Origin of the sequence: Butyrivibrio sp. MC2021 (assembly GCF_000621605.1) — a bacterium.
GTDB lineage: Bacteria > Bacillota > Clostridia > Lachnospirales > Lachnospiraceae > Butyrivibrio.
Map to the genome: position 1 here is coordinate 1 of NZ_JHXX01000011.1, position 115,343 is coordinate 115,343.

A 115,343-nucleotide genomic window follows, 5' to 3' on the forward strand; every position below is an offset into this window, starting at 1 on the left:
TCTTCCCATGTCTGAAGAATACTTATTTTCAACAAGATCATATATGAATGACCAGTCGATGGCTTTATCAATAAGCCTGAGCATGTGGTCCTGTGGAACCAGATCGTCCATGCTCACAAACTGCATCTGTTCGCGTTTTCTTTCGGTATTAGAAGTCATCATAAAGGCAATCCCCATCCCCAACTTTGATACTTCTATTATACCAGAAAAAGCGCCTCAAGCCCAGATAAATACTGAGTTTCCGGCACTTTTATAAAGAAAAATCCACGGCAGATGCCGTGGACTTTGTCTACAGTCTGAAACCAGGCACCGGAGTGCCTGGTTTTGGGTAGTTATATTATTCTGCGCTTGGTGCGTCTTTGATTGCCATTACGGTATCGCTCCAATCACTGTAAATCTTAGTGCCGGTGGAATCGATGCCATATGATCTGAAGCGTGCATAGTACTGATTTCCGTAAACATTCTTGGAGAACGTTGATTCGCCAGATACATAGCCCATGTCATAGGTCTGAACAGACTTTGTAAATTTGCTGTCTGTTGCGATCTGTACTTCACAATACATGCTGACTCTGTCTTCCTTTATGGATGTGAATAAGGTTCCATCACTGTGAAGATAAGCGCTAACCTTCTGAAGCTTAACAGGTTTTATCTCCTTCCATACAGCATAGATAGTCATTGCCTTTGTAGCCTTGATTGCAGAAGTGATTGAATTACCATTTGCAAATGCAAAGTAGTCAGTTCCCTTAGTATCAAAATACAAACCATTCAGGGTGTAACCCTTCTTAGTTACTTTCGCAAAATCCTTTGAAAGGTAATTAATATCCTTGCCATATGGTACCTTGATTACTTCTTTCTTGTTTTTACCGGTTGCTGCATATGTACCACCCTGAGGATCAAATGTGATCTTGATCTCCTTTGCCTCAAATACAGGTGCAAGTACAAGAGTCTTGTCCTTATAGTTCTTGCCGATCTTGGTTACATAACCGCTCTTATTCTTGGAAAGGCCATCTTCTGTACCGCTGACAACCTTCCAGCCAAGGAACTTATAACCGGTTACAGAAAGCTTTGGAAGTGAAAGAGCTTTTCCATAAACCAGGGTCTTCTTTGTATCAGAAAGCTTAGATAAAGCATCAGCTACATTGAGCTTACTTGTATAATCAACTACATATGCATTAGCTGATAAAACATTGGCATTGGTCTCTGCTGTCCATACTGCGTAAAGTGTAACAACACCATTCTTGGCATCATGTCCGCCAACTGTTGCATTCTCTATTACCTTGCCGTTCTTCTTGTATGAATATCCCTTAAATGCGAAGCCGTCTCTTACAAGATCAGTTGTGCCGAGTACTGTTTCAATATCTGCATAAGCAACTTCTGCTCCATTATTGTAGAAGATACCGTCTTTTTCGTTTACTGCTTCTCCTGCTGCTGTCTTAACCCCAGCTGCTCCGGGAAGGATCTGAAGCTTATATGCAGCAAATTTAGGAGCCTCCTTGAGCCAGTTAGCTGTAAGGACAATATTTCCATAGGAACCTGCAGCAAGTGTATATCCCTTTGTAACGTCATTTTCATCAACAGGTACTAACTGAGCACCATTAGCCTTTTTATCCTTGGAAGCTAATGTGTATCCTGTGAACTTGTAACCTTTTCTTGTAGGAGCTGCGATTGATACGGCTGAATCTGCAGTATACTTCTTTACAGCACCGCTCTGCTTAGCGCCCTTGCCATTTGAATAAGTAATGGAATATGAGTTAGCCTTCCACTGTGCCTGGATAATAACTGTCTTATCAGCACTGTCAGCAAGATTCTTGAACTTGCCGTTTACACCGATAGTCTTATCACCATCATCAATCTTTCCGTTGTCGTTTGAATCATACTTCCAGCCTGTTAATGTATATCCGGCCTTGGAAAGCTTGGAGCTGAAAATCTCCATTGAATACTCAGATCCATAGCCTCTTGTCTGTCTGGTGTTGGTAAGTCCTGTAGACATTATTCCACCGTTAAAGTCAAGATAGATTCCGTACCAAACAGGTTCCCATTCAGCTGTTAATTTCAGATCCTTATAACCGCTATATCCACCATAAGCCCAAGCTGTATAGCCGGTATCAGTGTTTCTCCAATATCTGAATTCGTATCCTGTTTTTGTAATTACAGGATTTTCTTTATCAACACCCTGGGTATAAGAAACACTTCCATCTTCTTCTTCATTTTCTACTTCTGTGCAATTATATAAGTATTCTTCATACGGAGTATTAGACTTATTATATGTAACCTTTGCAGGATACTTATTTTTATCTATTGCTGTACCACCATTGAAATCATAGGTGATAGTATAGTCCTGAGCCTGCCAGATTGCAGTAAGAGTTATAGTCTGGTCCTTAGCTGCAAGGTCATCAAATTTTCCTGATGCAGCTATAGTTTTATTGTTAGCACTGTTTTTCCAGCCTGCAAGCTTATATCCGCCTCTTACAAACTCTCTTCCGGTAAGAATAACACCTTCACCAACATAGAAAGTTTTTGTCTGCTTAAGGTCAGAATTAGTATTAACTTCAAAGTCACTGTCATAAAAATACTCTTCATTGAAGTTGAAGGTTGCCTCTTCGCCAACAGCATCAAAGATTACATTATAGCTGTCTCTTGCCCACTGAGCATACATGTCAACAGATACAGACACGCTGTCAGCGCCTTCTATTGCCATAAAGGAAACAACAGGGTAGTTTCCGGTATAGAACTCCTTACCTGATGTCCATCCCTCAAAGAGATCCTTATCAGCAAGGATAGCTTCATACTTAGATGCATCAGAGTAGATAGTCTCAAATCCGATATTATCGTTTACGTTATTTGATATCGTATAGGTCTTCTCTACAGCAACATCTTTCTTAGAATCAACGTTGGAATGGAAAGTAACCTTGTAAGTCACTTCATCCCAATGAGCATAGTAGGTAACAGCCTCAGTAATTGCAACTGTGTTAAGATCTACCTTTGATCCGCCTGTTCTTTCTGTAAACCAGCCTGCGAAATGATATCCTACTGATTCGGGATCATCTACGCTAAGCTTATTTCCCTTCTGAACATATTTAACATCGCTGTAGCCTTCCTCACCCATATTATAATCAAGAGTTACAGGAACGGTGCTGGCGATCTTTCCAACAAGAGTTACTCCGTCATCCTCAGAACTTACAACATCATACCAGGTCTTAACTGAATGGTACTCATCATCTTCATCATAGTAACCTGTACTTGTTATATTGAGTAAAACTCCATTTTTGTACCATCCAACGAACTCCATACCTGTAGGCAATTCGGGAGCATAGAAACCAACCCACTCTCTGCTATAGCCTTCTGTGATATGATAGCTTGCCTTATTGGGATTGATGATCATAGCAAGCTGCTCCTCAGTAGCTGCTTTTCCATCTATCTCAAAAGCATATTTAATGTCAATGTCTCTATCTTCTTCATCATTTCCTGAGATATCTTCCGGAGCGTCATCTCCTGAAACATCATCTCCTGAAACGTCATCACCGGAGATGTCCTCTTCTGAAGCATCATCACCGGAAATATCTTTTCCGTTAATCTCAGCAAACCATGCTTCGAAAGCCTTATCAGCCTCTGTAGCGCTGTCTGCTTCATCTGTAGTTTCTTCTATGATCTCTTCGTCGAGGGAGCTCTCTTCATCTTCTGTATCTGCTTCCTCTACTTCAAGCTCTTCTTCAAAAAAAGTGTTATCCTCATCATCCATGAAATCCGCAGCATTCTCTTCAAATTCACCGGAGACGTTTTCTTCTTCATTAAGGAGTATCTCCTCCTCTGCTGCAAATGCAGGAACTGAAAAAGTAGAAACTGCTAAAACTGCTGAAAGTGAAAGACTTAAAAGTCTTCCGATCAACTTGCTCTTCATGTGTATCTCCTTTCACACATACATTTCAGATTTGCGTTTTTTCTGTGACGCAAGTTTAATTTTAGCAATCTCATTTTTAGAATTTAATTAAAAAAGTATAAAATCACGCCTCGGTTTAAACGGAATTTCATTCTCAAAATCTCAGGTCGAAAATTTTATTACAGTTCCTCACTCCTTACTGTAACGGGTCTGGAGCAGGTAATCTCAAGGTTTCCGTTGCGTCTGCGAAGCTCATCCATCATGGCTTTGGTGGAGGCGTCCCTTCGAAGTGATATCTTATAGGTAAGCTTGTAGAGGCTTCCCATACCGGAGGTCTTCACTTCCTCCAGCTCTGCTCTGTCTGTATAGCGGGCAAAAATGTCATCGAATACGCCTTCAAAATCAAGGCTCTCAGGGATTGTGATCTTTAAGGTCTTCTCCTTGGGCTCACGATCCTTGATGGAAATGCTTGAAAGAATAAGGTTTGCAAGAGCGATGATAACTGTAAAGATAACTGCGATTCCGATATATCCCATTCCTGTGGCAAGGCCTGCTGCCATAGCAAGGAAGATGCTTGTTATCTCTTTTCCTGAGCCGGGAGCTGAACGGAATCTTACCAGTGAAAAGGTTCCTGCCACCGCAACTCCTGCGCCGATATTGCCGTTTACCATCATGATGATGACCTGAACTATGGCAGGCAGAAGTGCCAGTGTGATGATGTAACTCTTTGAATAGGTATTCTTAAGTGAATACATAAAAGCAATAAAGCAGCCGATAAGCAGCGAGCAAATGGTTGTTATGATAAATGCTTCTCCGGTAAAAGAGCTGCCGGTCATTATTGTTCCGAAAATTAAATCTGTCATAATATTTCTCTCCTTCTATATTCAAACCGCCCTTTTGAAAGGGGTGATATTGCTTACTGTTTCCTCTACATTCAACGCATTTCCATACATGTACTCCACATATCCCTTTCCGTACTTGGAAAAACTTGTCTGTCTGATATTAAGCTCATCCAGGATCCTTGCAAGCTCCATGGACATGGCCCCCGCGATCTTGAGTTCCATCAGGTGCTGTCCCGGAAGAAGTATGTCCTTTCCCACATTTCCTTTCTTAAGGGAAAGGTCCTCAGTTCTCCATCTGATGTTGGTGTCAAAGGTGATGCGAAGGTCCGGATCCTCTATCCCCGCCATGGCTATGCGGTCATAGGATATTGCCATGGCAGGCCTTATTCCTTTGTAATACTGTAAAAAATAGTCGATCTCTCCGGATATCTGACTCTCCTTGGAGGGCCTTCCGCCATTTGTCAGGTAATTGACTGCCTCCTCGTAGGCCATGGTGATCCTTCTTTTATATACAACGCCCTTGTACTTTTTCTTTATCTCGATAAAAGCATTGGAGTCATCCTCCGGAATGCCGTAGGTGCGAAGCCGAAGCTTCTCTTTATATACGGGCTTTTCAAGAGATCTTTCTATTAAAGTAAAATCAGGAGTGTCAAAATATATATTTAAAATAGAGGTCTTTCCGTATCCGTCGATGGCTGCCATGCCCTCAAGTCGCTTCATAAGCTCCCGGTACTGCATCTCATCCAGAAGATATTTAACTTCTATTCTTTCAAAAACATCTTTAATTCCTGCCATTGCTTGCCTCCAACTCTTAGTTGCCGCCGTTATCCTGCTTGCTTCCTCTGTCTCCGCGCATCTGTCTGCCGCTCCGGCCCTCTCCGGCGCCTTCCGGTCTCTCAGGCATGTTGCTCTTATCGAAACCTTCAGGCATCTCGGGTCTGTCACCTTCTTCAAAGCCTTCAGGCATCTCGGGTCTGTTACCGCCTCCGAAGCCGCCCTGACCTCCGAAGGTCATGGAATTGGTGATCTCTGTCACTTCCTCGCCGTTTACTGTGACTGTGCCTCCGTTTAATTCTGCCTTGCCGTCGAAGTCAAAGGCAAACTGCGCTGTAATATTCACTGTGCCGCCGTTTATATAAAGATCTCCGTTGGCATCCAGGGCATCTGTATCACCGCTGGCCATGTTGATAGTAAGGCTTCCGCCGTTTATCTCAATTGCTACATCCACATCGTTGCTCTTTTGGGATGCATTTATTCCGTCGTCGCCGGCCTCTATACTTATGGTTCCGTCATTTATCTGTACATAGGTTGCTTCAAGACCCTCGGAAGCATTTATATTGAATGTACCTCCGTCGATGGTCAGCACTGTGGTTGCCTGTATTCCGTCGCCGTCCGCATCTATATCAAAGCTTCCACCGCTTATATATATGAAGCCCTTGGAAGTGTCATCGGAATCCTCGCTGTGAAGTGCATCTTTTCCAGATCTGATGGTAAAAGAGCCATCACATACCCTTATGGAATCATTGGCTTCTATAGCATCTTCGTTACAGGTAATGCTGTAGGTTCCTCCTGTGAACTTCACATCATCCTTACCGGAAATGCCGTTGGCGGTTGATGTTATATCAAGAGTTCCTTTTCCGTTAAATACCAGATCGTCCTTGGAATAGATAACCGCATCTGTATTTGTATCTCCGTCAGCTGTAAAGGTTCCTGTGACTGCCAGGGTGTTTTCTGAATCAGTGGTGGTGACAAAAACCTTGTCGGCGTTCTTAACGTAAATTGCAGGGGCATCACTGTTTACCACTGTGACGCCGTCCAAAACCAGCTGAACCTTGGCTTTGTCTGCATCAACTATTATGGTGCTGTCCTGTGCTTCGCCGCTGATCACATAGACGCCTTCAACTGATATGGTTACATCCTGTCCGCTCTGTAAAGTTATATAAGAAGCATCTGTAAGATCTGCCTCCTGCTTCATATCTCTGTCACTGAACATCCCATCGGTATCAAGGAGTGTCTCTGAGCCGGCGCTGCTGCCGGAATCTGAAAGATAAACTTCTGAGGTTGCGCTTACTGTGCTGCCATCCTGTGCTGCTGCCTGTGTCTCATTTTCTGTAACCTGAGCTGTCTTATTATCTGAACCTGCCATAGCAGTCTGTCCGCATCCGCCAAGAGCCAGTGCCATTCCAAGGAATAATATTGCTACGAATGTATTTCTTCTTTTCATATTCGAATCTCGCTTTCTTTTTGAAACCTTTGTTTTCGGTGATGAGGTCATTCTAAAATGGCAACCTAAAACCAAACTAAATGAATAATAAAAAATTTCTAATTGCCGTCTATGCAATTAAATTAATGAACCTTTGCCTATACAACAGATAAGACCATCGCTCCTGCCCTGAAAGTCTCCAATCCTTTTGTGGATAAGGAGATGAAGGCCGGAACAGATTATGAAGTATTCTTCCATCCTTTCACAGGAGAGGGTGAAGATGCAGCTCCCGACTTCACAAAGAAGCTGACAGCAGCTGATATTAAGAGTAAAGGCGCAGGCACATACCTTATCAACTTCGAGGGTAAAGGCAACTTCACAGGCGTATTTGCTACAGAGGAAAAATACAGCCAGGCTCCTGTCCTTCGAGTTATCGACAAGGAGCAGAGCAAGAAGGAAGGCATCCTGTTCCTGAATGATGCCAAGAAGCTTACCATCAAGTCAGAGCAGTACAATGAAACCGTTGAAGGAACTCCTGATGTTCTTTCCCAGAATGTTATAAGCAAGTTTGCAGACGGAACCTATACTGTTAAGGTTGGCGGAAAAGAGCTTGTATATGTTGCTCCCGGAAAAGCAGCAAATTATAAGAGTGAGGGCTACTACTTCACTGTTTCAGATCCTGCGGACACAGATGAGAACCTTAACCGTTATCCTGTTTCAGGCAACTATGTAACCCTGGTACCTGCAGACACCGAGAAGAACAAGCTTGAGGGCGAGCTGAAGGCAGCCTTTGAAATAACAGGAAAAGAGATCGATGTAACAGACATCGCAACCAAGATAAGCTATACCGGAACTCCTTTGCTGGAGGACAGGGATACTTTACTTACAAGACTTGCCAAAAAGGGAACCACTACAGCCAAGGTCATCGTTAAAAAGGACAGCACCAAGACAGCTGTTTCTTCCGATAGTTACTATGTATCAGCCTCCGGCGACTATGGCGATCCCGGCACAGTGACTCTGACCTTCAAAGGAAATCCCCTTAAGGGAATGACAGGAACTGTCACTAAGAAGGTAACTGTTACACCAAGAAAGATCACTGACGCAGACCTGAAATCAGGTGATATAAAGGTTGTATTTACAGAGACCGAAAGCTCAGATGCAATAACCGTTCCTTACAGCAAAGGCGGCGCAACAGCAGCTGTTGACGTAATGGTAAAGGATGCTGACGGCGAATACATCTACCTGAATGAGGGCGAGGACTATTCAGTAAAATACTCAGGAAATAAGAGTATCAGTACAGGTTCTGACAAGGCTAAAGTCAGCATCAAGTTCAAGGGCTACTATTCAGGAAGTCTTAAGAATGCTCTTAACTTCACTGTAGACAAGGCTGAGTTCGACCTTGGAACAATAAAGGCTGAGGCCCCGGACAAGATCTATAACATCAAGGGTAAAAAGAACTACTTCAAGTCCATCCCCGCTCTTTACGACGGAACAGAAAAACTCACCAAGGCGGATTATGAGCTTGTGGGCGATTACAGATACTTTATCGGCGATGAAGAGATCACAAATGCCGATGCCAAGTCTGTTCCCCAGGACAGCAAGATCACTGTAAAATTCACTGCCAAGCTTAAGGATGGCAGTAAGAATTATAAGGCTGTGGCAGCAGGCGGAACAGTTGATTTCAGTGCTATCTACTATCTTGGCTCCTACAATATGTCCAAGTGCAAGGTAAGCATTGAGCCTCAGTCCTATAACGACGGATGGGCTATAACTCCTGATCCCAAAGATATCACAATAACTATCAAGGCCAACGGCACAACTGTCACAGCAAAAGAAGGTGACTACGAGATAGTTTCTGTTACCAACAACCAGAAGGTTGGCACAGCAACCATTATCCTTAAAGGAAAAGGAAGATTCTGCGGCACCAAGAAAGCAACCTTCAAAATTGTTAAACCCAAGAATTAATTAAAAAGACCCGGCATTTTCGAAACATGAAAATGCCGGGATTTTTTTGCATTTATATTTATTTGGTTGCCATTACTGTGGAGCTCCACTTGCCGGGGAAATACTCACCGGTGGAGTCAACGATCTCCTTTCTTACACGAACATAGTAATTTCTGCCGGAGGTGATCTTCACTGAAGGATAGATCATGTTTCCGTAGATATCCTTTGAAACGCTGACCCAGGTGTAGCTCTTTACATCAGTTTTGAAGGCTGCATCTGTTGAATACTCAAATACCAGTCTGCTGTAGCCCAGAGAAGGACTATCATTGCTGGCCAGTGAAAGCGTATCGCCGTTTATGCGGATCTTACTCTTTGGCAGTGTAGGAACAGAAGGATTAACCGGATTCCAGATGACATTCAGAACCACTGATGCATCCTGCTTTTTGCCATATCCGTAGCCATAGATGTCATCACCTCGTCTGATATTGCCCTTGCTGTCCTTGGTAGAGGAAACGCAGCCAAAGCTGTAGCCGCTTTTCTTTACGCCGGAGGCGATGTTCTTATACACATCCTTGAGAGTATCGGAATAGTAAACCAAATCTGCCACAAGGATCTTGCCAGTACTGTCCTTATAGCTTCCACCGTTTGTATTAACGTAGACCTTGTAGGTGATTTCTTTAAGAACAGGGGCCAGTGTGATATTTACTTTGTTGGTCTTTTTTATCATCTTCACATAATTCTTGGAAGAATCTGTGTATACAACTCCCGAGTCATCGGAGAGCTTGCCTTCAACCTTCCAGCCAAGGAATGTATAGCCTGTGGCCTTAACAGCCTTGGGGGTTATGTCTCTGGTGCCGTATTCAACGATCTCCCTGCCGGAAAAAGTTGTCTTTAAGCTGCCCTGGGACATCTTTACGGTCTTATTTCCTCTCTGGATATATGCGGAAGTACTGAAATCCACCTTGTGGGTTGTGGGATACCAGCGGGCATAAACCTTTACGTCTGAGTCTCTGCCGCTTCCAAGGCCCTCAGCGAAAAAGGCGTAGTTCTTGTACTTGGGATCGGAATAGAAACCTCCGAAGGTATAGCCCTCTCTTTTCCAGCCCTCTCCTGCTGTGATCAGCTGATGCAAAGGATAAGTGGTGGCATCAAAACTGAATCTGTCAGAATCAAGTTCAATAAAGGGAACTCCTGCCTTGGGATCGATAGCCACTCCCTTGGCATCATAAACGTCGTTTGCGGCGGGCATAAGTGTAACGGTGTAGGTGTTGACATCTCCATACTCAGCCACCAGGACGATGCTCTTGTCTGTGCCGGCCTTAATAGCCTTAACATAACCATCAGAGTCTTTAATCACGTATCTGTCAAACTCGCCGGATACTGTCCATCCCTTGAAGACAAAGCCCTTTCTTACGGCAGTTGCCTTGATGGGAAGCTCCTTGGTAATGGTACCTGTGGTGAAGCTGTATACACCGCCCTTAACATCGGCGCCCCGGGTCTGATAAGTGATACGGTAAACCTTTTCCTGAGGAACAACGTACAGTGTTACGGGAACCTCAGTGCCTTCCCCTTCATAGGTGGCAGGCAGGAATTTGGAATACTTTACATTCAGGTTATATACAGGCTTGCGGGCATTCTCTGTCTTGGCAAAGCCGGCAATGCTGACATCACTTCCAAGGGCCCCGGACTCTTCGATAATAGACGCAGCTATGGCGAAGTCCTTTTCATCTGTGTACCAGATACCGTTAAAGGAATCCACAGTGACCATCTCACCGTTATCCCCCATGAGGTAGGATCCGTCTGCATTCCTGAAGGTGATATTGTAGTTGAGAACCTCCCAGGAAGCATAGAGAGTAAGGTTATCTGTTACGATGGAGGTGAGCTTTCCGTCGCTGATATAGCCGGCAACCTTGGCATCCACCAGGGTTCCCTCATCCTCGTCGCTCTCATGGAGCTTGACCTGCCAGCCCCCGAACTTATATCCGGGTCTTGTGGGTGTAGGAATAGCAGTGCCGTCTCCTGTCTTGAAAAACCTGGGAGCCTTGGCAATCTTGCCCTCTCCGACATCGTAGGAAATTGAATACTTATTTACTTCCCAGACAGCGGTAATTGTATATACGCCCTTCTCTCCTCTGTCCAGATCTCTTAAGTTGATGGTATCGGTGAGCTTGAAGGTCTTGTCCTTACCTTTTACTTTGGCCATCCAGCCCTTGTGGGTATATCCCTTTCTCTCTGCTGTCCAGTCGGAGAAAGAATAATCAGTGGTAGTCTTGAAGTTGTACACAACGCTTCCGTATACGGTTCCGCCGTTGGCGTCAAGTCTTACGGTGCAGGTATCTGCTGCCCATTTGGCCTTCAGAGTCATGTTGCGGAAAATGTTTCCGCCGTAACATCTCTCCTCCCGGCTGCCGCACTCCCATCCTTCGAATACATATCCTGCTCTTACAACCTCAGGATTTTTGGTATTGATGGCAAAGCCCTCGCCGTCAGATACATAGTTAAGAAGGGGCTGCTTATTCACAGTTTTGGAATCAAGCTTGTATGTAAACTTGTTCTTACCTGAATAAATACCGCCGTTAAAATCATAGGTTATGGTGTAGGTTCCTAATTTCCATACCGGAGTAAACTCGAAGGTCTCACCGGGAGTCTCAGTAAGGGACTTGATGGTGGCATAGGGCTTTGAAACCTTAACCTTTTTACCCTTGGCATCAATGTAGGTCCAGCCTGTGAGGTTGTAGCCGGGAAGCTCGAACTCATCGCCGCTGAGAACTATGGGCTCTCCTATCTCTGTGGGAACGGTCTGTCCGTCATCATATCCAAGAAGTTCCTTTTGAAGGCAGCCCTCAGGAATGCCGGCGTTAAACTTAAGATAATATATGCCCTGGGCTTCCTCAGAAGCAGTCTCCTCCGCAGCCTCTTCTGCTGCCTCTTCCTCAAATGTTTCTTCCTCATCAGCAGGTTCTTCGCAAATGAGCTCTTCCTCTTCTACAAGAACCTCCTCTGATTCTTCCTCTGAATCAGGCTCCTCAGAATCCGGTTCTTCTAAATCCGGTTCCTCAAAATCAGATTCCTCCGAAGAAGCTTCCCCTTCTGAAATCTCGTCCTCACAGGTAAGCTCCTCCTCTTCAAAAAGCTCTGCAGCCTCCGTGTCAGCTTCCTCAAGAGATTCCCCAATCTCCGCTGCAAAAACCGGTGTAGAAAAGCCGGTCACAGCCAGGGATGCTGACAGAGTAAGGCTCAGAAGCCTTCCCAACAACTTCTTTTTCATTCAGATCTCCTTTCACATGTATATCAATTCTGTAAAGAAAATCCCCTCATTATTTCGTTTTCAAACGCGAACTTTCAACATTATAACATAAAAAAGGAGTCAGACCGCATTAAGAATTTGTGATCTGACCCCTGATTTTATTCTGTTATTTATCAGTCAAAAGAAGTAATTGTTGCCATAACAGGTTTGCTCCACTCTCCGGGGAAGTAATCGCCTGTGGAATCCAGGATCTCACTTCTTACGCGGACATAATAGCTCTTGCCGGGAGTAACCTTTACTGTAGGATATACAGGATAGAAGTTCTCATCTTTTTCCAACTCATCCCATACACAGGTCTTAACATTCTTTGAGAAATCCGATGTGGTTGAATACTCAAATACTATTCTGCTGTAGCCCTGGCTTGGGTTGTGGCTGCTCTGTAAGTAAAGTGTATCTCCGTCGATATGTATGCTCTGCTTGTCCATCTTGGGAGTTGAGGGGTCAACCTTGGTCCATAACACGTTGAGAACCACCTCTGCCCCCTGCTTTTCGGCAAGTCTGTTTCTGTAGAAATAGTTATTTTTACCGGACTGATCCCAGATCGTCTGTCTTACATCGCCCTTATAGTTCATGGTTGTGGACACAAACTGGAATCTATAGCCGACTCTCTTTGTATTGTTCACAATATCAAAATATTCATCCTTTGTCTGCTGGCCATAAAATACCTTGTCGCTTACAAGGGTCTTGGCCTTGCTTCCCTTGTACTCGCCGCCGTTGGGATTGACATAAATCTTATAGGAGATCTCAGAAAATACCGCCTGAAGCTTGATATCCTCCTTGTTGGTCTTCTTGATCTTCTTTACATATTTCCTGGAAGCATCGGTGTATTGAATTCCGGAATCATCTGAAAGAGAACCGTCAACACGCCAGCCAAGGAAGTTGTAACCTACAGCACTGAGCTTGGGTGGAGCATAGTCTTTAGAGCCATAGGCAAAGACCAATTCGTTGTACAGAGGAGCTTCAATATACTCATCAGCTATCAGATAACTGCCATCACCTCTGTATACCAGCCCCTGGTCACTTAAAGTAATATTCTGCATTTTGGGTACCCAGCATGCATATATCTTAACATTCTTGGACTTACCGTTTCCAAGGCCCCCTGCAAAGTATGCGGAGTTCTTGCCCTTGGGATCCTTGGAGAAGTACGTGAACTCATAGCCCTCTCTGGTCCAGCCATTTACATAATCAGCTATGAAAGTTTCTTCATCTGAATATCTGAAGGTCGTAACATCGCCGGCCTTAAACTGAACTCCGGTCTTCTTATTGACGGGCTTGCCCTCAGCATCCTTTACATCTGCCGCACCGGGCATAATAGTAATGGTATATGTATTCTCCTTATCATAAACTGCCTCAAGGAAAATATTGGTATCTGTACCGGCCTTTATAGCCTTGACATATCCCTTTTTATCCCTTACTACATATTCCTCAAACTGCTCATATGTGGTCCAGCCCACAAAAGTAAATCCTGTTTTGGAGGCAACAGCCTTGATTGGAAGTTCCTTTTTCGCCTTCTTTTCTGTAAAGCTGTAAACAGCCTTCTTTACGGTTCCGCCAGCTGTCTCGTAGCTGATGCGGTAAACCTTTTCCTGAGGAACAACGTAAAATGTCAAAGGCACCTCAGTACCTTCACCGTCATAGCTCTTTGGGAAGATATTTGTATAGTTAGTGTTGAGCTTGTACTTTGGCTTCTTGGCATTGGGTGTAAGAGCAAAGCCTGCCACACTGACATTCTCAGGAAGAGCTCCTGAGGACTCAATCATCCAAGCGGCTGATGTGAATTCCATATCGTCCCAATAGTTTAAAATGGGATATTCCACAGGTTTTCCTTCATCATCAATGAGGTCTGAGCCGTCGCTGTTCTTGAAGGTGATCTTGTAAGTAAGGTCCTTAAAGTCTGCAACAAGCTCCAGATCATGGTCTGCTGCTTCTGTGAGCTTACCGTTTTTAATGTAGCCCAAAACTTCGGCATAAGGATAATCGTATGCGGTTCCATCCTCATAAAACTCATTTACCTTCCAGCCCATGAACTTAGCGTAATCCCTGACAGGATTCGGAATAACTGTGCCATCTCCTGTCAAAAAGGTCTTGGGAGCCTTGGCAATCTTTCCCGAGTTCAGATGATAGGTAATAGTATTCTTATTGGGAGTCCAGGATGCAATCAGTGTAAAGCCTCCATCCTCGTCTCTGTCAAGCTCTTTAACCCAGACGATATCGGAGGGCTTGTAGAACTTGTCTTTTCCCTTTACCTTACCGATCCAGCCCTGGTGAGTATATCCCGGTCTTTCTGCCTTAAAGCTGGAGAAGCCTCCATCCAGGGTTGTGGTGTAGGTGTAAACATCATTTTCATAGACAGTACCGCCGTTGCCGTCCCATCTGATGGGATATGTAATACCCTTCCACTGAGCTATCAGCTCCATGTTACGGAAGGTGGTTCCGCCGTAGTATTTCTCGTCGCTGTAGTGACCGTCCCAGCCGGTAAAAATATATCCTTCTCTTGTAACTTCAGGGTTCTTTTCTTTTATTACAAAGCTGCCGTCTTCATTTTTAACATAGTTATAAAGAGGCTGTGTCTCAACAGTCTTTTCACTGAGCTGATAGGTATAGGTATTCTTGGCTGTTGATGTTCCGCCGTTAAAATCATAGGTGACAGTATAGGTTCCAAGCTTCCAGACAGGAGTAAATTCAAAGGTCTCTCCCTCCTTGTCTGTAAGTGATGCTATGGCAGCCTCGGGAGTATTGATCTTAACCTCCTTGCCCTTTGCATCTGTGTAGGTCCAGCCCACAAGGTCATATCCGGGAATCTCGAACTCATCACCGCTAAGAACTATGGTTGCTCCTATCTCTGCGGGAACGATCTCTCCGTCATAGTATCCCCAGATATGAGGCTGAATGCAGCCCTCAGGAACACCGGCGTTAAACTTAAGATAATATAAACCGTTTGACTCATCTTCGGAACCGGCTGTAACTTCCGGTGCCTTTTCCTCCTGCAGCGGAGCCTCTTTTTCCACGGGAATTTCTTCCTCAGCTTCTACTGGAACATCTTCCTCTTCTTCTGCAGGAACATCTTCCTCCTCTGTAGGAGTTTCGTCCTCTTCCCCAGGTACTTCTTCCTCTTCTGCGGGAGCTTCTTCCTCAGTAAACTCCTCTTCCTCCAAGACCTCAGGAAGCTCTTCATTTTCCTCTTCCCGGAAGGTCTCGATTTCGGTCAATTCCGGCTCAAGCTCCGCAGCATATGCCGGTGCAGAAACACTGCTCACCGCAAGCACAGCTGACAGGGTAAGGCCCATTAACCGCCCCAACAACTTCTTTTTCATCCATTTCTCCTTTCAGACATTTCGTCTAAAACAAATATAGTGTGGGTGCCAAAACATGCTTTGACACCCACACCATATTATAGCAAAGATATGCGTAAATACTAGATTTATCCGAAGATCCATTCAGCCCACTTAGGCAGAATCGTGAAGGTTACTGTCTTCCTTCCGCAATAGCCGCTGGAGCTCTTTCCTGTTACATAGATCTTTCCTTTTCCTACCTTGATATTCTCATCATAATCAATTCTTACATAGGATGAAATATCATTGCCATCGGCATCGGTCACCGTGATCTCAGGTAAGATCCTGCTTCCGTTGTAGTAGAATTTGCCTTCGGTCTTTATGGTTACCTTAACCTTCTTGGAATCCTTTACAGAAATGAGATTTGCGCTGACTGTCTCATATCTTGTTCCTGAGTAGTTACCCTTTCCGGTAATGGTAACGCGAATACTGCTTGTGCCACTGGTCTTTGCGGTAAAGTCTGACTTTCCGATGGCCTTTGTTCCGTCATAGAGCTTGAAGTTAACTCCTGTGACTTTGCCCTTCTTGTTCTTCTTGATTCCCATAACAGCGAAGGTCACATCAGCGGAGGAAACAGACTTCGCAGATACCTTGAAGTTGCAGTCCGCAAGCTTGCCCTTTCCAAGCTTATCAGAGCTTGTGGGAGAAGTCTTGCCGTCACCTGCTACGGTTCCCTTGAAGTTGCCCTTTCCTTTGATCTTGGCATAAGCATAGGAATCTTTATCGGAAGCCTTCTTGTTGTTCACATAAGAAATTGTGTAATCAACACCTTCCAAAAGAATCCTCTGGCCATAGGTCAGTGTAAAGGCCGGTGCGCTTCCCTTAGGATCGTATACTGCAGTTCCTTCGTAGGATACCTTAAGTCTTCCGGCAGTTGCAGCTTCCGAAAGGTCAAGAGCAGTGATGGCAAAAGGCATTGTAACCTTTCCTGAATACTTGCCCTTACCGGTAACAACTACCTTATAGGTGCCTACGTTTACAACCTGCTCTGCAGTTATCACGCTGTTGCCGCTCATGTAGGTCAGTGTAAAGTCTTTTCCGAGAACAAGCTCAGTATTGATTCCTGGAAGGTTCTTGCTTCCTGTGTAAGCAGCCTTGGTAACAGGCTTCTTGCTGTCAGCCACATAGCTGAGCTTGAACTGTCCTGCCTTAAGAGCAGCACCCTTTACTGTATAGCTGCTTATGCTGCTGCCGATGTATCCATCTGCATTATCGGCTCTTGCGGTGATGATAACTGAAATCTCACCGGCTCCGGCGATACCCTTATAGAGACGATCACCATGGTAGGTATTTCCGTCAGCTGTTTCAATTGAAACCTCAAAGCCTGCAGCAAATCCGGCATAGCCGTCACCCTTAAGATTGTAGGTTGTCTTTCCAACAGAAACCTTACTGATAAGCTTCTTAACCACCTCTTCATAGGTGAGGCTGTCGGTTACGCAGCTTACATTCTTGTTGAAGGTCACCTTCATGTTTGAAAGAAGCTTTGTCTGATCACCGGCAACTACAGTGAAGGTCTTTGATACTCCCTTATAATTTCCGGTATAAGCATCTCCGTTCTTTACAGCCTCCACTGTCACATAGTAGATTCCGGAGGTTGTGATACCGGAAGCCTTCTGTGTCAGTGCTTCGTCTGTGTAATAGTTTACGGTATAGAGCTTTTTCTCTACAGAAGCTCCCTGATTCTTAACTGCTACAGGAACCTCCTGAAGCTGATTGTCACCCTTAACAGATACATATTCAGGAACTGTGATGTCCAGGTCAGCCATATCCGCCTGCATGATGCTAAAGAATGCGGTGACAGGCTTTTCATTTTTGTAGGTTCCAAGCCCCTGAACAATTACCTGAGGCTTCTTGCTGTCATCTACAGTTGTGGTCTCCGGGTCGCAGGCAAGCTTGTTGTTCTTGAAGCTGATCTTGTAATCAGTCTTTTCAGTAAGAACAAGGTCTCCGTCCCTGACTATTACCTGAGGGATGATAGCCTTACCTGTGTATGCGTAGCTGTAAGGATGCACGATCTCGATACTGATGCTGGTATCCCTGTCATTCAGATCGATCTTTGTTGCTACCCACTTTGCAAAAAGGGTCATGTCTTCTGAAACAGTATTCTTTTCGAAATCCCATTCCTGACTGAAGGTGCTGTCCTTGTACCATCCGCAGAATGTGTAGCCTTCCTTCTGAAGTTCTGCCGGCTCAGGAACCTTGGTGCCCTCAGGAATGGTCATGGAATCAATGGTACCTGCTCCGTCGGTATCGAAGTCAATCTTGAATCTTCCGATCTCGCAGTAAAGTGTCACATCATCATCAACGGTATCCTCATCAAAGTTCCACTTGATGGTTCTCTCTTCATCCAGATACCAGTTCTGCTCCTTAACGCCCTCGATAACAGGACATCTGTCAGGGGTAAGAAGTGCTTTCTTCTTAATGTGGATCCTCTGCTGTGAACCATCCTTCATTATGAAGGTAACAGTCTTGTAGTAATTGTCGTTGAAGGACCAGCCTGCATAGATGATGGTATCTGCAGTAATCTTGTCATTTGCAAAATCCCATGCTTCGGTGCAATCCTTATCCTTGAACCAGCCTTCGAAGATGAAGCCTTCCTTGGAGGGTTTCTCAGGCTCTGCAACGATTGAGCCCTCAGCCACGTTGTAGAGGGTTTCTACATATGTACCCCCCTGAGTATCAAATACAACGCTGAATCCGTAAGGCTTGGTTTCGATAGTAGTTCCTGTAGGATCTGAAACAACGCAGTTGCCCTCGTCTTCCTTGACATCAGCTCCGCCTGCAGGTATGGAAACACCGTTAAACTCAGCAAAGTTGATATCGCCGTGAACCAGGATATCTGCCTTCTTGGAAGCTGTTGCAGTCTCCACATGGAATCTGTCATCAAGGATCTGAACTGTTGCGCCCTTATCCGTTGTGGTAAATGTAAGGTCATACCAGGGCATTGTTATCTTGTTGTTGGTTGCTGAGATAACGTGCTTTGTATCTGAAGCAAAGCTTGTTGTGGCATTGCCCTGACTTCCGATTGTTACTGTGCCGGCGCCTTCTGCCTTAACTGATGTAAAGAAGCCGTTTGCATCATCGGAATACTTCATTGCTGTCTCAAAAAGTCCGTCTGTTCCTGCCTGAGCGGTTATGGTGTACTCAGCTTCGCCGGAAATAGCAGGAAGGATAAACTCATATTTAGGTGCTGCATCAATTGCGGCAGCATTGCCGTTGCAGGTAACATCAAGGCTTCCGGATACCTTTTCGCCATCTGTTATAACTGCAGAGTCAGTACCGTCTGTGATCTCAAATGACAGGTAGCTTGTATACAAAGCATACTCATCAGAAGCCTTTGCAAGAGCACTCTTGGTGTTGATAACTGTTGCCGGAGCTGTCAGTGTAGGAGCATTACTCCTGATCTCCTGAGTCGAAAGAACCATACGGAACAGAATTATATAGCCCCAGTCGTTTTCATAATCATCACATTTTCTCTTGTATAAGCCGTCTGTATCCTTGTAAATCTCCAGACTGTAAGGCTTTGAATTCAAGGAATTGTCATAAATGCTAAAGGTATAGCGGTCATTGCCCCTATCCTGGAAATTGTAAAGTACTACAGCATGTCCGCCTGCTGATTCACGAGGAGTTGTTTTTGTGTAGAGCTTGATCATCAGCATCTTGGGTGCACGATCATCCAGGAAGCGCTTAACGATTCTCTCCAGGTTGTCGCTCTCTCCTCCGACCTCATCAATTCCCTTATAGGTTTGTCTGAGTGTGGAAATCTCAGGATCAAACTGCAGGAGGTAATAATAATTTATAAGACTTTCGAAGGCGCTGACACTTGAATAAGGCAGATCAGAGCCCTTAACAGTACTGGGTGAAGTCTTGGAATTGTCAAAATTGGCAAGATCCAAAAGTCCTCTGTTGTAGAACAGAGCTGTACCTGCCATTCCAAAGCAGGAACCTCCCCAATAATCTGCCTTCTCCTCATCAAAGGTCTGTTTATCAGCATTGGAATAACCCTTCTTCAGTTCTGCAAAATCGCTTTCCCTGATGTCATACTGATACTTATGAGTAGTACTGGTCTCATCAGCTGTATAATCTTTATAGCTTGAGGTACAGTACACACTGTATGTATTACCGAAGCCCCAGGCATCAGTAGCAAAGTTAAAGTCTGTGATTCTCCACTTCGCATAAAGGGTTACGTCATCCTCGATGGTATATCTCTTCTTATTGTTTCTTACGCTGAAATAGTCGTACTCACTGCTGGCATTCTCATCCTCATACCAGCCGTCGAAGAACATCTCTTCTCTCTCAGGCTCGTCACCGTCATATTCGAAGAATGTCCAGGGCATAACCTCCTGGGTATGGGCAACCAGACCTGTACCGTCGTTTCTCATGTAAGTTACAACGAAGGCATCAGTCATGGCCAGGTTGGTATTAACGGTATCTACAACCTTTCCGTCCTTATCAATGACTTCAACATAAATAACAGATGCGGCATTGATGGTTCCGGAGCTGCGGTCATAGTTTTCTTTGAACTTCTTGCCGGGCACAAGAAGGAATTCGCCGGTGGTGCTCTCCATGCGGCTTGAAGGATTTCCTGCCTGGGCAAGAGCAAACTTGGCTACATTCTTGGTTCCCAGAGATGGAGTTACCTTTATGGTGGTATCTTCCTTGGAACCTACAACATACTTAACAATGTCATTTCTTATGTCATGCCAGTTGTTGTTTCTGTGAAGCTCAACCTTGGTGAACTCTTCCTTATCGATGTCCTCTGCAAGGCTCTTGAATATCTCGATAAGAGCTGCAACGTTGGAAGCTTCAAAATATCTCTTTTCTGATCCAGCAACCTTTTCAAGGACCTCTTTCTGATAGGTTCCCGCACCAAGACCTACGGTGAAAATACCGTACTTCTTTCTCAGGGTCTCAGCACATTCATAGATTGCTTCCTTATTGTCGTTGGGAGCACCGTCACTGAACATTACAAGATATTTGTGCTTGGTCTTACTCTGGGAAAGAACCTCATCCGCACGCATAAGAGCTGTCTTATACTCTGTTCCGCCGCCGTCATCCAGAAGAGAGATCTGATGGATAAGCCCCCCCTGGAAATAGGTTGCGTTGGACAAAAGAACCGCTCTGTCGTCAAAGGCGACAATGGAAATCTTGGTATTGTTCTGGATGCCGCCCACATTCTGAACAAAGGCTGTGGCAGCTTCTCTAAGGCCCTTAATTCTGTCTCCCGCCATACTTCCGGAGACATCGAGAACCAGCATGATCTCCTGACCACCGTTGGTATCGTCGAAAGGATTCCAGGTGATCTTTCCGAATCTGGTTATAAGGTAATTGGTATAACCAACTCCTGAGAAGGGGAAGAAGATGTCCAGTATATCAAGAGCGCCAAAGGCATCATCTGAAATCTCAGGGGCTGTCTCACTGGTAAGAATGAGCTGTTCAAAGGCAGTACAGCCTGCGAAAGCTCCCTCTTCAATTCTCTCAAGATCCGGTGAAAGCTCTGCAAAAACAAGACTCTTACAATCCTTAAATGCATTTTCACCGATCTTCACAATGCCTTCATCCATGATCACTGACTGAAGATTGTTCATGCCTGCAAAAGCATTTTTACCAACGGTGATATTCTTTCCGTTGAATCTTATATCAGTGACAAAGGACTTGATCTTATGCCATGGTCTTGCGGTAAGTTCCTCATAATCAGGAATACTTCCCTCTCCTGAAATCGTCAGGATTCCGGAGGAAAGATCATCCACAGACCAGGTGATGTCACCTATTGTTCCGGAGGTAACAAGGCCGGAAAAATCTGATTTGTTAAAGGAAACGCCCTCTCCCACAGTGATGTCTTCAATATTTGGGCAGTTGGAGAAAACATATCCCCTAAGGGTTACATTATTTCCCAGAACTACAGACTTAAGGCCTGAGCAGTAGGAAAAAGCATTGGAGTATACAACCACTCCGTCGGGAATTGTAACGGTCTTAAGACTTGTACAATAGTAGAAGGCTGAGCTTTCTATTGTTTTAACCGTGGCAGGAATGCTTATGGCTTCCAATGCCTCACATCTGCTAAAGCAGCTGCCTCCGAGGACGGTAATTGTGTCCGGAAGGGTTACTTTCTTAAGAGATGTGCAGTTATTAAAGGTACTATAATTGATCGAAGTTACGCCCTGGGGAACAACAATACTCTCAATCTTGCTGCATCCGTTAAAGCATCCGCTTCCCAGTGTCTGAACTGAGGAAGGAAGGTCTATCTCTGTTATTTCCTGGCAGTACTGGAAGGCGTTGTTGCCAATCTCAGTAAGGCCTGCAGGCAATGTAATCTTTGTTAAGGCTTTGCAATTATAAAATGCATTACTGCCGATAACAGTTACACTGGAAGGAATGGTCACTTCCTGCAGGTTCTGTGCTCCTGATAAGCAGTTGTCAGGAATCTTTTCTGTTCCGTTATCAAAGGTTACCTTTTTTACATTGTTAAAAGCACTGCTTTCTATGGTAGTAAGAGTCTTGGGAATGTTGATGCTCTCAATTCCTGTACAGCCATAGAAGGCGCTGGATTTTACCTTGGTAAGGCTTCCGGGCAGAGTCAGCGATGTCAGTGATGTGCAGTACTGGAATGCACTGTTACCAATCTCAGTAAGACCTGAAGGCAGCGAAATCTCTTTTAATGCCTTACAGTTATAAAATGCATAATTGCCGATAGCAGTTACACCGGAAGGAATGGTCACTTCTTCAAGGCTCTGGGCACCATAGAAACTGTTGGCGGGAATGGTCTCTGTTCCGCTTTCAAAGGTTGCCTTTTTAACACTGTTAAAGGCACCGCTTTCTATAGAAGTAAGGGTCTTGGGAATAGTGATGCTCTCAATTCCTGTACAGCCGTAGAAGGCATTTGATCTTACCCTGGTAAGGCTTCCGGGAAGCTTTATTGATGTCAGGGATGAGCAGTACTGGAATGCGTAGCTGCCAATCTCTGTAAGACCGGAAGGCAGTGAAACAGCTTTTAATGCCTTACAATTATAAAAAGCATTATTACCGATAACAGTTACACTTGAAGGAATGGTTACCTCCTCAAGGGTCTGTGCACCGGAAAAACTGTTGGTGGGAATGGTCTCTGTTCCGCTTTCGAAAACAGCCTTCTTAACACTGCTAAAGGCTCCGCTTTCTATGGAAGTAAGGCTCTTGGGAACAGTGATGCTCTCAATTCCTGTACAGCCGTAGAAGGCATTTGATCTTACCCTGGTAAGGCTTCCGGGAAGCTTTATTGATGTCAGGGATGCGCAGTACTCAAATGCATAGCTGCCAATCTCTGTAAGACCGGAAGGCAGTGAAACAGCTTTTAATGCCTTACAATTATAAAAAGCATTATTACCGATAACAGTTACACTTGAGGGAATGGTTACCTGCTCAAGGCCCTGTGCTCCGGAAAAACTGTTGGCGGGAATAGTCTCTATTCCGTCTTCGAAGGTTGCCTTTTTGATATTGGAAAAGGCTCCGCTGTCTATAGTAGTAACACTCTTGGGAATAGTGATGGTATCAAACCCTGTACAGCCGTAGAAGGCGCTGGATCTGATCTTGGTCAGTCCCTGGGGAAGTGTCACTGAAGTCAGTTCTGCGCAGTACTCGAAAGCATAGCTTCCGATCTCGTCAAGACTTGCAGGGAGCTTAACTGTTTTCAAAGAAGTACAGTTATAAAATGCACTATTACCGATATAGGTAACGCTGTCGGGAATAACTACAGATGTCAGCTCTGTGTGTCTGCTGAATACTGAACTTCCCAGCTTGGTTACCGTATATCCGTCGAGGGTTGACGGAATGGTAAGGGCGCTGACAGTGGTTCCGGCATACTTGGTAATGGTAGCTTCCTCACCGGATAAAGTATAGGTATAGTCTCCGCTGGTCTCAGCGAAATCGGCCTCGTCGGCCTCTGCGGGCTCTTCCCGGGCAGGAGTTTCTTCCTCTTCCTGAACAGGTTCCTCGCTGATGTCTATAATTTCTTCGTCTTCATTATCATCGATCTGTCCCATATCCAGATCTTCTTCAGGAACAATCTCCTGTTCCTGGTCATCCTGCAATTCCAGCAGGATTTCTTCCTGTGGCAGGTCCTCTGCCATTACCGGCGTCCGGTAGGAAAAAACCATGACAAGCGCCAGTAGCACCGCAATTATCCGCGATCCTTTTCTCATTACAACACCTCCTATAAGAATTAATACAAATTACTCCACCATTATACGAAATGTCATCTACTCATTCCACTACAAGATATAGTTTGAATTATTGTTTTTTGATTATCAATTATTGCCAATTTATTCTCGAAAATCATCATCGATTTTTGTGCAAAATCTTCAATTTTTAAGTTTCTCTTTTTAGCCTTTTCATGAAAATTGTGTACACTTTGTGAAAAGTCTGACTATGTGTCTTGCTTTTTTAGCCTAAAAAAGCAAAAATTAGTATCGTAAAGGATTATCAATATTTGTCTTTTTGATAATTTCTTTGCATCGGGGAAAAGGTATGGGGAAAACTGTGGGGAGGAACTGCATATGATCGAAACGTTGAATGGCTTTATCGAAACCGTAAATTGCAAGACTAGTACAACATTAAAGCTCTACGATAATATGGAGTATGAGGACTATCCGTCTCATTGGCACTCCGCCATTGAGATCATCATGCCGGTAGAGAATTATTACACTCTGAATTTCAACAACAAGCTGGTGAAGCTTCGGGAGAACGACATCCTTCTTATCTGCCCGGGCTGCATCCATGCTATCATCGCTCCGGAGAGCGGCAGGAGGATCATCTTCCAGCCCAACACCTCTCATCTTCGCTTCATGACTGAGATTGAAGGGCTCATGTCCGCTATTTATCCATATATTGTCATAACACCCGAGGATTACCCCCAGATCCACTCCAGGGTCAGAGAACTCCTTCTTTCCATAACCAGGGAATATCAGAACAGCACCACCTGCTCAGAGATAAATATTTACTGCATGCTGCTGGAGATGCTGGTACTGGTGGGACGAAGCAAGGCCGCCAAAGCCGCCAGCTCAGTGGATGACAAGCTGCGAAGCCAGGACGAGATCGCGGTTAAGCTGACAGAGATCTGCGACTATATCAACACCCACTGCTGTGAGGATCTGAAGCTGGATGAGCTTGCCAGTCTCTCAGGCTTTAGCAAGTTCTATTTCGAGAGACTCTTCAAACGCTTCACGGGCATGAGTTTCTATAAATATGTTAATCAAAAGAGGATAGCCAAGGCCCAGGAGCTTCTGGTGGAGCCAAGAAGCAGCGTCACAGATGTGGCGGTGAGCTGCGGATATTCATCCATATCCTCATTTATCCGCATGTTCAAGCTCCACAAGGGCTGCACTCCCACCGAGTTCAAGAACATGTACTGGAAATCAGGAAGTACCAGATAAAAACAAGGCCGCTCCGGATCGGAGCGGCCTATTATTTTGCTAGTCGAAATGCTTTTTGTATACTTCTATAAAATCTGAACTTCTGACATTGGCGTCAGAAACAAGTTCCACTGAATTCCATAGGGGTTCGTTCAATTCCTTGGTCAATGTACCGACAAAGGCGTCATATTGCTGACCGAATACCTCACGTTTTCTTTTGGCAACGATCTTAACTTTATTTGCCTCTGTTTCTTCACGGTTAAACGTACTAATACATTTGATTATAACGTAGCCTTCTGAAGTTTCTATTATATCACTTACCTCTTCAGTGCCAAGATTAAAGGCGGCCACTTCGTAAACTTCTTCCATTTCTCCTTTTCCGAAAGAAAGGACAGACTCGTCAGATTCGTTGTAGGTGGCGGAGACCTCCTCAAAGCTGGACTCGCCGCTTCGAAGAACCGCAGCTGCTTCCTTGGCCCTAAGATATGCGGTCTTTTTCTGAGTCTCGGAAAGAGGAATCCTCTCACCGGAGGCGTCTACCTCATAGGTCTTGATCACAAGCTGCTCCACGGTAATGGTTCTGGCCTCGTCGTCACTGATCTCGGGATTGATGTCCCTTATGATGTAGTCATAGAGCTTGTCCGCGATGGCCTGCTCTCTCATTATCTGAAGGATGTCATCCTCGGTTACGCCCTTCATGGCTGCTATATCGGAATCCGTCAGGGATGAATAATATTCCTGGGCTGCGGCTATGGCCTTGTTTTCCTCGGCTTCATCCAGGGTTATCTCATTCTCCTTGGCCAGAAGGTTCATGGCCTTTATCTGGGCCAGCTTGGCAAGGACCGACTCCTTCAGCCTGTCCTCCACTGTGCCGCTGTCGGTCTCACTTTTCCAGATCTCGGAGCCGAAGGTGTTCTCATAGCCCACCTGGGTATTAACAAGGTAGACCATGGCCTCCTGAAGACTGCAGACGCTGTCCTCTATTCTGAAGACCTCGTCATCGGAAAAGCCTGTGGTAAATACAATCTTGCGGTCCGTCATGCCACAGCCTGCCAGGGATGAGGACGCAAGAACAAAGGCTCCCACCAGGGCAATAGCCTTTCCTGTTATATTGTGAAATTTGCTGTTTCTATGCTGTCTTTTCATGCTTCCAATGTCTTGATGATGCTGCGGGCAACAGAAAGTCCGTTGGCGCTGGCCTGCTGAAGACCTCTTGTGACGCCGGCTCCGTCGCCGATGGCTCTGAGTCCCTTGATGCTGGTCTCAAAATCCTTGTTAACAATAACCTTATTTGAATAGAACTTTACCTCAACGCCGTAAAGCAATGTCTCATCTGAAGCAAGTCCCGGTGTTACTTTATCAAGGGCCTGGATCATCTCGTCCAGGTCCACCATGATCCTGTGGGGGAAAACAAGAGAAAGGTCGCCGGGTACCGCATCCTTAAGGGTAGGTATCAGGTTGTTTCTGCAAAGTCTCTCCTCTGTGGTTCTTCTGCCGCGACGGAAATCGCCGTAGGTCTGAACAAGGATCTTGCCGCCGCAGAGCATGTTGGAGAGCTCCGCGATCTTTTTACCGTATTCGATAGGTGTCTTGAAGGGCTTGGTAAAGTTCTTGGATACCAGAAGAGCAAAGTTGGTATTGTTGGTCTTAAACTCTTTTCCCTTGTAGGCATGTCCGTTAACCACCGCAAGACCGCCCTCGTAGTACTCTGTTGCCACTTCTCCGGAAGGATTGGTGCAGAAGGTCCTGACTTTATCATCAAAAGTAGGAGTGTGATAAATGAGCTTGGCCTCGTAGAGGTTCTCGTTAAGGAACTGCATAACCTCGTCTCTTACCTCAACTCTTACGCCCACATCCACGGTTCCGGGCTTGGTCTCGATGCCGATCTCCTCGCACTTATCCTTGAACCAGTCTGCGCCTTCACGGCCTACAGCACTGACGATCTCTTTGGCCCTGTACTCCTCGCCCTTGTCGGTCTTAACTCCGATGGCAACACCGTCTTCAACGATGATGTCTGTAACCATGGTGTTAAAGAGAATCTCAACGCCCTTGGAAAGAACGTGCTCCTGGAGCTTGGAATAAATCTTGTAGCCTTCCTCGGTGCCCAGGTGTCTTATGGGGCACTCCACCAGCTTAAGGTTGGCATTGATGGCCTTTCTTCTGATCTCACGGATCTCGGCCTCCTTGTCAATGCCGTACACGCTCTTGTCAGCGCCGAACTTGATATAGATCTCATCTGATTCATGGATCAGCTCTGTGGCCTTGTCATAGCCAAGGATCTCAGGGAGATTGCCTCCTACGTCCGGTGAAAGTGAAAGCTTGCCATCTGAAAATGCTCCCGCTCCCGCAAAGCCTGTTGTGATGGAGCAGGGCTTGCAGCCTGCGCAGGTCTTGGTTACACGCTTGGGACAGTTTCTCTTTTCTATAGAGCGTCCCTTTTCTATCATAAGAACCTTAAGATCAGGTCTTTTTTCCATAAGTTCATAGGCGCAGAAAATGCCGCCGGGGCCGGCGCCGATTATGATAACATCTACGTTATTTGCCATAATTAATTACCTCCTAACTACAAATCATAGCAGGTTATTATACCATGAAACCGGCGGAAAATCCAAGGTTTTCATTTTGGCCGTTTTGCCCAAACCGCCTGTTTATACGGGTTGTAGAATTTTACAAAATTTCGTTAAAAAGTTTTCATTATACCTCTTGACACATAATACTATGCGTCATATAGTATTGTGTAACAGGAGGTATTGAGATGGAGAACCAAATGAAAAGAGGGCTCCTGGAGGTCTGCGTACTGGCGGCCATCAAGAGCGAAGACTCCTACGGTTACCAGATCATAAAGGATATGAGTTCTTTTGTGGAAATTTCAGAATCCACCCTCTACCCCATTCTAAGGCGCCTTGAGAACCAGAAGCTGCTCACCGTCCGGACCGCTGAGCACAACGGAAGGCTCCGTAAGTATTACCACATCACGGAAGCCGGGCTGGCAAGGCTGGCCACCTTCGAAGAAGAATGGCGAGAACTCAAACAGATTTATGAATTTGTGACAAGGGAGGTAAAAAATGACTAAGCAGGAATTTACACAACAGTTGTCAAACAGCCTTGCAGGGCTTAATGAAGAAGATATCAGAAAATCTATTGATTACTACTCAGAGATGATAGAAGATCGCATGGAGGATGGCATGACTGAGGAGGATGCGGTGGCCGCTGTGGGAAGCATCGAGGACATCAGATCCCAGATTCTTTCGGAGGTGCCCATGACCAGGATCGTAAAAGAGAAGATCACTCCCAAGAGAGATTTCAGAGCGGGAGAAATTGTCCTTCTTGTGCTGGGAGCGCCCATATGGCTTCCCCTTGTACTGACAGTTATCATCCTTGCTCTGACACTTTTCCTGGTGTTCTGGGTAATCATCATGTCACTTTATGTGGTTGATCTCTCTGTGTTTATATCTGGCTTTGCGTCCATTGCAGGCGCATTTTTCGCAAGCTCAGGCTTTATGTCTGCAGTATTTTTCATTGGTGCAGGCCTGTTTCTTCTTGGTCTGTCGGTATTGCTGTTTTTCGGCTTCAATCAGGTATCAGGTGGCATGCTCTATTTGAGCAGGCAGATGGGCCTTGGTATCAAGAAAGCCTTTGTAGGAGGTAGATAAAAAATGAGAACAGAAAAGAAAGTAGCTATTGTTGTTGCAGCAGCACTTATGGTGATGGGGGTAGGTATGATGGCTGTGTCCTCTGTGGCAGCCAGAAACAATTTCATGGGACTTATCAGGACCGATGAATATGAGGTTAAGACCTATGACATCACCGAGGATTTTGACAATATCGATATCGGTGTGGGTGTGAACGATATTATTTTCCAGAAGTCCGAGGATAAGAATGCACACTTTACCTGCGCTGAGACAGAGAAGATCAAATATTCCGTTGAGGTTAAGAGTAACACTCTTTTCATAAAAGAGAAAAATAACAAGACACTGGTGGATTTCATGAGCTTGAATAACACTCCTTCCAATGTTCTTTATCTTCCCAAGGATGCCTTTAAGAACGTTACCGGCAGTCTTGGAAGCGGTGATATTACCATTGATGGCTCTTACAGCTTTGATGAGCTGTCACTTAAGGTTGGAAGCGGCGACATTTATGTAAGCGATGTTTCCTGCAGCAAAGCGGTTGAGGCCCATGCCTCCAGCGGATCTGTCAATTTCACTGATGTTACCTCAGGCGGGTCCTTTAACGCCGTAACAGGCAGCGGCCGCATCGAGCTTAGCAACTGCGAAGGTAAGGATGTGAAGCTTAAAACCGGATCAGGAAGGATCGTTCTTGATAAGTGCGATGGAGACTCACTGGTTATGAGCACCGGCAGCGGTGATATCCGTGGCACTCTGAGGACAGGCAAGGTCTTCGAAGCAAAAGCCGGCTCGGGAGATGTTTCGGTTCCTGCCAGCACAGAAGGAAACGGAACCTGCGATGTTAAGACAGGCTCCGGGGATATTGATATTACTATTGAAGGGTAAAAATAATGGAGATTGGGATTAACCCAATCTCCTTTTTTATTAGTGAACCTTAACTACGGTGCCGATAGTGGCAAGGTCAAAAAACTGTTTTGCAACCTCCGGAGGAAGGTTGACGCAGCCGTGGGAGCCGTCGGTCTTGTAGATCTCGCCGCCGAACTTGCTTCGCCAGTTGGCGTCATGGAGGCCGCAGCCGCCCTTTGTGAAGGGCATCCAGTACTCTACCCAGCTGTGCCAGGTGGGACCGTTGAGCCATTTTCCTCTTACATGTCCGTAAACGGCGTAAAGGCCTGTGGGGGTATCCCGGTTAAGGGACACATTTCCGGTTACGCAGGGTGTTGAAAGGATTGGCACGCCATCCTGAACATAGGTAACAGTCTGATTGGCTATATCCACGTCAACGTAGGTGTTAAGCGGTATTCCCGCCTGCTCCTCCGCTTCATTCTGGAAGCGTCCTTCGTAGATCCCGAAATTGATATAGTGGTTGACCAGGGCTGAAGTGCTGGTTCCCACTGCATTTGCTACATCGGGATATTTCCTTGCGTAGTAAGCGGGATCAAAGCCACTTGCCCGGGAAGTAACCGGCAAAATAAGGGTCATGAAAGACACGATAACCATCGATAAAATCAGGGTTTTTACTCTTTTTTTCATAGGCGTCACCATCCGTTATTTCATATATTAATTATACGTCGTAACGTATAGAGATATTCTTAAAAAAGGCTTAATAAAGAGTAAAGACTATGGGCGGGGGTTGACCCACAAGACCACCCGGTAGATTTACTTTAGGCTTTAGCTCTGGGCTCTGCCCAGACCCGTCCTCGCCGGAAGGCAGGAGGACCGGCGAAAAAGAAGCCGGCTATGCGAGTAAATCTGCCCCCCATGGCAGTGGCCAGACTACCGGGAAGCCAACCATTACCGGCTTCGTGCATTTTGAATATCGGCGGCAATTCCTCACCTGGTGCTGCTGCGGTACTGGACAGGGGTCATGCCGTATTTCTTTTTGAAGAGGCGGTTGAAGTGCTCAACGTTCTGATAGCCGGCAGCCTCAGCCACTTTCTCGACTTTCATATTGCCGTTTCGAAGCAGTGTGCTGGCTTTGTTCAGCCTGATCCTCTTCACGTTCTCTCCGAAGGTCATACCGGATTTTTCCTTGATGTACTTGGAAAGGTATGGCTTGGAAAGATAGAACTGGCTGGAGAGGTCATCCAAAGTAACAGTCAGGTAGTTCTCCTGAATGTAGTTGATGATGGAATTGATCCTCTCGTCCTTATTGCCGGTGCTCTCTTTTACATCATCTATCTGGTTAACTGCGATAACCAGCGCATTGATTGAGGACTTGATGATATCCTCGTCGATACCAACGCCCCAGAACTTCTTGCCGTTAAAGGTGATACCAACATAGGTGCAGGCCTTGGAGGAGGATCCTCTTGAAAGAGCGTGCTCCTCGTAAACAGAAAGCTCGTAGCTAACGTTGAAGTACTGCTTGATGGCGTTACTTACAGCGTCCAGACGACCGTTACCGTTGGCCTCAACCTTGTGGGACTTGTCTGCATGGGCAATGGTAACTTCAGCTAAAATACCGTCGATCTGCTTGAAGTGAACTTCAGGAATCCTGAATACATTGTCGTTATGTACGTATTTATCCTCAAAGATCTGATAAATTCTTGCAGGTGAAAGCTCAGCATGCTCTCTGTCGGAGATGTCCTTGATGGTATAGGAAACATCCGCCTGCATCTCCTTGGGAACCATGTAACCGAAGTTGGTCTTGAGGATATAGCTTACGCCGCCCTTGCCGGACTGGCTGTTGATTCTGATAACGTCTCCGTCGTACTCTCTGCCAAGGTCCTTGGGATCGATGGGAAGATAAGGAACGGACCAGATGCCCTTGTCCTTCTTCTGCTCGTGCCATGCAAAGCCCTTGGAAATAGCATCCTGGTGGGAACCTGAAAATGCGGTAAATACCAGCTGTCCTGCATAGGGCTGTCTCTCGTAGATGCGCATTCTTGTAAGTCTCTCGTAGGTCTCTCCCACCTCTGTGATATGTGAGAAATCCAGTCCCGGATCAACTCCGTGGGAATACATATTTACAGCCAGGGTAACAATGTCCACGTTACCTGTTCTCTCGCCGTTTCCGAAAAGTGTTCCCTCGATTCTGTCAGCTCCCGCAAGGCATCCAAGCTCTGCGTCGGATACACCGGTTCCTCTGTCGTTGTGAGGATGAAGGGAAAGAGTAACCGCATCCCTGTATTTCAGATTCTTGCTGATATACTCAACCTGTGTCGCAAAAACATGGGGCATTGCGATCTCAACGGTGGTAGGAATATTGATGACTACTTTATTCTTTTTGGTGGGTTTCCATACATCAAGAACCGCGTTGCAGACCTCTACAGCATAGTCTACCTCTGTTCCCGGGAAGCTCTCAGGGGAATACTCAAAGGAGAAATTGCCGTTGGTCTCTTTTGCAAGCTTATCAAGGAGCTTGGCTCCGTCTACAGCGATCTTCTTAACCTCTTCCTTGCTCTTCTTGAAAACCTGCTCTCTCTGAGCCACGGAGGTTGAATTGTACAGATGGATGATGGCCCTGGGAGCGCCCTTAACCGCTTCAAAGGTTCTCTTGATGATGTGCTCTCTGGCCTGGGTCAGAACCTGAACCGTAACATCATCGGGGATCATGTTCTTCTCGATAAGGGTTCTTGCGAACTCGAACTCAGTCTCGGAAGCTGCCGGGAATCCGATCTCTATCTCCTTAAATCCAAGATTTACCAGCATTGTAAAGAACTCAAGCTTCTCATCAAGGCTCATGGGCTCGATAAGGGCCTGGTTGCCGTCTCTAAGGTCAACGCTGCACCAGATGGGCGGATGATCAAGGTAGTCTTTTTTCACCCAGTCGTAGCTGCACTGGGGTGGCATAAAATACTGACGCTGGTACTTCTTAAAATTTTCCATAGCTTTCTCCTCTTTTTATGTAAACAGAATAAAATAAGTCATTTTTATTGATAGTTATTATCATATCACACTTTAACGCAAAAAAGTTATGATAATTTTTATCTTTTTTCTTGATGTTTTTTATCCCAAGAAAAGATAGCAAGAAATCTGTAGTAGTAGCAATAACACAAGGCTATAATGTGTTAAAGTGATAAAACTCATAATCAGTGGGGGCAAAAGCAATATGAACATTACGTCAAATATCAATCCTCTTACCAGGATGGACTACCCGGATCCGGATGTGATAAGAGTTGGGGACACTTACTATATGGTCAGCACCACCATGTACTTTTTTCCCGGGTGCGAGATATTAAGGTCCTATGACCTGATGCACTGGGAGCATGCCGCTTTTGTGTATGACAGGCTGGATTCCACAGAGGGTCAGAGACTGATGGGAAAAGAGAATGTCTATGGTAAGGGCATGTGGGCTGCTTCTATCCGCTACCATCAGGGCAGGTTCTATGTGATCTTTGTGGCCAACGACACCAACAAGACATATCTTTATACCTCTGAGGAGATCACCGGTCCCTGGAAAAAGAGCGAGATTCAGGGCTTTTATCATGACAATTCCCTTTTGTTTGATGATGACGGAAGAGTATATATTGTCTATGGAAACAGGGAAATCTTTCTGGTGGAGCTTGATGAAAACCTGACAGGCCCCAAGGAAGGAGGCCTTAACAGAGTGATCGTCAAGGACAGAGACGACTGCTTCCTTGGCTATGAGGGCTCCCACTTTTATAAGATAAACGGAAAATACTACCTCTTTTTCATAAACATCCCAAGAGATACCGGCCGCCGCACCGAGAGCTGCTTTGTGGCTGATTCATTGGATGGTGAATTCGTGGGAAAAGCTGTATTTGACGACGACAACGGCTTTGTAAACAGCGGCATCGCTCAGGGAGGAATCGTTGATACTCCTTCAGGAAAATGGTACTCTATCCTATTCCAGGACAGCGGCGCAGTGGGAAGAATTCCCCATCTTATTCCGGTGGAATTCAAGGATGGCTTCCCGGTTTTCGGCTGTAACAGCACTAAGAAGGACACCACTTCTACTCTCGGAGCATATCTTCCGGCCCAGTTCGAGATTGAGGACTTAAGACCCGGATATGAATATGCTCCCCTCTACGGCTCAGATGATTTCAAAGATGCTGCAGCAGGCCCATCCTTTGGATTTAAGTCCTTCTGGCAGTTCAACCACGAGCCTGACCTTGAGCTTATTGAACATAACACTACAGAAGGCTTCTTTAAGATAAAAACAGGAAAGCTTGCCACCAACCTTGTGCAGGCCCAGAATACCCTGACCCAGAGAACTCTCACTCCAAGGAGCGCGGCAGAGGTTACCCTGGACGTCTCAGGTCTTAATGACGGCGACTACGCAGGCCTTTGCGTTCTCCAGAGCTCCTACGGTTTTGTCGGTGTCACCCAAAAAGAAGGTAAACGCTTCCTTGTAATGTGCACCAGAGAGATCAGAGTTCCCGGAATCTGGGGTGAGAGAAAAGACGATCAGGCTCCTCAGGAGCTTGAATGCATACCTCTTGAAGAAGTTACCGGAGATACTAAGCTTATCCGCCTCCGTGCAGGAGTATCCTTTAATCACATGAAGGACTATGCAAGCTTCTCCTACGCATCTGTCTCATCCGAAGACTTTACAACTATCGGAGAACCCAAGAAGCTCCGCTTCCGTCTGGACCACTTCACCGGTGCACGCTTCGGACTATTTGCCTACAGTACAAAAGAAATTGGCGGCTCTGCCAGGTTCACAGATTTTAAATACGTCGACTAAAAAACGGCTCCGGGAAAACCGGAGCCGTAATCTTTATATTCTTTATTTATTGAAGATTATTTAAAGAACGCAATCTCTTCGTTGAGCTGACTAGCAATGCTCTTCAAGTTATCAGCAGAAGATGCAAGGGTTGTAACCGTTGCGGAGAGCTCCTCCATGGAAGCTCCTGTCTCCTCTGAGGATGCGGCGTTCTCTTCGCTTATAGCAGAAAGTGAAGACATGGCGTCCGCAACAACATTCTTGGCACTTACACAGGTTCCTGCATCGGTTTCAATGCTCTTGGCACTGTCAACTGTGGCAGAGATATCCTGGATCATGGCATTTACACTCTGAACTGTGGCACCAAGCACCTCAACCTGTTCATTGTTCTCGCGCTGAACATCGGAGGCCATGGTAACTGCTGCCTGGGATTCCTCAAGAAGGACATCCATCTCTTTTCTGATCTCATCGGCCATGGCTCTTGAATCATCAGCCAGTTTGCCAATCTCTTCAGCAACTACAGAGAATCCCTTTCCTGCTTCACCGGCTCTTGCGGCCTCAATGGAAGCATTCAGTGAAAGGAGGTTGGTCTGGGTTGCAATGGAAGCAATTCCCTCAACCTTTTCATTGATATTCTCAACAGCCTTACTGGTGGCTGCGATCTTTTCTGAAATAGCGGAGATACTGTCACTCATATTCTGGCTGCTCTGCTGCAGATCTGCCAGACTCTGGGCTGACTCTGTACTTACATTCTGCATTCTGCCGGCAAGATTTACCAGGTCTTCCGTACTCTCCTGAACATGTCCGGTAGCCACATCAATGTCGCCAACGCTCTCAGTTACGCTCTGAATCTCATCAGCCTGCTGTGTGGCACCGGATGCGATCTCCTGTACCGCAGTGGAGACGTCATCCGCAGTCTGGGAAATCTGATTGGCCGTATCTGCCAGTTCCTCAGAGGACTCGTTAACGGCTGCCGTAGAGTCCTTGATGCTTTGGACAATGGAGCCGAGTTTATCTATAACGGAGTTTGTATTGTTTATGATATCGCCGAATTCATCTTTTCGATTGGTATATTTATCAATAATCAGGAACTCACCATCAGCCAGCTTTGTAACGGAGTCATTAACAGCTTTCAGAGGTCTGGTAAAGGAGTTCGCCATATTAAGTGATATAGCAACTGCCATAATAAGCATAATAAGACCTATCGCAATAATCACATTTGCACTGGTCTGAGTTTCTCTCATAACCATATTGTAGTCAGCTACCACTATTACAACCCATCCGGTATTGGGTTCTTTTTGATATGACATAATAAGCTTCCTGCCACCGCTCTTTCCGATGTAGCTTCCGCTTGAGTTGGTCTGTGCATCCTTAAAGGCCTGCAGATTACTCATATCCTCAAGATTATTGGCATCGATGGCACGCTCGGAATGACCGATCATATTTCCATCTCTGTCAAGAATCATAGCTTCTTCCTTTTTACCGGTATCAACCATGCCGGCAAGAAGCGTATTTAAAGAATTCAATTTATAGCTTCTCATGATAGTTCCTATAATATTTCCGCTTTCATCGTAGAGCGGAATAATAGGAAAAATCGTTGCTGAGCCGTCAGTTTTAGCAGCATAGACATCAGAAATATACTCTTTCCCCTGAATTGCAGTCTGGAAGTATGCTCTGTCAGCAATATTCTGAAGATCGCCTGAAGAACGTACAATCTGTTCACCATCAGGAGCCGTGACAACAATAGAATTTCCGCCTCCCAGGGACTCTTCCATTTTTGCAAGCCAGTTGACCATTACCTCATTTTCCCTGTCTTCAGGAGCAGTGGTAATATAATGTACCATATATGGGCTGGTAGCAGCTGTCCTTAAAGTCGCCATCATTTTCTCCACTTCTTCCATGAAAGAAGCCTCAACTACAGCAGCTTTTTGGGAATTGATGGCCTGAGCATCGGACAAAGACTTATTCATGCTGGTCATATAGTTAATGACAATAGAGATAACCAATGGGACAATACAGACAAGAAGCATCACCGTGATCAGTTTAGTGCTTACATTGTTAAATGAAAAACCCTTTCCTTTTGACTTTTCGGCCATAACATACCTCCTGAGAATTTTTGGGTAACAAAAAAGTGGGGATAAGTCATTACCCCCACTTACAATACTACCACTGTTCCCGATAAATAATGTATGTTATACCGATAATTAATAAATAATTTAGATAACACTTTGCACCAATGAGAAGTTTATATGCAAACCATATTATCTCAAAAATCCATCTGTAAAATCTGATCCTTAAGCTCCTGTCTGCGGTCATTCAAAAGAAGCAGCTTATTGTACTCATAATAAGCTTCGTTTCCTGTCTCCTTTACAAACTTAAGACTGTAATAGGCATTTGACAGCTCGGTGATAAAGATTACCATCTCCTGGCTGCCGGTGAGAGACTCCTTATTTCCGAAGGTCTCTTCTATGAAGCGGAAGCTGTTGGTGAGGTGCCTGTCAGTTTCTTTAATGTCAGCCTGACGAACATTCTCCTTCTTGGTAAACCAGTTCTTGGCAATGATGAAGGCTCCCTGAAGATCAGGCTCTGTCCCTGCCGCTGAAATCATATAGGAAATGCAGTCCCTGAGGCCCTCCAGAGCCAGAGTCCTGACGCGCTCATCCTCGCGGCTGAGCATTCCCGCTTCCTTATCGCTTTCAAGGTTGTACTTCATAACACCTTCTCTGTCCTTGAAATAGGAAATGCTGCTTTCCATGTCGGGATTCTCTTCTTCAGCATAGGCCTTGAACTCTTTTATGGTTTCAAAAAGGATCTTCTGGATAGCCTGACTCTCCGCATATTCCCTGAACTCTTCCATAAGCTTGTCTGTAAGAAGCCCGATGATACTGAGCTTTTCGTCAAAGGATCCGTCTCTTATGGACTTAAGGTCCTCAGGGAAGCTTCCCTCCAGGATCTCAGGAATCTTGTAGAGCTCGTTATAGCGGTGGTAAAGCTCATAATAATCCGCGAAATCTCTCGCAATCTCTTTGTTCTGAATGTACTGGACCACCAGGTTCTCATCCACCGGCATGGAGAGCTTCTCATGAACCTTCATGACTCTTGAAAGGTCCTCCCAGCCACGGGCTGTCACAAAGGTCCTGCCATCCACATCGGTCTTTATGCTGTAAAAATTGTCCTTTTTGATCTCAAGATAAGAAAGGATCGCGCCGTGAACCGCAGCCTTGTAGGCATAGGATTTCCAGGAGTCAAAGTCCTCCTCTATGTTGATCTGCCTTACACGGTCCAGAGTTACGATATCGAATTCCCTGACGGACTTGTTGTACTGAGGGGGATTGCCCGCAGTGACAATGATATACCCTGCCGGGAGCTTGTGGCTTCCGAAGGTCTTATACTGCAGAAACTGCAGCATGGTGGGAGCCAATGTCTCGGAGACACAGTTGATCTCATCCAGGAAAAGAATTCCCTCCTCCACTCCGGATTTTTCAATCTGCTCATAAACCGCGCCGATGATCTCGCTCATGGTGTACTCGGTTACGGAATATCTTTTGCCCCCAAACTCCTTGAGGCTGATCTGGGGAAGACCGATGGCGCTCTGTCTGGTGTGATGGGTTATGGTATAGGAAACAAGGCCGATGCCCAGATCGTGGGCTATCTGCTCCATGATTGCTGTCTTGCCGATTCCGGGAGGTCCCATAAGGAGAATGGGTCTTTGCTTCTCTGTGGGAATCTCGTACTGTCCCAGCTCATCCTTTTCAAGATAAGCTCTGACCGCGTTTTTTACTTCTTCTTTTGCCTGATCAATATTCATGTCTCTCTCCTAAATATAGAGCTTTAATGCCCAGTCCGGGACCTTTTCATCATCATAGTCCTGATCCTTGGGAAAAACAAATGCTGTGTCGTAAGTTGTTGGCTTGTCGGGATAAATCCCAAAGCCGTCGGTGAAATAAATAAGTCCCTTGAGGTTCTCAAATTCTTTTTTCGCAATAAGCTCCGAAACCCGCTCAAACACAGGCCTGAAGTCGGTGCCGTAGCCTCCCTCTATATGGATGCCCCCGGCGTATTTCTTCATATCCTCCACCGAGGTTATGATCTCTTCCCGCTGGACCTGGTCGTCGCACTCTATTATACGGATATTTATCCTTTGGAAAAAATTGTCCTTGGAAAGAAGCAGGGCTGCTGTCTCATTAAGGAAGCGCTGAACCAGCTCATCCTTGCAGGAGGCGGAGGTGTCGATGGCGATGACCAGCTCCTGTATCTTCTTGACCTCCCGGAACTCATTCTCCTCGATAAGGGGCATGTTGCCGTAGTAATCAAGGCCAAAGGAGTACATGCCGTAGTCGAAGCTGTCAAGATCGATGCCGCCCTCCTCCCTGAGGATCTTGAACCTCTGAAGGAACTCGCGATAGTCCCTGCGGGAAGTATTCTCGAATTTCAGTATCCAGGAGAGCTTGCCGATGCGGTCGCTGTGCTGCTTACCGATGGTCTCAATCTCGGTCTGAAGGCGCTTAGCCTCCTTCTCCCAGTTCTTTTCATTGTGCCTTATCTTCTGAAGACGTCTGGGGTTAATGTATTTCTCCGTGGTCTTTCCATCTTTGTTATCAAAAGGAGAATCGTAGTCCTGATCGATTGGTGGCTCTTCTTTGTCCTTATCCTTTTCAGGTTCGTCAGCCTTTTGGTCCTGAAGCCTTAGCCAGAAACCGTGGTCGTCCAGGGCGAATTCCCTCTCCAGTTTCTCCATTTCGTAGATATCAAGTTCGTGTTCTTTTTCGGAAAAAAATTTGTAGAGACGCTCCACGGTCAGGACCTTCAGCTCTTTTTCCAAAAGAGTGATCCATCTGTCCCGGTAGTCGGAGCTGACACGGTAGATGCACTGATAGTCGAAGCCGTCCAGGATGGACTCGGTGACTATGTCTGCGCACAAATCGTAAAGTCTTGTATCCTCATATTTCGCTGAGGTGTACATATGACGGAAAATGCAGTGAAGAAGCATGTGGAGATAGGTTCTGTTGAGCTTGCCGGGCTCCTCCACAAAAAGCCTTGCTACGTAAGCGGGATTAAACCTGATGTCCACCGCGTCGGTGCCGACGGTGGTGGTGGTCAGGTCAAGCTCGTAGCCAAGGCTGTTAAGTGCCGCGCCAAAGAAGCGCATGTCGATATATAGTTCGGTCCGCGATGCTGCAAGCACTTCGCGACCGGTAGTTTCAAGGTCTTGTCGTTTCATACCTTATACTTTATCAAGTTGGCGGTATATTTTCAAACTATAAGTCCCTGAATAAGAATGATAAGTATCAGTACCGGAAGGACAATCTGAAGGTACCACTTAAGGCCTCTGGGAAGCTTTAAGCCATCGCCGGTGTTAACCTCGTTGATATAGTTGTCAAAGCCCCATCCCAAGCGGGTTACGCAGAACAGCAGGAAGATAAGTGAGCCCCCGGGAAGAAGGAGGTTACTTACCAGGAAGTCCTCTGAATCCAGGACGCCGCGGCCTCCGATAAGAGCCAGGTCACTTAATACGTTAAATCCAAGAACGCAGGGAAGACTGGCGATCAGCATAAATACACAGTTAACTGCGATTGAACGGCCTCTTTTCCAGCCAAAGTTGTCGCTGCAGGAAGCCACAAGGTTCTCAAATACTGCGGTAACGGTTGAAAAGCTGGCGAAGGTCATAAACAGGAAGAACAGTGTTCCCCAGATACGTCCCCCTGCCATATTGATAAATACATCCGGCAGTGTCACAAAAATCAGGGACGGGCCCGCATCAGGCTTGATGTCATAGCTAAAGCATGCAGGGAAAATAATAAGTCCTGAAATAATGGCAACAAAGGTATCCAGCGCACAGATTCTTATTGCCTCACCGGTGAGGGCGTGATCCTTTGACATATAGCTTCCGAAGATCTCAATGGATCCTAGACCTACACTAAGGGTAAAGAATGCCTGGCTCATGGCTGCGGTGATAACCTTCCATATACCTACGCTTTTAGCCTTGTTTATATCTGGCAAAAGATAGAACTTAACACCCTCTGCTGCCCCCTCGAGAGTAAGGCTGTTTACAGCGAGAGTCATGATAAGACCAAGGAGAAGGATCATCATTATCTTATTTACCTTCTCAAGGCCGTTCTGAACGCCGAAGCTCAGAACACCAAAGCCAAGAAGCACTGTCAGTGTTGTAAAAATAGCCAGCTCCACAGGATCTGCCAAAAGGTCATCAAATACTGCGGCCACATCCTGATACTGAAGGCCGTTGAATCTGCCTGTGGCAAACTTGCAGAAATAGTTGAGCATCCAGCCTGAAACTGTTGTGTAGTACATCATAAGAAGGTAGTTACCTGCCATACATACCCATCCGTGAAGGTGCCACTTGCTGCCGGGCTTCTCCAGGGCTTTATAGCCCTTGACCTGTGTCTGTCTGCCGGCCCTGCCCATGGCAAGCTCCATGGTCAGCACCGGAATACCCATGATAAGCAAAAACAACAAATAAAACAGCACGAAAATCGCGCCGCCATTCTCTCCTGTCACATATGGAAACTTCCATACATTTCCTATTCCTATAGCGCATCCCGCGCTTACTAAAATAAAGCCCAATCTGGACTGAAAACTGCCTCTCTCGTTCATAAATAACCCCTCGTATCCGGATATCATGGAATCATATCTGGATTTTCTAAAGGATAAAAATGTAAAAGTCATTATCTGCGACGACACCGCTGCCGCATGCCATGCGTCTGATGCCAATACAGCCATCGAAATATATGAGTATGATTCATCGAATGCCGGTCTGTTCGCTGATCTGATACATATTTCATCAGACGGGCGAAAAGTATGTCTAAAATGTCACTTCGCCATCATGTGCAAGGACAGATACATTAGATACCCCATTGATAGCTGTCAATTTCTTAACCATATCCGTTACATCTTTTGTTGCAATTTCTACCGTTAAATCAAGTTCTGAAACAGATACATTGCGAGCTTTTACTGTATAGTGCCTAGAATACTGTTCAACTATTTTCAATATACTGTTTTCAATTTCAATACTATTTGCTTCAACCATCAATATCATTGGCGCTTTGGAAATAGGAAGCCGGTCAATAACCACAACTACAATAGTCAGGATTATAGCCAGTACTACTGCATATTCAGCATATCCCGCGCCACATATGATTCCTGTGCTTATAGCCCAAAATAAAAACATCAGGTCAAGAGGATCTTTAATTGCCGTTCTAAATCTTACTATTGAAAGTGCTCCCACCATTCCCAAAGAAACCACAAGACTTGATTGGATTGTAATGATGATCGCTGCGGTAATCAGTGCGACACCAACTAAACTCATATTAAAGTTCTTAGAATAAAAAGTCTTTCTGCATAAAAGCTTGTAAATCACAAAAATATATGCAGCAACCAGTGCTGTTGCCAGAAGCGCTACAATAAAAGTCGTTAATGTAATATCATTGGCAGCAAACCCTTCAAGAAATGATTTTTCTATTATTTCTCTTATACTTAACATTTTTCTCTCCATATCAGGAACAAAATTTTCTGCATAAATAGTATTTTGAAAAGGCTGATTGTGTCAGGTAATTCAATTGTAATGCATCATAAATAAAGTCCGGTAAAAACTCGTCATATTTTACTTCCATCAAAAGCATTCCGACAGGCAGTATAGGGCGAGATACAAAATTACCATCTAAAAATTTTTCTATGTTCTTCGAAGAAGCCAGCTGACTGTCAAAGGTGATTCTTACATTACCTGCTCGCTCTATATATGGCATCCTTTTATAGTCAACAATAACCTTAGGCTTCAATCCTTTTGTGTTTTGAAGAATAATAAACTTATTCAATAAAGAATCATTATTCGTGTTTTTAACGGATCTTCCTTCTATTATATCTTCCACCTGACTCTTCTGTAATCTGCAGGACATCTTTAAGGTCTTTCCATGTTCTTTTCTTTTGCACTCTAAACTGATCATATCAGTACTATTATCATAAATACGTATTCTGAACTTCTCCTTGAGATCAGATCCGTTTTCATTCTCATAGTAGCAGGAATCATAGTAATCATCAAAATACAGACTTGAAATATGATACATACCCGACTCACCCACATGACTATCCAGAGACATCAGTCTTCTTATTCGTTCTTTTAATACAGCTGCCTCCAGATCACTTATAGGATATTTGTATTCATGTCTATATTTTTCTTTAAAACTCATTTTTGTTTTGCCACCCCCTTACTAAATAGAAGGGAAAACCTGAGAGCAAAAGGCACAGAGAAAAGCCCCACAATAGAAACAAGAATAGATATTAAATCCCTATTCTTTTTAGCAAAAGAAAGAATTCTATCAACTAAACTAACTTCTACCCTTGTCAAAGTGACATTGTCATAAACAGCTGAATCAAAATTGTATTCTTCGTTAGTATCCTCAATATACCATTTGTATTTTTGATCAAATAAAGCAAAGCAATCCGGATTGCTTGAAACTGAAGCCCCCCTTGGCAGAGAAGCACGAATATAACTGTGTGCGTCGTCCGGAATATAGTATCCTATCTCAACAAAGTCTTCATTATCCAACCAAATTCTCTTTAAGAATGACAGACGTCTCGAAAGAAATCCCGCCAATTCTTCATATTCCTCAGAGGAGTCTATATTCCACCGAATGTCATCATTCTTCTTAGCAGAGAAAATGTCTTTAGAATAATTGCTTATTCCCCCATCTAAAAGTGCCTGTAGCACCGGGATAAAATCATTTTCAAAAGAAGTTATCACCATACTGTGAAAATATGGGTCTGAATTCAGCTTCGAATACCAGAGTATTCTATAATCATGACCTGCAAATATACATTCCGGGTTTGCCGCATCTCCCAGGTAACAATGCGTATTTCCAAGTATCCTGTCATAATCCCATATTGGTCCTCCATATACTTTCGTTGATCCGGCTTTCGTACAGCTATAAAAATACGAGCTGGACAAACTGGCATCACAATTCTCGAATATCTCATCGATCAGATATTTTTTGGTCCAGGAATCAATGTCAATAACGCTTTTAAGCGCGGATCCCCCCTCAGCTATTGCATCTTCGATCCGGCTGATGATCTGCTGTGTTTCTTTCTTTTCTTCATAGCCAAGTTGCTCCGGGCTTCTTACATCAATTATCGATCTGTCGTTTTCAACACGGATTACATAATTCGTATTTGAAAGCCTGGTTTTAAAATCCGCAGAAAAGAGATAAGAGTCATCCTGATCAACTTCCGATCTTTCATAAAAGGTATCAGCCGCCTGACACAATGTATACAACCCATAGTACTCTCCGTTCAAGTATAGATCCACAAATGCGTACTCAGATGTATCATCCATCCCAACCTTCTTAGCTGTATCAAAGACTATTGCATTTCGAATTCCGCTATAATCTCTGGCATTCGCCAACAGAACCCATTTAGAGCTCTGCTTCATCCCCAAAATCGATTCCGGCATACTGAAAATGACAGAAAACGGCTTTTTCTCATATGTCCAAGTTGTATTTCCTCTTCCCTTTATGTAAGAATCTGTTTTTGCAGTATCTATTTTGCCGTTCTTATCTACAACGGTAATTTTCGTCAATTCTTTGTGGTTTTTTGATTGCAGAACAGCTTTCATTGAACCGGTCGCAGTTGTAACATACATTGTAGAAACATTTTCTGACTTTGCAAAAATGATTTTGCTCTGTTTGTTGTTATAATCCATTAAATATTCAGTATTGTAAACTAGATTATCTATCTCTTTATTTACGGAATACACTTCACCGTCAATAATGGCTTCTTTGTTCTTATCCAATGCAAAAAATGAGCCACTCAAATCCGCATATGAAGGAATAAAATAATAAAAGCATTCCTCTTTCTCGTTATACCAAGGATATATCTTCTGTTCATCTGAAAGAACCAGGGCTGTCAATTGTGTAGTAGTATTTACGTCTTTTATACTAACCATGATAATAAATGCAAATACTATCATAATAATAGTAAGTCCAGCCATAAGAATACTTCTTCTTGACATAACGTGTCTGTATCTCCTTCTCTTGCATTCTTTAAAAATGATTAGTTGTTAGGTAATCTCCCCTTTGACTACATGTAATCTTATTTGGATTTTTATTTAATAAAACAGCCCAATAGCCAAAAGAACTTTTGGTGATTATGTTATGTTTGCAACATGACATCAATTGCAAATCTCTATAACTGTCTGCTCCTGTATTCCAGTCCACAAAATATACAGTATCTTTTTCAGACAGCCCTATGCTCCCCCTATTTTTTTTGCACCACGCACAATCTTCTGAAAACACCACGAAAACCGGATCTGATACATGCCTGCGAATATAATTTGCAGCTCGCTTGAAATACCCATACTTATAGCAATCATTATTGTATGGAAGATAATCACTACGTCTGGCATGTATTGACACTGAATTCGTAGCCTCTATGATTTTTAGCATCTCTTTATTCTTATCATCTGTAAATGGCCTGAAGGCCAGAGTTTTCCTAAGCTCCGGCCCAACTTCCTTCACCAGATCAGGGGATTTTATGCCTTCAAAAGAGGAAAAATACAAAATATTACCATCCCTCTTCTTTTTCAAAAATTCAGCTGTCGGCTTTCTTCTTACCCCGGAACCAATTATCCATGCCAATTGTTTTAATCCATATGTAAAAAGACTTCTGCTCTGCCCGGAAAAAAACTTATTTACCATTAGTTTTAACTGCTGATTTATTGAATAATCTTCATCACCCAAAAAGTTACCGGCAACTTCAAACCCAAAACCATGTTTATTGAATGTCTCCAGAATTGCCCTGCTGGATCTGTAACCATTTTCCCAAAATCTTGTTGCACGGAGATCTTCTCTTATACTATCCTGCTCATCTTTTGATAAAACATCCATTATGTTCTTTAATCTGATATCAAAAACTTTTTCAAGCTCATATCCGTTCCACTGTTTTACTATTTTATCCGCCTCAGGGATATCATAAATAAGAGTGTTTATATAAATGTCATCTTCAGGATTAGCTCTTTTTATAACCAGATAATTAAAATACGCTGCAAGCTGATTCCCTAATCCGCAACTGATATTAACAACTTTCAAATTGAGTCTCTCCTTCTGTAACCAAAGAACAAGTATCACAAGTTGATTATGCATGAGGTTTAAAGGTAGCAGAAAATCTTGCCCACAACCTGACAACGAAGTTTACAACTAAAAATACAAGCATGCTTTCCCACATACTACGAAAAAGAAAGCCAAAGCAACCATAAATACCATTTGCATACATACCCATGTGATGATAAGTGTTCATGAAAATCATTCCATATAATGAATAAACAAACTTTCCGGATGAGTCATAATAAGATAGCCCTCTGATAAACCAGAAAATGATCAGAAATAATAGCGATTGAATAATTAAATAATATCCTCCAAAAATGGAAAGTCCATCCGGCAAATAACTGGTTTCTACCCTGTGAGTAAATAAATAATTGTAATCGCAATAGCCGGCTTTATAATACAAATAAGTAGCATTAGAATAATTATAATCGCTTTTATTAATCTCAAGCCCAAACAATCTCATTACAGGTGTGGGTAAAAGACACAATAGCCTGATTTTGAAGCTCTCTCTTATATCCGCTCTATCTTCATCAGAAAGGTCTTTTGAATAAAAATAGATTTCATCACTGAAACGAATGTTCCCATACCTGTTAAGAGCAAAGTTATCAATATACTCTTCCGTCCATTTTACTGAGTATGGCTGTGCTTCCTTTTTTTCCTCCACCTCTTCTTGTTTAGCGCCGACGGAATCTATAGCATTTTGAGCAGTTAACCTAACCAATTGTGAAAAAGAATAATCACGCTTGTTATTCCTGACAGTCAGCATAGCATCAGAAATTGTCTGCATTAAACCAAGTATCAATAAAATACTTACCAAGCCGTAAATGATTCTCTTTGGTGAAAGAATACTTTTCAGATCAACATCTTCTTTTACAAGATAAATGAAATAAAAAACAGCGATCAAAATAAAAGGGGACATTATCTCAAAGCGGGAGTTTGATCCAAGACCAACTATACTTAGTATTATCAGATATGCCCATATAACCGGTTTTTTGAAATTCACCGGTTTTTCAGGATTTTCATCGAAGAAAAATGGAAAAAATAAAACCACAGGCGCATATATCAGATCTTGAACTGTATCTGACAAACTCGTGTGATCGAAAGCATTATTTGAATACGAAATAATCCTGACGATAAGTCCCACAATACCCAGGAGCCAAATACTATGTTCAGAACCATATTTATACAGGCCGATAGATTTATAAAAACCTACCGGGCCCCTTCTTTTATCGTATCCATAGGCTGTAATGTAATAAATCACAGTAAAAAGCAAAAAGAAAAGGGTCTCTGAAACAAAGGTTTTTACAGGTGTTTCCATGCCATAGCTTACAGGACGCAGGGAGATCAAAGTTCCCGGAACAGGAATATATCTGTATGCAAACATTGACATCATCACCACAAAAAGAAAGGGTGATGCAAGTATTCTGTTTCTGTTCAGGGCCACAAAGACAAATATGACATGGGCTGTCACCATCATGATGCATCCCACAAGATTGGCCCAGGACGGAAAAAACACCATTTCCAAAACCACAGAAACTGCAGTTATGCAAAACAGTATTCTTCGCAATGTATTCAGAATATTACCGCTACTGTCCCCACTCAACAAGTACATAAGCTCCACTCAACATCCTCAATGTTATTTCAAAAGATCCTTAACAGCATCAATGTATTGCCTTACTATGATATCAACATCCAGCTTTTTTGCCCATTCAATACATTTTGATCTGTCAGGATAAAAGTCATCTTTGTATAACTCTTTTAATTTCAAATATATACTCTCCGGATCCTGAGCCTCAACAAATGAGCCTGTGACTCCTTCGCAAACCGCATCAGGAATTCCTCCGGATCTTGTTGCTATAACGTACTTTCCATACATATTAGCTTCTATATATACAATTCCAAAGCCTTCAAAATCACCCGTATCCTCTATCATATAGCTGGGCATAATAAAATAATCACATTCTCTGTACAATCTGTCCTTTTCTTCTTCCGATACCCTCCCCAGGAAAAAAACATGATTCTGCAAACCATTATTTTCCACCCTTTCTTTAAGAGCAGTCATATATGGTCCGCTACCTGCGATGTAGTACTTAAGTTCAGGAATATCGATGACCAAATTCTTTAATGCATCGATGACATATTGAAACCCTTTCCTTTCAACAAGTCGTCCCACAGACAGTATTTTATATGATCTTACATTTTCTTCAGCCCTGATATTCTTATCTACGTACTGTATGGGCGGGTGAATTACAACTATCCTTTTATTATAGTCACAGTACTTTTTGGCAACATACTCCCCGGTATAATAAGAATTTGCAAATATAATATCTGCAGATTTGATCACTGCCCTTCTTATATTATTTTTTATTGCAAAGTATATTTTCCTAAATATCGAACTACTATCGTTTTCATCCAATAGCTCTAATCCATGAACAAGTATTCCATATGGCACACCCTTGAACTTTTTAAGAAGTAAACAAGGAAGGGAATATGCATAATGACTGGTGAACGTAAAATCAAACCTGAATCTTTTATAGTCGCTAAAACATTTTCTGATCAGGTCCAGATGAAGGCAGACTTTATTTCTTGATTTACTGTAATACGCGTTGGGAATAGTCTCTTTTTCAGAGCCTTTAAAATCAGTTCCGCAGTAAGAGTGAAAATCCACATATCCGGGAAATGCCTTGGCCAATGAGTAACTTACACTCTCTATCCCACCTTTATCAGCAGCTATTTCATAAGCAATAAACGCAACATTCATATTCATGAATCTCATTTCTAAAATGTGATAAAAATAAATGAAAAAAAGTTTTTTATGTGTTAGGATTATGTTATCAAATTGTTAAAACTTTAATGAAATTATAGAAACAATTTTATTTCAAGGCAACAGAACTATCACTTTACAGAAAGGTTTCATCGGATTAGTTATGGTTACGGTTAGCATTGTAACGCCGGTACGTAATGGCGAAAAAACTCTTTCCAGAACAATTGAATCTGTATTGCATCAGCAGTATAAGCCCACAGAATATATAGTCATTAACGGTGATTCTACTGATGCTTCGTTGGAGATTGCCCGCCAATATGAGGGCGCATTCAAAGAAGCAGGTATAAACTACCGCATCATATCCGAAAAAGACGAAGGTGTATACGACGCTTTAAATCATGGCATTTCAGTCGCATCAGGCGAGTTGATAGGAAATATCAATTCAGATGATTGGTACGAAGAAAATGCTGTAAAAACCATGGTCAATCTATACGCAAGGAACCCTTATGACATTGCCTGGTCTGATATCTATATCCGTAACAACGGAAGGATCATTCGCAAAAAGGCCCGTATAGGAAAGATCTGGACAACTAATCACTTCTGTCACCCTTCCATGTTTGCAAGGAGGCAGGTGCTTCTGGACAATCCATATAATAAAAAGATCCTTGATGCAGATTACGATTTGATCTTAAGAGCCAACAATAACGGATTGAGGATTGTAACAGAAAATGTTCCAATATCCAATTACTCAACCGGCGGAATAAGCACGCGAAAAAGCTTCAAAAATATGATGCACCGAATCAATATGAAGTATGATACATATCGAAGGAACGGCTATTCTCACATGTATTGGTTTTACTGTGTGATTATTGAGGCTGTTAAATTCGCACTTGTATAAATTATTTCCTTTTTATCTTTGCTATTATTCTCTTTCCATATACAAGTATCATCTCATCCTTCATAACTAATAAACTCAAACCATATATAATTGCCCCGATGATTATGATAATGCCTACAAGGTACCATTGACCACTCCAGACTTGTTTAAATATATACACCGGAATGCTCATAACTATACTTGCAATGACATATTTAGATGACTGCCGGATAATTGCTCTATTCCAAAACTTCTTTTCAAAAGCAAAATATGCAATAAAAGCACAAGTCAAAAGAGTCTCAGATACTATTGACGCTATCGCAGCTCCGATACAGCCATACCTGTGTATGAGAGCCAAATTCAAAATGAAATTCGCGGTGATACCACCGGCATTAAATGCTGTACATATTTTTTCACGTCCGGTCGGCAACAGATATTGATTCACAATGACATTCATAATGCCATGAGTTAATACACGAACAGTAAACAATCTAAGCAACAAGGGGACTTTTTCATACCCCTCTCCGAATATGCACAGGGAAATCTGGTCGGATAATACCAAGAGACCTGCAATGATTGGAAATCCCAACACCCAGACATATCTGAATGCAATCCCCAAATGTTCTTTTAATGAATCATAATTCCCCTTGGCATAATCTCCGGCATTTCTTGAGGCAAACACCAGCCCGTCAGCCATCATTACTATTGATATAACATTGATTATCTTTATAGCTGAGCCATAGCATCCATTCTCATATTCACTATCTACAGCCAAATATCCTATCATTGTTGAATCTAAGGCACTAAAAATAGTCTCGGCCAAAACCGGAAGGTACAAAAAAAATGCAGGTCTGACGCAATTCATTATGGCTTTTATTTCTATACCGGTAAATTTGATAAGCCCTATCACTTTAGGCCACATGATGATATTGGCCAGTAGCATAGTCAACGATGTGTACAATAAATACTTCCAGACATCTCCCTGATCTTTAACAAATATAAAAAGACAGATGATTCCCAGAATCCTCATTATCATCGTTCTGATAGCAAGCTCTCTGAAATTTTCAATACCCTGAAAAAAGAATCGAATATCAAAAACTACTGATATTATTTGAATTGAGCATATAGACATTAGGCCTTTGTAACTCTGTGCAACATATGGAGAAGCAATCAGCCAAAAAAGAGCTGCTACTGAGGCCATGCAAAAAAATACTTTTAATATCAGAAGTTCAAAGAAAACCTTGCTTCTTTTATCAATATCATCTTTATATTTTGAGACTTCTCTTTGCCCATATAGAGTAAATCCAAAGGTAGTAAAAGATACAAAATACATGGCAACAGAAGTTACAAAGGCAATCTGTCCATTTCCCTCTTCTCTTAATACTCTTGCCATATACGGAGCCGTTATCAGAGGAAAAAGTATATTTGTTAACGAGCTTAACAGATTATAGATGTAATTTAATAAAAGACTCGCTTGCTTTGTGTTTCTCGTTTTCATTTACTCATCCAGAAGCTTTTTATACAGCTCTATCTCCTTATCAGGATTTGCCTTTAGCGCTATATAATCTTTATTGTACTTTAGCATACTATTCATAGCGCTCTGATCCGCCGATATCAAATGTTTGATAATCCCGGCAAATCTCTCCTGTTTATCAAGAGGTGCCCCAATATCAAGTCCCTTAATATATTCATCCCAGGGCGTAGTACCTTCACTAAGTATGCAGAGACAATTATTCATCATAGCCTCAACGATAATATGACCATAGTTCTCGCCAAGCGTAGGGAAGAAAAATGCGTGATATTGCCTGAAAACATCCGGAACCTTATTATGAGGAATTTCACCACAATAGGAAACTGTCACATTCTCTGGCATCTCCCTGATAAGATTCTCGCATTCTGCCCAGTATCCCTTATCTTCAGTTGGTCCATAAATGTCAAAAACAATTTCCCCTTCATTTATCTGCTTCAGCACTTCCAGAGCATAGCTCAAGTTCTTAGTTTTAGTAATCCTGGAAATAAAGACAAGTTTAAGCTTTCCAGGCACCTTATCTATGAACGGCTTTTCTGTTTCAAGCCTTGGTGGAAGATTAGCAATTTCATATACCTTTGCCTTTGAGAATATCCTATTGATATCCCTTAGCTCATCCTCACTTGTAGCATGCCATAATATATCATTGTACATCCCTGTCAATTTAGCTACTGTTATATACACGAGCTTTTTGAGTCTCTTGTGCCCAAGTCTCCCCTTGCCTTGCATTAAATCGCCTCTTGCCACAAGGATAGTCCGTTTCTTTTTAATCCTTCCCAGCCTTCTTAGCACCAGAGGCTTAATTGTAAATATTGGAGAAAAAAAACCATTCAGATAGAGAACATCATAATCAGTCTCGTTCAATAGCTTCTTGAATCCGGAAAGTGTCTGTAAATCAGGGCTCATGTAATAAACTAAAGCTGCTCCCACCTGATTCCATGAATTAACAGAAACGTCTTCATACGGCTTTGTTTCTTTGAAATCTCTGTCTGCACATATTACTTTAAATTCAAATTGGTCAGAAAGATATTCCACCATATTAACACATGATTGGATAGGACCACCGCCCTTGTATCCGGGAAGATACTGACCATTCATAATCAGCACTTTTTTCATTACTTAGCTTCTCCCTGCCCGGTCTTTCGTATTCCATACTTTTTGCACTCATACAGCTTGGCATCGATCAGATATCTATACCAGTATGCATGAAAAAAGGCAAACATTTGCCCTTCCTTGCCATCTAAAAAGCCTAGTTTCAGGTAATATCTATAAATATAATAAAGCCGCGCCCTCACTGAACCCGGACATTTATAGTACAGATTATATTTCAGCCATCTTTTTCTTTCCGCTGGATTTCCAAATAAATTGGGTTTGATCGTAGCATTGTCTTCAAGCTGCTTTTCTTTAGATAAATAATCAAGCACTTCGCGATCCGAATACCCATTATGCTTTCCAATCCACCATGATAAGCTCTTGGGATCACCATTTACAAAATCATTTCTGAATTGTATAGTCTTTCCTTCTGTCAGTATCAAATGCTCATCCATATTGGTTTGTTCACAGTACGCTTTCCCAGTCCTGAAAATTCTTAAAAAGAATATCGGATAAATTCCTCCATGTCTCATCCATTTACCAAGAAAGATCAGTCTTCTGTTTAACTCAATACCGGTAACAGAGTAATCTAAAGACGGAAGCTTTTCTGCCATTTCCTTACATAATTCGGGCGTAAGATATTCATCCGCATCAATTCTCATAGTCCAGGCGGTTTCGATATTTGTATTATTAAGCCCCCAGTTAAACTGAGTTGCATAGTTAGTCCATTCATGATAATAAACATCTGCGCCCAGGCTTTTGGCTAACTCAACAGTATTATCTGTGCTGCCACTGTCAATAACAACAAAACGCTTTACAATCCCTCCAAAAGAATCAATGCACCTTTTTAAATCAGCTTCTTCATTCTTTGCCAATATCACTACTGTTAAATCAAGCATAGTCCTTTTCATCTTTCTCTGTCTGCAGTCGCTTTTTAGCTTCAGAATTTATTCCGGATTCCTCCGAAAACCCTTCAGTGCTCTCCTTCTGAATAAGTACCTTTACGGTCTCAAGAATGATCTGAAGATCCAGAAGCAAGCTATAGTTAGTTATGTAGATCAGATCCAATTTTAACTTATCTAACGCAGTGGTATTATACTTGCCATAAACCTGTGCCATTCCGGTAAGACCACCTTTTACTTTGGACCTGAATATGAACTCCGGTATCTCTTTCGTGTATTTTTCCACATGCTCTACTCGCTCAGGTCTTGGACCAACTATGGACATCTCTCCCTTCAGGATATTAATGAGCTGTGGCAGTTCATCCAGCCGGCAGCCTCTAATGATATGTCCCACACGGGTTATACGATCATCATTTTCCCCGGCAGGATGAGGTTTTCCATCCTTTTCAGCGTCCACTATCATTGACCTGAACTTCAATATCATGAACCGTTTGCATCCAAAGGTGCATCTCTCCTGCCTGTAAAAGACAGGGCCTCCATCCTCCAACTTGATAAATATTGCAATTATAAGCATCACCGGACTAAAGAGAGCCAGCGAAACCAAGCTAAGAAACACATCAAAAAAACGCTTGATCATAGCTTGCCACCACTTCATGCCGACATTTCTGGCAAGAAACAAAGGTGTATCAAAGAGATTAAGTTCCTCTGAACCTTTTATTATTACATCTGAAATCTTGGGGACGAAATAGACTCTTTTATCTGCATTAAAGCAGAGTTTAAGCATCTTATTCTTATCTGATGCAGGCAAATCCCCTATGAGGACCGCATCATATTTTGATATTTCGTTGATAAGCTTTATTTCGGAAGTTTCATAATGGATTATCTTCTCTACATGATACTTATATGTGAGTGAATTCATCTTATCTAGCATATCATCCCGCCTGTCACCTCTGATCCCGATGACTCTGAGGGGCGGAAATGTCTTTCTATACAGATCTATCATTGGAATAATCAGAAAGACACCGGTTACAACATGCAGGAAAAACATCCTGACACACATAGCCAGTATAGGTAAGAAGAGCTTATAATTTGCTGTTAAAGCCACACTGATGAAAATCTCCAAAGCATCCACAGCCCCTGCCGTAAGCAGCTGCGACGCAATGAGATTCATCTTTCTCTCAACCCCAACCTTGAATGCATGGATCCATCTGCCGATCAGTGCAAAGAGGACAACATAAATAAACACAGCAATGCCAATATTGGAACCTCTTTGTAAATGCTCTATGTCGCCACGGCTATATACAAAGTTTCTCCAATGCAAGAAAAATATAAATGCTGCCGCCATCGCCAAAATCAGCAGACACAGTTCTCTGTAAATATACTTCCCCTGAATCTTCTTCTCCAAAGTAAACCCCGCTCATACTTTACAATTACATTTACAGTTACTCCTTCTCCACCGCTTTCTTTCTGACCGTTAAAATTTCCTCCTTAACGCCGGTGTAGTACCACCATATAAGAACAAGCACCACCAGGATAGCGGATGGAATTGCTATATTTTTAATGATATGTGTCACGCCACCGTCAACTACATACTGGGCGGGCACTGTTTTCTTTACTGCATTTGAAAAAAGTGTTGTTGAATAATACTCCTGTGTTGTTTCTTCTATCAGTTCTACCCAGGAGGAAATTGTTGTATTGAGCCTGTTCAACAAAGAATCGGCATAATCATAAGCTTCCTGATTAGCAGAAGTGCCGGATTCCGACAGCTGTGAAAGAAGCAGATAATACTGATTCAAATTAGTATTGGTATGGGCAATCTCCCTGATAAGATTCTCCTTCTCAGTTACAAGGGAATCATAATATTCATTCTTCTGTCCGTACTCCAAAGTGGAATCCGAATTACTTACGATGACTACAGGATCTTTTTCATAGGAATTGATGGTGTTTGTCAGACTGTCCAGCCTGGTCTGGAGCTCAGATATCTTGTTACTGCAGTTCCTGATCATGTATTCGTAGTACTCCTGCTGACGATATTTGTCCTTGGTAAGGGACTGGCTCTGAATATAGGATGAAAGTCTGTTGATGTCCACAGTCTTGACAAACTCCAGGGATGTCACGATGTCCTGGAAGGAAAGTCCTGTGGAAGATGCCCTGAAATCCGGAGCAGTCTTCATCCTCTCCCTGACATAGGACAGCATAATATCCATCTGTGTTGTCACCAGATCGATGCTCTCGCCATAGTCATAATCATCCCCGCTTAAGAGGTTTGACGTAACTGACAAAACCTCTGTATTGGCGTAGGTGTCCATAAAGTACTGTTTGTAACTGTCGATTATTCCGTCCAGAATCTTAGGCAGTTCCTTGGAGTTGAAAGTGCCGTCATCATACAGATACAAGATGTACTCTGACGGAAAGTATGATACATCAAGAAGCTGCTCATAGTACTTGGATTCCTTCTGTGCCATATTTTTGATAACTGTGATTCTTTCCAGGGCGTCCTTTGGAATAACCCCATCAATGGATAAGTTTTCCCTTACTGTCTCAACATAACTCTCATCATAGCCTCGTTCCAAAAGTGCAGCCTGAATAACGTATGGAGATCTGATTAGATTTACGTCAAAAGCCGCCCCATTGGGATCAAGGCCATTTTCTATTCCATCAAACTGAAAAGTTATCATTGCCCTTGCATATGATCCCTTACCACTGATATGCTCAAAGCCTGAGTAAAGCGCTCCGACAGAGGCTCCCACGAGAATGGCCAGAGCCAGCAGATATGCTATCAACCTCTTTCTCTTTCCCATATTTGAAAAGACGTTTATGAGATCCAGTTCACCGTTCTGATTTTTATTCTGATTGACCTGAACAACAACTTTGCTGCTTTCGGTTCTGCCTTCCTGCTCCATTGTAAACTTTTTCTCCTTTATCAGTCTTCGTATGCCTTATCTTTTCTGTTCTTCAAAATGTATTTCCTGTATCTGTTATATTCATGCCTAAGCATGGCAAATACTATAAGCGTGATCACTACACCGGCTAAAGCAGCTGACATAAAAATAATAAAAACAGAATCAACTGTCTTACGTTTTGGCTCTGATGTTGTGATCAAGTTCGAACCCTCAGCAGCGGACGTATCTGATACTTTTGACTCACTTTCCGTTTTGGTTGTTTGTACACCGGAAGCCGGGCTCGATAAAGAATTCTTTTCAGGAGTCTTTTGCTCTTTCGAAACAGCTGTTTCTTCAGAATCATTCATATAAACAGCCTCAGTTTCCACCACATCAGAGCTTATGTATCCGCTTATGCCGCTATAGTCTATCGGATACCATATTTCTCCTTTGGTATTTGTGATTTTCCGGCGGGAAACCATATCGATACCAAAAGGAATTACTATGACACTCTTAGAATCAGTTGTGGGCTCAGAGCGCAAATTTGCATTTACCAAAACAGTAAGATTAAAAACACCTTCTTCTGTGCTTAAAATCTGTGTCTGCTCCTGACGGTCTTCTTCCTGCAAAGTTTCCGGGACCTCTTCTTGTTGCTCAAGAGGCTGCCCTTCGTTCTCTGCAGCGTATACAGGCTTTGTAGAAATCATCAGCGATAAGAATGCTATGAGAAATATAAGATATGCCTTAGTCAAACTGCTCATGTTCCACCTTATTTCTTAAAAAATGGTCTGATCTCCTTATTAGGGAGATCAGATCAATCAATAGTTTATTTAACCCTCTCAATCTTGATAGGTCCCTTGTTCGTAAGGTGAAGAGCAAGTCCGTCATTAGCAAATGCGGTGATCTTGACGTTGTTCCATTTTCCGTTTACCAGCTGCTTAACTGCGATGGTTTCCGCTGTATCAGTATTCTTTACACCCTTAACACAAATTGCTGTGTCCAGAGTCTTAAAGCTGTGTCCTCCCTGTAAAGCAAAATCAAATATTGAAAGAACAGTCCTTCCGGCAGCATCCTTTGTTCCGCTGGCAACAGCCTCTTCACTGGCTTTAGTCAGGATAAAATTAATGCTTCCTGCTTTACCATCAATTGAGCTCTTACTGAGATCTTCATTCCAGGCAACTGCCACTGATCCCGGAAAAGCTGTATTGGATGCGATAATGTTTCCTATAACCTCTTCAACACTGATGCCTCTCTTTACAGCAGCTTCGTCGATCTTAGCCTTCTGCTCAGCTGTCATTGCTTTGTAGATAGATGCACACAGCTTAAGAAGAGCTTCTTCATCACACTTCATTGCGCTGATTGCTATCATTGACTCAGCAACTGCGGTTGCTGCTGCCTGAGTTTCAAAAGCGCCGCTGCTAAAAAGCTCTGCAGCCAATGCTTCTGCAGTCGCATCACCGGGAGCACGACGTGATCCGAGAACTCCGGGTGTCAGTGCCTCAGATGCTGTAGGACTTGCTGCCACTACAGGAAAACTCATGGTAAAAATGCTGACAATTACAGTAAGCGCTAATACTAGCTTTTTCATTAGTGATTCCCTCCCTCTTAGAAGTTATATGGTTTACAATTCTCAACTATCTATATTCTCCCTGAAAAAACAGGTGAAAATATCTTAATCCTCGATCCACTGAATATCCCCCTGTGGATAGTCTATAGTTCCGTTTTCTGTATCTGCCAGCATGGCAATTACCATAAACTGGTTTTCGGGATCCTCCGGCAAATCTGTTACCAGAGTAACGAGAAAGTTCATATCCGTAAGAAGCTTATACCTGGGATCCACATTGTCAGAAAGTGAAACACTGTCATATGTATCCCTAAGGAAATTCCGGCAATCATAATCCACTGAAAATGCATAGTGCGTGAGCAGATCCTCTTTTGGCCACTTTCTGGCCATCACAACCTCATAGGTCATTTTGTCTCCGTCTTTATAGATCTCGATCACGCTATTATTTTCAAAAAAGTCAGGATCCATATATGACCTCAAAAATTCCCCATCCACCCCGTAAATAACTTCGTTAAACTCACAGAAATCTAACCTGCCGGGGAACTCTGTAAATACAGCTCCGCTGTGGTCTGGAGCACCAAGGCTGTTATGGGTCATATAAAACTTATCATCCTCTGCATTTTGAAGGATTGGAGCATCTATGGTTCCGTCAGAAATATATATCCACCCGAAAATATCGTCATTTAATGCCCTTAGGGTATCAAAGTCAACCTTGCCATCCCTTGCGGATTCCCCGGTAAGGGTATCGGCTTCCTCTTCTGCCCCGATGGATCCAACCTCACCGGCCACGTCACTCTGTGCATCTTCTGAAGTAGTTTGAGCCATAGTATGTGTTAAATCACTGCCGCATCCGCAAACAAAAGTCAACGAAAGTGCTGCGGAAGCCACCAAAAATCTTTTATCCCTGGGTATTATTGTCAACTTTTTCATAAAAAACACTTATCATTAAGTCCTTAACCTTATCTGTATCGGGGTAGAACTCATCATATAATTCGCCCTCTACCGTTTCTCCCCCGATAGTTCGAAAGCTGTTTGAATCGAATGTATAACCACTGCACTGCCCCGCAATATACAGCATCTCATCCAAGGAGATATCTGTTGTTATGTACTGCGTCACAGCACTGTAAATGTTCGCAATGGATGTAGGGTTACTTTTTAGAGTGACCATAACCTTGTTCATAAGTGCTTTCAGGAAGACCTTCTGTCTCTCAAGACGTCTGTCGGAGCCTCCCACTTCATGGTCTCTGTCCCTTACAAAAAGATGTGCGTCATTACCCTCCAAATGAACTTCCTGTCCTTTTTTATAAGAAAAAGATGGTGTGACAACATCTTCAGGGATCGTCAGGTCAACTCCCCCCACTGCTTTACTTAAAGGGCCTATTCCATCCATTTTCATGGAAATGTACCCGTGAATCGGCAGCTGATATAAGTACCTGGAAACAGCCTTCACCTGATACTCACAGCTCTCTGCTTCTCCATCGCCAACGCCATGTTGAACAGAAATCTGTGCATATGCCGTCCTGACAACATTTCCGGCCGCATCGTAGACATCAACATCCACCATTGTATTTCTATTGATGGGTATAAGCTCTATCCTCTTTGTGGTGGGATCAATGACCGTCAAAATCAGCAGATCTGCCTGCCCTCCATCAAGTCCACCGGACTTTGCTTTATTTTCTCCCATCTGATCCGTTCCCATAACAAGGAATGTCAGAACGTCCTCTTTGTATCTATATATCTCTCCGTTATACTTTACCCAGCCATCTTCCCATTTCACCTGAGATGTATCTGGGCTGTCAGGTTCTGCCGCTAAATCGGTACTCTCAATTTCATCTTCGATGACGAGAGTCGGCATAGTATTATCTGCACCGCTTTGAAGGCTGCGACGTCCATCGGACAAAGCGCCTACAGCGTCAAATATCAGGAGCAGAATAATTAAAAATATCGATAATACGCCTCTTTTTTTATTAGGATTTCCCATGCCTGTCTCTGCTAGTTAATAGTATTTTAACAAACTCCTATATGATATTTTATAATAATTACAATTTTTTTACAATCAATTGGGGAATAGTCAGATTTTTTATTCAAAATGTAGAACGACGAAAAACCGCTTACCTTCATTTATCTAAGGTAAGCGGTTCTAAAATTATAAATCAAATTCGAATTCAGAAGTTGTAGATTTTTGAGTTTTGCTGCTGCCTATGAGGATTGCTGAAAGGCGGGTAAGCTGCCTGGATGAAGCAAGCTTGAGGGCAGCGTCCATGGCTTCCGGGGGGATGAGATTCTCGTAGGATATAAGTGATGAAACTGTATTAAGTAAGGCGTCATCGCGGTGAGACTCATACTCATTGGTAAGTCTTGTCAGAATGCTGCCTGCGTTCTTGGTGACAAATTGTTCGTACTTGGTCTTGTAGCCGGGCATAAGTCCGTAGGGATAAAGAAGTCTGCCAATAGCGATGTTCTCTGATATCTCGGAGCCGTCTATCACAGCCTTCTCAAAGAGCTTGTCATACTCAGCGAAGTTGATGCGCCTTCTGTCTACGCACTCTCTGTAAGCATAGCCGGAACCTGCTATGGAGAACTGAATAGTCCTTGCCATGGTGTTCTCGTTGAAGTCGTAAACATATTCCGGGAAGGTAAGGCAGGCCTCGCCCTCGTCCTTGATATGTATCAGAAATCTCAGGGTCTTGTCGCTGTCCGCCAGGAAGTTTCTGATAACCTCAAACCAGCTCTTGTTAACTGTAATATCAATCTCTTCCAAGGCATCACACTGCCTGCATACACCGTCATAGTAATCATCAAGGCTATCAAACAATGTTATCTTCCTAAGACTCTTACAGTTATGGAAAGCAAATCCGTATAGCGTCTTAATACTCTCCGGCAACGTAACACTCTTTAAGTCCTGTCGTCCGGAAAAAGCATGATTGCCGATGGCCTCAACCGGAAATCCCTCGATAGAATCCGGCACAACCAGGTCCGCTATCTGCCCTTCATATCCACTGATCTCTATATATTCATGTCCATCCTTATGTATCTTCTTATCGTAGCTAAACATTAGTAATACACAACACCCTTTCAAATAATACACTCTATCACAAAAAGCCGGGCAGAATCAGGGAAAAGAACATGACTCGGAACTCAGAAAACTCTCGGCGGACATAGACAGCTCCTTGCCCGGGGAGTCTCGTTCCAATATGAACGAGGATCCCCGGGCAAGGAGCGTCATTTCTCACCCAGCGTTACTTCTGAAGTCCTTGTATGAATTTTCCGATAGGATTCTGCTTAACCTTCATAGCTCCCTTAGGGCAATATTCCTGGCAGCAGAAGCATTTGATGCACTTGCTGCGGTCAATCTGCGGAATAGTGATCTGCTTGCCGGACTTATCGGTGTAAGGCACCATGGTGATGGCCTTTGCCGGGCAGACATCATGGCATTTTTTGCAGCCGATGCACTCGTTTTCTTTTACCTGAGGCTTGGCATTAAACACATGCTTTACAGCATAGGCTGCGATCTTCCAGCCTATTCCTTCGCCCTCAAAGGTAATACTCTGATGGCTGGTAGCCCTCTGGAAATCAGGGATCTTCACCTCTGAAAGAGCCACTTTTCCCACAATCTCAGCCTCAGAAGCCTCCTTGGGTCCAAGGCCTCTCTCATAGGCCACACCCAGGATAGCGCAGTCGTTAAGTCCCATGCCGATAATATCAGCGCAGACCATGTCCAGCGCATAGGGCCTCTTGGAAGCCAACAATGCTCCTATATGTCTCTTATCTCCGCTGCAGGGGCCGTTTCCTTCCATGCCGTCCACCGCATCAACAAGATACAGCACAGGCTTAAAATACTCATTGAGATCCACCATCATATTGGCAAAAGCCCTCTCCTCAGGGAATCTCATATGGTACTCGGGCTTGGTGGTTCCCGGAATTGTTCCAAACATATTTTTAACAGCGCAGCTAAAGCCCATCATGGCGTGGGTCTTGAGCTTGCAAAAATCTATAATGGCATCCACCTTATCAAGCCATCCGGTGTAAATGAAGGTCTTGATGGATTCCGCCTCAGGAAAAACAGCGTTGCTGATGGAAAAATCATCGTTAAGTTTAACCCTGCTGTCACCGATCTCTTTTACCATGTCGGTGAGACCGCAGACTTTGTAGACTCTGTCAAGAACCGCAGGAGTATAGAGCTCTCCCGGGCTGTCTCCCACTACAACCTCTGCCCCCAGCTCAGTAAGCATAAGGCAAAGCTGCTTAAGAAGCGCGGGATGTGTGGTAGCCGCTCTTCCGGGCTCCATGGCTGTTATCAGGTTGCACTTGATTCCAACCTTCATTCCCGGCTTTACAAAATCCAGTCCGCCGATGTTGTCGATAACTTCCTTCAGGGAAGCCTTTACAGTCTCTTCATTGTAGTTTTCACATTTTGAGATTGAAACAGGGTCAAACATGAACTTATCCTTTCTTTGTCATGATGGTTATGGCCTTGTCTATAACTTCAATTTCAGTCTTTCTGGCGTCTCCGCCATACTCTCCGTCAATGGTCCAGCTGGTGTTTTCATCAGAGTAAAAAGTCACCTTGGTCACCTGTCTGAAGGTAATGAAATTGCTGTTTACATCCCCCGTTGCAAGAGCCGTGAGTATCAGGTTCATTTCGCCGATATTCTTTGGAGCATGGATCAGAATAAGTTCCATTTTTCCGTCGTCCTGCTGAACATCAGCGCTCTCCAGAAGCTTCATCCCGCCTACAGATGCGGAATTGCATACAGCTCCGAAGATATAGTCCCCCTCCTCAGTAAGATCATCAGTTTCTATCTTCATATGGCAGTTATAGGCTATATTCTGCGGAAGCTCGGCTATGGCGCTGATAATATACGCCGCATAGCCCAGGACATTTTTCAGCTCCTGATCCGTAGCATAGCTGACCTTGGAAAAAGCTCCGAAGGCTGCCACATAGTTAAAGTAATGGTCATTCATCCTGCCGATATCATAGGAAAAAGGCTCTCCCTGGGCAGCTGCCTCTATGGCTCCTGCCTTGCCCGCAGGAATTCCCAGGCCTCTGGCAAAATCGTTGGTGCTGCCTGCAGGAACATAGGCAAGAATCGGTCTCTTTTTCAGCTTCATCATGGAATTGACCACGTGATTCAGAGTGCCGTCACCGCCGCTGCAAAGAATGAGATCTGCCTTGCCGTCATACTGCTCCACAAGGTTCTCTGAGGTAAGCTCTGTCCCCGGAAGAATCGGATAAACTATGGGTTCATAATCCTGCTCCCCAAGGGCTGTAACTATATCCATGGCCTCATTTCCGGCCTTACCTGTACCTGCCTTCCTATTTATGAGAACTAAAGCACGTTTCTTCATATATTTTTCTCCGTCTGGCATAAATTATGAAAAAAATCTGTGATAAAGCTCAAATACATATCGTGCAATCTAATTGCATAAATCATAATGCACGGATACCTAAATTGCAACAGTTAAATTACTTGATTCTCTTATATGTTCTGTAGGTATATGTGATGTCGAAATAGACCTGCTCATCGCTCTCGTCAACGAGCTCCCACTCCGGATCCCGGTCCAGATTCGGGAAATAGGAGTCAGCCTGATATTCCTTGTCTATGAAGGTTACGATGGCTTCATCACAGACATCAAGAAATTCCTTATATACGCTTGATCCGCCGATGATAAATACGTCATTGGTATCAAGGTCGCTTACGGAAGAAAGAAGCTCTTCCTTGCTGTGAACTACCAGTGCGTTCTTAACTGTATAATCCTTCCTGGTGGAAAGAATGATGTTGTCTCTTCCGGGAAGCACTACCTGCTGCGGAAAGGTCTCCAGGGTCTTTCTGCCGTATACGATAGTCTTTCCTATGGTGAGACTTCTGAAGTTCTTCTGATCTGCAGGGATGCTCACCAGGAGCTGCCCCTTGTTACCAATGGCCCAGTTGCTGTCTACTGCTACTATTGTTTTCATAAACTCTCCTCTTTTTTTATATAGCGATAGGTATATCTTTTATCTGTTCCCCTGCAACCTCGTAGCCCTCAAGGGAAACATCATTTCTTGTGAATTCATAGAAGTCCTTCACGTCAGGGTTCAGGTGGAACTTAGGTGCGGGAAGGGGCTTTCTTTCAATGAGCTCCTTGATAAGAGGCACATGTCTGTCGTAGATGTGAGCATCTGCGATAACGTGTACCAGCTCGCCAACGTTCATGTCGCAGACCTGAGCCAGCATGTGCACAAGAACCGCATACTGAACCACGTTCCAGTTGTTGGCAGCAAGAACGTCCTGGGATCTCTGGTTTAGAACCGCATTAAGAGTAAGCCTGTCCTCGCCCTTTTTCTGGGTTACGTTGTAGGTAACGCTGTAGGCGCAGGGGTACAGGTTCATCTCATGGAGATCCTGGAAAACATAGGTATTTGTCATTATTCTTCTGCTGAAGGGGTTGTTTTTAAGATCATAGATAACCCTGTCCATCTGGTCGAACTCGCCCTCTTTGTAAATGCTCTTCTGGGCAATCTGATAGCCGTAGGCCTTTCCTATGGAACCGGTCTCGTCGGCCCACTCATCCCAGATATGGCTGTTGAGGTCATGGATGTTGTTGCTCTTTTTCTGATAGATCCAGAGAACCTCGTCTGTGGCACTCTTAAGGGCTGTCTTTCTGAGAGTCATGATAGGAAACTCTTTGGACAGGTCGTATCTGTTTACCACTCCGAATTTTTTGATGGTGTATGCCGGCTCCCCGTCCGGCCAGTGAGGACGTACCTTCTCCCCCTCGGTGGATGTTCCGTTTTCCAAAATATCTTTGCACATGTTTATGAAAATCTCATCTGCTAATGCCATACCTTCCTCCTATTTTTTTCATTATGAAATATTATGATATACGCAGAGACCTGATGCCGCTTGAATCCACTTATCTGCTCCATTTGTCACAAAGCGAATTAATCTGGTCCGCAAACTTCGCCTTGTCCTTGTTGGTCATGCCCTCGGATCTGGCAATGATGCCCATAAGACGTGCCCCCGCAGCCTTAAGACGGGCATAAACATCCGAAACAAGGGTGGATTCCTTCTTCTTGATAGGAATCGGAATGCCCTCTTTCATTATCATTCCCGAGATGACATCAAACTCTGTTCCCGAATAGGGCGCATAAGTATCGTAGCCGTATTCTTCCTTCAGGCACTTGGCAAAGGACATACATACGCTGTCCTCACCGTGAACGATAAATACGCGCTTGGGTCTTTTCACATCAAAGCCCTTGAGCCACTTGATAAGACCGTTCTTGTCCGCATGGCCGGATAAACCCTCCAGCTTGCAGATGTCAGCTTTGACGTCGATGGTCTCTCCAAAAAGCCTCACCTCAGTAGCGCCGTCAATAATGGCTCTTCCTGTGGTTCCAACGGACTGATAACCAACGAAAAGGATTGTGCTCTCAGGCCTCCACAGATTGTGCTTAAGGTGATGTCTCACACGGCCCGCCTCGCACATACCCGATGCGGAGATGATGACCTTGGGCTCCGGGTCTTCATTGATGGCCCTGGACTCCTCCATGGTAATGGCCAGGTTCAGACCGGGAAATGCGATGGGATTGATCTTCTTTTTCAGAAGTTCAAGAGCCTCCTCATCGTAGCAATCGTACTGATTCTGTTCAAATATCTCTGTGGCCTCCACCGCCAGGGGGCTGTCCACAAATACCGGGAAGTTGGGATAGGACTTAACAAGGCCCTCCTTCTTGATCTTCCTGATAAAGTACAGCATTTCCTGGGTTCTTCCCACTGCAAAGGATGGGATGACCACATTGCCGCCCCTTGCAAAGGTTCTGTCCAGAATCTCAGCCAGCTCTCTGACATAATCAGGCTTCTCCTGGGAGTGAAGTCTGTCGCCGTAGGTGGATTCCATGACTACATAATCAGCCTCGGAGGTGTACTGGGGATCCCTGATAAGGGGCTGGTCCGTATTACCTATGTCACCGGAAAAAACGATCTTCTTGGTGACATTTTTTTCTGTGAGCCACACCTCGATACTGGCGGAACCCAGAAGGTGGCCAATATCCGTAAACCTTATTTTGACACCCTCACAGACCTCGATCTCTTTTCCATAGGGACAGGGCACAAAGGCTCTGATGGTCTTGTCCGCATCCTCCATGGTATAAGCGGGCTCCATCTTGCCCACATCCTTACTTCTCTTGGCCTTCCTGTTTCTCCACTCAGCCTCCTGCATCTGAATATGGGCACAGTCACGGAGCATGATATCGCAAAGCTCCGCCGTAGCCTCTGTGGAGTAGATCTTGCCACGGAACCCCTGAGAATACAAAAGAGGCAGATTACCGGAATGATCCACATGGGCGTGGGTCAAAAGAACGAAGTCGATCTCCGGAGCAGACACCGGCAGAGGCACATTCTCGAAGTAGTCCTTGCCCTGCTCCATTCCGTAATCCACCAGAATATTTTTACCGGCACATTCTATGAAGTGACAGCTGCCTGTAACCTCATGATCCGCGCCAACAAAGTATAGTTTCATATATTCTATGCTCCCATTTTCATTACATCATGTTTATTTTTTAGTATACCACAAAAAAGTGGCATTCTCCCCTGAACTCTGTTAGAATGGTAATAATGATTTATTTTAAAGGAGATTATGAAAATGTATATTAAGAAATATGCGAAAAGAGCAGTCGCATCTGTGATGTGCGCCATTACAGTCCTCAGTGTTGCAGCCTGCGGTGCGCAAAGCGGCGATAATGTCGGCGACGATACAGGAGCTGCCGGCGTTTCTTTTGAGCAGATTGAGCCCGAGACTACCACAGAGGCCCCTGCAGAAGAGGCTTCTACCGAGGAAGTCAAGGAAGAGGCAGAGGCATATGTTCTCCCTGAGGGAATGTATTTTTCAGAGCTCACCGGTGAGCCCATCAGCGAGGAACTCAAGGACCAGCGTCCCATCGCTGCCATGGTTGACAACGAGATCACCGCTCTTCCCCACTACGGAACTTCAGAGGCAGATGTAGTATATGAACTTATGAACAGCACACTTAACGACCGCATCACAAGACTTATGTGCGTTGTTAAGGATTGGGGCAGCATCGAGCAGTTGGGTAGTATCAGATCCACACGTCCTACCAACATCATGCTGGCTGCAGAGTGGAACGCAGTTCTTTGCCACGACGGAGGTCCTTACTACAACGACCAGTATTTCTCACAGCCCTGGTCAGCACACTTCTCTGGAACCTTCTCACGTATCAACAACGGTAAGGCCAGAGAGTTCACAGAGTACATCGTAAGCGGAGACCTTGAGAGCAACTTCAATAACAGCTCCAGCAAGGCCGGCTACGAGACAACTTACAATCAGTATGTTAACGAAGGAAGCCACTTCAATTTCGTTCCTTACGGAACCGAGGTCTTCCTTGATCAGAAATATTCAAGATCCTACTCAGCACACAAGGCTATTCTTCCATTCACACACAACGGATCACAGCTGGTTTACAACTATGACACCAACGAGTACGAGTACTATGAGTACGGCGAAAGACACGAGGATGCCGAGGACGGCGCTCCTCTTAGCTTCAAGAACGTTATCCTTCAGAAGTGCTCATTCTCACAGTTGGACGAGCACGGCTACCTCATCTACAACTGCATCGATTCCGGCAAGAACGCATGGTACCTCACCAATGGCGTTGCCAAGGATATCACCTGGGTTAAGACCGGCGAGACAGAAGTAACAAGATTCTATGATGAGAACGGCGAGGAGCTTGCCATCAACACCGGTAAGACCTACATCGCCCTTATCCCTGAGGACACTTGGGAGAAAATCATTTTTGAGTAATGCATCACTGCACCAAATAGTATAAAATAGGTCATGGCTATATATTTCAGCCATGACCTTTTCTTTACTTTAATTATCCAATACATCCCGGAAGAGAGACCATAATTATGCCTTTATTACATAAGAAGATAAACGGAAACACCCTGAAGTTCATAGCCTGCCTCGTGATGCTCATAGACCATCTCACAGCAGGTTTTATGGTCCCCATGGTAAGAGACGGTCTCTATAACGGAAGCCTTACCGGAGTAGAGCTCAATAACATCTACAAGGTCCTTAGGGCCATCGGCAGAACAGCCTTTCCCATTTTCTGTTTTCTTCTTACGGAGGGCTTTATCCATACAAAAAGTAAACCAAAGTATGCCTTGAGCCTTCTTGTTTTCGGCGTTATTTCCGAGCCCGTCTTCGATCTTACTCTTTATGCAAAACAGGACAGATATAATCCCGATTTCATTCAGGTCCTCACAGAAAACAAGGACCTGCTATTAGCGCATCAGAACGTCTATTTTACACTTCTTATCGGCCTTACAGTGATATGGCTCATGGATGAGATCCAGAAGTTATTTGGGCCTCTTCTGCCCATTTCCGCAATGGGTGACCCCCGCCTTACCACCGTGGATGGCAATATCAATATCATCAGCTTTTTGCTGTCCGGTGCTGTAGCTGCCTCCGGTGCGTACCTGGCTCAGTACATCCACTCGGATTACCGCTGGTGGGGAGTGACCCTTATCGTGATTTTCTACCTGTTAAAGGGCTTTGACATTCTATGTCTTATGGCAGGCTACATCTTTATCAGCAACCTGTCCACGGAATACTGGTCCTTCCCGGCCTTTTTCCTGATACTTTTTTACAACAAAAAACGAGGTAGAAATCTAGGCAATCTCAAGTATTGCTACTATTTCTTCTACCCCGTTCATCTTCTTGTTATCTATTATGTACGGTATTTCCTGCTGAGATAAAACTAATTGTCTCATTATCCCTGGTAATTGGCCATGGCTGCCTGAGCTCCGCAAATGTCCGTGGTGGACAGCGTATACTTCTGCAGAAGCTGTGTCTGGAAGAATACACACTTGTCATCATCGGCCTCAACTGAGGCTACCTGTCTGTATCCCTTCTCCTTGCTGCCGGTAAGGATATACACCGGCTGGCCCGCCTCAACATCTATCTTGACCTGGATAGTTGCAGGCTTGTTCAAAATAATATTCTTGCTAAATGTAAGTTCATATGTTCCGGGATAAAAACCATCCTCGGATTTAGTCACTGTGCCGCTGATCGGTAGTGTACCGTTCTCATCATATATTGTAACTCTCTGAGTAAGTCTTCCCCGTTCATTTAATATGCCATCCTCAGAAAGTCTCTGCTCATGTTCACCATGAGTATTCTCATCATCCGTGACAACAAAACTCGCCAAAGAGTTGCCATTCTCCTCCGGTACATCCTGCGCTGTACTCACTATGCTCTTCCCGTCAATTCCATACTGGAAGATTGCCCCTGCAAAACTGGTACAGATCAGGACCGCAGCGACAAGGATCATCATTTTTATCATCCTTGTCCTTGTCATAATTCCAAACCCACCTAAACTTTATATTGTATAGAAAAATATATCTTTCACAAAACTTACTAAAGTTTATCACAATTTGGACACATTTTTCAATGGGTTTTTCAAAAAAAGTTTATAAAAATTTATAAAAGTTTATACTTTTTTTAGAATTACGCAGGCTACAGCTCTTCTTTATTTCATCCAGGTCTTTGGTTTAATAACGATAAAAATAGGAAGAAGCTCAAGTCTTCCGGCCAACATATCAAACATAAGGATGATCTTGGACAGGTATGAGAACTCTGAATAGTTGCCCATAGGGCCTACCATGCCAAGTCCCGGTCCGATATTGTTAAGAGTTGCGGCCACAGAGGTCACCGTAGTCTGGAAGTCGAAATTATCCAGAGCAACAATAAGGGTCGAAAGAATAAAGGTGATCACATAGATCCCAAGATATGCGGATACAGACTTGACCGTGGTACCTTCCACAGTGTGACCGTCCATATACACTCTCTTGATGGCCTTGGGATGAACTATGAAATTAAGCTCATTTCTGGCATTCCTTATAACAATAAGGGCTCTTGAAAACTTGAATCCGCCGCCGGTGGAACCTGCGCAGGCACCAACCAGTGAAAGGATGCAAAGGATCATCTTGGAAAACATGGGCCATTTGTCAAAGTCCAGAGTTCCGAATCCGGTGGTAGTCATTACGGAAGTAACGGCAAAGAGCGCATGATGGAAAGATAATCCTGCGTTCTGCAGAACTCCCGCCCTGTAGATATTGATGGCTATCAGGGATGCTGCAATGACTATGGTTGCGAGGTAGTATTTGACCTCGTCAATGGCAAAAGCCTCCTTGGGCTTCTTGTTCAAAAGGAAATAATAAACGGTAAAGTTAACACCGCAAAGAGCCATGAACAATATAATGATGGCCTGGCTCACAATAGGATAGCCGCCGATTCCCGCGTTATTGATGGCAAATCCGCCGGTTCCCACAGTTGAAAATGAAATGGTTATGGCGTCATATATGGGCAGTCCCGAAATAAAGAGACAGATAATCTCCAAAATTGTGATTCCAAAGTAAATAAGATACAGGATCTTGGCTGTGTCCTTGACCTTGGGCACGATCTTACCGACCACGGGGCCCGGGCTCTCCGCCCTCATCAGGTGCATGCTGTAACCGTCCGCCATGGGAACAACCGCCAGAAGGAATACAAGAACTCCCATGCCTCCTATCCAGTGGGTAAAGGTTCTCCAGAACTGAACGCTCTTTTCCATGCCGTCCACAGAGGTAAGGATACTGCCTCCGGTGGTGGTAAAACCTGACACCGTCTCAAACATGGCATCGATGAAATTGGGGATGGTATCTGTCATCACAAAGGGAATAGCTCCAATGACACTTATGCCAAGCCATGCCACAGCAGTGATGGCAAATCCCTCTCTCGCATAAATAACCTTATTGGCAGGCTTTTTTGCAGAGCCCACATATCCGATGGCCAGACAGCTCAGAATAAGAATAAAGAACGATCTGGCGCTGTCATACTCTCCGTAAATGAGTGCCACTGCAAAAGGCAGCAAAAGAAGCAGTCCCAGAGTCCTGAGAAGCCTGAATAATACGTATCTGATCATTGAGTAATTCATTTATCGGTTCTCCAATATATCATTTATATCTTTGAGTCCTGTAAGCATTGTGACTACGATTACAGAATCTCCTGCTCTTATTATGCTTTCACCGCTGGGAGATATGATCTCGCCGTAGTGGCTGATGCAGGCAATAAGAATGCCCTTGCGAAGGCTCAGCTGTGCAAGAGGAACTCCGATAACCGGGCTTCCCGCTCTTACAATGAACTCCAGAGCCTCAACTCTCTCGTCGTTGAGCTTGTAAAGAGTCTCGATATTGCTGTCTGCGGAAGCTGACATTCCTCGTACAAACTGAACGATTCTGTCGGCAGTGATGTTCTTGGGATAAATGATACTTCCGATTCCAAGGGAGCCGATGATATCGCCGTAATTAACCCTGTGGACCTTGGTGATAAGCTTGGCCTTGGGGTTGATGCTCTTAACATACATTGAGAGCATGATATTCTCTTCATCAAGGTTGGTGAGGGAAACAAAGGATTCAACGCTTGTTACGCCCTCTTCAAGGAGCATATCCTTGTCTGTTCCGTCTCCGTTGATGATAAGGGCCTGAGGAAGAAGCTCTGAAAGCTCCTTGCATCTAACGGGGTCCTTGTCAAAAATAGTAACCTTGATACCAAAGTTGAGAAGCTGCTTAGCCAGGTAATAGGCTGTCTCTCCGCCGCCGATGATAAGGGTTGAATGAACCTTGGCTGTGGGAAGACCCAGCTTCTTGAAAAATCCGAGTGTATTTTTACCGGATCCGAGAATGGTCACCTCATCGCCGTTTCTCAGGATAAAGTTACCATCGGGGATATAGACCTCGCTGCCTCTTGAAACCACGGCAACGATGACCTGCTTTTTAAGTTCTGAGGGGATGTCCTTCAGGGCCAGGTCACAGAGTCTTGATTTCTCATCAATGACCATCTTGACCAGCTCCGCCTTACCTCTTGCGAAGGTCTCGATTTTGGTGGCGGAAGGGAACTTCAGAAGACGCTCAGCCTCTGTAGCTGCTGCTTCCTCAGGGTTGATTACCATTGAAAGTCCCAGCTCTTCCTTGATAAAGTTGATCTCCTTCTTGTATATAGGATTGCGGACACGAGCGATGGTGTGACAGTTACCTGCCTTCTTGGCTATAAGGCAACAAAGAAGATTGAGCTCGTCGGAATCTGTAACGGCTATCATCAGATCAGCCTTCTCGATTCCCGCATCCTTCATAATTGAATAGCTGGCGCCGTTGCCAACGATTCCCATAACGTCGTAGCTGTTGACCACGTTCTGAACCACACTGCTCTTTTCCTCGATGACAGTGATATTGTGGCCTTCCTTGCTAAGCTGCTGTGTAAGTGTCTGTCCCACGTTACCGCAGCCAACAATAATAATATGCATAAAATTTTATTTCCTCCGGGATTGCTTAAAGTATGGTGAAGCTCACACAAATCCACATTACATTATATTTATAATGGAATATTTTATCAACCTTCATGGTTTTTTTATTATAGTTTATCGCCACTTCATTGTATTTTATACGCATGAAACCTACAATTATCATGTCGGTAGATGGCGACATCCCGATTCTGCCTAGAGGAGATGCCTATGAAGGATTTTTTTACCAGGTTATTCCAAGGGCGCTACGGTTCCTATGGTACCGATTTGCTGACCAGATTTTTACTTGTTGAGGCGTTTATATGTCTCCTTTTGTCAGTCATTGCCCCGCCGCTTGGCTTTTTATATTATGTTGCGTTAGTGATACTTATCTACTGCTATTTCCGTCTCTTTTCAAAAAACATCACCAAAAGATACAAAGAAAATGAGCGGTATTTAAGTATAAGAAAAAAAGTTATTGGTTTCTTCAAGTGTCGCAAAGGATAGCTATGCTCAAATACCTAGTTATTTATGCCAGTGTGACCGGTAATACCCGGCTTCTGGCGGAAGAAATTTATAACGCTCTGCCGGTGTCCCCCAAGGAAAAAAAGCTTGTGGATATCCGCTCATGGCACGGAGAGGCCGACGCAGAGAATTATTTTGTGGGATTCTGGGCCAACAGAGGATCCTGCACTTTGGAGATCATAGATCTTTTGTCATCCCTGCATTCGAGAAATGTGGCTCTCTTCGGAACCTGCGGCATGGGAGCCGGAAGCCGTTACTATGACGCTTTGGAGCAGAACGCCAGGGTATGGCTGTCAGAAAGCAATACTTTCCTTGGTTCCTATTTCTGTCAGGGCAAAATGCCCATAGAAGTAAGACTTAAATACGAATCCTACAGGGGAAAAGCCGATGATGCCAGAATTGACCAGATGCTGAGCTACTTTGACGAAGCTGCCACCCATCCCAACAGGCAGGATTTCATGCATGCCCACATGTTTACGGAGAGAATGGTGAGCCGCATCAAAGATCTGTCCCTTGAATATGCGTAATCAGGAAAGCCTTCGGCTTTCTTGCTAAATAGAATGAGCCGGGCCTGTGCAGGATCACAGTTCCGGCTCATTATAATGTCTTTTTATCTTATTATGGCTTTAATACACCATTCTCATCGAAGTGATAAGTCTTACCCCAGATCTTGTAATCTCCTGTTACCATTGTGCCGTCAGCCTTGAAGTAATACTTCTTGCCATCAAGAGTAAGCCAGTATGACTTCTTAACTCTGAAGGTGCTGTCAAAGTAGTAGGTCTCATTTCCAATCTTTGTAAGGCCCTTGGCAAGGAAACCATCCTCATGTCCATAGTAAAGTGCAGACCACTTGGTGAAGAATCCTGTTACCATCTTGCCCTCGGCTCCGAAGTATCTCTTATCTTTATCAAAAGCAACGAATGCATTGGTTACAAGGTTTCCGTTGGACTTGAAGAAATACATTACTCCGTCGATCTCTGTAAGGCCTGTTGCTTTCTCGCCGTTGGAGTACTCATAGTACTTAGCGCCCCACTTGCTCTTCCACTGTCCTGTTACAGGTGCAGGTTCCGGAGCAGGCTCGGGTGTAGGCTCAGGATCGGGAGTAGGAACAACTACTTCCTCTGAAGATCCCTCACTGGATGCCTCTTCGCTGGAGCCTTCTGATGAAGCCTCACTGGATGCTTCTGATGATGCTTCGCTTGCTGCTTCACTGGAAGCCTCTGATGCTGACTCCTCAGATGATGCCTCTGAAGCTGCCTCGCTGGAAGCCTCGGAAGCTGCCTCGCCGGGCTCCTCTGAGATCTCCTCCTCAGATGATGCCTCTGAAGCTGCCTCGCTGGAGCTTTCGGAAGCTGCCTCGCCGGGCTCCTCTGAGATCTCCTCCTCAGATGATGCTTCTGATGAAGCCTCTGAGCTTCCCTGGCCGGGATCATCCTCTATAACAGGCTCCTCTTCTGTAGTGCCCTCTGTCTCAAATACCATGTAGAACAGGTTCTCAACATCCTTCTTGGTAAGCTCGTGTGAGCCGGCTGTGATATCAAGTACCATTACGTTTGAAGCTTCCTTCATTGCTGTTCCGTCAAGCTTGATTGAAGAATCATTGTCTCCGAATACAAGTGTAAGCTTGCCCTCAGCAGGAGCTGTGAAGGAAATCTTTGTCTTGCTTTCGATCTTGAGGCACTGTGTAAGTACCAGACCGTCATACTCTACAGTTCCCTTTGTTGTTGAAAGAGTTCCTGCAATGTTAAAGAAATCATCATTAAGGCCTGTGCCTGTGAAGTTGTGAACATATTTTGCTGCTGTTACTTCAGGCTCTGGTTCGGGATCAGGAATGATTTCCTCGGTAGAAGCTTCGCTGGAAGCATCTGATCCGCTGTCCTCTGAACCACTGTTCTCTGATGAAGCCTCACTGGATGCCTCTGAACCGCTATCCTCTGATGAAGCCTCACTGGATGCCTCTGAAGAGCCCTCTGAAGATCCCTCGTCATCGCTCTTTACGCCGTTGCCGCCAACTGCGATAAGCTTGGTCTTGTAGGAATTAAGAGCAGCCTTAAGGGCCTTGTTAACGCTGTAATCTGCGTCATCAACAGCGTCATTGAACTCCCACTTGAAGTCTCCGCCGTTCTCTCTTCCGGCAAGGCTCTCAACCTTCTCCTTGGCAGCTTCCGGTGAATCTGCCTTGTAGGAATACATGATTGAAGAAGTGTCGAAGTTGTTGTATGTAGAGCCGCCCTTGTAAGCCTTAACGGTTGCAGGAACCTTCTCTTTTGCAGAAGAAGCCTCATATGCATCGAACTCGGTGTTGTTCTTCTGATAGGTTACATAGCTCTTAGCACCGATGATCTTGTTGTTATAGCTCTTGATGATACCGCCATCCTCACTTGAAAAGGTTCCAAGATTTTTCTCATCTCTTGTAAGAGAATTCCAGTCAGAAATAATATCAGATCCCTGATAAGAAATAAGCATAGGATACTTGCAGTTTCTGAAGTAGTTGGCCTCAACGAAGGCTGAAGCTCCCATGGTTACGCCTGCGCCATACTTGGCATTGCCGTCGTAGTAGTTGTTGTAGATATGAACAGAACAGGTTCTGATACGAGGATGTCTTGAATCAGAGTGATCATACCAGTTGTGGTGGTAAGTGATATAGTTCTCTGTAGACTCAGACTTCATACCCTGAAGGTTACTCTTACCAGTGTCATAGAAATGGTTGTAAGAGTGGGTTACAAAGGTTGATGTCTTTGTATCAAGAGAGCCGTCGCCCTTAGCCTGGTCAGCGTCACCACCTGCAAGTCCGTAGAAAAGATCGCAGTTGTGAACCCAGATATGGTCATTGCTCTGCTGAAGTCCGATATCATCGCCTTCATTACTGTCGCAGTTCATAAAGCCCAGGTTTCTTACTTCCACGTTGGAAGCATTCTTGATTCTAAGTCCCCAGCCGTCTGCTGTGGCATCCTCGCCGACACCCTCAAAAGTGATGCCGCCGACTCTCTTGTTGGCTCCGCTGCCGCTGATGCAGATGTCGCCGCCTTCCATTGTGGCAAAGTCAGTGATCTGACCTACGAATCTGACATCGAGAGGACGGGTCTCATAGCCCTTCTTGTATAAGTTAAGAATATTCTGAAGTCCCTTGGCGTTGGTAGTTGCACCCTTGGCATTGGTGGTAACATCCAAGGATACGCTGTCCTTGGTATCCTTGGTGATGTAAAGAACTACCGCGTCGGACTTAAGTGTTCCGTTATCATTGTATGCTCCGCTGCTGGTTCCGTTGACGAAGCCGAAACCTGAACGGTCGTGAGCTGCTACATAAACCTTCTCTGAAACAGCTCCTGTCATGGTCTTGCCGTTCTCCACAGGAACAACCTTAAAGGAATAGTTGCCTGCCGCAAGTCCCAGAGCATCTGCTCTGTAGTATTTTCCGCCCTTTCCGTCGGAATAAAGTCGGATGAGTTCATCATCCAGCTGAGTGCCGTTAACATATACGTTGTAAGCATCAGCATCCCCTGCAGCCCATTCTACATAGGCTGACTCAAGCCATCCGCCGCACTCTGTGATAACCGGTACAGCAGGAGCCGCACTAACATTCAATGATGGTGCAGCCAAAAAAGATGTGGCCGCTAATACACCGGCCATCATAAGCCCCATTTTGTTGTATTTTTTCCCCAACATTTTCACTCCTTCCGCGTTTCAACAAACGCAACCTCTAATAATTACTATACAATAATAGGCCACCGCAGACCGGCAGTCAACGAATTTATGGAAGCGTTTACATAGAAAATACACGGAGGTTTTTGTTAAAAACATACAATCGCAATTGAAAGCTATTACAATTGTTTTCTCATCTGTTTTTTCGCAAAAAACAGCCACGATTCACCTTAAGTGAATTGTGGCTGCACTGTTTTCAAAGATCTCTGTGCAATCATCATCTTCTGCCCTCTGATAGGTCACGGTAAACATCCTGTATTTGGATATAAGCATATATACCGTCTGGTGGATCACTTCCTCATCTGCGGGCTGATAACTGGATACGATCTTAAATCCGGGATAACCGTCAATCTTTATCTTTTCAAAGGACTCAACTTTGAAACCGACCTTTTGCTGATACTCATTGTCATAAGCAGCAGACATGGTGTCCTGATAGATCTCTCTGGTAAGATTCAAAGACTCATCAATTATCTCCATCTCACCGGAGGCAAGAACTGCTGCCTTTTCTCTGTTGGTAAGGATCTTGTCTTTCTCATTGTCATAGTAGCTATACTTGATGGAAGAAGATTCCATCGGATGATTCTTATTGATAAAAAAACCCTTCTCTGTTCCGGGAACAAATTCACTGGGTATAACGAAACTGCAGGATGTAGCAGTCTTCAGATCATCCTCCGCAAGAGTGGTGATCACTCCTGACAGGAAAAATCCCGAAAGCACTGCACAGATAATAGCCAGTAAGCCTCCCAGCGCATATATTAATATTTTCCGTTTACACTTATTTCTCATTCAAATCACCAACAATAAAATAGTTCTCATTTATTTTGAGGGTATATTCAAAATCCCGTAATATACAGGCAAAGCCACTGCAAAGCATAACCCGTATCTCCACTGAAATGCAATGGGTGTCGCCATAAGAATAGTAACCCAGCATAGCAAAAATGGCAATGACACGCCGCAGCCGATCTTATTTTTCCTGTGAAGCAAAAGAATAATACATAGAACGCACCATGCTGTTGTGCCTACGCCAAGAAAAACAGAATAGGTATTTATCCCATTCTCAAACAGGGACTGTATTCCTTGGGGAGCCAATGATCTCGGGTATATCTTCTGTTCCTCAAACCAGGAAGCAAATGAATCCTCTGCCGCAAAGGCTCCGATATAAGTATATCTCATTTTATAGTCTTTATTGGAAAAAGACCAAAATCCATAAGTACAACGCAGGTATGAGTCAACGTAAATATCAAAATTTGAGAACATCATCTCAAAATATGTTTTCAAAAACTCAGCTCGATGAGCATTAAGAAAATCATCATCAATCCTGGCTTCTCCATATTTGATACGATCCGCATTATAGGGATCATACTGTTCTTTCATAGCTTCGATGGGCATGATCTTTTCAAGAAATGCCCTCTGTATGTCAGTGATATTCCCATCCTTACTAACGGTAGCCGCAATCTGCTGAATAGGAACACCTACAGCTTCACGGAAGCGATACTGGGCATTGGCATGATGCTGGATAAACCTGGTGGATGCAAAAAACAAAGCGATGACAACCGCATATAACAGCATGTACTTAAATACTTTTCTATAGGCTACGCAGCAATATACAGCTATAACTGCGCAGATCATAAAGCCGTTGTTTCTGCACATCATCAGATATGTAGATATCAGCAGCAGTGCAATCTCTTTAATGGATTTAATGCTTTCTCCCTCTGTTTCCCATAAATCATACATGACAGGAACCATAAGCATCAGTCCAACGGTAAAAATTACGTCCTTAACAAGAGTGATCTTGTAAAGATTCAATATAGGGCAAAGCAGAAAGAATGCATCAATGATAATAAGCGGAGTCTTCGGAACACCTTTTTCCTTCAGCCATGTCAGACAGTATGCACATGCAAGGGAGATTATGATGATCTGAAAAACACAGAACAGTATAAGAGCCTCGTTATCTGTTTCCCCAAGGGCCCAGGCAATCTTGCGGAAGGCTCTGGCCATTATAATATACTCCCAGGGATGCTGACCTGAGGTTCCAAGGCCTCCTCTTATCATAAAGATAGTATCATTGTTACAAGTTGCAGGATAATAGATCACCTGAAACAGAATACCAATAAGAAAAATAGCAATGAAGTTCAAAACAAAAAATGTTTTGGAACTGATTTTCAATGTCTTTTCCTCTCTCCAGCAGGAAGAGAAAAAGTCAGCAATCCTGATAATGCCAATAAACAAAATAAAACCGATAACCAAAGTAAGCCAACTAAACTTTTGTGCGTTATCCGGATTATAAACTTTTGTAAGTGAAAAGGCCAATGCGAATAAAACTGCGCAGACTCCCTCAACTGCCCCCTCAATTTTAGCTTTCATTTTTTTTCCCCTAAAATGGGCACAGTACCGTTAGTTTGGAACTGTGCCCTTTAATTACATTTTTATGCCTCGTAGCTGTCGATAAGATCAAGTGAATGCTCACTGTTCATCTTCTTGCACATCTCTACAAGAGCCTCAAGAGGTACGTTCTGGATCTGCTTATTGGAACCGCGAACGTTGATGGAAACTGTTCCCTCAGCAGCTTCCTTATCACCGATAACGATGATGTATGGATCCTTGTAGTTCTTGTACTTCTTGATCTTCTCCTTCATGTTGTTGTCAGAGTAATCTGCCTCAACACGAATTCCGGCATCCATAAGAGCCTTCTCAACCTTCTGAGCGTACTCATTATGCTCTACTCTGATAGGAACAATGCCTACCTGATAAGGGCTGAGCCAGAAGGGGAATACACCCTTGAAGTTCTCAATGATGATACCGATGAATCTCTCAAGAGATCCGTAAATAGCTCTGTGGATAACAACAGGCATCTGCATGCTGCCGTCCTGAGCCTGATATGAAAGTCCAAAGTTGTGAGGAAGCTGGAAGTCAAGCTGTACTGTTCCGCACTGCCATTCTCTTCCGAGAGCATCCTTGATCTGAAGGTCGATCTTAGGTCCGTAGAAAGCACCGTCGCCCTCGTTGATCTCGTATCCTCCCTCGCCGTACTTCTCATCAAGGATCTCCTTGAGAGCAGCCTCGGCTCTGTTCCAAACCTCGATGTCACCCATGAAGTCCTCAGGTCTTGTGGAGAACTCAGCTCTGTATGTAACACCGAATGTAGAATAGATCTCGTCAGCGATAGCAATTACGTCTGCAATCTCCTCCTTGATCTGAGACTCCATTACGAAGGTATGGTCATCATCCTGTCTGAACTCCTGAACACGGAAAAGACCGTTCATCTGTCCTGACTTCTCCTTACGGTGAAGTACATCATACTCACTGTAACGGATAGGAAGCTCCTTATAAGAGTGGTTTGTTCTCTTATAGGTCATCATAGCGTTAGGGCAGTTCATAGGCTTGGCAGCCATTGTATCGTCAAGCTCACGGTTGTAGATAACTGAACCGGCCTGAATCTTAACATTTGTAGGAACCTCTGTGTTATCATTGATGTTCTCAAGAACACCGGGGATCTCGGCATCAGCCTTAACCCATCCTGAGATACCGGGAACCATGAACATGTTGTTTACATAGTGTGCCCAGTGTCCGCTGATAAGCCAGAGCTTCTTGTTGTTAACAAGGGGAGCAGCAATCTCTGTATAACCGTGTCTCTCCTGAATCTCTCTTGAATACTTAAGAAGAGCCTGGTACATCTTCCAGCCTCTTGGGAGCCAGTAAGGCATTCCGGGAGCTGTCTCATCAAACATGAACAGGTCAAGAGCGGGACCGATCTTCTTGTGGTCTCTCTCAAGTGCTTCCTGGATCATCTTGATGTGCTGTTTAAGCTCATCCTTGCTTGGGAAAGCATATAAATAAATTCTTGAAAGCTGATCTCTCTTCTCGTCTCCTCTCCAGTAAGCTCCTGATACGGAACGAACCTGATAGGAAACATTCATGAGTTCCTGTGAATTAGCAACGTGAGGTCCTCTGCAGAGATCAACGTAGTCTTCACCTGTGTAGTAAACAGTGATGGTCTCATCCTCAGGAAGATCATTGATAAGTTCTGTCTTGAACTTCTGGTCCTTGAACATGGATAGTGCTTCTGACTTTGAAACCTCTTTTCTTGTCCAATCCTCTCTTCTCTTGATGATCTCACGCATCTTGTCCTCGATGGTCTTGAAATCATCCTGAGTTACTGCCTTGGGAAGTACGAAGTCGTAGTAGCATCCGTCATCGATCTGTGGTCCGATGGCATACTGAACTTCCTTTCCGTAAAGCTCGATCACTGCCTTGGCGAGGATATGCGCCATTGAATGACGATAAACCTCTAAAAATTCTTCTTTTGTCATTTTTTGTCCTTTCTATGCAATACCTACCGGGTAATGCTGTTATATATTAATTTTTTGTTACGCGTTCTTGCCGTGGCACTTCTTGTACTTCTTGCCACTTCCGCATGGACATGGATCGTTAGGATATACCTTGTTCTCTTTTCTTACAGTGTGAGAAGCCTTCTCCTCTTTGTAAAGAGCCTTTCTCTTGTCCTCGTCGAAGATATCGTTCCACTCCTCAAGGCCATAGAGCCAGTCTGCTCCTGCGTTAACCATGTTCTTGTAAAGAAGTTCCTTGTCAAAGCCAAGGTTAACCTCTGTATCCTCTGTCATATCATCGATAGGGTTGGGCTCCTTAAGGCTGTCGTTGATACCGTCAAGGAAACCTGTCATTGTCATGATATCAAGACCAAACTTGTCAGCGAGCTCCTTAACTGTTCCCTTAACTACCTCGTCAGGGTTCTTAAGAAGCTGTGCATATACGTCCTTTTCCTTCTGAAAATATTCTGTCCATAATCTCTGAAGATCGCCCTTGTTGGCAGTCTCTGAATAAGCTTTGTCACGCCACTCTTTTAATAATGCCATAACTAATTACTCCATTTCTTTTTACACAAAATTATATATCTCTCATGAATGATAGTCATTTATGAGAATATCATTCAATATTTTAATATATTTACGGCCGGATGTAAACAAAATAGATTTAGCCTTCTCTGTACATCCTGATATACTTCCTGAGATTATCAGGTCTCTCCTTGGCGAAGGTCCTAAAGCCCTCCATGGTCTTTTCCCAGGTCGTAACCGAATATCTGCCCTTTTCGGTGGAACCCTTTCCCAAAAGGAGCTCTACCTGTGACAGCCACCCGTCCTTAGTGTGCCATCTGGCGAACTGGTCCTCCATCTCAGGAGCATAGAGCTTTTCATAGCTGTCAATGGCGGCAAGGACATTTTCTTCTGAAAAAACCGTATCAAGGCACTCTTCGAATCTGTCAAAGAACATCTCCTCGAACTCAGGATTATTCATAAGAGCATCGATGATCTCCCTATTGTCATCAAAGCCGCGGGAATGATCATCATCAAGCTTGCTCTTGTCATAGTCCTCTGTAAGAACATATTCAAGAGAATTAAATGCCCTATATCTGAAGGCCTCATCCAGGTCAAATAGTACAGGTCTCCACTTATTGTCTCCGAACTCACTTCCCCGCTGATCAGCTCTCCATATTCTGTAGTTGTTGCCGGGCCAGTCGTTGTTCCCAAAGTAGATCTCAGCAATGTAATAGTCTATATAGCTGTCTATATCAATCCTGTCGCAGACATATCGGTAATTGTCTTTCTTTGACAGATCATTGGTCCTGGCAAAATCCACCAGTTCCAAATAGTCCTGAAGATCCCCGGGAGTGCCGCTGGTTATCTCCGGAAGATGGGGATCATGACTGGTATTTAGCTTGATCAGCGTAAGGTTCTTGTCATCAATTCCATAGTGCCTGTCAAAATATTCAGGATCCAGGGTCTCTCTTATATTGTGGATTCCCCAGTACTCACCGTTGATAAAAAGAACAGCCTCTTCCGCAGCCAGTGTATTGACCTTCAGATTGTCAGTAACAAGGGACTGGGCCAGGGCATCAGCACACATGCTTCTGTTAAAATCAGTTCCTCCGGCCCTGAAAGTTACACTCTCCAGGCCTCTGTCATCGGCCTCTTCACTTACGGGAAGGAGTTTAAAAAAGTCCTTCTCAAGGATGCTTCCGGTCTCATCACCTGTGACCTTTATACCCTTTGCCGCATATTTTCTGGAGGCAGCTCCGGTGAGCTCCGCATCCACCGCTGTAGCGACCAGCCTTTTTCCTGTATTGGTAAAGATCTCCACATAGGCCTTAATGCTTCCCTCTTCGTCGTAGTTTCCCGGTGGGAAGGCAGTGTTGGTGCTCATCTTGTTGTACTTTTTCCAGATGTAATAAGTCTCTCCCGGAACGTAAATGCCCTTTCTTTCATCGAACATCTTCTCCGGGTCCACAGACAGAGAAATAATATTAAAGGAGGTCTCAGGATTTACAAAATAGGATTTTGTTATGATCTTATCCGATAAGACGCCGTCCTTCATGATCCTGGCCTTCACCACCAGTCCCTTATAATCAGCTGAATTTTCCCAGCTGTAGTTCATGGCGTAATTAGGTGTTGTCTTGACGTTACCTATGGTATTGGGCTCATCACTTCTGTCTTTTATAAGGATGGGCTTTGAATAAACATAAGAATCTGCGGTGGGGTCAGAGCCGTCCAAGGTATAGACGATTTCTTCTCCCTCGCCGGCCTTAAGAGTCAGTTCAAATTCGTGATCATATATTCCGGAATCAGCAGAAAATCTCGGGGTTCCAAGAGCTGTATCAATTCTTGTCACCAGAGAAATCTCCTTGGCATTGTTGGCCTTTCCCGGAGTATTGGCAGATAAAAGAGCCAGCTGTGAAGGATGCTTTTTAAGCCTTCCCACGGAAACGCCGGCCTCCATGTTTCCATCAAAATAAAGCTCATCCACGCTGCTGCCTGCCGCATCATATAAAGTCAGCGTATCAGAGGAGCTCAGCATAAAATCAGTATGAAGCTCCGCACCTTCCACAGCCCTGTTTTTACCGGAGGCCCAGACAATAAGATATTCCCCGGCATCGATATAAGACTTTGGAAAGTACCATCTCCCCCTTGAGCCGATGTGATCCGCAAGAGAAAAGCCCTCCAGATCAATCCTGTCAGAGCCGAAATTATAGAGCTCGATCCAGTCACTGTTATCCCCGTCTTCATCCCTTATCTCACCCAGATTGGAATAAAGAGCTTCGTTGATGCAAAGGGATATTCCCCCGGAATTCTCAGGATAATCATCGCTGTCATCCAGCTCCATACCTATACAAACAAACATAAGGATAACCGCAGCCGCCAGTGAAAGCAGCCCCAATATCCTGTAAAAACTTCTGCTTTTCAAGAGATTACCCCGCGATTTCTCCGTTATAGGTTACGATGTTGATGCCGCTTACACCCTCAAGGGCCTTGAGCTCATTTGCAAGCTCTCCGTCCTTATCCTTTGCAAAAGATACCTCATAGGTGATGTCGCAGCTTACTGAATTAAGGTTGCGCATCTTGAGGTTAACCTTTTTGCAGTGTCTGTTAACAGTCTCTGTAACCTTGTCTGCATCAAGGCTGTCATTTCCATGGACAATAACAAGATAGGTGTTGTCATCAAAAACACCTCTGCTGATGAAGAAAAGAATAATGGCGATCACTATGCTGCCAAGAATAGCTATGGCATAGATTCCTGAGCCGCAGGAAATACCAACGGCGATGGCCCAGAAAATATAGGCGGAATCCTTGGTGTCCTTGACCGCTGTTCTGAATCTGATGATTGAAAGAGCACCCACCATACCAAGGGAAAGGGCCAGGTTGCTTCCGATTATCATCATTACCATAGTGGTGATCACAGTGATAAGAAGAAGTGTCACATTGAAGTTCTTGGAATACATAACTCCCGTGAAGGTCTTCTTGTAGACAAAATAGATAAAGAATGCCAGAATTACTGACATTATGAGGCCTATTGCCACCTCAAGCAATGAAATGTTAGTGTTGTTCTCCAGTAAATAATATAACAGTTCCTTCTTACTCATACACTCTCCCCTAAAAATCTTTTATCCCAACTGCTGTCTTGCAAGACAGTATTTGCTGATTGATGAATTCAGCAGCATGGCACTGCTGATGGCTTCCTTAATGAAATGCGGAAGCATCTGGTCGTACTTAACTTCCAATACCGTTACAGGCTCCCTTATAAGCGGTGTCATGGGAAGTTCCCTGTCATAAAGCCTGTCGGAGGCTGCTGCCCTGATGTTCTTGTCAAAGGTGATCCTGACATTATGCTCCGGGTAGATAAAAGCCTCACGCTCATAGTCCACCACTGTCTTTGGGCTGTACAGACCACCCTCCATAATGTTCCTGGCCTTACCGGCCACAGGACTTGTAAATGATGAAAGGGCTGAAAAATCCCCACTTATCAGCCTCTCAGCGTCGTCTCTTGTTATTGACAAGGACTCCTTTAACATATAGGAGTTAAAACGATTCTTGATCTCAAGCTTGGCCTTATCGGAATCAGTGTCATAGATCCTGATCCTTATCTTCTTACGCATCTCCACGCCGGCCATCTTGGTCATATAATCAACGTTGTCCACCGAATCGAAATAAAGGCTTCTTATATAATACTGCCCCTTCTCTCCCATGTTGGGATCCGGAGTCATGATACCCTCCAAAAGTCCCTTTAGATAGTGGTATTCCTGAAGACTTAAGTAGAACTTCCACTCGCTTCGGTAGACGTTTAATACATTCTCGCTCATGAACACCTACTTTCTTCCCAGGAATCTGTACATATGGTAGATAGCCCGGGCATTCCTGGTGAGAACGAAATACTTGGCAAAAAGCCTTCTGGACTCAAGATGAGCAATTCTGAGGGCGCTTCGAAGCTTGCTGTTGTCACAGATTTTTCTGATAAGAGCCAGCTTCTCCTTTTTGGACATTCCCTCTTTGCAGCTGATCTGCTTGAGGTTGGTGGATACCAGCTTGACATAGAGCTCAGAAAAATCTCTTATGCGGTCCTCATTATTATCATACTTGGCGCAATATTTAAGCGCATTGTCATAGAACTCCGTAACGGAATCAAAGTAGCCATCCACATATTTGGTGATAAGGCTTCCTGAACTTCTGACATAATAGACATAATATTTTTTGCTGTTAACAGCAATCTTCTCCGCATACTGAAGCATCCTTGAAGCAAATATAATGTCCTCATAAATCGGAAATTCGGGAAGGAATTCCAAATGATTCTTCCTTAAAAATTCCATCTTATAGAGCTTGTTCCAGGGGGCATTAAAAACCTCGTACTTAATGGCCTTCCCCAAAACCTTATGGAAGAACTCTTCCCCCGAGCCTTCAAAATCTCCTGAATAGGGGTTGTCCTTTTTCACATCGGTATCTACGTTGTAGTACCAGAAATTGAACAACACCACATCAGCTCCGGACCTGAGGGCTATCTCAACATTGTCGGATACAAGCCCGAGAGTGATATCATCATCCACATCCACATAGACCACGTAGTCCCCGGTGGCTGCTGCTGTTCCGGCATTCCTTGCTGCGCTGAGACCGCCGTTCTTCTGATGAACTACCACAAATCTGTCATCCCCTGCTGCCACCTCATCACACATAGCCGGTGTATTGTCACTGCTTCCGTCATCCACCAGAACAAACTCAAGGTTGTCATAGGTCTGTTCTTTAAGATTCTTAACGCAGTTATCTATATACTTTTCTCCGTTATAAACCGGAACTACCACACTTACCTTAGCACTCATGAAATCTCCCCGAATTTACTGCCTGTCTGCCACAGGTATAGTCACGGTAAAAGTACTGCCCTTGCCAAGCTCTGATCTGCACTCAACAGATCCCCCGTGATTTTCTACAATTGTCTTAACGATAGACAGTCCCAGGCCGCTGCTGGTCTCCTTGGAAGGAGTCCTGGCACCGGACACTCTGTAGGTTCTGTCAAATATATAGGGAAGGGACTCCTTGGGGATTCCCTGTCCATTATCCTTCACATAAAAGAATACATTTTCCCCATCTACTCCTGCCCCCAGGGCAATGGTGCTGCCCTCATCGGAGTATTTACGGGCATTAATAAAAAGATTATCTAACACCCTGCTGAGCTTTGCAACATCTATATTCACAATTACGTCCAAATCTTCAGGAACTTCCAGTACAAGTTTATAATTGTCATACTTCTCGTCAAGCTCAGCTGCGAAGAAATATTCCTCCAGAAACTGGGACAGAGGAACCTTATTAAGATTAAATTCCTCTCTGCCACTCTCAATGCAGGTCATATAATACAGGTCACTGATAAGAGCCTCCAGAGTCCTGGTTCTGGCATCCAGGAGATTAAGCATGGCCTTTCTCTCCTCATCAGGAAAATTAAGAACACCGTCCTTGCTCTTCTCCTTCATATAATCCACTGTGCTGCGGATGGCTGTGAGAGGCGCCCTGAGGTCATGGGAGATATTCTCAAGCATAAGAGTTCTCTCCCTCTCTGCGATCTGAAGTTTTTTATTGGCTTCCAGGAGTTTGGCAGAAAGATCTGCCACAGTGTCACTGGCAACAACCGGCTGCTGAAATTTCTTTTTAGTATTCATGATCATTTCCTTAGCTTCATTAATTTGTAACCCTTGGACCAGACGGTCTCAATAAAGTTATCTATTCCGGTCTGACCCTCTATCTTCTTGCGAAGCCTGGAAACATTGACCATTACGTTCCTTCTGTCTGTCTCTATATAGCTGCCCCAGAGCTGGGTTCCGATTTCCTCGAAGGTGATCTCCTTGCCCACGTTCTTGGCAAGAAACAGGACGAGGTCGTATTCCTTATTGGAAATGGGAATCTCCTCTCCCTCGTAGTAGAGCTTGTGCTTTTCTTTATCAATGTAAAAAGGATTAAGGTCTATTATAACGCTGCTTTTTTCCTTTTTGGCTGAGGCCATGCTCTTGCGGACATGGGAAGTCATTCTGGCATAGAGCTCTCTAAGACTGTAGGGCTTTTCAATATAATCATCGCCCCCGGCTTCAAAGCCCTCTACCTTGTCATCCTCAGACACCTTTCCGGATAAAAACAGTACCGGAACCTCTGTTATATTCCTTATCTGCCTGCAAAGGGAAAAGCCGTCCACCTCAGGCATCATAACATCAAGGAAAATGCAGTGGGGTTTGAAGCTCTCCACAAGACTCAGGGCCTTTTGGGGCTCGCTGCAGACCTCTACCTTGCACTCCTTTTCCTCAAAAAATTTCTTATTGACTTCAAGAACTTCAATATCATCATCAATCATCAGAATCTTGTACATAGCTTCCTCCGAATTAGACAGCGTCTCTCATCTTCTTATCAACGATCTGTATCTCTCTGTCGCAGTACTGAAGCACTGACCTTCTGTGGGTTATAAGAAGGCAGGTAGGTGAAGGATTCCACTTCCTGATGCCCTCAAGAACGCTGAGCTCAGTGCTCTCATCCAGGGATGAGGTGGCCTCATCAAGAATAAGGAAGGGCGCTCTTCTTACAAGAGCTCTTGCAATGGCTATTCTCTGGGCCTGTCCCTCAGAGATACCTACACCCTTCTCTCCGATAATAGTATCCACACCCTGAGGAAGCTCCATTACAAAGTCATAGGCTGATGCGCTCTTAAGAGCAATAATGATCTCCTCATCAGTGGCATCCTTATTTCCCATAAGGACATTGTCCTTGATACTTCCGCTAAATAATGTATTGCCCTGAGGCACGTAGGATATAAAGTTTCTGGCATCAGGACTTGCAGGCATCTCCTCACCCTTCTCATTATAGAAAGTGATGCTTCCCTGCATCTTCTGGGTAAAGGCCATGATAAGACGAACCAGTGTGGTCTTACCTATTCCGGACTTACCGACGATGGCGGTGAACTCACCGGGCTTAAACTCAATGTCAGCTCCGTCAAAAACAAGTTCATCCGTATATCCAAAGGACACATTGGTTACCTTGACACCGATATGCTCGGGATGAATGGTCCTTCCAAGGTATTCCTCCTTTGGAAGGTTCTGCAGTTCAATGATACGTCCCGCAGAAGCCAGCATGGTGATGATCTTTGGTACCAGCTGAGCCAGGCCCAGAACAGGAGACTGAATCCTGTTTACCAGTGTAAGGAACACTGTCATTGTACCATAGGTGATGCTTCCCTTTGCAATACATATTGCGCCCCAGGCAAAGGCCACGATGTATCCAAACTGGAAGGAAAGTCCCATAACAGTTGAAGCAAAAAGGTTGGTTCTGTTCTTTTTAAGAACCCAGTAAATACGCTCGTCGCGGAGCTGTGTAAGTCTCTTTTCCGAATAATCCTCAAGGCAGAAGCTCTTCTCTATAAGAATGTTGGCCAGGGACTCCTGCATAAAGGATCTGTACTTGGACTCTGTCTGCTGAACCTTGATCGTAAGATATTTGAGCTTTCTTCCAAGCCAAACACTTGCCAGCATGGCTACAGGTGCCACCAACAGGGCAAATATGGCAAGACGCAGATCGTAATAAGCCAAAGTAACGAAAGTAACCACAAGCTCTACAAAAAGCTTGATTATCTTGGGTATGGTTCTGGAAATACCGTCGGATACAGAGCCCACATCGCTGGTAAGTCTTGTCATCAGGTCTCCTGTGTGATATTTGGCGATATCAAGCCAACTGGTATCAAGGATCCTTCTGTAGACCCTCTTTCTGATACCAAATCCGAACTTCTCATAAACCACTACGGATATCAGCTCACTTACCACTGAAAGAGTCTGGCTGGCCAGAATGATCAGTACATATATGATGATGATGGACCAGAGCTCTGAGAGATTGCCTCCTGTGGCCTTATCAATCAGCTCCTTGCCTATGATGGCCATTCCCACGGAGGTAAGGGTCGCAATAAGGTCAAAGGCCAGAAGCAGTGAAAGCTGCGGTATATAGGGCTTGGTATAGTTAAGGACCCACTTAAAATACTTCCCCGCATCATCTCTTTTATTCCAATAATGTTTTATCTTTGCCATTTTCCCCATTACTTTTTAACCCTCGCTTTAAATCTGTCTACTATGGCATAGCCGTCCTTGGCGCCATTCCCACCGGTAACGAAAAGCTGTCCCACCCTGATCCAGGCATGGGCCACCATTTTCTTGTTTTCATCCAGCTTACACCCCAGATAAAGAGTGGATTCAATGCCCTTTTCAGCCAAAAGTTTCTGGGCTGTAAGAGCCCTTACAAGGCACTTGCTCTCCCACCGGGTTTTACTGCAGACCTGGTTCACTGCATAGGAAACTTTCTTGCAAAAACGGTATTCCTCCGGAGTGGCTTCATAGGAGGATTCCTCCCCCTCTATTCCCCATTTTTTATTAAGCTTTTTGGTGTCCGCATATAACATCTGAAACCGGTATCTTGCAGATAATCCCCAGGCTTTCAGGGTTATTGCCTTGTGTTCATTGTACCTGATGAACCGGTACGTTCTACCTATGATTCCCATATATCTTTACCTTTCAATCCTGTCCCATGTTCGAAAACTCATCACAAATTATAATCGATTCATAAAATTTTTATAAAAAAATTACAGTTTTGATAGATTTCTTTACTATAAAAAAACTTCGCATTATCCTTTTCTTATAATTCAAAAGGAGGAAGCAACTATGAAAAATTGGAATGCACCTGAAATTCAGGAACTTAACCTTAGCAACACAGAGCTCGGCAACAGAAGATCTGGTTATTGCGATGCTGCAGTATGGAGCGTAGAGCTTCACAAGAACTTCTATTCATACAGCGGAGAAGGCGATCCTAACGAAGATGAGTGGAACGTACACCCTCAGCACTAATTGAGATTAAGTTCTTACTAGAGTCACACAAATGTGTGACTCTTTTTATTTGCCTGAAAAATCTTTCAAAAACGAATCAAGGGCCAGGATTCTCACCATATCCTTATGATTTTCCTCTGTAACATCCTGTTTAAGAAGATTCCTTACACTTTCCTCATTCATATATTTATATAAGTCAGGAATAATATCTGTATCCTTTTTTTCAGTGCCATATCTGCCAAGCCTCAGTGCTGCGTCAGGACTCTGTACCCCTCTGTGGCCGGGATCAAGTCTTATGGCTGCAGGGATCATATCATCAAGATATCCCCTTACAAGTCTTCTCTCCAAGCCGTCCTCTGTAAATGCGCAGCCGGGAAGTGCAATACACAGATCCACCATTCTCTTATCCCTGGTTGGGTCTCTGAAAAGTATTCCATAGAATAAACTTATCTTGGTATCAAATATGCCCATGGTTCCGGATATAGTCTCGTCCATTATGAGATTATCCTGCTTATATCTTGGCTCGCAGTCAGCATAGCCTCTTTTCTTATATGTACTTTTCTCTGTAGCCTTAATCCTGTATTTGCGCAGTAATTCTTCTTTGAGATATACCTTGTCAAATCCTGAATTGAAGCCGCCATCCAGTCCTGTTATGAAAAGAAGCTTATTTAGTGCCATTTCCATAGTAGAAGAAAACAGCACCTTCCTGGGAATAGAATATCTTCTTCCAAAGGTCGCCAGCTGCTTCTTGGCTTCTTTGAAGTTACCGGCATAGAGTTCCTGGAAGGTCCTTGCAAAGGCATTTCCGTTGGAGAGAGTAAAGTTACCGTACTGTCCGTTTAACATTACGGTACAGCCCTTTGCCTTCATCTGATTAGCTATATCTACCATCCAGACCTGATTAACCAGAGCCTTGCCCGGAACCTCAAATTGAGAAACAAGTCTGTCCATCTCGGTAAAAGCACTCTTTCCCTCACACCTGGTAAATGAGGGCTCAATATTGGGATAATTCTCACAGAATTTAAGAACTCCCGGGGACTCATCAGGAATATATCCCGCTTCAAGAGTATTTTCATAATCCTCCAGCGGAATGGAAGTAAAGCCGTAGAGCTTCCTATTCTCCTTAGCCAGGTATGTGGCGGCCACGGCGGCCACGGAAGTAGAATCAAGGCCACTGCTTAAGGTAGCTGCAACCTCTCCCTTACATCTCATGGCGTCATGAACAGACTGCCAGAATACCTTTCTGAAGGTCTCTCTGTAATACTTATCAGGGTTCTCCTTTGGAGGAGTGAGCTTATATCTCTGCTCCTTCTTTTCCGCAGGGTTATAATATTCTGTCAAAGCGGCGGTAAACTGCCCCTTAAGATCTGTCACCTCAACATAGTGTCCCCTGGTGAGCTGCAGGATGTTTTCAAAGGGACTGAGGCCCGGAAACAGCAGCATTGAAGGGGTATTATTATATTCCGCTCCCGCAATAAACTTCTCGCATATTCCAAAATACTCTGAAGGCATGGAATCTGTTATAGGCCTGCAAAGACTTGAAAAGAAAAGCTCATTTCCGCAGACACTGTAATAAACACATCTGCAGCCCATATGATCCGTAAAGAGCCTGAAACTGCCACTGTTTATATCATAAACTGCAATGGCAAAAAGACCCTGGATATGATCTACAAAAGCCTTGTCCCAGAGGGTGTAGGCAGCATAACAAAGGGCTCCGTCAGGCCATTTATCCATATCCTCTTTTATCTCAGAAGCCTCTTGTGAAAACAGTACCTGCTCAAGCCTTGTGATCTCTTTCTCGGAAATTTCCCGCAAAAGTTCGGATATCAGCTCATCTCTGGCATTTAATACAATATCTCCGGTAAAGACAATGCCCTTTTCCTCATCCCTGACAGGAAGCTTTTCATATTCCGCTTCCTGGGTGAAATACTGTATTCCGCAGGAGAAGAAGCCATTATCAAAGGTTTCTTCATCAAATCTGTCGATAGCACACTCCTCATAGGGTTTTGCCATGAGCTCCCTGCACTCTGCTACTCTTTTATTCAGTTTGCCCAAGTCTTTTTCAAGACTGATAAATCCCCATATTGCAGACATCTGTGTTACCCCTTGATCTCTTTAATGAGCCTTTCCACCAGGTATTCCTTTGTATCAAGACCGCGAACTCTTGTTATATCCATAACTTCGATCTGGCCTGCCAGAGCAAAGCATTTAACCATCTCCTCCGGACGAAGCACAAAGCCATGGCCATAGAGCCAGTTAAGGAAAAATCTGTCCGTTATGGCATTGACCTTCTCTCCTCCGTCTATCTTCATAAAGCGGACTCCCTTTTCAAAGGCGGTGTCCCCTTCTGCCTTCTCAGCTGCCGTTGTATGAAGAGATATCAGCATATCAACCTTCTTTTTATCGGTAAGAAAAATATCTCTTCTGTCCACGGAGAATTTGTCTCTCTCCTCGTCTATATAAGTAAGTTCCTCTACGTTAAAACCATTGTCCACAGCCGCATCCCTGCAGAGCTTCTGCTCGGGAAAACCGGGAAGAGAATAAACCTTGCCATCGGCGGGATCCACATCCAGAACCGAGATATCATCGGATAAAAGCTTTCCACCGGCATCCAGAAGGGCCATGGCTGTGGTAGATTTACCGGTGCCGCTGTCGCCGCAGACAAGAGCTGTCTTATCTCCCAGGACCACTGTGCTTCCGTGAAGCACGATCTTTCCTCTCATGGTCATGATTATGGCAATGCAGTTCCCCAAAAGAAAGGATCTGGCTATGCTGTCGGGAACGCCCTCATACTTCTCACAGGTCATATAGGATACTCCGTCCCTGTGTTCCAGCAAGAAGGTTCCGGCCTGATTGGAAAACCACATGCCGTCAGCGGTATTTCCGATCTCAACCTCAGGCTTTTCTGGGTCTGCCAGCTTTTTCTTAAGCTCATCCCCGCTCTTAACCTCAATGAACAGGTCAATCCTGTTCTCACCGCCCTCTTCACCGGAAAGGAGCTGCGGAAATTCAATATTTGACTGTACATTAAGGCCATAGACCAAATAATAAAACATGTTTTCCCCTTAGTTCTTATCAAGTATTTCTTTTATACTGCGGTATATTCTTTCGCAGTTATTTTTATCATGATAGGTGAAAAATCTGTCCACTCTCTCCCTATACTTTTCTTCCATGCTGCAGTCCTTTTGAGCCATATCAAGAAGCGCCGCGGTAAAGCCATCATAGCTGGCTGTGACCGGACCAAAGCCATGCTTATCATAATCAAAAAATCCTTTTGACACAAAGGGACTGTTAACGTAAAAGTCATCAGCATCAAACTGATAATACAAAATTGCTTTTTTTAGGTAAGCAAAATCAAACACCGCCGAGGAGTAATCTGTCACCATGAGGTCCGCCTCAGCAAACATCTGATTATAGGAGCCCCTGTAAAAATCCCAGTTGGCATTATTGGGAAGCATTGATATATACTGTTCCATTTCAGGATGAAGTCTTATCTTAAGGCTGTAACCCATTGCTTTCAGGGCGCCGGACAGCTTCTCATCGGAAGTTACCCTGCAGATGGTCTTATAATAATCCGTCCTTGCAAATTCATCTTCTGAAACTCCGGCAAGGGCCGCTCTCCAGGTGAAGGCAAGAACTATCAGCCTTCTCCTGTCATCTTTTAAACAGTCGTATCTGGCAAGTCCCGTAAGTAGTACATGATCTGGCTTTATGGTATAATTCCCGCCTTTCATGTAATCTGCTTCATGCCCTGAAGAAGTTATGATGTAAAAATTCTCATGCGACACTGGATTTATCATTTTGGAGATATCATTTCCAGCCACCCCGTGCTGCAAAAAGATCTGGGGCGTCTCCTTGTGATTCTCCATATGGATCAGCTGGGAGCTGCAATGGCAGGCGGCTGCGCACAAAAGAAGCTTATGCTTTGGTGAATTGTAATCCACCACCTGACCGATGCTCCGTATCCTGTCGTAGTCTTCACTTTTTTTACTGATGGCAAAAACCGGGCAGACATCCTTATCCTGAAGGAACCTGAAAAAAGCCTCTCCATTGTCCCCCGCTGACATTTCCCTGTCACTGATAAGCCATATTTCCCTATGATTTATTGCCTTTCCCAAAGCCTTTTCAAGCTTGAAAATCATACTTTTGAGTCCCATCCCTGAAGCACTCCCCCTAAACGAATCTCTTATTACTGCCACATATCCACAGGAAAACTTTTTATCAGATCCTCCTGCATTTTGGTAAGATCCGGCACCTGTGGAATCGGCATTGAGAGCCCCTCCTCAACGGACCTGCAGACCGGATAGTCCCTGCGCCCTGTGCTGTAATAATAATCGTTGTACTTAAATCTGTCTCCGCCCTCCAGCCTGTCCAGCAAAATGGCCGGAACGCCATAGGCCTCAGCAATTATACAGCCATGTAAAGAACTGCTTATTATCAGTTTGCTGTTATAAATCTCATCGATGGTCTTTTGCCAGTCATCGGTGAGAACATCTATCTGATTAGGTATAGAGTCATCCTTCTTACTCATATGAAGGATAACTGAATAATCTTTTTTCTTCTCATACTCCTTGGGAGTATAGATAAGGGGCATCAAAACTCCGGGATCCCCGAAGACGCATTTGCTCACATCATAGCCGTTTTCCTGAAGCCTTCTCCTGGTCTCAGGGCCTCTTACAGCTCTTACATCCAGCTTTCTGTACTTACTTCTGCTCCATACAAAGCCCGGGGCTTCGGTCTGAAGAATGCCGCTTCCCCAGATGGTGGCGTCCTGATACCCCAGAAGGATAAGGGAGCCTATGGTATAAAGATGCTTTGTGCCTTTCACCTTCTTATCCTTATCAAGACCATATTTTTTTGTCATATAGTCAAAGATCGGAATAGCCAGATAATCCCCGAAATTCTGCTTATCAGTATCTATCCTGGAATAGGCTGCGCCGCCTTTTTTTGGCTTACACAAAGGAGCCCAGTTAAGATTTACCCTGTCTTTTCGGGCAGGAAAATTGGTGATAGACAGAATCATTCTGTTTCTGTTAAGTATCAAAGCCGCTTTTTCAACACCTGCGGAAAGTTTTGAAGCCATCATTTTGTTCCCCCAAATTATTTACCTGTAATGCTGCTTCTCAATTTATCATGGTCACCGTCAAAGCTCTCTCTGCTGCATTCCTCTTCTTTCAGAGCCAGCATTTTGTCAGCAGCTTCCGGCAATTGTTCCAAAGACTCAATATACGTAAGATATTTGGCACTGCTAAAGGTCTTATATGCTTCATAGACCTTGAAATGATTGTTCCCGATAACTATACAGGGTGTTCCTGTAATAAAAGCAAATATCATTCCGTGAAGCCTGTCGGTAACCACCAGCTCAGACCTGCTCCACAGCTTCCATTTATCTCTTAATACCTTCTCTCTCTCCGAGGGTGCAATATCATAATTGGTGCAGGTATCCGTCACCAGTACTTCCCTCTTCTTCTCGCACTCTGAGAGAATTCTTGTTTTATCCCCAAGGGTCAGCTTACCTTCCTTGTCGGAACGAAGGCAGACCACAATTCCATCCCGTTTTTCTGATGCACATCCTGAAGGCTCATAGAGGGATACAGTGTCATGAAGAAATTCCACCTTGGCCTTAAAGTTGTTCTTCATAAACTCATAGGACTGCATATCCCTTGCATAAAGAGTTATGTCGCTGCATCCGGCTATAACTGCTTTATCCTCTTCCAGAGCCCTTTTCCCTTCTTCATCCTCAGAATAGAAGCAAGTCTGAGGCATCAGGATTATCTTATGATCCTTAAAGGCCTTAAATACCTTCCTTCTGAAAGTCTCAGCAAAATCATAGAGACTTCCGAAGTTGCCGCCTCCCTGACATACAATCACATCATCAGGAGTTGTGCACTTTTTAAGAGCGCTGATGGAGGAGTCCACTCTCCAACCGTCTGCCACGAAAAACTGATACTCAGTCCCCTGGCAAAAGCCTTCCAAGATCTCCTCTGCGGCATAGGCAATGGCATGGTCTCCCAAATTGTCAAAGCAGGGAAGTTCAAAATAAACCACTCTCTTTTTCTTGCCCTCTGTAAGATCAAAGCCCTGATTACAGCGCATGCTCTTTATTCTGGCACGGCTTTTTCTAAACACCTTATAGGCCCTGTTAAAATAGTTCTTGGCTTCAGAATAGACCTTGTAATATCCCCGGCCCTTGAGATACACTCCAATGAGCTTCTTATCCTTGCCGGAAACATATGGATTGGCAGCAAACTCAGCGCGATGGGCTCTGATATATTCCTGGGCGTCCCTGACATCCTTTTCGGCGTCGTCGCTGTATCCGCTGGTAATATCGGAATAAAGGTACGGAAGAAGCATAGCCTGAGCCAGGTTATAGAGCTCCTCATAACCCTTTTTCTTAAAGTATTCGCATCTCTCCTGCTGCCCGAGGCAGGACGCATGGCACCCCTTGTGCCACATCTGTCTGGACTTGTTAAAGGAGATACTGTCATCTCTGATTATGTAATAATAGAGATAGTCCGGAATCTTAACTATCTTTTCAGACTTATCAAAAAGGTAGTAGGTGGTGGCGATGTCCTCATAGTTTCTGCCGTCAGGATATCTTACTCCCTCAAATAGCTCCGCCCTGTAGATCTTGCCCCAGGCATAGTTCTTGATGTAGTCATCCTCCACCAGCTTGTGGAGCGCCTCCATTCTGTCATAGCAGACTTCCTCATCAAAGATCTTCTCTGTTATGGAGAGGGTGTCTCCATTTTCCTGATAGTGGGAGCAGACCGCTATATCCGCATGATTTCTGACTGCCGCCTCGTAGAGCTTTTTCACATAGTCCCTGTGAACATAGTCATCACTGTCGATGCAGACCACCCACTTGCCGGTCATCACATCCAGAGCTGCATTTCTTGCACTGGAAAGTCCCCCGTTCATCTTGTGAAGCACACGGATCCTGGAATCCTTCCCTACGTATTCCTCACAGATCTTTCCGCAGTTATCCGGCGAGCCATCATCCACCAGAATGATCTCCAGGTTCTCATAGCTCTGGGAAAGCACCGATTCCATGCACTTATCTATGTAATTTTCCACCTTGTAAACCGGTATTATTACCGTAATCAGTTCCTGCATTATCTCTTAACGAGTTCCTTAACTTTTCTAATAAGATTCTGAGCGCCCTCGGTCTTGTAATAAGCTCCCACAAATACGATGGTACATACAACGCCGATGATCGCGCCTTTTATTATCAGTTCTCCCCAGCTGCTAACATAAAATCTTGAGGAAACCGTTCCAACCACTGCTATAACTACTGTTGCCAAAGCCAGATTTTTTAACATAGCCAGGAAATAGCTTCTGGGACTTCTCTCAAAGTACTCTCTGTAAAGAAGCTTGGGCTCATACCAGAAGTAAGTGGTAAGCCTTGCTATGGCTGATGCAAAAATAACTCCGGCAACTCCCATCAGTTTTCCAAGGATAACTGACAGTATTATGTTCTCAATTGTTGCGATAAGCATTATATATTTTGTTTTCTTGTACAGTCCCGAAGCATCTCTGTAGCTCCAGAGGGGCTGCAGTGAGCAGGACAAAAAGGTGTTGACAGAAACCGCCGCCACCAGTGTAAGTGGCAGCATATGGTCCTCTCCCAGCCAGATACGAACCAGGTCATTGGCCAGAATGCAGTATCCGGTGGTGATTATTCCGCAAAAGATGAAGCTGATGGACTGAATGGTCTGGAATATCTGATATCTCTTGTCGGCATTTTCTTTGGCAATCACATTGCCGATGCTGGCTGTCATGGCAGAAAAAACAATCTGCTCAATGAGAAGGAGCTTCTGGCTCAGCATCAGATAGTTCGAATAAAGACCGACCATTACGGTGCTGATGACAATGGAAATGATGATATTGTCAGTGGCGCTGAAGACTGTGGTGGAAACCTTGTAAATAAACACGGATTTCATGTTCTCCACAATACTTCCCGTAAGCTCTTTATCCACATCATCCCTGTTTTTCAGGTCCTTAATATAGGGGTATTCGCTCTCAGCTTTTTTGGAAGCTATGAGATTGGTAAGTATCCCCATAAAGGTTCCTATTGCCAGGTACACAATATAGTTCTTCCAGATAAGCAGAGTAACAATCTGGAGCACAACCTTTGCAAAATTGGTGATCATCCTGATGTTGACCACCTTAAAATCCTTCTGGTCCGCTGTCAGCAGCGTTGTCTTATAGACAAATAGATAGCTGGTGACAACTCCCGCCAGGGAAAACAGATAGTAGATCTCCAAATGGTCGATCTGCTTCTCGGTATTAACAATAAGTCTTAAAAACGGTATGCAGCAAAGTCCCAGTCCCAAAACCACCAGAGCTATGGTGTTGTAGACCTTTTTGTAAAAGGCCACAAGAGCTGCGATCCTATCCTCATCATTGTCCGCAAGGGGCTTGTAAAAGCTGTAGGCCATGGCCGTGGAGAACCCCAGATCCGCCATGGACAGAAGGGTTAACACATCTGAAAAGATACCGTTAAGTCCCAGGTACTCATCCCCCAGAGTACGGATAAACACGGTCCTTGACACGAAGGCCAGGATCATATTTGTCACCTGGTATATGAAGCCCACGCTGAGATTCTGGGCTGTTCGTTTAGATCTGCTTACACTCATTTATCTTCCCCAAATAAAAACTTTATTTTCTGAAGTTCAGATTAAGGCGGTGATACATGTCAAGCATGCGATCAACTTCCTTCTTATCTGCACTCTCAACCTCTTGTCTGTGTCTGCGGGATTCCTTGCTGCAGGCGGCACTGCATCCCCTTATGACCCACGCTGCAGGAAGAAGGAAAGGCATGCTCTTAAGCCATGGATATTTTTCCTCCATGAACTTAAGGGACGGGAAATAGTAGTGAAGCTTCACATTCTGATCACCGTCGGCTGTCTCCTTGGCAAGCTAGCTCCATACACCATTCTCGTTCTTTCCGTAGATTCCGCTGTCCACCATATATGCAAAAAGACTCTCGAAAAACTCGGGACATTCCTTATTGTCCATCCAGATGTAAGCAAGCTCTGTCATATGCTCTTCAAAATCCCTGATTCCAAGCTTATCAAGCTCGCCCTCAAGATAGGTCTTGTCCATCCTGTCCCCAAGCTTATTTCTGTAAACATAGATATCAAGAAGATTCCTGATACCGCAGCCTGTCTCGAAGAAATGCTTGGACATATGAGAGATCATATATACATAAAAATCCTCAATGCTGAACTCATAGGTGTACTTGCAGCCCTCTTTGAGTTTTGCCTTGAAGTTGTCCTTGAAATATACGTACTGCTTGCGGTCTGCGTTCTCATCAAAGAGACACCAGTGAACCTCCACATGTACATTCTGGGGACTTGAAAAGATCATATGGTGCTTGATAAGACCATGATTGGTATAGCCCATTTTTTCAAGGACCTCTGCTGCCTTATCAAGGCTTTCATCATATACCACCAGATCAATATCGCTCATCTCCCTGATCTCAGGAGAGGGATAAAGCTTCTTGGTAACGGCTCCCTTTAGAACCTGATGTCTTATGCCATTCTCCTCAAAGGCCTTGGTCATCTGATCTGTGGTAAACATCTGAGCAAAGGTTCTGAAGGTACTGACCTTAAGAAGATTTCTTGCTCTTTCTTTATCAGCATCAGACAAGGGCAGCTTAAGAAGGGAGCCGGCAATGGGATACTGCATCTGGCCGGATACCGCTATATCCAAAATCTCCTTCGCGGTTATCCCCTCCGGTATCTCATAAGGTGCCCTCTTCTCAAAGCAGGCTTTGATCAATTCACTTGTATAAGTTCTTATAATCTCATACTTTTTATCCATTGTTGTTATCCACACCCTGTTCTGTTGTGTCTGTTACATTTTCAGCGCCTTCAGCGGCTTCTTCACCCTCCGGTGTTCCTTCGCCTTCAACGCCCTCTTCGCCTTCAACGCCCTCTTCGCCTTCCTCGGACTCTCCGTCCTCTTCTTCCTCGGAAGAGGTCTCAGTGTCGTCAGCGGTCTGTCCCAAAGCTTCCATCTCAGCTATGTATGCCAGGTCTCCACCTTTCTCTGCAAGTTCTTTAGTATAAAAAGTGATATAGTCTGCTCTTCTGGAGAAGAAGCTCTTAATGGTATCTATGCCTGAAGCATATGCTGAATCCTTCATGGAGCCGTAGAATCTGAGATAATTATCTATGGCTGCCTTCTTCATAAGCTCAGCTCCGTTGTCAATTATCGGCTCCCAGTTGTCCTGAGTAAATCTTTCATTTACCATCTTATCCATGGTACTTACAAGCTTGTTGCAGAAAGTCTTGTTCATAAGCATTGACTGGAAGAATCTGTCCATGCGAAGAGATTTCTGTAAATATGTATCTATGGAATAAGTCTGTGTCTTGGCCCTACCCATGGAATTACCGATGGGGTAATTCATAAGCCAGCGCCATCTTCCGTCAGAGTAACCTGTTCCGCCGCCCTCAACAACTCTCCACTGTGTACCTCTGGTAGTTCTGAAGTTGGAGTTGCCGAAGTAAACATTGGCACAAATATACTCGATGTAGTTGTCGATATCCATCTGCTGTTCAACATGAGCATAGTTCTCAGCAAGACTCATGTCATTGGATACTACAAAATTGTACATATCATTGAACTGCTGCTGGTATGCATTATCTTTTCTGATATAAACGGACTCTGTTATTCCGAAATGCTCAGCAAGATAGTTGGCGGTGTAAGGAACCTTAAGAAGGTATACACCCCAATATTCACCGTCGATAAACAGGATCACGGGAGACATATCCAAAGTTCCTACGGATGAGTCCTTCATAAGCTCATTGGCAATGTAATCTTTTACCTTTAACTCATCATCATCAATATAGGGCTGAAGGGTGATATTTCCCTTGGTGTCCACATATTTAAGAATTGAAGATCCCTTAAAGTTCTCAGTGTCAGTCACATTGAACCTAAGACTCTTCTGTCTTGCGTTAATGACAACATCCACATACATCTTTGTGGTCACTTCTTTTTCAAAGGTCTTTCCTTTTTCTGTCTCGTAGAAAGAAAGCTGTCCCTGTCTCTCCCAGCCGTTGAGATAGTTGGCGCTTCCCGCTGAGCTGTTATCACCGGTGATAATGGCATCCTCTTTGGTTCTTCCGGGAACATATATGCCGTTAAAGTATCCAAACATCTCATCAGGGTCTACCGTAAGCGAAAGTACAGGGATATTAGCATATGCAGAGTCCTTGGCAAGGCCGATGTAATACTCCTGTGTAGCTGAACCTGTCACCTTACCTGATGAATTTACAGTGATGGCCTTTACCACCATTCCGGCATCGATGGAAGTGGGATAATAAGATGCCTTATCCAGATATCCAAAGCCCTGGGCAGCATATACATACTTTCTTCCGGATTTGCTTCTTACCTCAATGCTTCCGTTGTACTCTTCAGACTCAGTGGTAGGCTCTGTACCGTCGGTGGTGTAGTAGATCTTTTCACCCTTCTTTGATGAAAGGAAAAGAGAAAATCCGGTGTCATAAAATCCTCCGGGAGTTGAGAAGCCTATTCCGTCATGATAGGTATAACTGTCCTCAGAAAGCTCTGCCTTGTTGGCTTTGCCCTTGGTAGGCTCCATGTAGCCAATGTTGTAATTTTCATTCTGTGTATATCCGTAGCTCATTGAAGCTGTAAGCTGCGGTAAAAGGATTGAATGGATTATCTTACCGTCCTTATCCTTGATCATAACAACGTTCTCTTCAGCTGATCCCGGATTAGCTCCCAAGTCAAATATCAGATATTCTCCTGCACCGATCTGAGTTCCTTCGGCAATTACCGCGGCTTTATTTCCGGCAACGAATATCTGAGCTCCGGAAAGATCAGCGTTATTACTTCCGCCGTTGAACAGCTCGATCCAGTTGTCACCACTTACCTCATTGATGATGACACCATCCATTACATCCACAACAGTGGTTGTAGTAAGGTTCTCCTTCTGGCTGTCGGTGTTCAGTTTGTCAGCAACCTGTTGGTCATAGTTCTTTGTTGAGTAAACAATGTATATAAGAAGCAGGATTGATACAATACTTAAAGCAATGATGACCCAGTCCTTGAAGGTGGATTTCTTCTGGGCCTCAGGATCCATGATAACGGTTTTCTGAACCTTATTGGCATCCTTGATACGGCTGAATCTCTTCCTGTCCTTCTCAGCTTCCTTATCTGCCTTTTTATTTTCCCTGGCAATCCTCTTGGCTTCTCGCTCGGCCCTCTTTCTGGCCTGCTCTGCCACCTTGCGGTATTCCTTATCCGCATGCCTATCCATTTTGGCAGTCTTCCTGGGTGCTTCTTTCTTAGGAGCTTCTTTCTTAGACTCTTCCTTCTTAGGCTCTTCCTTTTTAGGTTCTTCCTGCACTACAGGTGCCTCTTCGATTACGGGCTCCTCCTCGATTACGGGCTCCTCCTCGATTACGGGTTCCTCTGCGACTACGGGCTCCTCCTCGACTACGGGCTCCTCCTCGACTACAGGCTCCTCTTCTACTACAGGTTCTTCCTCTACTACAGGCACTTCCTCTACTACAGGCACTTCCTCTACTACAGGGGCTTCTTCTACTACAGGCACTTCCTCTACTACAGGCACTTCCTCTAATACAGGTGCTTCCTCTACTACAGGGGCTTCCTCGATTACTTCAACCTTCTGCTGCTCAAGCTTCTGTGCTTCTTTCTTCTGCTGAATTGCGGCTCTCTCTGCCTTTGATATGTATCTTCTCTTATCTTTTTTACTCATTCTTCTTATCCTGCTTCTTTAAGGCTGCTATTGCAATAACAACAGTAGCCATAATTGCTCCAATGACTGTCCCCGATACATTAGTCACCAGATCTGTTACTTCAAAAATACCTCTTTTGGTTGCCAACTGAAAAAATTCAATGGTAAAGCTGGTGAGGAATCCCGTCAGAGCAGTCATAAAAAATGCTCTCACATGTCCATCGTTGAATCTTTTCAATCTCAGCAAAAATCCCCAGGGTACAAACAACAGAACATTCAAAATGCTGTAGGCTGCCTGCTTTACCCTGTACCAGCCTCCCCGGATAGATCCGAGATTCAGGTGTATGGATATATTGCCGGTTCTGGACCCGCTCTCTCTTCTGAAAATGGTGATCATCAGAAGAACACCCGCATAGCAGATGGTGCAGAAGGTCAGTATCAGCTGTCCTTTGGACACTTCCTTGCCCTTCTTCAGCATCAAAGCCTTGACGATGACTATGACAAGCAGTGCCACCAACACCAGTAGTATCAGGTCTCTGACATAGATCCCCCTCAGCTGCTCGGATATTAAGTTTTTCACCATCTCGTAATAGTCGTTCACTGGCAATAATTAAAGCTCCGGGAGCTTTTCCCCTCTTTGTTGTGCTAGTAGGCATCTGTAAAAAGGAATGCCCTGATTGAGTTTTTTGTATCTCTTTTTTCTTACCATGATCTGGACCTTGTCAAAGATCCACTGATTCTTGGAAAGAGCGGTTTTTATCCTGCCCTTTAAGGTCTTGGATTTATCAACCTTTATCTGCCACTCCCCTGCGCAAAGATGAACCGCATAGTGGTTACCCAGGAGTTTGCCAATCTCAAAATACTCCTTGGGATATATAACAAAATCTCCGAGATCCTGGAACTTGTTTCCAAGCCTGAACTCAGGATAATGTTTCAAAATATAGTAGGTGTAATAATAGTTACTGGTAGCATAGCCCTGAACGATCAGTTCTCCGTTCTCTCCTTCAGTAAATACCTTACCGGCCTTAGATCTGTCTCTGGGAACAATAACGGATCTGTCATACATATCCATAAGTTCCCTGATAAAAGGATTTCCCTTCTCGCTTCCGATGATGGCTGTACCTACAGAACAATCAAAAATGAAATTCAAAAATGTCTTATGCTTAAGAAGCGGATCGAAGCTTCTGTTGACCTTAACATCCGTATCAAGATAGATGCCGCCGTACTCATAAACAGCCTTAAGTCTGTAGTAATCACCGATAAAGCCCAGCTGTCTGTCCGCATAGGTCTTTCTTACAAAATCATTTTCATCAAAGCTGCAGTTGGACTCATCCCAGCGCATTACTGTGTAGCCCTTGAGCTTTTCCCAGGAATCGATGCATTTCTGAAGATTCTCCGGAAGAGGCTTTCCTCCGAACCAGCAGTAATGGATAATCTTTGGAATACGGTTTCCTTCCTCAGGCTTTATGTTCTCAATCTGTTTTGGATCAGTTGTTTGGTTTATTAACGATGACATTATAGAAATTCCCCTCTTTGTTCAGCCATTTTTGGTTGAATCTGGTACTAAGTTTATGGATTCCGCTAGAAGTCTTCATAAGCTCCCACTTTTGCTCGTCATATTTCTCGTAAATGCAGTGGGCAAGAACATGGGCCTGGGCCTGACTGATTATAGGCATTCGGCGGTATTCCTGCTGATAATAATCATTTACTATGCTCTCCATGATCTGATACAGGAAGTAGTTATGGGCATAGTCGTAATCCTTCCAATATGCATATAAAAGCTCCTGCAAAAGACAGAGCATATTGTTGTTGGTAGTGCTGTGAATAAACCAGTTGTTGAGCTCCATTACCTCCGGATTAAATCCGAAGAAGAAAAAGCTGAACATGAAAAACGGCGTCTTATCTATCACCGGAAAGATATCGGCATCCGTCATGAATACGGTGGAATCGATCCAGTAGCCGCCATATTTTATCAAAAGTGCATTCCTGACAAGGTCTGAAAAATGTGCATTTCCAATCTTTCCCTCAGCGCGTTTTCTCTTGATATGCTCGGGAAGATCAATGTAGGAATAAATGTTGTTTTCATCAAGTAAAACAAACTTCTTGTCAGGCAGGTTTCTTCTCTGGCTCTCGTAGCACCTCTTAACTATCTCAGGGGCATTGTCCAGGCCCTGAAGCCACATAAACCAGACGGTGTCACTGTTAAATGCCTTTTCCTGCTGCTCCCAGGGGCGGCTCTGTGTGCACTTATTCAGATACTTCTTCTTGTATCTTCTGTAGAAGATCATCCTGTGCTTCTGGCCCACCATGGTGCTGTACAAAAAGTGTGTCTTACCGTCGTTGTATCTGATACGCAGCATAAGCTTGTCATAAACGGTTCCAAGAAGCATGCCTTCTTTTATTCTGTTTTTCAGCTTATTTGTATCTGGCAAAATAGGACTTCTCCTTCTTTATATACTTGCTGTGGTCCTCAGAAACCGCAGGAACAAAGGGTGTCTTTTCCTCGCATATATACAGTGCGATCAATACATAAAGATATTTAAAGGTCTGAAGTGAATCTACAACCTTAATGTTAAGGCAGTACATAATGCCGCCGATAAGCGCCAATCTTGTAATTCCGGATCTGGTCCTGAAAAAGTCTCTCACCATGGAAATTCCCATACCTGCCAGGAAGAAAATATAGGCAAACATGCCGGGATATGCATAGCGCACAAATTCAGCAATGTAAAAGTTGTCAATGGACTTAACAACTCTTCCGTTTACAAGAGATCTGAAGGCTCTTTTTCTGCCAAGGCCCAGTAATGGGTTAACCCAGTCAACATGGTATATCTCTTTCAGAAGATCTCGATAGGCCTTACTCTGTCTGAGCTGTAGAAGATCAGCTCCATAGGCTACGGAATAGGTTGTATTAAATAAAGAGTCTATCAGACTGGTGATCTGAAGCATTACATAGTTGCCAAAGGCTGTCTTGAATCCCACAACAAGTGCCATTCCAAAGGCAACAAGGCCTGTCAGAAGATAGATAACATTGGCCTTAAGATATTTTCTGTCTGACAGAATAAACATCAGAGCTATCTCTGCAAAGGAAACTCCCAGTGTGGATCTTGATCCTGTCTGGAAAACATTAACCATCATAAGGATCAGAAGTATGGGTCTTCTGAATACGTTGTATTCCTTGGTTTCCAAGTCATAACCGCAGAAGGGAAGCATGGTCACCAGCATAAGTCCGTATCCCAGGGAATGGCTGGCGCAGCTCATTATTCTGTAGTGTCCGCCTCTTACAAATCGTCCTGTATAAATTCCATCAATGGTCTCCAGATAGGAAAAAGGTGATGTACCCATCACTATTTCCACAAAGCCCAGAAATATCAGTACATAGATGCAGGCCATGATAAGTCTGATCATGCCATCCACTCCGAAAGTATCCTTGATGAGATAGATCAGAAGATACAACTCAAGGAACTCAACGAAGGGATTAAGAAATGCGTTAACATCCGCTCTCAGGACCATGGTGTACACCAGAACCACTATATACGGAATCAACAACAGCCCCACTTTTTCCTTCAGGATAACATCCATAAAATCATGGCTTCTCTTGTAATCAGTTATGATAAGAAGAAGCAATGCAATAATGGTGATTCTTACTGCTGTCAGGTCAAAAACCGGATTGGGAACTCCAAAATACTGCGGAAGCACGTAAAGTGCCACAACATAGGCCACCGCAAACTTCCTGAAGGCATTCAATTCTTTGGTATTTCTCAAATATTTACTTTTTTCTCTCGGAATTAAAGCCGTCGCACTGTTCATAAAACTCTTTCCACGGCGCTCAAGGTCTAAGCGCCATCATAAGCTCCACCGGAATGGAGCGTTTTTTGTGATAACAATCTGTGTATGCAAAAAGCCTGAAGAAATTCAGAAGCTTTCTGTTCTCTATAAGGTCAATTCTCATCTGAGTGGCTTTGATATGCCTTTTCAAAAGAGAAATCTTTTCCTGGTCATTGCCATTTTCAAGAACATATTTCCAGGTTCTCTCATGGCTCTTTTTAAGTTCTTTGAGATACTTTAATCTCTTCTGGTTCTCATGCTCCTTGTGAAGGGTGACATTGGTTGAATGGAGCCTTCTCTTCATGGTTACCCTGTGATAGAAATAAAGGCTTCCTCTGCACAAAGCCAGCTTCCAGACGAATTCGTCGTGGGCCCAGCCCTTGTACCAGTATCTGTCCACCGCCTTCAAGAAGCTCCTTCTCATGGCCATGGTACAGCCCTGACAACCGATGAAAATATTGGGTGAGTTAAATTCAAGTTTCTCCAGAGAATCGTCATTTCTGAAGGTAGCCAGTTCCCACTTCTGGGGCTCAGGCGCATCCTCGGAGCACTTGAAGGGCTCAAACTCAGAGCCGATAAGCTCTGCCTCAGGATGGTTTTCAAGGACGGCTATCATCCTCTCTACTCTGTCTTTAACCCAGATATCATCCTGGTCGCAGAAAAGAACGTAGTCCCCTGTGGTCTTTCGCATAGCATTTACAAAGTTCGATGCATAGCCCAGATTGCTCTCGTTTACGGAAAAGAAAAATCTGTCCTCAAGCTTCTTTTCCCTGATAAACTCAGCAATAAGATCCGCTGTGCCATCCCCTGACCTGTCATCGCAGATGATTACCTCATCCACAGGCCTTGTCTGGTCCAGGATCGACTGGAGCTGCTCTTCTATGTACTTTTCTCCGTTGTAGGTAGCTATCGCCACAGAAATTTTCAAACTCATCCCACCATTACCTTTGCCAGTACTTTGCCGTAAACAGGACAGATCTTTCTGTTTATGGTCTTGATATACATACCGATCTTGCCGGTGAAGTATTTGTTCTTCTTGTAATACGGAAAATGCTTTATCACGAAGGAGAAGGTCTTGTCATAGAGCTCTCCTCGCATAACGTTCGAATCAACTCTGCCTATTCTGCTGATGTTGCTGCAAAAAGCAGTCTTAACACAAAAATACTCGAGCTCATCCTTATACTGTCCGAATAACCCATTTCTCTGGAAGAACTCGATTATATCGTCGAAGACATTGAATATGTCTCCCACCCTTCTGCCAAGGTTGCCTGTCATGGTGGAATTAGCTCTCACACAGTAGTAAACCAGTTTTTCATCCACATACGCATGCTTTTTGATAAACGGAAGGGTCTTGATGTAAAAGGCCGTATCCTCGTAGATCATGCCCTCGGGGAAGGTTATGTTGTTATTTATAAGAATTTCTCTCCTGTAAAGCTTGTTCCAGGGAGAAACCTGAGGATTAAGGAAAAGCTCCTTTACGTCCTCATGGGCACATATGGTACCTCTTGTTCCTATTTCCTTGTAAAGAGGAAGACCGTCTGCCCCGGTTCCATTCTGCTCCAACATGCTGTGATAATGGCATTCGCAAAGGTCTGCATTTTCCTGCTTCGCCTTGTCATAGAGCTTTTTAAAAAGAGTAGGATCAACGTAGTCGTCCGAGTCGGCAAAACCGATGTATTCACCGGTGGCCTTCTGAATTCCCAGATTTCTTGCGGTGGCCTGTCCGCCGTTGGTCTTGTTGTAGACCTTCACGATATCCGGGAACTTCTCCTGATACTCTGCAAGTATCTCGGGAGAAGAATCCGTGGAACCGTCGTTAACCACCACAAGCTCTAAGTTCTTTTTATCGATTGTCTGTGAAAGCAGTGCATCCATGCACCTTCTTAAATACTTCTCCGTGTTATACACGGGTATTACTACGCTTACCATACTTTCCACCGTTGATATATTCCTTGTGATTGTAGTCCTCAGACTTAACCGAAATGCCGTTATAGATAAATCCGCTGATGTTGGCATCCACAGCCTCAAGTCTTCTGATGATGAGCTCCTCACGCTCAAATCTTGTAACAGACTCTCTGATAACCACAACAAAAGCTGTAGCTACATTAACAACCTCAACACCATCGGCTACAACACCGATTGAAGGAGTATCGATGATGATATAGTCATAATCTTCCTTCTTCTCTGCTATCAATTCCTTCCATCTCTCACTGATAAGAAGGTCAGTGGGGTTTGGAGGAAATGCTCCGGTTGTAACAAGGTCAAGGTTCTCTGCTATATTCTTGTGAATGTTCAGCTCTGTTTTGATGCCGGCAAGATACTCACTAAGTCCGTCTGTGCCTTCGAAACCGAACTCCTCTGCGATATTTCCGTTACGAAGATCGGCGTCCACAAGAAGTGTTCTCTTACCCATAAGAGCAAAGCTTCTTGCAACGTTGATGGCATTGGTGGTCTTTCCCTCGTCGTAGTCGGCGCCGGTGATAGCAAATACAGGACACTTCTCACCTTTTCCCAGGAAAAGAAGGTTGGCTCTGATATCGTTATAGGCCTCTCTCAGAATGAAGGGGCTCTCCTCTGTAAGGATAACGTCAGGCTCGCCGTTTTCTTTTTTATCTCTGATCTGAGGAACCATTCCAAGGATCGGAATGTTGAACATGTCCTCAACCTCATAAATTCTTCTGTAGGTTGTATTCATAAGTCCCTTGTAGATAAAGAACAGGGCTGCTAATCCGCCGCCGCCCACACATCCGATAGCGATCATAAGAAGAACGCTGGTGGACTGGTATGGTGCTGTGGGAAGTACAGCCTCATCCAGGATCTCGATACCACCTGACTTAACTATGCTGATGATCTTCTCGGGAGCAAGGGCTCCGATGGTGTTGGCGATGGTCATTGCCGCATAAGGATTGGGATCCTTAACTGTTACCTTGAATACAGCGGTTCCGGAAACAGCGTTGGTTGTAATGCTGCTTCTGAGTCTTGTCACAGTGTAGTACATAGGATCCAACTGAGCTTCTTCAATTACAGACTCCAAAAAGCCTGCACTTTTTATGATCTGTGAATAACTGTTCAGCAAGCTGCTGGCCTGTGAAATCTCTCCGGTTGAAAGATTGATTCCGTTGTCATTGATATAGTCCGGGTTGGAATATACATAAAGTGAAATCTGGGCTGCATATACATCATTCCTGGTCACGAAGGCAAATCCTCCTGCCAGAGCACCGAAGATCAATCCGATCAGGATCATGTATTTCAGCTTGGTTTTAATGATCCAAATAAGTTTTTCTAAATGAAAGTTATTAATGATAGTCTTTAACACGTCTGTCCACCTTTAATCAGATAAAATCCAATTCCTTTAGTTTTCCTAAAAATTCTTCTACAGAAGCCTCGCACTCCTGCCTTGAGACATCATACTCAGAGAGAAGCTTGTCCACGATCTCGCCAAAGGTGATCTCCTCCTGGATAAGATCCCAGATATCATTGCCGCTTCCCTTGATCATAAAGTACTTTCCGGACTCAAAGTCGATCATAACCTTTTCCCCGGATAGATCTGTAACATTAAGATTCTTTTTAAGTTTAATCTTCTCACTTACGTTCACTGTGTCTTCCTCCACACCACTTAATATGCGCCCTTTCTTCTGAGCAAAACTCCCACGGTCTTAAACAGGATCTCTATGTCGGACCAGATAGTCCAATTGTCGATGTACTTAAGATCCAGCTCGACCACCTCGTCGAAACTCTTGATGTCATTTCTGCCGCTTATCTGCCATAGTCCGGTGATTCCCGGTTTTATGCTGATTCGTCTCCACTGGCTTCTCTTGTATCCGGAAACCTCTTTGGTTGTAGGGGGCCTTGTCCCCACAAGGCTCATCTCTCCACGTATGACATTAAACAGCTGTGGCAGCTCATCAATACTGGTTCTTCTGATGAACTTGCCGACCCTTGTAACCCTCGGGTCATCCTTTATCTTAAACATGAAGCCGTCCATCTCATTCTGATCTTCGAGTTCATGTCTGCGATCTTCTGCATCCACACACATACTTCGGAATTTATAAATATCAAATATTCTGCCGTTCTGTCCCACTCTCTTTTGCTTGAAAAACGCAGGTCCCGGAGAATCCAGCTTAATGGCTATACAGGTTATTAGCATAAGGGGCGACAGGACGATGGCAACCACCACGCTGACAACAAGATCCAATGCCCTTTTCAGCACCTGTTCATAGCTGTTAAGAGCTATGGTGTGATAGGTTATCACCGGATAGGTCCCCACGGAACTTACAAAGCTGTCTGACCTGTTCATTCTTCTGGAGTAGGCCACATCCATAACAACCTTGACCGTAACACCCATCTCAAGGCAAAGATCGATCTGATCCCTGATACGATCGATGGAATCATCGCTGTGAAGAATATAGAAGACCTGATCGATCTCATACTTTCTGATGATATCCTCAAGGTTGTCCAAGGTTCCCAGGACATTGAATATCCTGTTCTTTGGCATATCTCCCTCGATGATGTATCCGATCTCTTCCACCTTCACGCTGGTCTTATTCAAAAAGTAGTTGAATTTTTCGTACTCATCAAAGTTTCCCACGAACGCAACTCTCGGTGCTCTGTAGGTGGTCAGTGTCATCTGCAGGAATCTGCTGACAACCATGTTCACACAAATGGCCACATAAGACAGCACCAAAAACAGCAAGTGGAACTCCCTTATACTCTGATTGGGATTGTAGACATACATGATTGATGTGGTCACAGCCGCAGCCAATAACCACGATTTAGATAAGATACGCCAGAACCTGTCCATGTAAAAAAACAACGTGACATTGTAAATTCTGGCTTCCTTATTGGATAAAATATATACGACTCCGAAAATGACAATCAGTGCGAAGCATTTCGGAAAAGTCTCTTTTAATATAATGCCGTCAAAAATTACACGCTCTATCAAAAAGATGATGAACAGAACAAAGGCATCTATCACCATCTGTATTATGTTTGTATTTGCTCCTCTGTTACTCCTGTTCATCCCAATAAAACCCTACCCATAAATCAGTTCAATCGAAAATATCGATGAACTTCATTATCGTCTCCTCAATATTTCCCCCCTTAAGTTCATACGGCTTAAAGTCATAGCTTCTTGCTTTTTCGATATAGTCCCCAAGTTCCGAAACGTCCTGACAGCAAAGGACAAGCCCCTTAGATGAGAATGCATCCGCAATCTGACACTGATGGTCATCCACATGTTCCCCATATTTGTTGGCTCTCGGAACCACTACCACCGGTTTCCCCTTACTTAATCCGCTGATGATAGTTCCAACGCCTGCATGTGTGACCAGCACGCTGCACTCGGAAATTTTCTGATTGTACGCATTAACATCAATAAAATCCTTGTGTTCGCAGTTTTTTGGCTGATATGTTGAGCTTCCGGTCTGAATGAAAAAGTCCTCGCCAAAGTCCGGCGCAATTTCGTCAACAGCTTTAACCAGCCTGTTCATCTGAAATTTTTGCGTACCCAATGTGACGAAAATCAAAAAAATTCCTCCCATCTATACCGCAACATCCTGTCACGGCTAGTTTTCTAAAAAATCCCACCGCCCAGCATGGATTTAGGATACTGTGTAAGCATATCCTCCCACTGAACCATGAAAAGATCTGACATATTGTAGACAAGTTTGCCTGTCATAGATGGCTCGTTGACCCTTGCAAAGGACTCAACATACACCACTTTGATTCCCAAAAGCTTTCCTACAACACAGAAAGGATAAGCAATCAGAGCGCCTGTCGTGATAATAAAATCGGGTTTTTCTTTAAGAAGAATATTAAGCGTTCTAAAGAACAGCCAAATGAATTTGGGCGGGAAAGTGATCTGTCTGCGGTTCATCTGAGGCAGATAATACCTCTTATCAGCGCAGAAGTTCTTGATCTCAAAATCACTCTTTTCAGTGACGAGAAATGAATCGTATTTACCTTCTATCCCCTTGAGCCTTGAGATTTCCTCCAGATGTCCCCCTGAAGATGCTACAAATGCAACTTTTTTATTCTTCCCCATATTATATTTCCCCTTTTTCCCCAACAAATTAGTAAATCACTAACATAAATAATTTACTATCCTGCTAATCATAAAATCTATCATATTTGTTAGATTTTTTGAAGAGCCCCCAAAAAGTTTTTAAATTCAAACAATTTTCCTCATTTTTTTCGATTGTTACGACAATAGTAAAAAGTGGTCCGAAACCGCAGGGTTACGGACCACTTTGTTAAGATTGATTTAAAGATTTTTAATTCTGTTAAGAGCTTCTACGCTATTTTCATAACTGCCAAAAGCAGTAAGTCTGAAATAATGTTCTCCGCTGGGTCCAAAACCTGATCCCGGTGTTCCGACCAACCCGGCATTTTCAAGAAGATAATCAAAGAACTCCCAACTGGTCATGCCATCCTTTGTCTTAAGCCACACGTAAGGGGAATTGACTCCGCCGTATACTGTGTAGCCCGCATCCTTGAGCCCGTTAAGGATAAAGGAAGCATTCTTCATGTAGCCCGCAACCATCTGTTTTATCTGAGCCTTACCCTCAGGAGTATAGCAGGCCTCTCCGGCTCTCTGTACAATGTAGGGAGCGCCGTTATATTTGGTGCCGTGTCTTCTTGCCCAGAGGCTGTGCATCTGAACCTCGCTGCCGTTATATTTTACCTTCAGGTCATGAGGTATAACTGTGGCAGCAAGACGAAGTCCGGTAAAGCCCGCATTCTTGGAGAAGGAACGAAGCTCTATGGCGCAGGTTCTTGCGCCTTCACATTCAAAGATGGAATGAGGAACATTTTCCTCTGAAATATATGCCTCATAGGCGGCGTCGAAAATTATTACAGAGCCATTCTTATTGGCATAGTCAACCCAAACCTGAAGCTGATCCTTTGTGATGGCAGTTCCGGTGGGGTTATTTGGAAAGCACAGATAAATGATATCCGGCACTTCCTTGGGAAGCTCCGGCGAAAAGCCGTTCTCCTCGGTGCTGGGCATATAGATCACATTGCTCCACATGCCGGTCTGGGCATCATAATCTCCGCATCTTCCTGACATTACATTGGAATCCACATATACAGGATATACAGGGTCACAGACAGCGATCTTGGAGTCTTTTGCAAAGATCTCCTGAATGTTGCCAGAATCGGACTTGGCACCGTCTGAGATAAAGATCTCATCATCAGCTATATCGCAGCCTCTGCTTCTGAAGTCGTTCTCCGCCATGGCATGACGCAGGAACTCATATCCAAGATCCGGTGCATAGCCTCTGAAGGTGGCGGGATCTGCCTGCTCGTCAACGGCCTTATGAAGAGCCTCGATCACCGCAGGGGGAAGGGGCTGAGTTACATCACCGATTCCAAGTCTTATGATATTCTTCTCGGGATGGGCAGCCTGGTATGCGTTTACTTTTTTGCCGATGGTGCTGAAAAGATAGCTTCCCGGCAGCTTCAGATAATCATCATTTGGTCTGAACATAATTAACTCCTTTTCTGTTTGATTTAAGAATATTGAAAAAAAGGGACGTCAATAAGCTGCCACGGAATCCATCTGTCCGAAGCAGTTTTTGACGTCCACCCCATTGTGAACATATTCTGGAAAAGATTTTACACTACATCTGTATAATTGTATACATTTTTATTGTGAATAATTCTTAAACTGTGCTAATATGATTCTAAACTAAGAGCAGAGAGCGGAGGTGCGCCTATGAAGATAAGTTTTACCAAGATGCAGGGTTGTGGAAATGATTATGTTTATATAGACGGTGGAAAAGAAATTATTCCTCAGGAAAAGAAGTCTGAGCTGGCGGTGAAGGTTTCCGACAGACATTTTGGAATCGGATCCGATGGACTTATCTTTATAAATCCAGTGGAGGACCCGGATATAGATTTTGAGATGGAGATGTATAACGCGGACGGCTCCAGATCCGAGATGTGCGGAAACGGTATCCGCTGCGTAGCCAAGTTTGTATATGACAAGGGACTTACCGATAAGAAGAAGCTCACCATCGTAAGCGCCGGCAAGAAAAAGTACATCGACCTGACAGTGGGGGCAGATAATCTTGTGGAGTCAGTTAAGGTTGATATGGGTGCTCCGATTTTGGAAGCAACTGAGGTTCCGGTGGCTGTGCCCGGTGAGTGCATAACCGCATCTTCCGAGTATGGCAATCATGTAATCGATGCTCCCATCGAGGCAGCGGGAAAAACATGGCATATGACATGCGTGTCAATGGGAAACCCTCATGCGGTTGTATTTCTTCCTGATGATATGGACCTTGCTACTTTTGATATAGAACACTACGGTCCTATGTTTGAGAATCATGAGTATTTCCCGAGACGAATCAATACAGAGTTCGTCAAGGTGGATGATAAGAATAATGTTCACATGCGAGTATGGGAAAGAGGCACCGGCGAGACCCTGGCCTGCGGCACAGGCTGCTGCGCCACCACCGTGGCCTGCATTCTGAACAAGCATACCGATTCAAAGGTTACCGTCCATGTCCTTGGGGGCGATATCACCTGCAGCTGGGACGGTGGCAAGAAGTCACCTGTTATTATGGAAGGACCGGCTACTACAGTGTTTGAAGGAACGATTGAAGTATAAGTGAAACGGAGAAATGGACCTGGGGGACGGGGGTATTTCCACCCCGTCCCCTAGGTCCATTTCCACGTCCTAAAGACTATTTGCCGCACTCTCTTGCGACAATATATATTCTCTCACTGTCTTCGTCGGGCTCGCCCTGGCTGTCCGCATCAATGGCTGTCACAAACTCAAGGCCTGCGGCTTCAACAAAGCCCTTCATCTCCTCCAGAGTGTAACCCCTCTGGTAGTGAGTCTCGTTAAATCTCTTGAAGATTTCTTCCTTTTCATCAGTTCTCACGAATATGGTCAGGTCATATTCATTCACATGCTCTTCTTCGTGATAATAGTTTTCCCAGATAAAGCTGCAATCCTCGCGGTTCTCTGCAATTGTGGTATCACCGATGACATCCCTGTACTTGTGAAGGGTGTTGAAATCGAAGATAAATATGCCCTTGGGGAAAAGAAAATTGTTAACCAGCTTAAAGGTCTCGATGATTTCGTCATCCTCAAGAACATAATTGACACTGTCGCAGACACTGACAATGGTGCCGGCGGTGCAGTACAGATCAAGCTCTCTCATGTCCTGCTCCAGGTACATGATGTTAAGGCCCTTCTCCATGGCCTTGTTCCTTGCTATGTTCAGCATGTCCGCGGAGATATCGGTACCCATGATGTCGTAGCCCTTTTTAGCCAGAACCTCAGTAAAACTGCCGGTTCCACAACCCAGCTCCACCACCAGATTGCGCTCCTGCTCCAGAGCCTTCTCGGTGTCTTCTTCCTCTTCTGAGATATCCTCAGGGGCTGCGTTTTCATCTGTATAGGGCCTGCTCACACCGTATTTTCCGATAAGTCCCGCAACAAAATCACCCCATACATCGTATGGGGTTTCATCCATGAAAGTATCATATACACTTGCAAACTCGCTGTATGCTTCCATTATTAATCCTCTAAGGCATCAGCCTGCAATACCAAACCATGCTCCGAATCCGAGAATACAAAGTACGCTGACAATAACAGCAGCCAGTGCGATTCCGGAAACAACAGCAAGAACTGTCTTCTTGAAATCCATATCAAGAATAGAAGCTGCCAGGGTTCCTGTCCAGGCTCCAGTTC

Annotated in this window: 87 protein-coding genes and 1 pseudogene (1 of these 88 running past the window's edge); 12 read left to right on the forward strand and 76 right to left on the reverse strand. The window is 44.3% G+C overall.

The genetic code is table 11. The annotated features are described in order from the left end of the window. The 5 genes and pseudogenes from T359_RS22230 to T359_RS20480 form a co-directional block, all read right to left on the reverse strand. A pseudogene (locus T359_RS22230) lies at positions 1 to 159 on the reverse strand (IS5/IS1182 family transposase); the annotation flags it as partial. 178 nt (positions 160 to 337) lie between these two features. Then, the gene (locus T359_RS0114045; RefSeq protein ID WP_026518021.1) at positions 338 to 3,898 is read right to left on the reverse strand and encodes an InlB B-repeat-containing protein; all 3,561 of its coding nucleotides are present in this window, start codon (positions 3,896 to 3,898) and stop codon (positions 338 to 340) included. A gap of 158 nt (positions 3,899 to 4,056) precedes the next feature. After that, entirely contained in the window at positions 4,057 to 4,740 is a 684-nt protein-coding gene (locus tag T359_RS0114050) for a DUF4956 domain-containing protein (protein ID WP_026518022.1), read from the reverse strand. A gap of 21 nt (positions 4,741 to 4,761) precedes the next feature. Next, positions 4,762 to 5,514 (reverse strand): polyphosphate polymerase domain-containing protein, encoded by a 753-nt coding sequence (locus tag T359_RS0114055; protein ID WP_026518023.1) that lies wholly within the window; start codon positions 5,512 to 5,514, stop codon positions 4,762 to 4,764. Positions 5,515 to 5,530: 16 nt separating this feature from the next. Then, positions 5,531 to 6,943: a carbohydrate-binding domain-containing protein gene (locus tag T359_RS20480; RefSeq protein WP_035784575.1), complete on the reverse strand. Its 1,413-nt coding sequence runs from the start codon at positions 6,941 to 6,943 to the stop codon at positions 5,531 to 5,533. Positions 6,944 to 7,144: 201 nt separating this feature from the next. Between T359_RS20480 and T359_RS0114065 the strand changes: the two genes are divergently transcribed. Next, positions 7,145 to 8,887, forward strand: coding sequence for a hypothetical protein (locus T359_RS0114065; RefSeq protein WP_026518024.1), 1,743 nt, complete (start codon positions 7,145 to 7,147; stop codon positions 8,885 to 8,887). Positions 8,888 to 8,945: 58 nt separating this feature from the next. On the opposite strand, the gene T359_RS0114070 is transcribed toward T359_RS0114065, so the two are convergent. The 3 genes from T359_RS0114070 to T359_RS0114080 form a co-directional block, all read right to left on the reverse strand. Continuing rightward, a complete protein-coding gene (locus tag T359_RS0114070) occupies positions 8,946 to 12,134 on the reverse strand; it encodes an InlB B-repeat-containing protein (RefSeq protein ID WP_026518025.1) in 3,189 nt (1,062 codons plus the stop codon). A 152-nt stretch (positions 12,135 to 12,286) separates the two neighbouring features. Next, positions 12,287 to 15,487 (reverse strand): InlB B-repeat-containing protein, encoded by a 3,201-nt coding sequence (locus tag T359_RS0114075; protein ID WP_081795593.1) that lies wholly within the window; start codon positions 15,485 to 15,487, stop codon positions 12,287 to 12,289. Between the two features lie 107 nt (positions 15,488 to 15,594). Next, positions 15,595 to 23,679 carry a leucine-rich repeat protein gene (locus T359_RS0114080; RefSeq protein WP_026518027.1) on the reverse strand — a complete coding sequence of 2,695 codons (8,085 nt, stop codon included), beginning with the start codon at positions 23,677 to 23,679 and terminating at the stop codon, positions 15,595 to 15,597. Between the two features lie 354 nt (positions 23,680 to 24,033). Here T359_RS0114080 and T359_RS0114085 point away from each other — a divergent pair, with 354 nt between their 5' ends. Further along, positions 24,034 to 24,909 carry a helix-turn-helix domain-containing protein gene (locus T359_RS0114085; RefSeq protein WP_026518028.1) on the forward strand — a complete coding sequence of 292 codons (876 nt, stop codon included), beginning with the start codon at positions 24,034 to 24,036 and terminating at the stop codon, positions 24,907 to 24,909. A 39-nt stretch (positions 24,910 to 24,948) separates the two neighbouring features. On the opposite strand, the gene T359_RS0114090 is transcribed toward T359_RS0114085, so the two are convergent. After that, the gene (locus T359_RS0114090) at positions 24,949 to 26,034 is read right to left on the reverse strand and encodes a peptidylprolyl isomerase (protein ID WP_026518029.1); all 1,086 of its coding nucleotides are present in this window, start codon (positions 26,032 to 26,034) and stop codon (positions 24,949 to 24,951) included. Continuing rightward, positions 26,031 to 27,434: an NAD(P)/FAD-dependent oxidoreductase gene (locus tag T359_RS0114095; protein WP_026518030.1), complete on the reverse strand. Its 1,404-nt coding sequence runs from the start codon at positions 27,432 to 27,434 to the stop codon at positions 26,031 to 26,033. Before T359_RS0114095 ends, T359_RS0114090 begins: the two co-directional genes overlap by 4 nt. A 209-nt stretch (positions 27,435 to 27,643) precedes the next feature. On the opposite strand from T359_RS0114095, the gene T359_RS0114100 reads away from it, so the two are divergent. From T359_RS0114100 to T359_RS0114110, 3 genes are read left to right on the forward strand one after another with little or no spacing between them, the layout of a single operon-like run. Continuing rightward, positions 27,644 to 27,961 carry a PadR family transcriptional regulator gene (locus T359_RS0114100; protein ID WP_026518031.1) on the forward strand — a complete coding sequence of 106 codons (318 nt, stop codon included), beginning with the start codon at positions 27,644 to 27,646 and terminating at the stop codon, positions 27,959 to 27,961. After that, positions 27,954 to 28,541 (forward strand): DUF1700 domain-containing protein, encoded by a 588-nt coding sequence (locus tag T359_RS0114105; protein ID WP_026518032.1) that lies wholly within the window; start codon positions 27,954 to 27,956, stop codon positions 28,539 to 28,541. The genes T359_RS0114100 and T359_RS0114105 overlap by 8 nt, the downstream gene beginning before the upstream one ends. A gap of 3 nt (positions 28,542 to 28,544) precedes the next feature. Further along, on the forward strand, positions 28,545 to 29,399 hold the full coding sequence (locus T359_RS0114110) for a DUF4097 family beta strand repeat-containing protein (RefSeq protein WP_026518033.1): 855 nt from the start codon (positions 28,545 to 28,547) through the stop codon (positions 29,397 to 29,399). A 39-nt stretch (positions 29,400 to 29,438) separates the two neighbouring features. Here T359_RS0114110 and T359_RS0114115 read toward each other — a convergent pair whose 3' ends face one another. Then, positions 29,439 to 30,047 carry a L,D-transpeptidase gene (locus T359_RS0114115; protein WP_026518034.1) on the reverse strand — a complete coding sequence of 203 codons (609 nt, stop codon included), beginning with the start codon at positions 30,045 to 30,047 and terminating at the stop codon, positions 29,439 to 29,441. A gap of 300 nt (positions 30,048 to 30,347) precedes the next feature. Further along, complete coding sequence (locus tag T359_RS0114120) at positions 30,348 to 32,342, reverse strand: 2-isopropylmalate synthase (protein WP_026518035.1); 1,995 nt, start codon at positions 32,340 to 32,342, stop codon at positions 30,348 to 30,350. Positions 32,343 to 32,565: 223 nt separating this feature from the next. On the opposite strand from T359_RS0114120, the gene T359_RS0114125 reads away from it, so the two are divergent. Further along, positions 32,566 to 34,164, forward strand: a complete 1,599-nt coding sequence (locus tag T359_RS0114125) for a glycoside hydrolase family 43 protein (RefSeq protein ID WP_026518036.1) — start codon at positions 32,566 to 32,568, stop codon at positions 34,162 to 34,164. Positions 34,165 to 34,220: 56 nt separating this feature from the next. Here T359_RS0114125 and T359_RS0114130 read toward each other — a convergent pair whose 3' ends face one another. The 10 genes from T359_RS0114130 to T359_RS21755 form a co-directional block, all read right to left on the reverse strand. Next, positions 34,221 to 36,239, reverse strand: a complete 2,019-nt coding sequence (locus T359_RS0114130; RefSeq protein WP_026518037.1) for a methyl-accepting chemotaxis protein — start codon at positions 36,237 to 36,239, stop codon at positions 34,221 to 34,223. Between the two features lie 170 nt (positions 36,240 to 36,409). Further along, complete coding sequence (locus T359_RS0114135) at positions 36,410 to 37,951, reverse strand: AAA family ATPase (protein ID WP_026518038.1); 1,542 nt, start codon at positions 37,949 to 37,951, stop codon at positions 36,410 to 36,412. A 9-nt stretch (positions 37,952 to 37,960) separates the two neighbouring features. Then, positions 37,961 to 39,364 carry a vWA domain-containing protein gene (locus T359_RS0114140; protein WP_026518039.1) on the reverse strand — a complete coding sequence of 468 codons (1,404 nt, stop codon included), beginning with the start codon at positions 39,362 to 39,364 and terminating at the stop codon, positions 37,961 to 37,963. 32 nt (positions 39,365 to 39,396) lie between these two features. Next, positions 39,397 to 40,755, reverse strand: coding sequence for a sodium-dependent transporter (locus tag T359_RS0114145; RefSeq protein ID WP_026518040.1), 1,359 nt, complete (start codon positions 40,753 to 40,755; stop codon positions 39,397 to 39,399). Between the two features lie 208 nt (positions 40,756 to 40,963). After that, on the reverse strand, positions 40,964 to 41,641 hold the full coding sequence (locus T359_RS0114150; RefSeq protein WP_035784578.1) for a DUF4956 domain-containing protein: 678 nt from the start codon (positions 41,639 to 41,641) through the stop codon (positions 40,964 to 40,966). A gap of 13 nt (positions 41,642 to 41,654) precedes the next feature. Further along, the gene (locus T359_RS0114155) at positions 41,655 to 42,344 is read right to left on the reverse strand and encodes a polyphosphate polymerase domain-containing protein (RefSeq protein WP_026518042.1); all 690 of its coding nucleotides are present in this window, start codon (positions 42,342 to 42,344) and stop codon (positions 41,655 to 41,657) included. Then, a complete protein-coding gene (locus T359_RS0114160; RefSeq protein ID WP_081795594.1) occupies positions 42,341 to 44,161 on the reverse strand; it encodes a CotH kinase family protein in 1,821 nt (606 codons plus the stop codon). Before T359_RS0114160 ends, T359_RS0114155 begins: the two co-directional genes overlap by 4 nt. Before the next feature lie 31 nt (positions 44,162 to 44,192). Further along, positions 44,193 to 45,236: an alpha-1,2-fucosyltransferase gene (locus T359_RS21750; RefSeq protein WP_051545440.1), complete on the reverse strand. Its 1,044-nt coding sequence runs from the start codon at positions 45,234 to 45,236 to the stop codon at positions 44,193 to 44,195. 46 nt (positions 45,237 to 45,282) lie between these two features. Continuing rightward, positions 45,283 to 46,872: a hypothetical protein gene (locus T359_RS0114170; protein ID WP_026518044.1), complete on the reverse strand. Its 1,590-nt coding sequence runs from the start codon at positions 46,870 to 46,872 to the stop codon at positions 45,283 to 45,285. A 15-nt stretch (positions 46,873 to 46,887) separates the two neighbouring features. Beyond that, positions 46,888 to 48,012, reverse strand: a complete 1,125-nt coding sequence (locus tag T359_RS21755) for a glycosyltransferase family 4 protein (protein WP_026518045.1) — start codon at positions 48,010 to 48,012, stop codon at positions 46,888 to 46,890. Positions 48,013 to 48,178: 166 nt separating this feature from the next. Here T359_RS21755 and T359_RS0114180 point away from each other — a divergent pair, with 166 nt between their 5' ends. Further along, positions 48,179 to 48,913 carry a glycosyltransferase gene (locus T359_RS0114180; RefSeq protein ID WP_035784580.1) on the forward strand — a complete coding sequence of 245 codons (735 nt, stop codon included), beginning with the start codon at positions 48,179 to 48,181 and terminating at the stop codon, positions 48,911 to 48,913. Between the two features lies 1 nt (position 48,914). On the opposite strand, the gene T359_RS0114185 is transcribed toward T359_RS0114180, so the two are convergent. The 15 genes from T359_RS0114185 to T359_RS0114255 all read right to left on the reverse strand — a co-directional run bounded on the left by T359_RS0114185 (position 48,915) and on the right by T359_RS0114255 (position 65,362). Continuing rightward, positions 48,915 to 50,390: a flippase gene (locus T359_RS0114185; protein ID WP_026518047.1), complete on the reverse strand. Its 1,476-nt coding sequence runs from the start codon at positions 50,388 to 50,390 to the stop codon at positions 48,915 to 48,917. After that, the gene (locus T359_RS20495; RefSeq protein ID WP_051545442.1) at positions 50,391 to 51,536 is read right to left on the reverse strand and encodes a glycosyltransferase family 4 protein; all 1,146 of its coding nucleotides are present in this window, start codon (positions 51,534 to 51,536) and stop codon (positions 50,391 to 50,393) included. Continuing rightward, on the reverse strand, positions 51,536 to 52,411 hold the full coding sequence (locus tag T359_RS0114195) for a glycosyltransferase family 2 protein (RefSeq protein ID WP_026518048.1): 876 nt from the start codon (positions 52,409 to 52,411) through the stop codon (positions 51,536 to 51,538). Before T359_RS0114195 ends, T359_RS20495 begins: the two co-directional genes overlap by 1 nt. Continuing rightward, positions 52,404 to 53,819 carry a sugar transferase gene (locus T359_RS20500; RefSeq protein WP_035784582.1) on the reverse strand — a complete coding sequence of 472 codons (1,416 nt, stop codon included), beginning with the start codon at positions 53,817 to 53,819 and terminating at the stop codon, positions 52,404 to 52,406. Before T359_RS20500 ends, T359_RS0114195 begins: the two co-directional genes overlap by 8 nt. 37 nt (positions 53,820 to 53,856) lie before the next feature. After that, positions 53,857 to 55,317, reverse strand: a complete 1,461-nt coding sequence (locus T359_RS0114205; RefSeq protein WP_026518049.1) for a hypothetical protein — start codon at positions 55,315 to 55,317, stop codon at positions 53,857 to 53,859. A 20-nt stretch (positions 55,318 to 55,337) separates the two neighbouring features. Next, positions 55,338 to 56,048: an SH3 domain-containing protein gene (locus T359_RS0114210; protein ID WP_197027100.1), complete on the reverse strand. Its 711-nt coding sequence runs from the start codon at positions 56,046 to 56,048 to the stop codon at positions 55,338 to 55,340. Between the two features lie 74 nt (positions 56,049 to 56,122). After that, positions 56,123 to 56,884: a hypothetical protein gene (locus tag T359_RS0114215; protein ID WP_026518051.1), complete on the reverse strand. Its 762-nt coding sequence runs from the start codon at positions 56,882 to 56,884 to the stop codon at positions 56,123 to 56,125. A gap of 84 nt (positions 56,885 to 56,968) precedes the next feature. Further along, entirely contained in the window at positions 56,969 to 57,790 is an 822-nt protein-coding gene (locus T359_RS0114220; RefSeq protein WP_155840132.1) for a class B sortase, read from the reverse strand. After that, positions 57,759 to 58,841 (reverse strand): LCP family protein, encoded by a 1,083-nt coding sequence (locus T359_RS0114225; RefSeq protein WP_026518053.1) that lies wholly within the window; start codon positions 58,839 to 58,841, stop codon positions 57,759 to 57,761. Before T359_RS0114225 ends, T359_RS0114220 begins: the two co-directional genes overlap by 32 nt. Positions 58,842 to 59,006: 165 nt before the next feature. Continuing rightward, positions 59,007 to 59,915 carry a leucine-rich repeat protein gene (locus T359_RS20505; protein ID WP_051545447.1) on the reverse strand — a complete coding sequence of 303 codons (909 nt, stop codon included), beginning with the start codon at positions 59,913 to 59,915 and terminating at the stop codon, positions 59,007 to 59,009. Between the two features lie 184 nt (positions 59,916 to 60,099). Next, positions 60,100 to 61,299, reverse strand: a complete 1,200-nt coding sequence (locus T359_RS0114235) for a DUF362 domain-containing protein (protein WP_026518054.1) — start codon at positions 61,297 to 61,299, stop codon at positions 60,100 to 60,102. A gap of 4 nt (positions 61,300 to 61,303) precedes the next feature. After that, entirely contained in the window at positions 61,304 to 62,209 is a 906-nt protein-coding gene (locus T359_RS0114240) for a diacylglycerol/lipid kinase family protein (RefSeq protein WP_026518055.1), read from the reverse strand. 118 nt (positions 62,210 to 62,327) lie between these two features. Continuing rightward, positions 62,328 to 62,819 carry a dihydrofolate reductase gene (locus T359_RS0114245; RefSeq protein WP_026518056.1) on the reverse strand — a complete coding sequence of 164 codons (492 nt, stop codon included), beginning with the start codon at positions 62,817 to 62,819 and terminating at the stop codon, positions 62,328 to 62,330. A gap of 16 nt (positions 62,820 to 62,835) precedes the next feature. Continuing rightward, positions 62,836 to 63,687 (reverse strand): thymidylate synthase, encoded by an 852-nt coding sequence (gene thyA / locus T359_RS0114250; protein WP_026518057.1) that lies wholly within the window; start codon positions 63,685 to 63,687, stop codon positions 62,836 to 62,838. A 70-nt stretch (positions 63,688 to 63,757) separates the two neighbouring features. Continuing rightward, a complete protein-coding gene (locus tag T359_RS0114255; protein WP_026518058.1) occupies positions 63,758 to 65,362 on the reverse strand; it encodes an MBL fold metallo-hydrolase RNA specificity domain-containing protein in 1,605 nt (534 codons plus the stop codon). Positions 65,363 to 65,485: 123 nt separating this feature from the next. Between T359_RS0114255 and T359_RS0114260 the strand changes: the two genes are divergently transcribed. Together T359_RS0114260 and T359_RS0114265 are read left to right on the forward strand one after the other, a co-directional pair. Further along, on the forward strand, positions 65,486 to 66,661 hold the full coding sequence (locus tag T359_RS0114260) for a DUF3048 domain-containing protein (RefSeq protein ID WP_026518059.1): 1,176 nt from the start codon (positions 65,486 to 65,488) through the stop codon (positions 66,659 to 66,661). 107 nt (positions 66,662 to 66,768) lie between these two features. Then, positions 66,769 to 67,617: a TraX family protein gene (locus T359_RS0114265; RefSeq protein WP_035784584.1), complete on the forward strand. Its 849-nt coding sequence runs from the start codon at positions 66,769 to 66,771 to the stop codon at positions 67,615 to 67,617. 14 nt (positions 67,618 to 67,631) lie between these two features. Here the strand turns inward: T359_RS0114265 and T359_RS0114270 are convergent, their stop codons facing one another. The 3 genes from T359_RS0114270 to trkA all read right to left on the reverse strand — a co-directional run bounded on the left by T359_RS0114270 (position 67,632) and on the right by trkA (position 71,201). Continuing rightward, positions 67,632 to 68,219 (reverse strand): hypothetical protein, encoded by a 588-nt coding sequence (locus tag T359_RS0114270; protein WP_026518061.1) that lies wholly within the window; start codon positions 68,217 to 68,219, stop codon positions 67,632 to 67,634. A 171-nt stretch (positions 68,220 to 68,390) separates the two neighbouring features. Continuing rightward, on the reverse strand, positions 68,391 to 69,836 hold the full coding sequence (locus tag T359_RS0114275; protein ID WP_026518062.1) for a TrkH family potassium uptake protein: 1,446 nt from the start codon (positions 69,834 to 69,836) through the stop codon (positions 68,391 to 68,393). Next, positions 69,837 to 71,201, reverse strand: a complete 1,365-nt coding sequence (gene trkA / locus T359_RS0114280) for a Trk system potassium transporter TrkA (RefSeq protein WP_026518063.1) — start codon at positions 71,199 to 71,201, stop codon at positions 69,837 to 69,839. 485 nt (positions 71,202 to 71,686) lie between these two features. On the opposite strand from trkA, the gene bilS reads away from it, so the two are divergent. Next, positions 71,687 to 72,229, forward strand: coding sequence for a flavodoxin family protein BilS (gene bilS / locus T359_RS0114295; protein ID WP_026518064.1), 543 nt, complete (start codon positions 71,687 to 71,689; stop codon positions 72,227 to 72,229). A 91-nt stretch (positions 72,230 to 72,320) separates the two neighbouring features. On the opposite strand, the gene T359_RS20515 is transcribed toward bilS, so the two are convergent. The 13 genes from T359_RS20515 to T359_RS20525 all read right to left on the reverse strand — a co-directional run bounded on the left by T359_RS20515 (position 72,321) and on the right by T359_RS20525 (position 88,757). Then, positions 72,321 to 75,368, reverse strand: a complete 3,048-nt coding sequence (locus tag T359_RS20515) for a pectate lyase family protein (RefSeq protein ID WP_051545450.1) — start codon at positions 75,366 to 75,368, stop codon at positions 72,321 to 72,323. 201 nt (positions 75,369 to 75,569) lie between these two features. Continuing rightward, entirely contained in the window at positions 75,570 to 76,190 is a 621-nt protein-coding gene (locus T359_RS0114305) for a hypothetical protein (RefSeq protein ID WP_155840133.1), read from the reverse strand. Positions 76,191 to 76,220: 30 nt separating this feature from the next. Further along, complete coding sequence (locus T359_RS0114310; RefSeq protein ID WP_026518066.1) at positions 76,221 to 77,768, reverse strand: DUF6020 family protein; 1,548 nt, start codon at positions 77,766 to 77,768, stop codon at positions 76,221 to 76,223. 62 nt (positions 77,769 to 77,830) lie between these two features. Further along, positions 77,831 to 79,714 carry a threonine--tRNA ligase gene (locus T359_RS0114315; protein ID WP_026518067.1) on the reverse strand — a complete coding sequence of 628 codons (1,884 nt, stop codon included), beginning with the start codon at positions 79,712 to 79,714 and terminating at the stop codon, positions 77,831 to 77,833. 57 nt (positions 79,715 to 79,771) lie between these two features. Then, positions 79,772 to 80,278, reverse strand: a complete 507-nt coding sequence (locus T359_RS0114320; RefSeq protein ID WP_026518068.1) for an SEC-C metal-binding domain-containing protein — start codon at positions 80,276 to 80,278, stop codon at positions 79,772 to 79,774. A gap of 118 nt (positions 80,279 to 80,396) precedes the next feature. Further along, entirely contained in the window at positions 80,397 to 82,661 is a 2,265-nt protein-coding gene (locus T359_RS0114325) for a CotH kinase family protein (RefSeq protein ID WP_026518069.1), read from the reverse strand. A 4-nt stretch (positions 82,662 to 82,665) separates the two neighbouring features. Then, positions 82,666 to 83,337 carry a DUF4956 domain-containing protein gene (locus T359_RS0114330; protein ID WP_026518070.1) on the reverse strand — a complete coding sequence of 224 codons (672 nt, stop codon included), beginning with the start codon at positions 83,335 to 83,337 and terminating at the stop codon, positions 82,666 to 82,668. 21 nt (positions 83,338 to 83,358) lie between these two features. Next, positions 83,359 to 84,054, reverse strand: a complete 696-nt coding sequence (locus tag T359_RS0114335) for a polyphosphate polymerase domain-containing protein (protein ID WP_035784611.1) — start codon at positions 84,052 to 84,054, stop codon at positions 83,359 to 83,361. Between the two features lie 6 nt (positions 84,055 to 84,060). Continuing rightward, positions 84,061 to 85,062: a glycosyltransferase gene (locus T359_RS20520; RefSeq protein WP_026518072.1), complete on the reverse strand. Its 1,002-nt coding sequence runs from the start codon at positions 85,060 to 85,062 to the stop codon at positions 84,061 to 84,063. 15 nt (positions 85,063 to 85,077) lie between these two features. Continuing rightward, positions 85,078 to 85,893 carry a sensor histidine kinase gene (locus T359_RS0114345; RefSeq protein ID WP_035784586.1) on the reverse strand — a complete coding sequence of 272 codons (816 nt, stop codon included), beginning with the start codon at positions 85,891 to 85,893 and terminating at the stop codon, positions 85,078 to 85,080. A 2-nt stretch (positions 85,894 to 85,895) separates the two neighbouring features. Continuing rightward, the gene (locus T359_RS0114350; RefSeq protein WP_026518074.1) at positions 85,896 to 86,591 is read right to left on the reverse strand and encodes a response regulator transcription factor; all 696 of its coding nucleotides are present in this window, start codon (positions 86,589 to 86,591) and stop codon (positions 85,896 to 85,898) included. A gap of 13 nt (positions 86,592 to 86,604) precedes the next feature. Next, complete coding sequence (locus tag T359_RS0114355; protein WP_026518075.1) at positions 86,605 to 88,290, reverse strand: ABC transporter ATP-binding protein; 1,686 nt, start codon at positions 88,288 to 88,290, stop codon at positions 86,605 to 86,607. Positions 88,291 to 88,298: 8 nt separating this feature from the next. Continuing rightward, entirely contained in the window at positions 88,299 to 88,757 is a 459-nt protein-coding gene (locus tag T359_RS20525; protein WP_081795599.1) for a lasso peptide biosynthesis B2 protein, read from the reverse strand. A 160-nt stretch (positions 88,758 to 88,917) separates the two neighbouring features. On the opposite strand from T359_RS20525, the gene T359_RS0114365 reads away from it, so the two are divergent. Continuing rightward, complete coding sequence (locus tag T359_RS0114365) at positions 88,918 to 89,100, forward strand: hypothetical protein (protein ID WP_026518076.1); 183 nt, start codon at positions 88,918 to 88,920, stop codon at positions 89,098 to 89,100. A gap of 45 nt (positions 89,101 to 89,145) precedes the next feature. Here the strand turns inward: T359_RS0114365 and T359_RS0114370 are convergent, their stop codons facing one another. From T359_RS0114370 to T359_RS0114470, 21 genes are all read right to left on the reverse strand, one after another. Continuing rightward, a complete protein-coding gene (locus T359_RS0114370) occupies positions 89,146 to 91,173 on the reverse strand; it encodes an asparagine synthase-related protein (RefSeq protein ID WP_026518077.1) in 2,028 nt (675 codons plus the stop codon). Between the two features lie 5 nt (positions 91,174 to 91,178). Beyond that, positions 91,179 to 92,135, reverse strand: a complete 957-nt coding sequence (locus T359_RS0114375) for a hypothetical protein (RefSeq protein WP_026518078.1) — start codon at positions 92,133 to 92,135, stop codon at positions 91,179 to 91,181. 9 nt (positions 92,136 to 92,144) lie between these two features. Further along, positions 92,145 to 93,236 (reverse strand): CDP-glycerol glycerophosphotransferase family protein, encoded by a 1,092-nt coding sequence (locus tag T359_RS0114380; RefSeq protein WP_026518079.1) that lies wholly within the window; start codon positions 93,234 to 93,236, stop codon positions 92,145 to 92,147. Between the two features lie 32 nt (positions 93,237 to 93,268). Further along, on the reverse strand, positions 93,269 to 94,165 hold the full coding sequence (locus T359_RS20530; protein ID WP_051545457.1) for a polysaccharide pyruvyl transferase family protein: 897 nt from the start codon (positions 94,163 to 94,165) through the stop codon (positions 93,269 to 93,271). Positions 94,166 to 94,179: 14 nt separating this feature from the next. Further along, a complete protein-coding gene (locus tag T359_RS21760) occupies positions 94,180 to 96,195 on the reverse strand; it encodes a glycosyltransferase (RefSeq protein WP_051545459.1) in 2,016 nt (671 codons plus the stop codon). Beyond that, the gene (locus T359_RS0114395) at positions 96,195 to 97,718 is read right to left on the reverse strand and encodes an oligosaccharide flippase family protein (RefSeq protein WP_026518080.1); all 1,524 of its coding nucleotides are present in this window, start codon (positions 97,716 to 97,718) and stop codon (positions 96,195 to 96,197) included. Before T359_RS0114395 ends, T359_RS21760 begins: the two co-directional genes overlap by 1 nt. A gap of 22 nt (positions 97,719 to 97,740) precedes the next feature. After that, positions 97,741 to 97,968 (reverse strand): hypothetical protein, encoded by a 228-nt coding sequence (locus tag T359_RS0114400; RefSeq protein ID WP_026518081.1) that lies wholly within the window; start codon positions 97,966 to 97,968, stop codon positions 97,741 to 97,743. 33 nt (positions 97,969 to 98,001) lie between these two features. Beyond that, positions 98,002 to 98,907, reverse strand: a complete 906-nt coding sequence (locus T359_RS0114405) for a nucleotidyltransferase domain-containing protein (protein WP_026518082.1) — start codon at positions 98,905 to 98,907, stop codon at positions 98,002 to 98,004. Then, positions 98,900 to 101,833 carry a CotH kinase family protein gene (locus T359_RS0114410; RefSeq protein WP_026518083.1) on the reverse strand — a complete coding sequence of 978 codons (2,934 nt, stop codon included), beginning with the start codon at positions 101,831 to 101,833 and terminating at the stop codon, positions 98,900 to 98,902. The genes T359_RS0114405 and T359_RS0114410 overlap by 8 nt, the downstream gene beginning before the upstream one ends. Beyond that, on the reverse strand, positions 101,826 to 102,413 hold the full coding sequence (locus T359_RS21765) for a VanZ family protein (protein WP_051545461.1): 588 nt from the start codon (positions 102,411 to 102,413) through the stop codon (positions 101,826 to 101,828). The genes T359_RS0114410 and T359_RS21765 overlap by 8 nt, the downstream gene beginning before the upstream one ends. A gap of 9 nt (positions 102,414 to 102,422) precedes the next feature. Next, on the reverse strand, positions 102,423 to 103,328 hold the full coding sequence (locus T359_RS21770; RefSeq protein WP_051545464.1) for a glycosyltransferase family 32 protein: 906 nt from the start codon (positions 103,326 to 103,328) through the stop codon (positions 102,423 to 102,425). Further along, positions 103,300 to 104,244: a capsular polysaccharide synthesis protein gene (locus T359_RS20550; protein ID WP_051545466.1), complete on the reverse strand. Its 945-nt coding sequence runs from the start codon at positions 104,242 to 104,244 to the stop codon at positions 103,300 to 103,302. The genes T359_RS21770 and T359_RS20550 overlap by 29 nt, the downstream gene beginning before the upstream one ends. Next, complete coding sequence (locus T359_RS0114430; protein WP_155840135.1) at positions 104,228 to 105,574, reverse strand: hypothetical protein; 1,347 nt, start codon at positions 105,572 to 105,574, stop codon at positions 104,228 to 104,230. Before T359_RS0114430 ends, T359_RS20550 begins: the two co-directional genes overlap by 17 nt. A 64-nt stretch (positions 105,575 to 105,638) precedes the next feature. Continuing rightward, complete coding sequence (locus T359_RS20555) at positions 105,639 to 106,571, reverse strand: glycosyltransferase family 2 protein (RefSeq protein ID WP_081795600.1); 933 nt, start codon at positions 106,569 to 106,571, stop codon at positions 105,639 to 105,641. Next, on the reverse strand, positions 106,568 to 107,566 hold the full coding sequence (locus T359_RS0114440) for a glycosyltransferase family 2 protein (protein WP_026518085.1): 999 nt from the start codon (positions 107,564 to 107,566) through the stop codon (positions 106,568 to 106,570). The genes T359_RS20555 and T359_RS0114440 overlap by 4 nt, the downstream gene beginning before the upstream one ends. Further along, on the reverse strand, positions 107,538 to 108,953 hold the full coding sequence (locus tag T359_RS0114445; protein WP_026518086.1) for a polysaccharide biosynthesis tyrosine autokinase: 1,416 nt from the start codon (positions 108,951 to 108,953) through the stop codon (positions 107,538 to 107,540). Before T359_RS0114445 ends, T359_RS0114440 begins: the two co-directional genes overlap by 29 nt. Before the next feature lie 16 nt (positions 108,954 to 108,969). Further along, on the reverse strand, positions 108,970 to 109,233 hold the full coding sequence (locus T359_RS0114450) for a PqqD family peptide modification chaperone (RefSeq protein ID WP_026518087.1): 264 nt from the start codon (positions 109,231 to 109,233) through the stop codon (positions 108,970 to 108,972). A 20-nt stretch (positions 109,234 to 109,253) separates the two neighbouring features. Then, a complete protein-coding gene (locus T359_RS0114455) occupies positions 109,254 to 110,657 on the reverse strand; it encodes a sugar transferase (protein ID WP_026518088.1) in 1,404 nt (467 codons plus the stop codon). 28 nt (positions 110,658 to 110,685) lie between these two features. Next, positions 110,686 to 111,162 (reverse strand): PssE/Cps14G family polysaccharide biosynthesis glycosyltransferase, encoded by a 477-nt coding sequence (pssE, locus tag T359_RS0114460; protein WP_035784626.1) that lies wholly within the window; start codon positions 111,160 to 111,162, stop codon positions 110,686 to 110,688. A 47-nt stretch (positions 111,163 to 111,209) separates the two neighbouring features. Beyond that, the gene (gene pssD / locus T359_RS0114465) at positions 111,210 to 111,680 is read right to left on the reverse strand and encodes a PssD/Cps14F family polysaccharide biosynthesis glycosyltransferase (protein ID WP_026518090.1); all 471 of its coding nucleotides are present in this window, start codon (positions 111,678 to 111,680) and stop codon (positions 111,210 to 111,212) included. 219 nt (positions 111,681 to 111,899) lie between these two features. After that, entirely contained in the window at positions 111,900 to 113,126 is a 1,227-nt protein-coding gene (locus T359_RS0114470; protein WP_026518091.1) for an LL-diaminopimelate aminotransferase, read from the reverse strand. A 234-nt stretch (positions 113,127 to 113,360) separates the two neighbouring features. On the opposite strand from T359_RS0114470, the gene dapF reads away from it, so the two are divergent. After that, complete coding sequence (gene dapF / locus T359_RS0114475; RefSeq protein ID WP_026518092.1) at positions 113,361 to 114,251, forward strand: diaminopimelate epimerase; 891 nt, start codon at positions 113,361 to 113,363, stop codon at positions 114,249 to 114,251. Between the two features lie 76 nt (positions 114,252 to 114,327). Here dapF and T359_RS0114480 read toward each other — a convergent pair whose 3' ends face one another. Continuing rightward, positions 114,328 to 115,167, reverse strand: coding sequence for a class I SAM-dependent DNA methyltransferase (locus tag T359_RS0114480; RefSeq protein WP_026518093.1), 840 nt, complete (start codon positions 115,165 to 115,167; stop codon positions 114,328 to 114,330). 18 nt (positions 115,168 to 115,185) lie between these two features. Beyond that, positions 115,186 to 115,343, reverse strand: the final stretch of a protein-coding gene (locus T359_RS0114485) for a small multi-drug export protein (protein WP_242839101.1). Its footprint extends 361 nt past the window's final position; 158 of the gene's 519 nt are visible here — the last part of the coding sequence; its start codon lies beyond the right edge, outside the window — the gene reads right to left on this strand; it ends in the stop codon at positions 115,186 to 115,188.

What these genes read in the sequence shown, in the direction of transcription:
- T359_RS0114045 (WP_026518021.1), bottom strand. Translation starts at nt 3,898, where the DNA reads ATGAAGAGCAAGTTGATCGGAAGACTTTTAAGTCTTTCACTTTCAGCA.
- T359_RS0114050 (WP_026518022.1), bottom strand. Translation starts at nt 4,740, where the DNA reads ATGACAGATTTAATTTTCGGAACAATAATGACCGGCAGCTCTTTTACC.
- T359_RS0114055 (WP_026518023.1), bottom strand. Translation starts at nt 5,514, where the DNA reads ATGGCAGGAATTAAAGATGTTTTTGAAAGAATAGAAGTTAAATATCTT.
- T359_RS20480 (WP_035784575.1), bottom strand. Translation starts at nt 6,943, where the DNA reads ATGAAAAGAAGAAATACATTCGTAGCAATATTATTCCTTGGAATGGCA.
- T359_RS0114065 (WP_026518024.1), top strand. Translation starts at nt 7,145, where the DNA reads ATGAAGGCCGGAACAGATTATGAAGTATTCTTCCATCCTTTCACAGGA.
- T359_RS0114070 (WP_026518025.1), bottom strand. Translation starts at nt 12,134, where the DNA reads ATGAAAAAGAAGTTGTTGGGAAGGCTTCTGAGCCTTACTCTGTCAGCA.
- T359_RS0114075 (WP_081795593.1), bottom strand. Translation starts at nt 15,487, where the DNA reads ATGAAAAAGAAGTTGTTGGGGCGGTTAATGGGCCTTACCCTGTCAGCT.
- T359_RS0114080 (WP_026518027.1), bottom strand. Translation starts at nt 23,679, where the DNA reads ATGAGAAAAGGATCGCGGATAATTGCGGTGCTACTGGCGCTTGTCATG.
- T359_RS0114085 (WP_026518028.1), top strand. Translation starts at nt 24,034, where the DNA reads ATGATCGAAACGTTGAATGGCTTTATCGAAACCGTAAATTGCAAGACT.
- T359_RS0114090 (WP_026518029.1), bottom strand. Translation starts at nt 26,034, where the DNA reads ATGAAAAGACAGCATAGAAACAGCAAATTTCACAATATAACAGGAAAG.
- T359_RS0114095 (WP_026518030.1), bottom strand. Translation starts at nt 27,434, where the DNA reads ATGGCAAATAACGTAGATGTTATCATAATCGGCGCCGGCCCCGGCGGC.
- T359_RS0114100 (WP_026518031.1), top strand. Translation starts at nt 27,644, where the DNA reads ATGGAGAACCAAATGAAAAGAGGGCTCCTGGAGGTCTGCGTACTGGCG.
- T359_RS0114105 (WP_026518032.1), top strand. Translation starts at nt 27,954, where the DNA reads ATGACTAAGCAGGAATTTACACAACAGTTGTCAAACAGCCTTGCAGGG.
- T359_RS0114110 (WP_026518033.1), top strand. Translation starts at nt 28,545, where the DNA reads ATGAGAACAGAAAAGAAAGTAGCTATTGTTGTTGCAGCAGCACTTATG.
- T359_RS0114115 (WP_026518034.1), bottom strand. Translation starts at nt 30,047, where the DNA reads ATGAAAAAAAGAGTAAAAACCCTGATTTTATCGATGGTTATCGTGTCT.
- T359_RS0114120 (WP_026518035.1), bottom strand. Translation starts at nt 32,342, where the DNA reads ATGGAAAATTTTAAGAAGTACCAGCGTCAGTATTTTATGCCACCCCAG.
- T359_RS0114125 (WP_026518036.1), top strand. Translation starts at nt 32,566, where the DNA reads ATGAACATTACGTCAAATATCAATCCTCTTACCAGGATGGACTACCCG.
- T359_RS0114130 (WP_026518037.1), bottom strand. Translation starts at nt 36,239, where the DNA reads ATGGCCGAAAAGTCAAAAGGAAAGGGTTTTTCATTTAACAATGTAAGC.
- T359_RS0114135 (WP_026518038.1), bottom strand. Translation starts at nt 37,951, where the DNA reads ATGAATATTGATCAGGCAAAAGAAGAAGTAAAAAACGCGGTCAGAGCT.
- T359_RS0114140 (WP_026518039.1), bottom strand. Translation starts at nt 39,364, where the DNA reads ATGAAACGACAAGACCTTGAAACTACCGGTCGCGAAGTGCTTGCAGCA.
- T359_RS0114145 (WP_026518040.1), bottom strand. Translation starts at nt 40,755, where the DNA reads ATGAACGAGAGAGGCAGTTTTCAGTCCAGATTGGGCTTTATTTTAGTA.
- T359_RS0114150 (WP_035784578.1), bottom strand. Translation starts at nt 41,641, where the DNA reads ATGTTAAGTATAAGAGAAATAATAGAAAAATCATTTCTTGAAGGGTTT.
- T359_RS0114155 (WP_026518042.1), bottom strand. Translation starts at nt 42,344, where the DNA reads ATGAGTTTTAAAGAAAAATATAGACATGAATACAAATATCCTATAAGT.
- T359_RS0114160 (WP_081795594.1), bottom strand. Translation starts at nt 44,161, where the DNA reads ATGTCAAGAAGAAGTATTCTTATGGCTGGACTTACTATTATTATGATA.
- T359_RS21755 (WP_026518045.1), bottom strand. Translation starts at nt 48,012, where the DNA reads ATGAATGTTGCGTTTATTGCTTATGAAATAGCTGCTGATAAAGGTGGG.
- T359_RS0114180 (WP_035784580.1), top strand. Translation starts at nt 48,179, where the DNA reads ATGGTTACGGTTAGCATTGTAACGCCGGTACGTAATGGCGAAAAAACT.
- T359_RS0114185 (WP_026518047.1), bottom strand. Translation starts at nt 50,390, where the DNA reads ATGAAAACGAGAAACACAAAGCAAGCGAGTCTTTTATTAAATTACATC.
- T359_RS20495 (WP_051545442.1), bottom strand. Translation starts at nt 51,536, where the DNA reads ATGAAAAAAGTGCTGATTATGAATGGTCAGTATCTTCCCGGATACAAG.
- T359_RS0114195 (WP_026518048.1), bottom strand. Translation starts at nt 52,411, where the DNA reads ATGCTTGATTTAACAGTAGTGATATTGGCAAAGAATGAAGAAGCTGAT.
- T359_RS0114205 (WP_026518049.1), bottom strand. Translation starts at nt 55,317, where the DNA reads ATGGAGCAGGAAGGCAGAACCGAAAGCAGCAAAGTTGTTGTTCAGGTC.
- T359_RS0114215 (WP_026518051.1), bottom strand. Translation starts at nt 56,884, where the DNA reads ATGAAAAAGCTAGTATTAGCGCTTACTGTAATTGTCAGCATTTTTACC.
- T359_RS0114220 (WP_155840132.1), bottom strand. Translation starts at nt 57,790, where the DNA reads ATGAAAAAGTTGACAATAATACCCAGGGATAAAAGATTTTTGGTGGCT.
- T359_RS0114225 (WP_026518053.1), bottom strand. Translation starts at nt 58,841, where the DNA reads ATGGGAAATCCTAATAAAAAAAGAGGCGTATTATCGATATTTTTAATT.
- T359_RS20505 (WP_051545447.1), bottom strand. Translation starts at nt 59,915, where the DNA reads ATGTTTAGCTACGATAAGAAGATACATAAGGATGGACATGAATATATA.
- T359_RS0114235 (WP_026518054.1), bottom strand. Translation starts at nt 61,299, where the DNA reads ATGTTTGACCCTGTTTCAATCTCAAAATGTGAAAACTACAATGAAGAG.
- T359_RS0114240 (WP_026518055.1), bottom strand. Translation starts at nt 62,209, where the DNA reads ATGAAGAAACGTGCTTTAGTTCTCATAAATAGGAAGGCAGGTACAGGT.
- T359_RS0114245 (WP_026518056.1), bottom strand. Translation starts at nt 62,819, where the DNA reads ATGAAAACAATAGTAGCAGTAGACAGCAACTGGGCCATTGGTAACAAG.
- thyA (WP_026518057.1), bottom strand. Translation starts at nt 63,687, where the DNA reads ATGGCATTAGCAGATGAGATTTTCATAAACATGTGCAAAGATATTTTG.
- T359_RS0114255 (WP_026518058.1), bottom strand. Translation starts at nt 65,362, where the DNA reads ATGAAACTATACTTTGTTGGCGCGGATCATGAGGTTACAGGCAGCTGT.
- T359_RS0114260 (WP_026518059.1), top strand. Translation starts at nt 65,486, where the DNA reads ATGTATATTAAGAAATATGCGAAAAGAGCAGTCGCATCTGTGATGTGC.
- T359_RS0114265 (WP_035784584.1), top strand. Translation starts at nt 66,769, where the DNA reads ATGCCTTTATTACATAAGAAGATAAACGGAAACACCCTGAAGTTCATA.
- T359_RS0114270 (WP_026518061.1), bottom strand. Translation starts at nt 68,219, where the DNA reads ATGACAAGGACAAGGATGATAAAAATGATGATCCTTGTCGCTGCGGTC.
- T359_RS0114275 (WP_026518062.1), bottom strand. Translation starts at nt 69,836, where the DNA reads ATGAATTACTCAATGATCAGATACGTATTATTCAGGCTTCTCAGGACT.
- trkA (WP_026518063.1), bottom strand. Translation starts at nt 71,201, where the DNA reads ATGCATATTATTATTGTTGGCTGCGGTAACGTGGGACAGACACTTACA.
- bilS (WP_026518064.1), top strand. Translation starts at nt 71,687, where the DNA reads ATGCTCAAATACCTAGTTATTTATGCCAGTGTGACCGGTAATACCCGG.
- T359_RS20515 (WP_051545450.1), bottom strand. Translation starts at nt 75,368, where the DNA reads ATGTTGGGGAAAAAATACAACAAAATGGGGCTTATGATGGCCGGTGTA.
- T359_RS0114305 (WP_155840133.1), bottom strand. Translation starts at nt 76,190, where the DNA reads ATGAGAAATAAGTGTAAACGGAAAATATTAATATATGCGCTGGGAGGC.
- T359_RS0114310 (WP_026518066.1), bottom strand. Translation starts at nt 77,768, where the DNA reads ATGAAAGCTAAAATTGAGGGGGCAGTTGAGGGAGTCTGCGCAGTTTTA.
- T359_RS0114315 (WP_026518067.1), bottom strand. Translation starts at nt 79,714, where the DNA reads ATGACAAAAGAAGAATTTTTAGAGGTTTATCGTCATTCAATGGCGCAT.
- T359_RS0114320 (WP_026518068.1), bottom strand. Translation starts at nt 80,278, where the DNA reads ATGGCATTATTAAAAGAGTGGCGTGACAAAGCTTATTCAGAGACTGCC.
- T359_RS0114330 (WP_026518070.1), bottom strand. Translation starts at nt 83,337, where the DNA reads ATGAGTAAGAAGGAACTGTTATATTATTTACTGGAGAACAACACTAAC.
- T359_RS0114335 (WP_035784611.1), bottom strand. Translation starts at nt 84,054, where the DNA reads ATGAGCGAGAATGTATTAAACGTCTACCGAAGCGAGTGGAAGTTCTAC.
- T359_RS20520 (WP_026518072.1), bottom strand. Translation starts at nt 85,062, where the DNA reads ATGAGTGCTAAGGTAAGTGTGGTAGTTCCGGTTTATAACGGAGAAAAG.
- T359_RS0114345 (WP_035784586.1), bottom strand. Translation starts at nt 85,893, where the DNA reads ATGAATACTAAAAAGAAATTTCAGCAGCCGGTTGTTGCCAGTGACACT.
- T359_RS0114350 (WP_026518074.1), bottom strand. Translation starts at nt 86,591, where the DNA reads ATGTACAAGATTCTGATGATTGATGATGATATTGAAGTTCTTGAAGTC.
- T359_RS0114355 (WP_026518075.1), bottom strand. Translation starts at nt 88,290, where the DNA reads ATGGCAAAGATAAAACATTATTGGAATAAAAGAGATGATGCGGGGAAG.
- T359_RS20525 (WP_081795599.1), bottom strand. Translation starts at nt 88,757, where the DNA reads ATGGGAATCATAGGTAGAACGTACCGGTTCATCAGGTACAATGAACAC.
- T359_RS0114365 (WP_026518076.1), top strand. Translation starts at nt 88,918, where the DNA reads ATGAAAAATTGGAATGCACCTGAAATTCAGGAACTTAACCTTAGCAAC.
- T359_RS0114370 (WP_026518077.1), bottom strand. Translation starts at nt 91,173, where the DNA reads ATGTCTGCAATATGGGGATTTATCAGTCTTGAAAAAGACTTGGGCAAA.
- T359_RS0114375 (WP_026518078.1), bottom strand. Translation starts at nt 92,135, where the DNA reads ATGTTTTATTATTTGGTCTATGGCCTTAATGTACAGTCAAATATTGAA.
- T359_RS0114380 (WP_026518079.1), bottom strand. Translation starts at nt 93,236, where the DNA reads ATGGGACTCAAAAGTATGATTTTCAAGCTTGAAAAGGCTTTGGGAAAG.
- T359_RS20530 (WP_051545457.1), bottom strand. Translation starts at nt 94,165, where the DNA reads ATGATGGCTTCAAAACTTTCCGCAGGTGTTGAAAAAGCGGCTTTGATA.
- T359_RS21760 (WP_051545459.1), bottom strand. Translation starts at nt 96,195, where the DNA reads ATGCAGGAACTGATTACGGTAATAATACCGGTTTACAAGGTGGAAAAT.
- T359_RS0114395 (WP_026518080.1), bottom strand. Translation starts at nt 97,718, where the DNA reads ATGAGTGTAAGCAGATCTAAACGAACAGCCCAGAATCTCAGCGTGGGC.
- T359_RS0114405 (WP_026518082.1), bottom strand. Translation starts at nt 98,907, where the DNA reads ATGGATAAAAAGTATGAGATTATAAGAACTTATACAAGTGAATTGATC.
- T359_RS0114410 (WP_026518083.1), bottom strand. Translation starts at nt 101,833, where the DNA reads ATGAGTAAAAAAGATAAGAGAAGATACATATCAAAGGCAGAGAGAGCC.
- T359_RS21770 (WP_051545464.1), bottom strand. Translation starts at nt 103,328, where the DNA reads ATGTCATCGTTAATAAACCAAACAACTGATCCAAAACAGATTGAGAAC.
- T359_RS20555 (WP_081795600.1), bottom strand. Translation starts at nt 106,571, where the DNA reads ATGAGTTTGAAAATTTCTGTGGCGATAGCTACCTACAACGGAGAAAAG.
- T359_RS0114440 (WP_026518085.1), bottom strand. Translation starts at nt 107,566, where the DNA reads ATGGTAAGCGTAGTAATACCCGTGTATAACACGGAGAAGTATTTAAGA.
- T359_RS0114455 (WP_026518088.1), bottom strand. Translation starts at nt 110,657, where the DNA reads ATGAACAGGAGTAACAGAGGAGCAAATACAAACATAATACAGATGGTG.
- pssD (WP_026518090.1), bottom strand. Translation starts at nt 111,680, where the DNA reads ATGGGGAAGAATAAAAAAGTTGCATTTGTAGCATCTTCAGGGGGACAT.
- T359_RS0114470 (WP_026518091.1), bottom strand. Translation starts at nt 113,126, where the DNA reads ATGTTCAGACCAAATGATGATTATCTGAAGCTGCCGGGAAGCTATCTT.
- T359_RS0114480 (WP_026518093.1), bottom strand. Translation starts at nt 115,167, where the DNA reads ATGGAAGCATACAGCGAGTTTGCAAGTGTATATGATACTTTCATGGAT.